This is a genomic window from Actinokineospora pegani, from assembly GCF_009745975.1.
Classification (GTDB): domain Bacteria; phylum Actinomycetota; class Actinomycetes; order Mycobacteriales; family Pseudonocardiaceae; genus Actinokineospora; species Actinokineospora pegani.
In genome coordinates this window covers 1-112,133 of sequence record NZ_WHOL01000086.1, presented here as the reverse complement: position 1 = coordinate 112,133, position 112,133 = coordinate 1, and the positions used below count along the sequence as shown (strand labels likewise).

Below are 112,133 nucleotides of genomic sequence, written 5' to 3'. Positions count from 1 at the left end.
ATCGGTCCGCGGGCACGGTGCGTCAGGCTGCCGCCCGGCCGCCCGCGACCGTCCCGGGGCGGGCGTCGCCGGGTGCCTGCCCGCTTGTGCGAGCGCGGCCTCGGAGCGCGGTCCGAACTGGTCGGATGATGGCCGCGACGGGCCCACGGGCGGCTCGTTGCCGCCCGGTGTCGGCGGGGTGGCCGCCTGCTGGCCCGCAGGTGTGCCGGGGGTGCTCGGCGCGGGCCGCGGGCCATCGGGAAGGGGTTCCGGTGGCCGCGTCGTCGGGCGCTTCCCAGGGGCCGCCACCGGCCCCCGGGATGTAGCGCTGGGTGCCGGAGCGGTCGCGCGCGGTTGGCCTAGTGCGCAGACGCACCGTAGCGGTCCGCGTTCGCCCGTTCGCACCGGGACGGCAGGCCGGGGACCGCCGGCCCGGTGCCGCCGGGGCGCGACACGAGAGTTCCGGTCTCCACAACCCCTGTCGTTGTCGGTGATCGCCGGTACCGTATGGGTACGAGTTCGGGAGGAGGTGCCGACATGCAGCACGATCATCCCGGCAGTCGGCCAGAAAACGCCGATGACGAGCACGGTGACGCGCCCGACGGCGGGGCTGAGCGCCCTGACCGCTCGGAACAAGCGCAGATCCGTTTCCTCGAAGAGGAAGTCGCTCTGCTGCGCCGGAAACTGACGGAATCCCCACGGCATTCGCGGCTCCTCGAGCAGCGACTCGCTGAAGCGTCCGAGCGGGTGAGTCAACTCACCGAGCGGAACGCCAAGCTGGTCGACACGCTGCGCGAGGCCCGTGGCCAGTTGCTCGCACTGCGGGAGGAGGTCGACCGCCTCGCCCAGCCGCCCAGCGGCTACGGCGTGTACCTCGAGCGCTTCGAGGACGGCACGGTCGACGTGTTCACCGCGGGGCGCCGGATGCGCGTGTCGGTCTCGCCCGCTGTCGAGGCGGACACGCTGCGCCGCGGTCAGTCGGTGCGTCTCAACGAAGCCCTCACCGTGGTCGAGGGCGGCGGCTTCGAGCGCACCGGCGAGGTGTCCACGCTCCGCGAGCTGCTGCCCGCGGAGGAGGAGGACGGTCCGTCGCGCGCCCTCGTCGTCGGCCACGCCGACGAGGAGCGCGTGGTGTGGCTGGCCGACCCGCTGGCGGACTCCCCGCTCAAGGCGGGCGATTCGCTGCTGGTCGACGGCAAGTCCGGGTACGCCTACGAGCGGGTTCCCAAGGCCGAGGTCGAGGACCTCGTGCTGGAGGAGGTCCCGGACGTGGACTACCACGACATCGGCGGCCTGTTCCGGCAGATCGAGCAGATCCGCGACGCGGTGGAGCTGCCCTTCCTGCACAAGGACCTGTTCGCCGAGTACGAGCTGCGCCCGCCCAAGGGCGTGCTGCTCTACGGCCCGCCCGGCTGCGGCAAGACGCTGATCGCCAAGGCGGTGGCGAACTCGCTGGCCAAGAAGGTCGCCGCGGCCAGGGGCGACAGCGCGCCCAAGGACGCGAAGTCGTACTTCCTCAACATCAAGGGCCCCGAGCTGCTGAACAAGTTCGTGGGCGAGACCGAGCGCCACATCCGGCTCATCTTCCAGCGCGCCAGGGAGAAGGCCAGCGAGGGCACCCCGGTCATCGTGTTCTTCGACGAGATGGACTCGATCTTCCGGACCCGAGGGTCCGGTGTGTCCTCCGACGTCGAGACCACGATCGTCCCCCAGCTGCTCAGCGAGATCGACGGCGTGGAGGGCCTGGAGAACGTCATCGTCATCGGCGCGTCCAACCGCGAGGACATGATCGACCCGGCGATCCTGCGACCGGGCAGGCTCGACGTGAAGATCAAGATCGAGCGGCCGGACGTGGAGGCGGCGCGCGACATCTTCTCCAAGTACCTGACCAGCACCCTGCCGATCCACGCCGACGACCTCGCCGAGTTCGGCGGGGACCGGCGGGCGTGCGTCGACGGCATGATCCAGCACACGGTCGAGCGGATGTACGAGGAGACCGACGAGAACCGGTTCCTCGAGGTCACCTACGCCAACGGTGACAAGGAGGTCCTGTACTTCCGCGACTTCAACTCCGGCGCGATGATCCAGAACATCGTGGACCGGGCGAAGAAGTCGGCCATCAAGTCCGTGCTGGAGACCCAGCAGGCCGGCCTCCGCGTGCAGCACCTGCTGGACGCCATCGTCGACGAGTTCGCCGAGAACGAGGACCTGCCCAACACCACCAACCCCGACGACTGGGCGCGCATCTCCGGCAAGAAGGGCGAGCGCATCGTCTACATCCGGACGCTGGTCACCGGCAAGAACACCGAGACCGGGCGGGCGATAGACACCGCCAACAACACCGGTCAGTACCTGTAGCGCGCAGCGCAGGCGACAGGCCCCGCACCCGGTGGTGCGGGGCCTGTCGGCGCTCCAGGGGGCACAATCGCAGCCGTGTCCGCAGTCGTGAACCCCCAGGCCGCCCGCCTCGCGCTCGGCCTCGCCGCCCTGGGCCGTCCCGCCTACATCAACCGCGGCCGCGCGGGCGCCCTGCCCCGCCGCCGCGGCGTCGAGGAGATGCGGGCCAACACCTTCGACGTCCTCGACGCCGCGCACGCCGCGGGCCTGCGCCGGGTCGACGCCGCCCGCTCCTACGGCCTGGCCGAGGAGTTCCTCGCGGGCTGGCTCGACCTGCGCGGGCACACCGACGTCGTGGTGACGTCCAAGTGGGGATACGCCTACGTCGGCGGCTGGCGCCTGGACGCGCCCGTGCACGAGTCCAAGGAGCACTCGCTGGCGCGGTTCACCGCCCAGTTCGCCGAGACCCGCGCCCTGCTCGGGGAGCAGGTCTCGCTGTACCAAGTGCACTCGCTCACCGCGGACAGCCCCCTGTTCGCCGACGAGCCGCTGCTGGACGCGCTCGCCGCCGTCGCCGCGTCCGGCAGGCGGCTGGGCTTCTCCACCTCCGGACCGGCCCAGGCCGACACCATCCGCCGCGGCCTGGACCTCGAGCGCGCGGGCGTGCGCCTGTTCACCGCCGTCCAGTCCACCTGGAACCTGCTGGAGACCTCGGCCGGGCACGCGCTCGCCGAGGCGCGCGCCGCTGGGGTCGAGGTGACCGTCAAGGAGGCGCTGGCCAACGGCCGCCTCGCCGTCGACCCGCCGCCCGCCGTCGCCGAGGCCGCCGCCCGCGCCGGGGTCGGCCCGGACGCCGTGGCGCTCGGCGCGGCGCTGGCCACCCCCTGGGCCGACGTGGTCCTGCTCGGCCCGGCGAGCCCCGCGCAGCTCGCCGAGAACCTGGCCGCGACCAGCGCGACGGCCGCCGACCTGCCCGACCTCGCCGAGACCCCCGACGAGTACTGGACCACCCGATCGGCGTTGCCCTGGGATTAGGCCGCGCCTGACCCACCCGGGTTCACAGTGGCCGCCGAGGCCGGTAAGTTGCCGGTGATCCCCACCGCCGAACCGCCCTAGGACGCCCCCGTTGCGCCGTATGCCCGCGCTGGCCGCCGTCGCCACCGCCCTGCCAGCAGCCCTGCTCGCGAGCTGCTCGAACCGGCCCAACGACCTCTACACCTACTACGACGGGCCGACCTCCGAGGTCGTCAGCAGCCCCGCCGCCCCGCCGCCCGCGCCGCCGACGAGCACCACCCCGCCGCGGCCCGCGCCCGCCGCCCTGGTGGCATCCGCCGGGCTCACGGCCGCTGACCTGGCCGAGGAGGAGGTGACCGCGCAGCAGGCCCCGACCAAGGCCGCGTCGGTCACCCTCCCCGACTGCCGCCTCGACCTGGGCGAGGACGTCGACGCGGGCAGCGAGGCCTCCTGGACCTACGCCCGCGGGTCGGTGCTGCGCCAGTACACCGTCCACACGGCCGAGACCGCGACCCTCGACGAGGCCGAGGCCACCATCGAGCAGTGCCGCAACTTCAAGATCGACGGTGTCACCCACACCATCGACGAGGGCGCGACGCTGAGCGCGATCGCCGCCGCCGACGACCAGTTGACCTGGTGCGCGACGACGAACCGTAAGGTCATCTGCACCGTGCTGCTGGCCAAGGGCAACCTGGTCACCGCGGTCTCGGTCGAATCGGGCACCGCCAGGGGCGCCCGGGAGGCGATCACCCGGATCGCCCCGGTCGCCGCGGCCGCCCTCTCCCGCGCCGACCGCCCCTAGCCCCCCGCGCCGGCGTGGCGAGCGCCACTGCGGCCACCCGGGTGACGGGGCGGCGCGGCTCACCCCGTCGCTGTCGGTCCGAACCCGTAGGGTGGCGCTCATGCGGCGGATCATGGGAACCGAGGTGGAGTACGGCATCGCGGTGCCGGGCGACCCGACGGCGAACCCGGTGTTGACATCGACCCAGGTCGTGCTGGCCTACGCCGCGGCGGCGGACATCCCGCGGGCCCGGCGGGCGCGCTGGGACTACGAGGTGGAGTCGCCGCTGCGCGACGCGCGCGGGTTCGACCTGGGCGTGCCCGGCATGCCCCCCACCGACCCCGACGTCGAGGACCTGGGCGCGGCCAACGTCATCCTGACCAACGGCGCCCGCCTCTACGTCGACCACGCGCACCCGGAGTACTCCGCGCCCGAGGTCACCAACGCCCGCGACGCGGTCATCTGGGACAAGGCGGGGGAGCGGGTCATGGAGGAGGCCGCCATCCGCGCGGCCAGCGTCCCCGGCCAGCCCCGGCTGCAGCTCTACAAGAACAACATCGACAACAAGGGCGCCAGCTACGGCACCCACGAGAACTACCTCATGGCCCGCGGCACCCCGTTCACCTCGGTGATCGGCGGGCTCACCCCGTTCTTCGCCTCCCGCCAGGTCATCTGCGGCTCCGGCCGGGTCGGCCTCGGCGCCTCCGGCGACGAGGCGGGCTTCCAGCTCTCGCAGCGCGCGGACTACATCGAGGTCGAGGTCGGCCTGGAGACCACGCTCAAGCGCGGCATCATCAACACCCGCGACGAGCCGCACGCCGACGCCGACAAGTACCGGCGGCTGCACGTCATCATCGGCGACGCCAACCTCGCCGAGACCTCGACCTACCTCAAGGTCGGCACCGCCGCGCTGGTGATCGACCTGATCGAGGCGGGCGTCCGCTTCGACCACCTCAAGCTGGCCGACCCGGTCCGCGCCGTGCACACCATCAGCCACGACCCCACGCTCAAGGCCACCGTCGAGCTGACCAACGGCCGCAAGTTCACCGGCCTCGACATCCAGGCCGCCTACCACGACCTGGCCGCCGAGCACCTCGACCGCACCGAGCCCGACCAGGTCGGGCGCGACGTGCTCGAGAGCTGGGGCCGGATCATCGACGAGTTGCGCCGCGACCCGATGGAGACCGCCGACCGCCTGGACTGGACCGCCAAGCTGCGGCTGCTCGAGGGCTTCCGCGAGCGCGACGGCCTGAGCTGGAACTCCCACCGGCTGCAACTGGTCGACCTGCAGTACTCCGACGTGCGCCTGGACAAGGGCCTCTACAACCGGCTCGTCGCCCGCGGCTCGATGAAGCGCCTGGTCACCGAGGATGAGGTGCGCGCGGCGGTCACCACACCCCCGCAGGACACCCGCGCCTACTTCCGCGGCCGCTGCCTGGAGCGCTACCCGACCGCGATCGCCGCCGCGAGCTGGGACTCGGTCATCTTCGACCTGGGCCGCGAGTCGCTGGTGCGCATCCCCACCCTCGAGCCGCTGCGCGGCACGAAGCAGCACGTCGGGGCCCTGCTCGACGCGGCGAACACCGCCGAGGAGCTGGTGGACGCGCTGACCGGCGCGGCCAAGCGCTGACCGGTCCCGCGCCCGTGGTCGGGAGTTCGCCATGAGCCGAATTCCGATCACGAGCCGGGCGCGGACCGCGACGAATGCCGGTCCGGCTCGGTAGGGTTCGGGTAGGCAGCCAACACCGGGAGGCGACATGTCCCAGGAGCAGCAGCAGAAGCAGGGCGGCGGCGACGGCGACGAGGGGACCGAGGCCACCACGGCGGCCGGTCAGGAGCGCCGGGAGAAGCTCGGCGACGACACCGACGCCATCCTCGACGAGATCGACGACGTCCTCGAGGAGAACGCCGAGGACTTCGTCCGGGCCTACGTGCAGAAGGGCGGCGAGTAGCCGCCCCGCCAGCCCGTGCCCCCACCGCACCGCGCGACCCGAAAGTAGGCCGAAAGCAGGCATGGAACACATCTCGCCCCGAGGCGGGCTCGGCACCGGGCTGCCGTCCGCTTACCTGTCGGCGGGCACGTCGTCGTTCACCGACTTCCTGCGCGTGCAGGCCCCCGAGCTCATGCCAGGGGGCACTGGCGGGAAGCCGATGACCGTCGACGCCCGGTTCGAGCCGCGCCAGGACGTCCCGCACGGCACCACGATCGTCGCGGTCGCCTTCGCGGGCGGCGTCCTGATCGCGGGCGACCGCCGGGCCACGCAGGGCCACATCATCGCCCAGCGCGACGTCGAGAAGGTCTACGTCACCGACGACTACTCCTCGGTCGGCATCGCGGGCACCGCGGGCCTGGCCATCGAGATGGTCAAGCTCTACACGGTGGAGCTGCAGCACTACGAGAAGATCGAGGGCGTGGCGCTGTCGCTGGACGGCAAGGCGAACAAGCTCTCCAGCATGGTGCGGGGCAACCTGGACGTCGCGCTGGCCGGGCTGGCGGTGCTGCCGCTGTTCGTCGGGTTCGACCTGGTCGAGAACCGCGGCCGGATCGTGTCCTACGACATCACCGGCGGCCGGTCGGAGGAGCGCGCGGGCTTCCACGCCATCGGCTCCGGCTCGCTGTACGCGCGGTCCTCGCTCAAGAAGCTCTACGAGCCCGGCGCCGACCGGGACACCGCCGTGCGCGCCGCCGTAGAGGCGCTGTGGGACGCCGCGGACGACGACTCGGCCACCGGCGGACCGGACCTGGCCAGGCGCATCTTCCCGAGCATCGTCACGATCACCGCCGAGGACGGCGCGGTCCGCGTCCCCGAGGACGAGGCCGGGGCGGTCGCCGAGGCCGTCGTCGCGGGCCGGGCGGAGCGGCCACGCGGATGAGCACCCCCACCACCACCGGCAAGACGAAGGAGCCCGCGCTGTGACGATGCCGTTGTACGCCTCTCCCGAGCAGCTCATGCGCGACCGCTCGGAGTACGCCCGCAAGGGCATCGCCCGGGGCCGCAGCGTCATCGCGCTCAAGTACGTCGACGGGGTGGTCTTCGTGGCCGAGAACCCGTCGTCGACCCTGCACAAGGTCTCCGAGATCCACGACCGGATCGGGTTCGCGGCAGCAGGCCGCTACTCCGAGTACGAGAGCCTGCGCCGCGGCGGCATCCGCCACGTCGACCTGTGGGGCTACTCCTACGACCGCCGCGACGTGTCCGCCCGCCAGTTGGCCAACGTCTACGCCCAGACCCTCGGCACCATCTTCACCGAACAGGTGAAGCCGATGGAGGTCGAGCTCTGCGTGGCCGAGGTCGGCGACACCGCCGCGACCGACCAGCTCTACCGGCTCACCTACGACGGCTCCATCGTCGACGAGCCGCAGTTCCTGGTCATGGGTGGCCACACGGACCCGATCGTCACCTTCGTCAAGGAGAGCTACGTCGAGGGCCAGACCCTGCGGGCCGCCGTCGGCTTGGCGCTGCGCGCCCTGACCTCGGCCACGTCCAACGGCGCCGCGGCCGACCCGCCGCTGGGCAGGCTCGAGGTGGCCGTCCTGGACCGCACCCGCCCCCGCCGCGCCTTCCGCCGGGTCGAGGGCGCCGCGCTCGACGCGCTGCTGCCCGTGAGCGAGACCGCGCCCGACGCCGACGAGGAGTCCCCGGCCAAGCCCGTCGAGGACGTGCAGCTCCCGCCGGACGACGCGGGCGCGTGACCAGCCCGGCCGGTGGTCGCCCCCGNCACCGGCCCTGGTCTCAAGGTCGCGGCTCGCCGATCGGGGCAGCCGACGACGTGCGGCCCGGACCGCCCGCAGAGCCCCGCAGGTCCGCCAAGCGAACCCTGCCCCACTTCCGCCCACCCAGGGTGTGCAGCACCGCTCCCTGCCCGCAGACCTCGGTCCACCCCTTCCAGCCGGTCAGCGGGAGGTCGACCACCCGCTGCTCCTCGAACCGCCCCGCCCCGCCCCGCCCCACGAGGCCATCTCCCGCCCGCGGGCCCGGACCAGCAGGGGACCACCGAAGGCGCCGACCGAAAGCCACGTCTCGGTATCGGTCACGTTCAGGGCGGTGCACTCGTTCACCGGTCTCGCCGCGGCGCCCCAGGCGACCTCCCCGCCCAGGTTGAGGCCGCGGTCCAGCCGCACCACCCAGTCGGGGAGAACGCGCCTTCCTCGGTGTAACCGACCCACACCTCGCCGGACCTCGTGGCCGCCACGAGGGACGGGCGCTCCCCAACGGCCACCCGGCGTCGGACCCGCCCGTCCGGGCCGCACAGGGCGGCGTTGAACTCGCCCATCCCGACACGGCGGACCAGCCGCGATCCAGGGGTGCTCCGACAGGTTCCCCCGCAGCTCGGTCACCTCGACAGCGCCGTGCGGGGATTGGGCCGTCACCCACACCGCCGCGCCTTCCCACACCGTGCCCAGCTCACCCGACGGGCCGATCAACGACCCTCTGCGCCGTGCGGGCACGGTCGCCGCAGCAGCACCCCCGCCGCGCCTTCCAGCGCGTCGACGAGCCCGCCCCCACCAGACTCCCGCCGGACGACGCGGGCGCGTGACCCCTGGCTTGGGCCGGTGGTCGTCACGAGAGCGACCACCGGCCCAAGCTGGGTACCCGAGTCGGCGACCTCGATCAGCCCGCCGCCGCTTGCGCCGCCGCGTGCAGGAACTCCACCATCCCCGGCACCTGCTGGTCCGGCCGCACCGCGAAGGCGAACTGCTCGGCGTCCCGCAGGTACTGCTCGGTGATCAACACCTGCATCGCGGGCGTGCACTCGAAGAACCGCCCCAGCAGCTCCCGGTGTCCCCGTGCCACCGCGGCTCCCTGCGCCGAGGCCGGTGCGACCCCCGACTCCACAGCGGCGCGCAACTCGCCCACCCACACGTCGCTGTCGGCCCTGCCCGCCAGCCAGTCCTCCTTCGACCAGCCCGCCGTGCGCTCCTTGCTCTCCTGCCACTGCGGCGTGTCCCCCCAGCGCTGCTCGGCCCGCTCCGCGTAGCCCGGCTCCGGCCGCCACTCGCCGAAGACCTCGAACCGCTCCTCCGGGTTCAGGTTGACGCCCATCTTCTCCGCCTCCAACTCGCGGTCCACCGCCGCGACCATGGCGCCCAGCCGGTCGGCCCGCTCGACCAGCAGGGCCCGCTGCTCGCGCAGCCTGCCCTCCCGGTCGACGGCCGGGTCGTCCAGCAGCGACGCGATCCGTTCGAGGGGGAACCCGAGCTGGCGGTAGAGCAACACCGCCTGCAACCGGTCCAGGTCGACCCGCCCGTAGCGCCGGTACCCCGCCGGGGTGCGCGCGCCGGGGCGCACCAGCCCGATCCGGTCGTAGTGGTGCAGCGCGCGCACAGTGACGCCGCTCAGCCGCGCCACCTCACCCACCGTCCAGCTCATGCCCACCTCCTTGACGTGAACGAGCCTGTCGCCTGACGCGACGTCAGGGTCAAGCGCTAGTCGGCGCGGTAGATGGACAGGGCCCTGGGCTCGCTGCGGAAGTGGAAGTGGTTGCCCAGCGGGCCGACCTCACCGTCGGTGGCGACGCGGCGGTGGCCGTCGAGCAGGCGGACCTCCAGGGCCACCGTGTCGTACTGGCGGTAGACGTGACTGCGGGTCAAGGTGCGGGTCAGGGTCGCCAGGACGAAGCGGGCGCGGGAGTAGGGGGAGTCGGCGCGCAGGTAGCGGACGTCGAGGAGGCCGGTGTCCAGGGCGGGGCGGCGGCTGGGGGCGAAGCCCTTGGGCTCGTAGGTGCCGTTGCCGACGAACAGCATCCAGACCCGTTCGCGCCGCCCGTCCAGGTCGACCTCTATCGGATGGGCGCCGCGCAGCGTGCGGATCAGGGCGATGGCGCCCGCGGGCCACCTCGCCCACTTGCGCGACTCCAGCAGCTCGCGCATCCGCACCATCTCGGGGTAGCCGCCGAGGCTGGCGGTGTTGACGAACCACCGGTGCTCCACGCCGCCCGCGCCGTCGCCGATCTGGACGCCCGCCAGGTCCATCCGCACGCCGGAGCCGGTCGCCGCCGCCCGCTGCGCGTCGTCCGTGGTGGCCACGCCGACGTCGCGGGCGAAGTGGTTGAGCGTGCCCGCCGGGATCAGCACCAGCGGCAGCCGGTGCTCCGCGGCCACCGCCGCGACGGCGGCCACGGTGCCGTCGCCCCCCGCCACGCCCAGGGCCCGGACCTCGCCGGGGGAGGCGGTCAGCGCCTCGGCGAGCTGCTCGACGATGCCCTTGCCCGGCTCCGGGGCCAGCACCGTCGCCCTGGGCCAGCGGCGCAGCACCTCCTCGCCGGGGTCGACGCCGCCGGGGCCGGAGTTCGGGTTCGCCAGCACGAGCAGGCCCGCCCCCGCCTCCAACGCAGGCGGGTCCGCCCGGTGCGCGGTGTGGCCGGGGCCCTCCTCATGGTCGGACTTGGGCCACCAGTGCCGGGTCGCCCACGCCGCGCCGAGGCCGATCGCCGAGCCCGCCGCGACGTCGGTCGGCCAGTGCACGCCGGTGTGGACCCTCGAGTACGCCACCGCCACCGCCAGCGGGGCCAGGGCCACCGCCGCCAGCGGGGACTCCATGGCCACCGCCGCGGTGAACGCCACCGCGGAGGCCGAGTGGCCGGAGGGGAACGAGGAGCTGGTCGGCCGCGTGGTCAACCGCCGGTGCTGGGGCAGCAGCTCGGCCGCCGGGCGCCTGCGCGGGAACAGGTTCTTGGCCACCAGGTTCGCGCTCGTGCTGGCGATGGCGATGGCGCCGACGCCGCGCAGCGCCGCCCGCCTCGTCGACCCCGGGCGCGCGGCGAGCAGCGCCGCGACGGCGAACCACAGCCTGCCCTTGTTCGCCGACGTCGACAGCGCCTTGAGCGCCGCGTCCGCCCCGGTGCGGGGCACAGCGGCGCTGCGGGTCATCAGGTCGAGGTCCAGGCGGCCGACCCGCCGCGCCGACATGCGCACTCGTCCGAACACGATGGTGCATTCAACCCGAACCAGGTGATATCCGCCGGTTGGGCGGGCCTGGTCACGGTGCGCTCGATAACAACATGTGGCGCACCCCGATCGGCGCACGGTAACCGGGCGCGTTAGGGCCTAGGCTTGCAGGATGCAGCGGCGGATCTTCGGCATCGAAACCGAGTTCGGCGTGACCTGCACGTTCCACGGACAGCGCAGGCTGTCGCCGGACGAGGTCGCGCGGTACCTGTTCCGGCGGGTGGTCTCGTGGGGGCGTTCCTCGAACGTTTTCCTGCGCAACGGATCACGCCTCTACCTCGACGTCGGGTCGCACCCGGAGTACGCGACCGCGGAGTGCGACAACCTCGTCCAGTTGGTCACCCACGACAAGGCGGGGGAGCGGATCCTGGAGGACCTGCTCGTCGACGCCGAGCGGCGGCTGGCCGACGAGGGCATCGGCGGCGACATCTTCCTGTTCAAGAACAACACCGACTCGGCGGGCAACTCCTACGGCTGCCACGAGAACTTCCTGGTCACTCGGGCGGGTGAGTTCTCCCGCATCGCCGACGTGCTGCTGCCGTTCCTGGTCACGCGGCAGTTGATCTGCGGGGCGGGCAAGGTGCTGCAGACCCCGCGCGGGGCCGTCTACTGCCTCTCGCAGCGCGCCGAGCACATCTGGGAGGGCGTCTCCAGCGCCACCACGCGCTCGCGCCCGATCATCAACACCCGCGACGAGCCGCACGCCGACGCCGAGCGCTACCGGCGCCTGCACGTCATCGTCGGCGACTCGAACATGTCCGAGTCGACCACCCTGCTCAAGGTCGGCACGGCCAACCTGGTGCTGGAGATGATCGAGGAGGGCGTGCAGTTCCGGGACTTCGCCCTGGACAACCCGATCCGCGCCATCCGCGAGATCAGCCACGACCTGACCGGCCGCCGCCTGGTGCGCCTGGCCGGGGGCCGGGAGGCCTCCGCGCTCGACATCCAGCGCGAGTACTACGCCAAGGCCGTGGAGCACGTCGCCCGCCGCTCGCCGGACCCGCTCACCGAGCGCGTGGTCGAGCTGTGGGGCCGGGTGCTCGACTCGATCGAGCAGCAGGACCTGTCCAAGATCGACCGCGAGGTCGACTGGGCGATCAAGCACAAGCTGGTCGAGCGCTACCGGGCCAAGCACGACCTGGAGCTGTCCAGCCCGCGCATCGCCCAGATCGACCTGGCCTACCACGACATCCGCCGTGGCCGGGGCATCTTCGACCTGCTCCAGCGCAAGGACCTGGTGGCGCGGGTGACCGACGACAGCGAGATCGAGCTCGCGAAGGACTCCCCGCCGCAGACCACCCGGGCCAAGCTGCGCGGCGACTTCATCGCCGCCGCCCAGCACGCGGGCCGCGACTTCACCGTCGACTGGGTGCACCTCAAGCTCAACGACCAGGCGCAGCGCACCGTGCTGTGCAAGGACCCGTTCCGGGCCGTCGACGAGCGGGTCGAGCGGCTGATCGCCTCGCTGTAGGGGCGCGCTGACGAAACGGGGAGGGGCCGCGTCCAGCAGGACGCGGCCCCTCCCGGTGTTCAGGCGGTTCAGCTGAGCGGGACGACCTTGTCCGCCTGCGGACCCTTGGGGCCCTGCACGACCTCGAACTCGACCTGCTGGTTCTCCTCCAGCGAGCGGTAGCCGCTGGACTGGATCGCGCTGAAGTGGACGAACACGTCAGGGCCGCCCTCCTGGGCGATGAAGCCGAAGCCCTTCTCCGCGTTGAACCACTTGACGGTGCCAGTCGCCATGCCTGTTCCTGTTCCAACCCGGGCGCCGCCGATCAGCACCCTCGTCCCGATCAACGATAGCGGCGTTCGGCGTCCTGCCCCAGGTGTCTTTCGCCGCGGATCGTTGCCACACAACGACTCCGTCCTCGGGACTCCTCGATGTCGTATCCGCTATCGAGATACCGGGCAACGGGTGGCCGCCCGCGGATCCCCGGCCTGTTTGCCGCTGTTCGTTGCCCGTTCGCCGCACGTCCACCGCCCGATTCTCGCTCTGCGTGACAAGACAACAATCTGTTATTAACTATCAAGATATTTGAGAACCCTCTTGCGAGGCGCTGGGAAGTTGTGGGAAAAAGAACGCTAGAAAGGGGGAGGGGCGGGCTCGAGGAAAAAGGCGTGCCCGAAACTTCGCCTGCTTGGCCCAACGTTGTTTGCTGTGGGTGATGGTGCGGTCACCCTGGGGAGGTGGCAGCTCACTCGCGCGGGTGTTCGGGCGTGGGGTGTGCGACCACCAGGCCGTTGGGCGTTATGGTGCGCGGGTGTCCGTCGCACGCGCCGAACGACTTGTGAACCTGGTGCTGTGCCTGCTCTCCACGCGGCAGTACCTCAGTGCGGAACGCATCCGGTCCATCGTGCCCGGTTATGCCGACGCGCCATCCGACGACGCCTTCTTCCGGACCTTCGAGCGGGACAAGACCGAGCTCCGCGAGCTGGGCATCCCCCTCGAGGTGGGCCGCAACAAGGTCGACGACCCCGTGGACGGCTACCGCATCGCCCGCCGCGACTACGAGCTCGGTGAGATCGACCTGGAACCGGACGAGGCGGCCGCGGTGGCACTGGCCGTGCGGCTGTGGGACTCGCCCGAGCTGACCGGGGCCGCGCACGGCGCCCTGCTCAAGCTGCGCGCGGCCGGGGTCGACGTCGACGAGAGCGCGCCCACCGCCGTCGAGTCCAAGGTGCGCACCACCGAGCCCGCTTTCGGCCCGCTGCTCGCGGCCGTGCAGGCCGGGCAGGCGGTGTCCTTCGACTACCGCAAGCACAACCCGGTCGAGGTGCGCGCGCGGGAGCTCGAACCCTGGGGCGTGGTGTCCTGGCGCGGCCGCTGGTACGTGGTCGGGCACGACCGCGAGCGGTCCGCCCCGCGCTGCTTCCGGCTCAGCCGCGTGGTCGGCGAGGTGCGCAAGGTCGGCAGGCCCGGGCAGGTGCACCGACCGGATGACGTCGACCTGCTGCGCTTCGTGGCCAGCAGCTCCGGGGAGTCGCAGCCCTCGCCCGCGGTGAAGCTGTGGGTCGCGGACGGGCGCGGCGCCGGGCTGCGCCGGTGGGCCACGGTCGTGCGGCGGCACGAGGTCGACGGGGTGCCCGGTGACGTGGTCGAGCTGGAGCTGGCCTACCCGGACACGGCGGCGGGCTGGATCGCCGGGTACGGCGCCGACGCGCTGGTGCTGGAACCGGACGTGCTGGCCAAGGCGGTGCGCGAGCGGCTGCTGGCCGCCGCCGAGGGCCCGGAGCGGCGGACCCGCCTGGAGCCCGCGATCGAGGGGAACGGGGTGGCCCGGTGAGCGGCGCGCAGGACCGGCTGTCGCGGCTGCTGGCGCTGGTGCCGTACTTCCTGGCGCGGCCGGGCATCCTGATCGACGAGGCGGCGGCCACCTTCGGCATCACCCCGAAGCAGCTCCGCAAGGACCTCGAGCTGCTGTGGATGTGCGGGCTGCCCGGCTACGGCCCCGGCGATCTGATCGATATCTCCTTCGACGAGGACACCGTCACCGTCACCTTCGACGCGGGCATGAACCGCCCGCTCCGGCTGACCGGCGCGGAGGCGACCGCCCTGCTGGTCGCGCTGCGCGCGCTGGTCGACACGCCCGGGGTGGACGACGCCGACGCCGTGCGCCGGGCGGTGGCCAAGATCGAGGCCGCCGCGGGCCAGGCCACCCCCGCCGGGGTCGCCGTCGGGTTGGGCGTGCGCGAGGGCGCGCGGTCGACCAAGCGGGCCAGGGACGCGGTGCAGGCGGCGCTCTCGGCGGGCCGGGCGCTGCGCATCACCTACTACACCGCGTCCAAGGACGAGATCACCGAGCGCGTGGTCGACCCGATGCGCATGCTCATCGTCGACGGCCGCGGCTACCTGGAGGCCTGGTGCCGCCGCGCCGAGGACGTGCGGCTGTTCCGGGTCGACCGGGTCGACGAGGCCGCGGTGCTGGACGAGGCCGCCGCGCCGCCGCCCTACGCCGAGCCGACCGACACCTCCACCGGCCTGTTCCGCTCCGCCCCCGACCAGCGGGTCGCGGTGCTGGTGCTGGGGCAGGAGGCCCGCTGGGTGTCGGAGTACTACCCGGTGGAGGACCCGGAGGAGCTGCCGGACGGGCGGTTGCGGGTGCGGATGCGCTACGCCGACACGTCCTGGGTGGTGCGGCTGCTGCTCGGCCTCGGCGGCGAGGTCGCGGTGGAGTCGCCGGTGGAGCTGGCCGAGGTCCTGCGGGCCCAGGCGGCGGCGGCGGTCGCCCGGATGGACCGCCACCTGGCGTCCACCTGACCGACAGGTCCCGCACGCACGAGGCCGCGCGGTGCGTTGCCTGCCAACGGGTAAGGTGGGCCGCGTGTCGTACCTGCCGAGTGCGGTGTTGGTCCTGCTGGGGCTGGCGCTGGTGGCCGTGTTCGTCGTGCGCCTGCTGAGGTCGGCGGGACGGACCCGGTCGGCGGCGGAGATGACGAAGGCGGCGGTCGGCGACCGGTCGGGGCTGCTGCGGGCCAGGTCCGCGGCGCTGCGGGTGGCCGTCGCCGAGCGCGTACCATCGACCAGGCGGACGAGACAGGAGGACAGCGATGCCTCTCGGAGCAACTGAGCTGATCATCATCGCGGTGGTGGTGATCCTTCTCTTCGGGGCCAAGAAGATGCCGCAGATGGCCCGCTCGCTGGGCCAGTCGATGCGCATCATCAAGGCCGAGACCAAGGGCATGCGCGAGGACGACGACGGCAAGGGCGGCGCGGTCCCCACGGCCGACACCCCTGCGGCGACCCCGGCGCAGCAGCTCCCCGCGGCTGGTCAGGCGGCGCAGGCGGAGAAGACGCCCGAGCAGCTCAAGGCCGAGGTCGACGAGCTCAAGCGCAAGCTCGCCGCCCAGGAGCAGGCGCAGAAGAACGCGAGCTGAGACCACCCCCGCCCCGGGCGGGGACCGGTCCGACCGCCCACGAGTTGAAGGGTTCGGTTCCCCACGGTGGCGCGCGATCCGCACCGCCGGGCTGAAAGCCGTCGCGAGCAGAGGAAACTCAAGAGCCGCCGGCACAACCCCGACGGCACCATGACACTCAAAGACCACCTCTACGAGCTGCGCAACCGGCTCGGCCTGGCGGTCCTGATCATCCTCGCAGGCGGGGTGTTCGGCTTCATCTGGTTCGCCACGAACCTGGGGCCGGTGCCCGCGCTGGGCGACGTCCTGCTCCAGCCCTACTGCGCGCTGCCCGCCGACATGCGCTTCTCCCCGAACGGCGTCTGCCAGATCCTGCAGACCCAGCCGTTCGAGGCCTTCATGATCAATTTCAAGGTGGGCCTGGCCGCCGGGGCGGTCGTCACCGCGCCCGGCTGGCTCTACCAGATCTGGGCGTTCGTCACCCCCGGCCTCTACGCCAACGAGCGCAAGTTCACCATGATCTTCATCGCCTGCGCCTCCGTGCTGTTCATCGCGGGCGGTGTGCTGGCGTTCTACGTCATCCCGCAGGGCCTCGAGGTCCTGGTGTCCTTCGGCGGGTCGTTCTTCATCACCGCCCTCAGCGGCAGCGACTACATCTCCTTCGTGCTGGTCATGCTGCTCATCTTCGGCGTCAGCTTCGAGCTGCCGCTGCTGGTGGTCATGCTCAACCGGATCGGCGTGCTGCCGTACGCGAACCTGGCCCGCTGGCGCCGGGGGATCGTCTTCGGGCTGTTCGTCTTCGCCGCCATCGCCACTCCGGGCACCGACCCGATCTCCATGGTGGTCCTGGCCGCGGCGATGACGGTGCTGCTCGAACTCGCCATCCAGATCACCCGCGTGCACGACCGCCGCAAGGCCCGCCGGGAGGCGGCCGAGGACCTGGCGGCGGGCCTGGCCGACGACGAGGCGACCCCGGTCGACCAGTTGCGCCCCGACGGGCCTGCCGCCGCGCCCCCGCCCCCGCCCGTCGAGAAGCCGGTCTCCGGCACGGCGGCGCCGGGCAAGGGCGACCAGGGCGAGGGCACGCCCAACCGCGGTTTCGACGACGTCACCTGACCCATCCGGGTCCCTGGGTATCGGGAGGTGCGGGTGGTGGGTCCACGGGTCGCGCTGGCGGTGCACGCGGCGTCCGGGCACGGCTCGGCCGGGCGGCTGCGGCCGCTGGTGGAGCAGCGGCTGCGCGCCGTGGCCGCCGACCTGGTGGTCGTCGAGGCCGACACGGTGCAGCGGTCGCGGGCGCTGATGGTGCGGGCCAAGGACGCCGGGCTGGACGCGCTGGTCGTGCTGGGCGGCGACGGGTCGGTCCACCAGGGTGTGCAGTTCTGCGCCGAGCACGGGGTGGCGCTGGCCGCGGTGCCCGCCGGGACCGGCAACGACCTGGTCCGCGGCCTGGGGATGCCGCTCGACCCGGTGGTGGCGGTGGACGCGGTGGCCACCGCCCTGCGCGTGGGCGCGCGCCGCCGGATCGACCTGGGGCGCGTCGGGGGCGGCGCGTGGTTCGCCAGCGTCCTGTGCGCGGGCTTCGACTCCGCGGTCAACGAGCGGGTCAACCGGATGCGCTGGCCGCACGGCAGGCGCCGCTACGACCTGGCGATCGTCGCCGAACTCGCCGCGCTGCGCCCGCGCACCCTGGTCGTCGACACCGACGCGGGCACCCAGGAGCTGACCGCGACCATGGTCGCCGTGGGCAACACCGGCTTCTACGGCGGCGGCATCCCGGTCTGCCCCGAGGCCGACCCCGCCGACGGCCTGCTCGACCTGACCGTCGTCGGCGAGGTGTCCCGGCTGGACTTGCTGCGCATGCTGCCCACGCTGCGCACCGGCGCGCACACCGGACACCCGGCCGTGCGGACCCTGCGCGCCCGCCGCGTGTCCCTCGGCGGGGACAACGCCTGGGTCGCCTACGCCGACGGCGACCGCATCGGCCCGCTGCCCATCGTCGCGGAGTGCGTCCCCGGGGCCCTCGAGCTGGTCGGCTGACCCGGGTCCTGTCGCGGTTGTGGACACTCGCCGGGCGCCGGGCGGCAAATGTCGTCTGTGGTTGTCGGTGTTGTGTGGAAGTCTTGTGGGGTGTCTGATGGTTCTCCCTTCCCCCCGGCCGAGCGGTACGCGGCGGCGCGGCGCAGGTCGGCGACTCCCCGGTTGACGGAGTTCGCCGCCGAGCTGTCCTTCGAGATGGACCCTTTTCAGGTCAGCGGCTGCGAGGCGCTCGAGAGCGGCCACGGCGTGCTGGTGTGCGCCCCGACCGGCGCGGGCAAGACCGTCGTCGGGGAGTTCGCCGTGCACCTGGCGTTGGCGGAGGGGCGCAAGTGCTTCTACACCACGCCGATCAAGGCGCTGTCGAACCAGAAGTTCGCTGACCTGACCGCCCGGTACGGGGCGAAGTCGGTCGGCCTGCTCACCGGTGACACCTCGATCAACGGCAGCGCGCCCGTGGTGGTGATGACCACCGAGGTGCTGCGCAACATGCTCTACGCCGAGTCCTCGGCCCTCGACGGCCTGGGCTACGTGGTCATGGACGAGGTGCACTACCTCGCCGACCGGTTCCGCGGTGCGGTGTGGGAGGAGGTCATCCTGCACCTGCCGGAGTGGGTGACCCTGGTGAGCCTGTCCGCGACCGTGTCCAACGCCGAGGAGTTCGGCGAGTGGCTGGTGGCGGTGCGCGGCGACACCACCGTGGTCGTCGACGAGCACCGGCCGGTGCCGCTGTGGCAGCACATGCAGGTCGGGTCGCGCATCCTGGACTTGTTCGCGGGCGAGGACACCGGCGGCGAACTCAAGATCAACCCGACCCTGGTGCGGCGCGCCGAGGAGGTCGGGCGGGTGCACTCGACCTGGCACAACCCCAGGGCGCGCGGCGGCCGGGCGGCGGGGTCCAGGGGGCCGCGGTTCAAGCCGCCGTCGCGGGTGGAGGTGGTGGAGCGGCTGGGGGCCATGGACCTGCTGCCCGCCATCGTGTTCGTCTTCTCCCGGGCCGGGTGCGAGGCGGCGGTGACCCAGCTCGCCCGGTCCGGCCTGCGGCTCAACTCCGAGGAGGAGGCCGCCGAGGTGCGCGGGATCGTGGAGTCCAAGACCCGCGACCTGCCCGACGGCGACCTGACGGTGCTGGGCTACTGGGAGTGGCGCGACGCGCTGGAGCGCGGGTTCGCGGGCCACCACGCCGGGATGCTGCCCGCCTTCAAGGAGACCGTCGAGGAGCTGTTCGTGCGCGGCCTGGTCAAGGCCGTGTTCGCCACCGAGACGCTGGCGCTGGGCATCAACATGCCCGCCCGCACCGTCGTGCTGGAGCGGCTGGTCAAGTACAACGGCGAGGCGCACGTCGACCTGACCCCGGGGGAGTACACGCAGCTCACCGGGCGCGCCGGGCGGCGCGGCATCGACGTCGAGGGGCACGCGGTCGTGCTCTGGCAGCCCGGGATCGACCCCAAGCAGGTCGCCGGGCTGGCCTCCACCCGCACCTACCCGCTCAAGTCGTCGTTCCGGCCCGGCTACAACATGGCCGTCAACCTCGTCGACCGGCTCGGCGCGCAGGCGGCGCGCGACATCCTGGAGCAGTCGTTCGCCCAGTTCCAGGCCGACCGGTCGGTGGTGGGCCTGTCGCGCAAGGTCGACCGCAACCGCGACGCGCTCGCCGGGTACGCCGAGTCGATGACCTGCCACCTCGGCGACTTCGCCGAGTACTCGTCGCTGCGCAGGCAGATCTCCGACCGGGAGAAGGCGCTCTCGCGCCAGTCCCGGTCCGCCGGGCGGGCCGAGGCCGCGCACTCGCTGGAGCAGTTGCGCAAGGGCGATGTCATCGCCGTGCCGACCGGGCGGCGTTCCGGGCTGGCCATCGTGATCGACCCCGGCCTGCACCCGACCGACGAGCCGCGGCCGCTGGTGGTCACCGAGGACCGCTGGGCCGGGCGGCTGTCGGTGGCCGACTTCCCCGGCCCGGTCTCGGCGCTGGGCCGGGTGCGGCTGCCCAAGCAGGTCGACATCCGCTCCCCGCGCTCGCGCCGCGACCTGGCCTCGACCCTGCACGCCAGCGGCATCGAGATGCCGGTGCGCGCGCGCCGGGGCCGCGGCCGCGGCGGCGCGGACGAGGAGGACGCAGACCTGGCCGCGCTGCGCCGGGCGATGCGCGCCCACCCCTGCCACGGCTGCCAGGACCGGGAGGCGCACGCCCGCTGGGCCGACCGCTACCACCGGCTGCTGACCGAGACCGAGTCCGTCGAGCGCAAGGTCGCCGCGACCACGCACACGCTGGCCAGGGCCTTCGACCGCATCCGCGGCCTGCTCGCCGCCCGGGGCTACCTGGCCCCCGGTGAGGGTGAGCGGGCGGGGGAGCAGGTGGTGACCGAGCACGGGCGGCGGCTGGCCCGGCTGTACTCCGAGTCCGACCTGCTCGCCGCCGAGTGCCTGCGCAACGGTGTCTGGGCGGGCCTGCCCGCCCCGGAGCTGGCCGCGGTCGTGTCGTGCCTGGTCTACGAGGCGCGCCGGGACGGGCCGATGGAGTCGCGGCTGCCCGGCGGCGCGGTGGCCGACGCGGTCGCCGAGACGGCCAAGCTGTGGGCGGAGCTGGAGGCCGACGAGCGCCACCACCGGCTCGAGCGCACCCGCCAGCCCGACCCCGGCTTCGCCTGGACGGTGCTGCGCTGGGCGCGCGGTGAGTCGCTGGAACGGGTGATCAACGCCGCCGAGTCGGTGGGCCTGGAGCTGTCCGCGGGCGACTTCGTGCGCTGGTGCAGGCAGGTGATCGACCTGCTCGACCAGATCGCCACCGTGGTCGGCCGGGGGGACCCGGTCGGCAAGGCCGCGGACGAGGCGGTGCGGGCGATCCGCCGCGGGGTGGTCGCGCTGGCCACCACGTGACGGCTTGGTCGTCGTCCGGTGGCGCTCACCCGGGTCGGCCCACGTCGGGGTGCGGGTGGGTGCCGTGGGCCTGCCTGTGGTTTGATCGCGGGGGAAGCGGTGGCATGGGGGAGCAGCCTGCTCGGCCACGCGACCCCGATACCTGGTGGAGGCGTACACGATGAGCAGCCCCTACGGGCCGTCCGGTGGGCAGGACCCCCAGCAGCCGTGGGGGCAGCAACCCTACGGCGGCAACCCGCCGGGGACACCGTCCGGCGGTTTCCCGCAGCAGGGCCACCCGCAGCCAGGGCAGTCCCCGTACCCGCCGGAGCAGGGGCAGTACGGGTACCAGCAGCCCCAGCCGACCCAGCAGCAGCCGCAGTACGGCCAGCAGCCGCCCCAGCAGGGCTACGGCGCGCCGCCGCCGCAGCAGCAGCAGGGGTATGGCCAGCAGCCGCAGTACGGCGGGTACAACCCGAACCAGCCGGGCCAGCACCAGCAGCCCTACCCGGGCGGCGCCCCCGCGAAGAAGTCCAACGCGGGCGTCTGGGTGGCCGTGGTGGCCGTGGTGCTGTTGGTGGGCGTCGGCGCGGTGCTGGCGTTCGTCGCGCCCGGTTTCGCCAACAAGACCGTGTTCGACCAGACCGCGGTCCAGGACGGCGTCAAGGGCATCCTCACCGGCAAGTACTCGGTGGAGAACGTCGAATCGGTGACCTGCCCGGCCGACCAGGAGGTCAAGGCGGGCGGCAAGTTCACCTGCGAGGCGACCATCGACGGCGAGAAGCGGACCGTGAGCATCACCGTCCGCACCGACGACGGTGAGTACGAGGTGGCCCCGCCGTCCGACGGCTGAGGCACGAGCAGGACAGACCGGGTGCGCGCGACGTGAAATCGAGTCGCGCGCCCCTGGTGCGTCCGGGCAGGATCGGTGCTGTGGGTGACTTGGAGATCCGGCCGCTGCTCGACGCCGAGCACCGCTCGTCGCTGAACCTGTTCTTGAGGTCGATGCACCGCCCGCCGGTGGACGACGCCGCGTGGGACGCGTACGCGGGCACCTTCGAGCCCGGCCGCACCCTGGGCGCGTTCGCGGGCGAGGAGCTGGCGGGCACGGCGCTCGCCTGGTCGTCCTCGTTGCGGGTGCCCGGTGGCGACCAGCTCGGCATGGCGGCGATCAGCCGGGTGGGCGTCCGCGCCGACCACCGCCGCCGCGGCGCGCTGACCGGCTTGATGCGCGCGCTGCTGGCCGACGCCGCCGAGCGCGGTGAGCCGCTGTGCGGCCTGCAGGTGTCGGAACCGGTCATCTACGGCCGCTTCGGCTTCGGTCTGGCCTCCCGCCTGGACCGGGTCACCGTGCGCGCCGACCTCGCCCGTTTCCACCCCGGCCTGCCCGCGGGCGGGCGGGTGCGCCTGGTCGACGGGACCCGCGAGGAGATCGTCGACGTGCTGGCCCCGCTGCACGACCGGTGCGCCGTGGGCCGGACCGGGGCCATGGTCCGGGCCCGGCCGATGTGGGACGCGCTGTTCGGCTGGATGGAGCGGCCGCTGCGCGCGATCGTCCACACCGGACCGGACGGCGACGACGGGGCCGCGCTGTTCATGAGTTCCCGCACGCCGGGCTCGTTCGGGGCGCGCTTGGACGTCGTCGACTTCGTCGCGGCCGACACGGGGGCGGCGATCGGGCTGTGGCGGTTCCTGCTGTCCATCGACCTGGTGCGGGAGGTCTTCGTGTTCGCACGGCCCACCGACGAGCTGGTCGCCGACATGTTCGTCGACCCGCGCGCGGTCACGTCCCGCGTGAGTGGCGACGACCTGTGGCTGCGGCTGGTCGACGTGGAGCGGGCGTTGCGGGCGCGGTCGTGGGCCTGCCCGCTGTCGATCGAGGTGCGGGACGCGCTCCTGCCGGGGAACTCCGGCGTCCACCGCGTCTCGGAGTCCGGTGTGGAGCGTGGCGGGGGCGCGGCGGACATCGTCGTGGACGTGGATGTGCTGTCACAGCTCTACTTGGGCGCCACCTCGGCCACGTCGCTGGCGGGGGTCGGGAGGCTGACGGCGGCGAGCCCGGAGGCGTTGGCCCGTGCCGACACCGCGTTCGCCCTCGCCGAGACCGCCTACTCCGGGACGTCGTTCTGATGGGCCCGGAGGTCCGCCCGCTCGGCGAGGACGACCTGCGCGCCTCGTACGAGCTGTTCCTGCGCTCCTTGCTGGTCAACCCGGTCAAGGACGCGGAGTGGGAGGTGCTGGTCCGCTCCTACCAGCCCGGGCGCGCGTTCGGGGCGTACCTCGACGGCACGTTGGCGGGCACGGCGATGACCTGGGGGTCGGCGCTGCGCGTGCCCGGCGGCGCCGACCTGCCCACCGCCATGCTGACCAGGGTCGGCGTGCGGGCGGACTTCCGCCGCCGCGGCCTGCTGACCGCCCTGATGCGCGCCACCCTGGCCGACTCGGTCGAGCGCGGCGAGGTGTTCTCCACCCTGCACGCCTCCGAGCCGGTCATCTACGGCCGCTTCGGCTACGGCGTCGCCACCCGCGCCCCCCGCGTCGCGGTCCGCACCGGCGTCCCGTTCGCCCCCACCGCGCCCACGGGCGGCCGGGTCCGCCTCGTCGAACAGGACGAGGCCGTCGCCGTCCTGCCCGACCTCTACGCGCGCGTCGGCCGGACCCGCCCCGGCGCCCTGGCCCGCCCCGCCCAGTGGTGGCGCACCGCCCTCGAACGCCCAACCGACGACCTGCGCTTCGTCATCCACGCGGGCCCCGACGGCGACGACGGCTTCGCCGTCTTCTCCACCGTGCGGGACAACCCCGACGGACCCCGCCTGGACGTCCCCAACCTCGTCGCCGCCGACGACAACGCCGTGGCGGGCCTGTGGCGCTTCCTGCTCTCGATCGACCTGGCCGCCGAGGTCAGCACCTGGGCCCGGCCCCCGGACGAACTGGTCCGCGCCCTGTTCACCGACCCCCGCGCCATCACCGACGAAACCCTCAACGACGACCTCTGGCTCCGCGTCGTCGACGTCCCGCGAGCCCTCGCCGAACGCACCTGGGCCGGCCCCACCGTGATCAAGGTGAACGACCCCCTCCTGCCCGCCAACGCAGGCGTCTACACCGTCTCGGAGTCCGGCGTGCACCAAGGACCCGCCGACCCCGACGTGGAAGTCGACGCCGATGTCCTGGCCCGCCTCTACCTGGGCGAGTGGTCAGCCACGGCCCTGGCCGCCGTGGGCAGGCTCCGCGCCCGCTCCCCGGAAGCCGCCGCCCGCGCGGACCGCGCCTTCCGCCTGCCCCGCCCAGCCTGGTGCGGCACCTACTTCTGAACACGCCCGGGCGTGTCCGCCGGGTCATGGTCGTGTTTGTCTGGGGTGGTTCGGATCCAGTCGATGGTCTCGACGATGTCGTTGGTGGCCTGCCAGTGCAGGGCGAGTTTGTCGTAGCGGGTCGCGGCGGCGCGATCTGCTTGCGGTGGTTGATTCCCCGTTCGACTTGGTTGCGCCGCTTGTGGGCATCGGTGTCGAAGGACGGGGGCCGCCCGCCGGTCGATCTTTGGCGCTGCCGGTTGGTGACCTGATCCCGTCGCTGGGGGCTCACAGCTTCGTGTCCGCGGCCTGGCCGGGGGTGGCATGGGTCGACGGTGATCGGCCCCGGGACCGGTCCAGCCCTGGGGCTGCCGGCGATTGGGCCGAGGTCACCCCCGGCCTCGGCGCGGCCTTGGACCTGTCGCTTGAGCCGCGCCCACGTCCCGTCGGCCACCACGGCCCTGCCCTGGTATCGGCGACAACGGGATCCGTCAGATCACCGTGCGCCACACGACGAGCTGATCAAACCCCTCGATCAACGTTCCGGCGGACACGCCTTAGCCGCGCACGGCCTTCAACAACCGATCAACGGCGCTGCCCAGGTTCCACTCGTCCCGCAGCGCCTCGACCCGGGCCGTGTCGACCTCCCGGGGCAGTGCCGGGTCACCCGTCCACTCGCACTCGACGTCGGTCGCCACGCGGACGACGCGGGGCGCGTTGGCCAGGTACTCGGCGTCGCGCTCGAAGGCGGTGCGCACCTTGGGCGGCACCTCGCTGTCCCCGGCCGCGGCGGCGTCTACGAGGGCTTGCAGGGAGCCGAACCTGGTGATCAGCTTGGCCGCCGTCTTCTCGCCGATGCCGGTGATGCCCGGCAGGCCGTCCGAGGGGTCGCCGCGCAGGACGGCCATGTCGGCGTAGGCCAGGCCCTCGGCGGGGAGGCCGTACTTGGCCGCGAGGTCGTCGGGTCCGATGACCTCGGCCTTGGACCAGCCGCGGCCGACGTACACCACGCGCACCGGCGTCGGGGTCTCGCGCACGCACTGGAACAGGTCCCGGTCGCCGGTGACGACCTCCACCGGGGCCGCGGACTCGCGGTGCGCCAGCGTCCCGATCACGTCGTCGGCCTCGTACCCCTGGGCCTGCGCGGTGGCGATGCCCAGCGCGTCGAGCAGGTCCAGGATCACCGGCACCTGCGGGGTCAGCGTGTCCGGCACCTCCTCGGCGTTGGCCGCCGGGTCGGCCACCCGCTGCGCCTTGTAGCTGGGGATCGCCGCCACCCGGAACTCAGGCCGCCAGTCCGCGTCCAGGCAGGCCACCAGCCGCGAGGGCTTCCGCTCGGTGATGACCTGGGCGATCATCCCCGCGAACCCCCGGACCGCGTTGACCGGCATCCCGTTCGGCGCGGTCATCGACTCCGGCAGGGCGAAGAACGACCGGAAGTACAAGCTGGCGGAGTCCAACAGGACCAGGGGGCTGCTCACAGGGCGCAGCTTAGGCCGCCCGCGCCCGCGCGGGCGCTACGCTCTCCCCATGGGCGGCGCATCGGTGTACTCGGAGCGGATCGCGCGTGCGCGGGATGCGGCGCGGGCCGCCGGGACCGGGGCTCTGGTGATCGCGCCGGGCGCGGACCTGCGCTACCTCGTCGGCGGCGCCGTGGGCAGCCACGAGCGGTTCACCGGTCTGGTCCTGCCGGTCGACGGCGACCCGGTGCTGGTGGTGCCCAAGCTCGAGGCCCCCGGCTACGACCGGCTCGACCTGCCCGGGCTCGGTGTCCGGACCGCGACCTGGGTCGACGGCGAGGACCCGCACGCCCTGGTCGCCCGCCACGTCGGCGCGGTCGAGGCCGTCGCGCTGGGTGACATGCTGCCCGCCGTGCACGTGCTCGGCCTGCGCGCCGCGCTGCCCGGGGTCGAGCAGCGCCTTGCCGGACCGGTGCTGCGCGAGCTGCGGATGCGCAAGGACGCCCACGAGGTCGAGCAGTTGCGCGCCGCCGGGGCGGCCATCGACCGGGTGCACGCCAGGATGGGCGAGTGGCTGCGGGTCGGGCGGACCGAGGCCGAGGTCGCGGCCGACATCCGGGTGGCCATCGTGGCGGAGGGGCACGCCGAGGTCGGGTTCGCCATCGTCGGCTCCGGGCCGAACGGGGCCAGCCCGCACCACGACGTCTCCGACCGGGTGATCGCGGCGGGCGACGTGGTCGTGGTCGACATCGGCGGCGCGCTGCCGTCGGGCTACTGCTCCGACAGCACCCGCACCTACTCCCTCGGCGCCCCCGCGGACGACGACGTCCCCGCCACCTACGAGACGCTGCGCGCCGCCCAGGCGGCCGCCGTCGCCGCCGTCCGCCCGGGGGCCACCGCGGAGTCCATCGACGCCGCCGCCCGCGACGTGCTGGTCGCCGCCAAGCTGGGGGAATTGTTCATCCACCGCACGGGCCACGGCATCGGCATCGAGGGCCACGAGCACCCCTACATCGTCGCGGGCAACGACCTGCGCGTGGCGGAGGGCATGGCGTTCAGCATCGAGCCGGGCGTGTACCTGCCCGGCCGCTGGGGCGCGCGGATCGAGGACATCGTGGTGGTCACCGACAACGGCGTCGAGTCGGTCAACCTGCGCCCGCACGAGCTGGTGGAGCTGCCCGCGTGAGAGAGCTGGAACCGTTGGACAAGGCCATCGCGCGGGAACTGGCCGCGGACGGGCGGTGCTCGTTCACCGACCTGGCCGAGCGGGTGGGCCTGAGCGTGTCGGCGGTGCACCAGCGGGTGCGCAGGCTCGAGCAGCGCGACGTCATCCGCGGCTACAAGGCCCGCCTCGACGCGCACGCCATCGGCCTGCCGCTGACGGCGCTGATCTCGCTGACCCCGATCGACCCGGCCGCGCCGGACGACTACCCGCAGCGGCTGGAGCACCTGCCGGAGATCGAGTCGTGCTACTCGGTCGCGGGCGAGGAGTCCTACGTCCTGCTCGTCCGGGTGGCCACCCCGGCCGACCTGGAGGAGCTGCTGCGCAAGATCCGCGAGGCGGCGAAGGTCTCCACCCGCACCACCGTCGTCCTGTCGACCCCGTACGAGGGCCGCTCACCCGCGCTCTAGGCGGAGCCGCGCGAGCTGGGTCCCCGGCACGTCGATTGTCGCCGTCCGCACGAACCCCGCGCTCTCGTACAGCGCGATCGCAGGCGTGTTGGCCGCGCCCGTGTGCACCTCCACCGGGCCCGATGTCGCCGCCAAGACCGCCGTCAGCAGCGCGCGGGCCAGTCCGCGGCGGAACCAGTCCGGGTCGACGCACAGCCGGTCGACGTCCACGCCCCCGGCCGACTCGGTGAACCCGACGAAGGCCACCACCGGGTCGCCGACCCCCAACCACCGCAGCGGCCGCGCCCGCGTCTGGGCGGGCGTCTCGTGCAGCGCCGGGATGCCGTCGAAGCCGATGATTTCGGCCTCGACCCGGTAGGAGCGCAGGCCGACGGCGTGCACCGCGTGCGCGGTGTCGTCGTCGGACAGGTCCAGCTCCACGATCCGCACGGCGCCCCCACATCGTCCCGAGTGGACTCGAGCGTACCCGCGGAGAGAAACGTCGCACCCTGCGCCGGGTCGGGGTGTGGTGTGCTGGCGGCATGGGTGACCAACTCTCCGCTCAGCTCCCCGTCGTCGTCGACCTCGCCGAGACCGTCGGGGCCATGCAGTTGGCCCGGCGCGGGTCGGTGGTCGCCACCGAGGCCAAGGCGCACGCCAACGACCTGGTCAGCGAGGTCGACCGGGCCAGCGAGCGGGTGATCGTCGACGCGCTGACCGCCGCGTTCCCCGACGACGGGCTGCTCGGCGAGGAGGGCGCCAGCAGCACCGGGAGCAGCGGCAGGCGGTGGGTCATCGATCCGCTCGACGGCACCCGCGACTACCTGTCCGGCTGCGGGCAGTGGGCGGTGAGCATCGGCCTCGAGGACGCGGACGGCACCCCGCTGCTAGGGGTTGTGCACGACCCGGTCAACCGCGAGACGTTCACCGGCGTGCGCGGCGGGGGAGCCCACCTCAACGGCGCCCCCATCACCGCCTCGACCCACGGCGACCTGGGGTCGTCGCTGATCGGCTTCTGCTACAGCACCTCGCCGGAGTGGAAGCGGCGGATGGCCCCCGTGCTGGGCGGCCTGCTCACGGTGGTCGGCGACCAGCGCAAGGTGCCCGCGGCGCTGCACCTGGTGTACCAGGCCGCCGGGCGGATGGAGGGCGGCCTGACCATGGGCACCGCGCTGTGGGACGTCGCCGCGGGGTGGCTCATCGCCGCCGAGGCGGGGGTGCGGGTGGCCGCCACCGGGCCGGACGTGGTGGTGACCGGGTGCCCGGCGGTGTGGCCGTCCCTGGTCGCGGCCCTGGAGTCGGTGGGGGTGGATGTTCCGACTTCCGGCGGATGTGAGATGTCGGTGGGGTAGGTGACACTTCTCGTCGAAGGCTGTCGGCGGTGCCATGAGGGGGTACGCGATGCTTCGTCGGGTGGTGGCCGCGCTGTGCGCTGTCGCGCTGGTGCTGGGGTTCGCCCCGGCGCAGGCGTCGGCGGTGGTCCGGGGGGGATGTCGCCGACCTGTTGCGCGCGGTCCCCGGCCTGACCGTCTGGGAGTCGCCGACGCCGCCGGAGGGCTACCGGTTCTTCCTGCTGACCATCACGCAGCCGGTCGACCACCGCGAACCCCGCGGGGCGACGTTCGAGCAGCGCTTCCAGTTGCTGCACCGCGACACGGCCCGCCCGATGGTCCTGCACACGACCGGCTACGACATGCCCACCACAGCCTTCCGCTCCGAGCCGACCCGGCTCGTGGACGGCAACCAGATCTCGGTGGAACAGCGCTTCTTCAGCCCCTCGCGGCCCGACCCCGCCGACTGGGACAAGCTCACCATCTGGCAGGCGGCGAGCGACCACCACCGCCTCGTCGCGGCGCTCAAGGGGGTCTACACCTCCAAGTGGGTGTCCACCGGGGCGAGCAAGGGCGGCATGACCTCGGTCTACCACCGCCGCTTCTACCCGTCCGATGTGGACGGAGTGGTCGCCTACGTCGCCCCCAACGACCGGCTCAACCGCGAGGACAGCGCCTACGACCGCTTCTTCGCCACCGTCGGGACCCCGCGGTGCCGCTCGGCGCTCGAGGCCGTGCAGCGCGAGGCGCTGCTGCGCCGCCCCGAGATGATCGCGCTCTACGAGGCCGCCGCCGAAGCCGGGGGCTGGACCTTCACCGACGTCCTGGGCTCCATCGACCGCGCCTTCGAGATGACCGTCCTCGACACCGGCTGGGCCTTCTGGCAGTACTCCACCATCGACGACTGCGCGCACGTCCCACCCAGCACCGCCCCCACGGCCGACCTGTACGCCTTCCTCGACGGGGTCGCGGGCTTCTCCTTCTACAGCGACCAGGGCATCACCCCGTACGCCCCGTACTACCGCCAGGCCGCCACCCAGCTCGGTTGGCCGGAACCCCGCTTCCCCCACCTGCGCGGCCTGACCAGGCACCCCGGCCTCTACCAGGCCAACTCCAGCCTCCCCCGCGACCTGCGGGCCCGGCACCAACTCCTGCCCATGCTCGACGTCGACCTCTGGGTCCGCACCCAAGGCGCCAACTTCCTGTTCATCTACGGCGCCAACGACCCGTGGGGCGCCGAACCCTTCACCCCCAGCCGCCACGACTCCCACTCCTACACCGCCCCAGCCGCCAACCACGGCGCCGCCATCGCCGCCCTCACCCCAGCGGACCGGGCCGCGGCGACCGCGACGCTGCTCTCCTGGACGGCCCAGCCCACCGCCCGCGTCGCACCGCTGGCGCCAGGCTCGTTGGACGCCGCCGACCCCCGCATGCGGCGCCGACCGCTCTGAGCCGCCTCGCGGGCCCAGGCGCGACGGTCTGGGGACCATGCCCGAGTTGTCCACAGGCAAGATCGACTTTGGGGTGGAATCGGGGCTCGGCCGGTAGAATGGGCTGAGGGCCGCCCCCAGTGGTGTGGCGGGGCTTGGTGTCGCGCGTGGTGGGTGTGGACGAGGGGTGGATCTTCGTGCCGTCGCGGAGGCGGATGGCGATCTCGTTGGTCTTGGTGAGGAAGATGGCCGATCAGGGGATGTCCCAGTGCTCGACGCGGTTGACGACGACGAGGCCGCGGGTGGTCCCCACGACGCGGGGGTGGACCGCCAGGAGCCTGATGCACCAGGCGATGGCCGTGCTGGTCTCGTGCCTGCTGACGTCGATGACCTTCAGGGCCTCCCTCTCCGCCACCCCCTTCATCGGCGGCGGTCTGCGGGGTGTTGCTATCATTAACTGGCGAGTCAGTTAATAAATGGGGGCGGCATGGCGCGCAAGGCCGATCCGGAGCGGATCGCGCGGCAACGCGAGGTGATCATCAAGGCGGCCGCGCTGCTGTTCGGGACGCGGGGGTTCGAGCGGACGACCGTGGCCGAGGTGGCCCGGGCGGCGGGGCTCAGCTCGGGGAGCGTCTTCTACTACTTCGCCGACAAGAACGCGCTGTTCCGGGCGGTCTTCGAGTACGACCTGCCGGTGGTCGAGGCGCTGATCGCCCGACACGCCGACGCGGCGGACCCGGTGGCGGCGGTCCTGGACGTCGTCGCGGAGCTGGGCGCGGACGCCGCGGTGCCGGAGGCGTCCGGGCTGCTGGTCGAGGTGCTGCGGCGGATCGACCAGGACCCCGAGCTGCTGGCCGTCGTCGAGCGCGCCGAGACCACCATCCGCACGGGGCTGATCCGGCTGATCCAGCGCGGCATCGATGCCGGGACGGTCGACCGGGCGCTGGACCCGGTGGAGACCGCCGCCTGGTTGCAGGCCGTGGTCGACGCCGCCTACCTCAACGCGCGCCCGGGCCGCTCGCCGGTCCCGGAGCTGCGCCGCACCGCTTCCACGTACCTGGCGCCCGGGAGGGCCGATGAACACCACTGATCACGACACCACCGTCATCATCCCCACCACCTGGCTTCTGCCGTTCCCCGTGGGTGGCGCGATCGTCGGCGGACTCCTGGGCCTGGGCGTGCGCCCCTTGGTCGATTGGCTCCTCGACCTGGTCGACGGCGCCCCGGCCCCGCTGCGGCTGGCGGCCGAGCTGCCGCTGCCGTGGGCCGTCGTCGTCCTCGCGGTCGTGGGCGCGGCGCTGGGCGGCTGGGTGGCGGGCTCTTGGCGCGCCGACAACCCGACCGTGGAGCTCAGTGACGTCCGGGCGCTGATCCGCTTCAAGGGCAAGACATGGCGCGCCGCGCGAGCCGAGACCTCCGCGGTGTTCAGCGACGGTCACGACCTGGTCGTCCTCGACACCGCGGGCGCCGAGACGACCAGGCTCAAGGTCGAACAGGCGCTCGTCGGACGCCTGCGCACCGCCTTCGAGCGCCACGGCTTCCCCTGGCGCGGTGCCGATCCGCGCGATCAGCACTGACCGACGACCATCGCCAGCGTTGGGTCGCCCTCCCCGGCGAGCGGCGTCGGCTGGGGACATTGACGGCTCGCCCGAGGGAAGCCTCGCGCTACACCACATGAGGCGCTATCCGTCAAGCGCGGCCACGACGTCCGCCATGACGCGCTGCCAGTGCTCCCGCTGCTGTTCCCGCTGCGCGGCGCTGGACATGCGCTCCTGGTGGAAGCGCAGGGTGGTCTTGCTGTTGGCCGCAGGGGAGAGGGTGAACTGGACAACCGTGTCGCCGTGGGTGACGCGAACGCGCTCGTTGACGCGGTATCCGCGCACCTCGCCCACTACGCCCGCCGCCGTCCCGTAGGACGTGCCGGGCTCGGGGGACAAAGTCGCGCCGGGGCCCAACCACAGGGCAAGTCCCTCGTCGCCGGTGAGGAAGGTCCAAACGGCCTCGGGTGGGAACGGCACGGTGCGCGAGACACCGATCTGCCACCCGGCGTCCTTGGTCAGCCCGACGGGCATGTCACTCTCCTTCGGTCTGCCGGGCGCGCAGAGCCCGGGCCTTGCTGCGGGTGCCGCAGCGCTGCATCGAGTACCACCGGCGGCGTCCCGCGCGCGAGGTGTCCACGAAGACCAGTTGACAGTCGTCGGTGGAGCAGGTGCGCATCCGGTGGGCGAACGGGCCGGTCGGCGGATCCACCGCGTCCCGGGCGACGGTGGCGAGCAGGTGCCCCCCGTCGCGCCCGCACCCCACACCCGAGTGTCGTCCACGGCGGCGGGGCCAGGGGGCGTTCGGCGGCGGTGCGGTTGACCACGTCGAGGTCGGCTTGCTCGGGCCGATCGGCACGTGCAATCTGCCACAGGGCGTCGCGGAGCGCCCTGGCCGCGTCGACCTGCCGCGGCGTGATCGCCAGGTCCGGGGTCGGGTCGAGCCGGGGGCGCCCCGCCCAGGCGGCGCGGTCGTCGGGGGAGTGCGGCACCGGTCACAGGCGGGAGAGGTGGCGGTCGAGCAGGACGACGGCGTCCGCGCCGGTGCGGTGCCCCAGCAGGACGGCGTCGCCCAGGCCGCCGACCAGGGCCAAGAGCAACTCGGCTTCGCCTGCCGGGTCGTCGTTGTCGGGGTGCTCGTCGGCGATCTTCGCGGCGATGGAGGCGCGGAGCAGGGCGTGGCCCGCGCGGAAGCGTTCGGCGATCACCTCGTCCTTGAGCGCGCGGACCAGGAACGCGTTGGCCACCAGCGCCGCCATGCGGCCCTCGACGTCGAGCGGGAGCAGTGCGACGACGGTGTCGCGCAGGTTCCGCCCGGCCACCCGGTCCTCGACCTGGGGGCGCAGTGTGGTCGTCGCGTGCCGCAGCATGGCGTCCTTGCTCGGGAAGTAGTGCTGCACCAGCCCCTTGGAGATCCCGGCCTCACCTGCCACCTCGCTCACGCTGACCGCCTCGAGGCCCCGGTCGGCGGCGATGCGGCGCACGGCGTCGGCGATGACGCCGCGACGTTCCTCGTGGTCCACGCGTTTCGGCACGGGTCCAGCTTTTCACGATACAAACGGATTGCCAAGCGCGGCGCCACGGGTTACGATACGAACGTATCGCCAAACACCGGGGGACTGAGATGCAGATCGGACGATTCCGCTCACCGGAGCACCGCGCCGCGTACGACGCCGCCTACGACCGCGGCCTCGCCGCCCTGCCACCGCCGACAGGCAGGCACGACATCACCACCGGTTTCGGGACCGTCCGCGCCTACCGCTTCGGCGATCCCGGTCCCGAGCCCGCCGTGTTGCTGCCCGGACGCGCAGGGACGGCGGCGATGTGGGAACCCAACCTGCCGGCCCTCGCCGCCCGCGGCCCGGTCTACGCGCTGGACCTCGTCGGCGAGCCGGGGCGCAGCGCGCAGACCGCGCCCATCCGGGGCGCCGAGGACCAAGCCGCGTGGTTGTCGCAAGCGCTGACCGAGCTCGAGGTGTCCCGAGCGCACCTCGTCGGCTACTCCTTCGGCGGGTGGCTGGCGGCGAACCTGGCCGTGCGGGCCCCGGAACGGGTCGCCTCGCTGGTGTTGATCGACCCGGTGCACACCTTCGCCCGGTTCCCACTCGCCCTGCTCGTCCGCAGCGCGCTCACCACCGTGCCCGGCGTGCGCCGCTGGGCCCGGCCGTCCTTCCTGCGCTGGATCGCCGACGGGGCCGAGGTCGCCGCGGACGACCCGGTCGCCGCCCTGATCGACGAGGGCATGCGCACCTACCGCACCGCCCTGCCCACGCCGATGCCCTTCACCGACGACCAACTGCGCTCCCTGCGCGTGCCCGTCCTGGCGCTGCTGGCCGGGCGCAGTGTCATGCACGACGCCCGCCGCGCGACCGACCACGCCCGCCTGGTGCCCGACATCCGCGCCGAGCTGTGGCCCTCGGCCACGCACGCCATCGCGGGGGAGTCCGCCGAGGCGGTCAACGACCGGGTGCTGGCGTTCTGGGCCGAGGTCGGACGGTGACTGCCTGATGGGCCCCATCGGCATGCTCGCGTGGGATGTCGGCGCCCCGCTCGCCGCCTACTACGGCCTGCGCCTCGCGGGAGCCGACGAGCGCTGGGCGCTGCTCGCGGGCGCGCTGCTGGCCGCGGGTCGCCTCGCCTGGACCGCTGCTCGCCGTCGCCAGGTCGACGGGGTGGCGGGCCTGCTCGCCACCATCCTCGCGGTCAGCCTCCTGCTGTCGTTCGTCACCGGTGATGTGCGCACCCTCCTGCTCAAGGATTCCGCCGCCACCGCGGCCGCCGGTCTGGTCCTGCTCCTGAGCCGCACCCCGCTTGTCCTCACCGCCGTGCGCGCCACCTCGACCCCGTCCAAGCGCGCCGAGATCGACCGCCTCCACGCCGAGTCCCCCGGCTTCCGCCGCGCCTTGATCCGCGTGTCCAAGGTCTGGGGCCTGGGCCTCCTCGCCGACGCCGTGGTCCGGCTGCCACTGGTCTACCTGTTACCCGTCGACTGGGTCCCCGTCGCCAGCCTCGTCCTCCTGCTCGCGGTGATCACCGCTCTCTGCGTCTGGACCGCGTGGTACGCCGACCAGGCCCAGTCCCGCCACGGCGCCCGGGTCGACCAACAACGCCTCGGTCCCGACGATGGGGCCATCGACGTCAACACGTCGGCAAGCCGTCCCTAAGCGATGTCTCGTAACTGATCTTGTGTGTTGCTCTGGCGGTTTTCCGGTCAGCCGGTGAGGACGATGTTGTGCGGGTTGGCGATGCCGGACGCGGTGTCACCGAGTGTGCTGGCCGCGCGGCGGTAGTCGCGCAGGATGTCGGACAGCTTCATGCGGGCGAGGGCGTGCTCGACCCGGGCCCGGACCTTGCGGTGGGTGACGTTGAGGTCTTCCTGCCAGGCTTTGAGTGGTTGACCGTCGCGTCGTTTGCGGTAGGGCATGATCACCGCCGGGTTGCCTTCGTAGCCGCCGTCGGCCATGACCGGGCGCCCGGCGGGTTTCTGCTCGATGCAGGAGTCACGGTGGGCGGTGCAGTCGTTGCGATTGCCCGGTTGCGGGTCCCCGGTGGCGATGACCAGTCGGGTGCCACCCGCACGGGCTTGCGGAACTGAGCGGGCTGCAACCCAGTGAATGGGAGGATCCACTCCGGGCGCGATGCCGAGACCACCTGCACACGGACATGATCAACCACCTGCCACCACGGCCATTCACCGGGTTGCGAGAGATCGCTTAGGGTGGAATCCGTTGCCTGGAGTGGGACCCGGTAGCGGTGCCCGCACGCGGTCCCGGGTGCGTGAACGGTCACTGTGGACGATGATGGTCCGGTGACTTCCAGTTCAGGAAGTCGCCGCGGCCGGGGTTCGGCTGGAGGCGGACGAGTCCTCGAGCCGTGCGAACGGGTGGTGGGGGCGGGTGGCCGCGTGCTCGGGTTCCCACTTCCACCACCCTGCGCTCGACCCCTGGTGATCGACGACCATCCGGACTGAGACGGTGGGACGCTTGGACCTGGTTGGGCACGCTGGCTACGGCTACTGCCGGTCGCACTCCCGGCGGTACTGGGCCGGCGTCCGGCGAACGCGACGACCCACCCAAGACATAGTGGAAGCGGGCCGGGCCCGCCTGCGGTGTGCAGGCGGGCCCGGACCACGGCGGGATTCCAGGGGGATCAGGGGATCACGCGACGTCGTAGCGGTCGGCGTTCATGACCTTGGTCCACGCCGCGGCGAAGTCCGTCACGAACTTGTCGACCGCGTCGGAGCTGGCGTAGACCTCGGCCACGGCGCGCAGCTCGGAGTTCGAGCCGAACACCAGGTCGCAGCGGGTGCCGGTCCACTTGCGCTCGCCGGTCGCGCGGTCGACGGCCTCGAAGGACTCCGCGTCGCCCGCCACGGACTTCCACTCGATCCCCATGTCCAGCAGGTTCGTGAAGAAGTCGTTGGTCAGGGTGCCCGGCCGGTCGGTGAGGACACCGGCGGTCGACTGCTGGTGGTTGGCGCCGAGGACGCGCAGGCCGCCGATGAGGACGGTCAGCTCGGGGGCGCTGAGGTTCAGCAGGTTGGCGCGGTCGACCAGCAGGTACTCCGAGGGGAGGCGGTGGCCCTTGCCCCGGTAATTGCGGAAGCCGTCCACGGTGGGCTCCAGCGGCGCGAAGGACTCCGCGTCGGTCTGCTCCTGGGTGGCGTCGGTGCGGCCCGGGGTGAACGGGATGGACAGGTCCGCCCCGGCGTCCTTGGCCGCCTTCTCCACCGCCGCGTCGCCCGCGAGGACGATCAGGTCGGCCAGCGAGATCTTCTTGCCACTCGTCTGGGCGCTGTTGAAGGACTCCTGGACGCCTTCGAGCACCCGCAGCACCTGCGCGAGCTCGTCGGGCTCGTTGACCTCCCAGCCGCGCTGCGGCTCGAGGCGGATGCGCGCGCCGTTGGCGCCGCCGCGCTTGTCGCTGGCGCGGAACGTCGAGGCCGACGCCCACGCGGTGGACACGAGCTGGGCCACGGTCAGGCCGGATTCGAGCACCTTGGCCTTGAGGTCGGCCACGTCGGCGTCGGTGACCAGCTCGTGGTCCACGGCGGGGACGCGGTCCTGCCAGATCAGCTCCTCCTGCGGCACCAGTGGGCCGAGGTAGCGCTGGATCGGGCCCATGTCGCGGTGGGTGAGCTTGAACCAGGCGCGGGCGAACGCGTCCGCGAACTGGTCCGGGTTCTCGTGGAAGCGGCGCGAGATCGGCTCGTAGACCGGGTCGAAGCGCAGCGCCAGGTCGGTGGTGAGCATGCCGGGAGCGCGGGTCAGCTCGCCGGTCTCCGGGTCGGGCACGGTGTTGGCGCCCGCGCCGTCCTTGGGCCGCCACTGGTGGGCGCCCGCCGGGCTCTTGTGGAGCTCCCACTCGTGGCCGAACAGGTTGTCGAAGAACCCGTTGCCCCACTGGACCGGGGTGGAGGTCCAGGTGACCTCCAGGCCCGAGGTGATCGCGTCGCGGCCCTTGCCGGAGCCGAACGCGTTCTTCCAGCCGAAGCCCTGCTCGGTGATGTCCGCGCCCTCGGGCTCGGCGCCGACGAACTCGTCGGGGTCGGCCGCGCCGTGGGCCTTGCCGAAGGTGTGGCCACCGGCGATGAGGGCGACGGTCTCCTCGTCGTTCATCGCCATCCGGCCGAAGGTCGCGCGGATGTCGCGGGCGGCGGCCAGCGGGTCCGGGGTGCCGTTGGGGCCCTCCGGGTTGACGTAGATCAAGCCCATCTGGACCGCGGCCAGCGGCGTCTCCAGCTCGCGGTCGCCGGTGTAGCGCTCATCGCCCAGCCAGGTGCGCTCCGGGCCCCAGTAGACGTCCTGGTCCGGCTCCCACACGTCGGCGCGGCCGCCCGCGAACCCGAAGGTCTTCAAGCCCATGGTCTCCAGGGCGCGGTTGCCCGTGAAGACCATCAGGTCGGCCCAGGAGACCTTGCGGCCCCACTTCTGCTTGACCGGCCACAGCAGGCGGCGCGCCTTGTCCAGGTTGCCGTTGTCCGGCCAGCTGTTGAGCGGCGCGAAGCGCTGCATGCCCGCTCCCGCGCCGCCGCGGCCGTCGTCCTCGCGGTAGGTGCCCGCGCTGTGCCACGCCATGCGGATCATGAAGCCGCCGTAGTGGCCGAAGTCGGCGGGCCACCAGTCCTGCGAGGTGGTCAGCACCGCGTCGACGTCGGCCGCGAGCTCGTCGAGGTCGACGGTGGCGAAGGCGGCGGCGTAGTCGAACTCGCCGCCGAACGGGTCGGCCACCGCCGAGTGCTTGCGCAGGATGGACAGGTTGAGCTGGTTGGGCCACCAGTCCCGGTTGCCCCCGCCCTCGGTCGGGTGAGCGAACCGGCCCGCGTCGACCGGGCAGCCACCCGCCTCGGGCTCGTTCATCTCGCCAACTTTGGCGTCAGGACCGTCGGTCATGCCATTCCTCTCCGGGGTGGGGCGTCCAAGGGAACGCTGTGGATCAGCGTGAGGCGCTCGGGCGCCGGTGGGCGACCTCGGCCGCGCCGACGCTGAGTCCATGATCGTTTGTGGCAGTCAAGCAGGGCGCGGCGCCAACCGCGCGATCGGTGTCGGCGTGCGGGTGGTCGTGCGCCGCGGCGGGCGCTCGACATCCGATGTGGTGGGCACGGCCGCAGAGTCTGGCGGAAAAACTGGAATCAATCAAGTCTGTGCGTGGTGCGACTTCCCGTGGGACGCGTTCATGATCGTCGCGGCCGGGGAGTGCGCGCGCGAAATCCGCGTGACATCTTCGGGAACGCCTTGGGGGATGCTCAGCGCCGTTTGGGTTTCGGGCGCTTGGCGGGCGGGGGTGGTGTGCGTTCGCGCTTGCGGTCGGGCTTGGCGTCCGGCCGGGTCTGCCTGCCGCGGCTGCTGTTCTCGGTGCGGCCCCGGACGATGCCGATGAGGTCCTCGATGTCGTCGGACTCGGTCGACCGCGGCCAGGACAGGGCGACCTGGGACTGTGGGACGCCCTCGACCGGGCGGTAGGTCAGGTCGCGGCGGTGGTGCAGGCGGGCCAGGGACTGGGGGACGAGCAGCAGGCCCAGGCCTGCGGCGACCAGTTCGACCGCGTCGGCGACCGTGTCCGGGCGGTGCTCGACGGGTTTGCCCGGGGGGTGCGGCCAGTCGAGTGTGTCGTCGTGCGGGTGCAGGACCAGTTCGTCGGCGATGTCCGCCAGGGACAGCTCGTCGGCGGCGGCGAGGAAGTGGTCCTTGGGCAGGACGGCGACGGTGACCTCGGTGTAGAGGGGGATGGCGTGCAGGACCTCGCGGTCGACCGGCAGCCGCAGCAGCGCCGCGTCGACCTCGCCGTCGCGCACCGCGGGCTCGGCGGCCCCGGCCTCGGTCCGCACCAGGTCCAGCGGGTGCTCCGGCTTGCGCTCCACCCAGACGCGGGCCCACTTCGACGGGGTGACCCCGGGGACGTAGGCGAGCCGGAACGGTGTCATGGCGCGGCACGTTACCGGCCGGTGGGCAGGCCCCGCGCGGCCGTTACCCTCTATCCCATGACCTCGCAGAAAACGTCCCAGACCATGAAGCCCGCGACCGCGGCGAAGAAGCTGGGCGTCTACCTCGAAGCGACGCCCGAGGAGTTCCGCGAGGCCCCGGTCACCCGCGACCAGCTCAACGCCCTGCAGTCCGACCCGCCCGCCTGGCTGCGCGACCTCCGCCGCGACGGCCCGCACCCCAAGCAGGTCGTCGCCGCCCGGCTGCGCGTGTCCATCGGCGGGCTGACCAGGGCGGGCGTCACCGACCCGCTCACCACCGAGCAGATCGACGCCCTCAAGGCCGAGAACCCGGACTGGCTGCGCCGTGAGCGCGAGACCCAGGCCGAGGTCCGCCGCGAGGCCGAGCGCGCCAAGAGCCAGCCCGAGTAGACCTGGGCTCCCGCGGGGTACCCCCGGGGCATGGTCGAGCGCTACATCACCATCAACGGGCGCAAGTGGCGCGCCACGGACCCCGAGATCCCCGAGGACGCGGCCGCCCGGCTGCGCAAGGCGTTGATGTCCGCTCGGCGTGCTGTCGGTGCCGCCCTGCGGGCGGGAGACGGCGCCGCTGAGCGCGCGGCGCGTGGGCGGGTGCAGGAGGCCAAGGTGGCGTTGGGGGAGCGCGGCACGCCCTGGTGGGAGCAGTCGGCGGGGGAGCGACGCGCCCGGTGGGAGCGTGGCGTGCGGCTGCTGTGCCCGCCGGACTGACCCAGTGACCAGTTCGGACAGAACCGCCATGGTCCCGCGGACGAAGGCGCTGGCGAGACGGTCCGATGTGGACTGGAGACCGATACCCGCCGGTGGGGGACGGCCACAGGCCTGCTGTGGCCGTCCCCCACCGGGTGGCTACTCGGCGAGGATGGCGTCGACCTGGCCGAGGGCTTCGCGCATGCCCTCCTCCATGCCCATGGCGGCCAGTTGCTCCAGGTGCTCCAGTGAGCTGAAGGTGCTGGAGATGACCATGCGGGTGCCGTCGTTGGTGGCGGTCAGGGTGACCGTGGCGTGCACGGCGGGGGGTTCGGGGGCGGGTTCGCCGTTCTCGTCGGCGAAGCCGTCGTCGAACTGGAGGGTGGTGGGGGCCTCGACGACGGTGAACTGCCACCAGCCGTGGGCCTTCTCGCCCTCGGGGCCGGTCATGAAGTAGTGCGAGCGGCCGCCGGGCTTGACCTCGTGCTGGGTGAAGGTGGCGGGCCAGGTGGGCGGGCCCCACCAGCGCTCGAGCTGGCGCGGGTCCTCCCAGATCTGCCAGACCCGCTCGACGGGGGCGGCGAAGTCCGCGGTGAAGGTGAGGCTGCGGGCCTCGGGGTCCTTGTGGACGCTGGTGACGGTCACGACTGCTCCTTGTTGTCTTCGATGTTGTCGGTGTCCTCGGACAAGATTTCCGCTATCGCCCGTACGCGGTGGCGCCATAGCTGCTCGTACCGGTCGAGCAGTTGGGACGCGTGGCGCAGGGTGTCGGGGTCGGCGCTCACGAGCTGCTCCCTCCCGCGCTTCTGCTTGGTGACCAGGCGGGCTCTTTCCAGCACCGCCACGTGTTTCTGCACGGCGGCGAAACTCATCGAGTACTCCCCGGCCAGCACGGACACCGACTGGGGGCTGACCAGCACGCGCTGGACGATGTCCCGTCGGGTCTTGTCGGCGAGGGCGTGGAAGACCTTGTCCACCTCGTCGTCGCTGAGCTGATCTACAACCACATGGTTGTACGTTAGTCGTGGCTGCTCGGGTTCGCAAGGCGTGCGCGGGAATTTCCGGAGCCGGGCAACGGGGTGGCTTCCCCATCGCGTGGGGGTCGGGCGCAGGCCAGCACCAGCGAAGGCCGCAGCGCACTTCGTCGCCAACGCGACCCGCCCGGGCTCCGGGGCGGATCGATCTCACACCCGGTGCGGGTCCGTGGTGGACCCGCACCGGGTGGGTGTCCTACAGCGCGCGCCAGTCCACGACACCCTCGGCGAGGGCGGTGATGGTGGCCAGCAGCCCCAGGCGGGCGGCGCGGACCCGCTGGTCCTCGGCCATCACCATCACGTCGTCGAAGAAGGTGTTGACGGGGGCGACCAGGGGGGCGGCCAGGGCGGTGAACTCGGCCAGGTCGCGGCCGGGGAGCTGGTCGCGCAGGGTGGCCACCACCTCGTGCAGGGCCAGTTCGGCGGGTTCCTGCAGCGCGGACGCGTCGTACTCGGCGGGGGTGGCCTCGGGGACGATGCGGCGGGCGCGCTGCAGGACGGCGGTCAGGGCGGCGAAGTCCTCGTCACCTGCCCGCTTCTCCAGTTCGGACAAGGTGGCGTCGGCGGCGGCGGGGCTGTCGGCCAGGGGGAGCACGGCCTGCACGAGGCGGTGTTCGTGGCCCGCGTCCAGCAACTGCTGCTCGAAGCGGCGGATGGTGAACTCGCGGGCCTCGACCAGCGCCGACTCCGGCACCGGCACGCCGTGCGCCGAGACCCGGTCGGCCGCCGCGGCCAGGCCCGCGGTGAGCGTGATGGCGTTCAGGCCGGGGGTGGCGCGCAGGATGGTCACCACGCCGCCTGCCGCGCGGCGCAGGCCGAACGGGTCGGAGCTGCCGGTGGGGGTGGCGCCGACGGCGAACAGGCCCGCCAGCAGGTCGAAGCGGTCGGCCAGGGCCAGCACCGCGCCCGGGGTGGTCTCCGGTGGGGTGTCGCCCGCGCTGCGGGGCTGCTCCATCTCCACCAGGGCCCGGGCCACGGCCGGGGTCTCGCCCGCGCGCAGCGCGTACTCGCCCGCCATGGTGCCCGCCAGGCTCGACAGCTCCACCACCATCTGCGAGGCCAGGTCGAACTTGGCCAACTCGCCCGCACGGGTGACCGTGGTCAGGTCGTCCCCGGCCAGGCCCGCCTGCGCGGCCAGCACGCCCGCCACGGCGGCGATGCGGTCGGCGCGGTCGGCGACCGAGCCCAACCGCTCCTCGAAGGTCAGCTTGACCAGGCCCTCGCGGTGCTTGGCCGGGGCGACCTGGAGATCGGCGCGCCAGAAGAACGCCGCGTCCTCGTAGCGGGCGCGCAGCACCGCCTCGTTGCCCGCGCGGACCAGGTCCGGCTCGCAGTCGCCGTTGGCCACGGCCACGAAGTGCGGCAGCAGCCCGGACTCGCCGCGCACCGGCAGGTACCGCTGGTGCTTGCGCATGACCGTGGTCAGGATGGCCTCGGGCAGCTCCAGGTAGCGCTCCTCGAACCCGCCGAGGATCGGGTTGGGCAGCTCGACGAGGTTGGTGACCTCGTCGACCAGCTTGGCCTCGCCCGTGAAGTCCACCGTGCCGCCGACCGTCGCGGCCAGCTCGGTCGAGGCGTCGATGATCCGCGTGCGGCGCTCGGCGGCGTCGGCGACGATGCCGTGCCCGGCGAGGAACTCCAGGTAGCCCTCGGCCGAGGGCACGCGCACCTCGGGCTCGGCCGCGGTGCGGTGCACGCGGGTCGTCGAACCGCTGCGCAGCGCCGACACCGCCACCGGGATCTCGGTCTCGCCCAGCATGGCGACCAGCCAGCGGACCGCGCGGCTGAACGACAGCCTCGGGTCGCGCCAGCGCATGTTCTTCTCCGCGCGCAGCTCGCCGACGACCTGCGCCAGCACCTCGCTGAGCACGGCGGCCGCGCCGCGGCCGGTCTCGGTGCGCACGACGGCGACGTGCTCGACGCCGTCCACCTCGACCCGCACCAGGTCGGCCGGGTCGGCGCCCTTGCCCCTGGCGAAGCCCTGGCCCGCCTTGGTCAGGTTGCCGTCGGCGTCGTAGGCGGCGGCGACCTTGGGGCCGCGCAGGGTGCGCTCGGCGTCGGGCTCACCCGGCTCCACCCGCGAGACCAGGGCGATGACCCGGCGCGGGGTGGCGTAGGTGGTGATCGCGCCGTGCCCGAGCCGGGTGGCGCCCAGCTTCTCGGTCAGCGCCTCGCGCACGTACTCGGCGGTCGTGTGCACGTCCGAGTGCGGCAGCTCCTCGACGCCGATCTCGAACAGCAGCGTCGCGGGCGCGTCGAAGGTCGGCAGGTCGGCGGGCAGCTCGGCGGCGGTCAGCGGCTCGACCACGCCCAGCGGGTGCTCCAGCTCCTGCCTGCGCTCGGCCCACAGCCCGGCCGCGCGGCGGGTCAGCGTCCGCATCTGCCCGAACGCCTTGGCCCGCTCGGTGGTGCTGATCGCGCCGCGCGCGTCGAGCACGTTGAACGTGTGGCTGCACCGCAGCACCTGCACGTAGGCGGGCACCGGCAGCCGCTCGTCGAGCAGCCTGCCCGCCTCGGCGGCGTACTCCTCGAACAGCCGCTTGTTCGACTCCACGTCGGCGTCGTCGAGGTAGTAGCGGCTCATCTCGTACTCGGACTGCCCGAACACCTCGCCGTAGGAGATGCCCTCGGCGTAGGCGATGTCCTTGAAGTGCGCCACGCCCTGCAGCGCCATCAGGATGCGCTCCATGCCGTAGGTGATCTCCACCGAAACCGGGTCCAGGGCCAGGCCACCGGCCTGCTGCATGTAGGTGAACTGGGTGATCTCCAACCCGTCCAGCCACACCTCCCAGCCCAGGCCCCACGCGCCGAGGGCGGGGGCGGCCCAGTTGTCCTCGACGAACCGGATGTCGTGGCCCCGGATGTCGACGCCCAGCGCCTCCAGGCTGCCCAGGTAGAGCTCCTGGGCGTTGCCGGGGTCGGGCTTGAGGATCACCTGGAACTGGGTGTGGGTCTGCAGCCGGTTCGGGTTCTCGCCGTACCGGGCGTCGTCCGGCCGCACGCTGGGCTCGACGTACCCGACCCGCCACGGCTCCGGGCCGATCACCCGCAGCATCGTCGCCGGGTTCATCGTCCCCGCGCCCACCTCGGTGTTGAACGGCTGGACGATCATGCAACCGCGCTCGGTCCAGTAGCGCTGCAGGGCGAGCAGCGCCTCCTGCATGGTCGGCGCTGTCGGTGCGCCCTGCTGGGCCGTGCTGTTGCTGCTGCTCTCGGTCACCGGTTCCGAACCCTCCACGACCCACCAGGCGAATGGCTTTGACCCGGCATTCTGCCAGTCGCCCCAGCCCGGGCTGAGTCGGGACTGACCTGCTCACCGGTCGTGCGGCGCGAGCAGGGACCGCGCGGCGGCTATCGCCTCAGCTCGTCGCCGACGCCACGGCCGGGCGGGGCTCCGAGCGGCCGCAGACCTGGCGGGCGGGACCCCGCGCCTCGCCCGCCAGGGGTCACCCCCGGGGCTTGAGCAGCATCAGACCGGCGCGGTGGGCGACGTGCACCAGCTCGCCCCGGTTGTTGATCCCCCGGTGCTCGAAGAACACGATGCCCGAGTCGTCGCGGGACTTGGACTCGCGCTTGTCCAGGATCGTGGTCTCGGCGCGGAGCGTGTCGCCGTGGAAGACGGGGTTGGGGAAGTCGAACTTGGTGTAGCCGAGGTTGCCCAGGGTGGTGCCCAGGGTCAGGTCGTGCACGATCATGCCGCCGATGAGCCCGGCCGTGTAGAGGCTGGGCACCAGGCGCTGCTTGTGGATGGTGGTCTCCATGTAGTGCGCGTCCAGGTGGATGGGCGCGGGGTTCATGGTGATCGAGCAGTACATGACGGTGTCGGTCTCGGTGACGGTGCGGGACCACTCGTGGCGGTACTCCCTGCCGACCTCGAACTCCTCGAAGTACAAGCCTGCCATGTCGTTCTCCCTCAGATTCCGCCGTTGAGCGAGGCGAGCTGGTCGACGCGCGCCAGCCACTCCGTCGCCTTGTCCGCGTGGGCCTTGTCCACGTGGATGTCGCCGTACATGACCGCGCCGTCGCCGCGGGCCTCGGCTTCCTGGTAGGTCGACAGCAGCCCCTGGTAGAACTCGATGCTGGCCTTGTCGGGGGTGTGGACCTCGTTGACCACGGGCACGTGCGTCGGGTGCAGCACGATCTGGCCGCGGAAACCCATGCCCCGGCCGCGCCGCGAGAACTCCCGCAGGCCGTCGAGGTCGCGGATGCGCTCCCACAGGGCCGTCAGCGGGTGCCGGTCGGCGGCCCTGGTCGCGATGAGGATGCGGGTGCGGTGGTACACCGACTCCAGGCCCTCGGGGGTCCACTCGAACCCGACGGCCTTGGCGATGTCGGCGTGCTCGGCGGTCGGGCCGATCATGGCGCCGACGCGCGGCGAGGCCGCCGCGATCTCCTCGCAGTTGACGATCCCGCGCACGGTCTCCACCGGGACGATGTACTCGAGTCCGGAGACGCCCGCGCGGGCCTCGAAGTGGTCGAGCAGCGTGTCGTAGCGGATCACGTCGATGGCGGTGTCGACCTTCGGCGCGAACACCCCGGTCAGACCCGGCACCACGGCCGCTTCCAGGTCGAGCCCCGCGAGCCCGGTCCCGAGCGAGTTGCACCGCACGAACAGGCCCATGGCCGGGTGCGAGGCCGACAGCGACTCCACAGCGGCCCGCACCTCCAGCCGCGCGGACTCCTTCAGGTGCGCCGGGACCGAGTCCTCCAGGTCGAAGCACACCGCGTCCGCGCCGGACTCGGCGGCCTTCGAGAACCACGAGGTCTTGTGGGCGGGGACGAACAGCACCGAGCGATAGGGCTTCATGGCCTGCCTCCTAATACGAGCGGGGGAGTCCGAGCACGTGCTCGGAGAGGTAGTTGAGGACCATCTCCTGGCTGATCGGCGCGATGCGCTTGAGCCGGGCCTCGCGGAAGTAGCGCTCGACGTGGAACTCCTTGCCGAACCCGTACCCGCCGTGGGTCTGCAGCGCGACGTCGGCCGCCTTGAACGCGGCGTCGGCGGCGAGGAACTTGCCCATGTTGGCCTCGCGCCCGCAGGGCTGGCCGTTGTCCAGCAGCCAGGCGGCCTTGTTGACCATCAGCTCCGCCGCGTCGAGCCGCATCAGGGCCTCGGCCAGCGGGAACGCCACGCCCTGGTTCTGACCGATCGGGCGGCCGAACACGACGCGCTCCTTGGCGTAGGCGGTGGCGCGGCGGATGGCCGCGCGGCCGATGCCCAGGGCGGCGTTGGAGGCGATGATCCGCTCGGCGTTGAGGCCCGCCAGGATGGCCTTGAAGCCCTTGCCGACCTCGCCGACGACGTCGGCGTCGGCGACGAACAGGTCGTCGATGAACAGTTCGTTGGTGTTGACCGCGTTGCGCCCCATCTTGGGGATCTCGCGGATCTGCACGTGCTCGGGGTCCATCTCGGCGAACAGCAGGGTCATGCCGTCGGTGCGCTTGGCGCAGTCCTCGCGCTTGGTGGTGCGTACCAGCAGCAGCATCCGCTCGGCCTGCTGCGCCTTGGTGATCCACACCTTCTTGCCGCTGACCCGGTAGCCGCCGTCGACCTCGCGGGCGAAGGTGGTGATGCCGGTGGTGTCGGTGCCCGCGTCCGGCTCGGTCACGGCGAAGGAGATGTGCAGGTCGCCGGACGGGACCCGGGGCAGGAAGCGCTGCTTGAGGTCGTCGGAGCCGTGCCGGATGATCGGGTCGAAGCCGAAGATGCCGATGTGGACGGCCGAGCAGGCGTTCATGCCGCCGCCGGAGGCGGAGATCTCCTGCTCGACGATCGCGGCCTCGGTCACGCCGAGCCCGCCGCCGCCGTACTCCTCGGGGATGGTGATGCCCAGCCAGCCCTGCTTGGCCACGGCGTTGTAGAACTCCCAGGGGAACTCGTGGGAGTTGTCGTGCTCCATCCAGTAGTTGTCGTCGAACGGCTCCATCATGTCGCGCACCGCGCGGCGGATGTCCTCGTGCAGGTCGTTCTTCTCAAAAGACATGTCACACCAACTCGCGGTCGAAGGTCTCTGCGGTGATGCCGTCCTCGCGCAGGGCGGCCTTCTGGATCTTCTGCGACTGCGACTTGGGCAGCGCCTCGCAGAACCGGATGAACCGGGGCACCGCGAACGAGGGCAGCGTCTTGCCGCACCACGTCCACAGCTCGGCGGCGTCGACGGTCCCCGAGACCACGACGCAGGCCATGACCTCGTCCTCGCCCGCCTCGACGGAGGCGGGCACGCCGATCACCGCGCACTCGACGACCGCGTCGTGGCCGAGGATGGCCTGCTCCACCTCGTAGGAGGAGATGTTCTCGCCCCGGCGGCGCAGCGCGTCCTTGAACCGGTCGACGAAGTAGAACCAGCCGTCGGCGTCGCGGACCATGGCGTCGCCGGTGTGGAACCACAGGTTGCGCCACGCCTCGACGGTCTTCTCCGGCATGTTGTAGTAGCCCATGCTGGCCGTCCACGGCCGCTTGGGCCGGATCTGCAGCTCGCCCAGCGCGCCCACCGGCACCTCGACGTCGGTCTCCGGGTCGGCCAGCCGCACGTCGAACCACTCGTGGAGTTGGACACCCACGGCCCCGGGCGGGCGTTCCACCCCGTACGGGGTCATGAACGGCATGGAGGTCTCGGTCAGCCCGAACGCCTCCACGAACGCCTCGATGCCGAACCGCTCCTGGAACTCGTGCACGATCGAGCTGGCGGTCGGCGCCGCGTAGACCGCGCGCAGCTTGTTGTCCCGGTCGTCGGCGCGCGGGGCCTGCTTCCAGATGAAGTCCATCATCACGCCGATGAAGTTCGTGACCGTGACCCCGTGGTCGCGCACGTGGTCGATCCAGCGCGACGCGGAGAACTTGCGGCGGGTGACGAAGGTGCCGCCCGCGACCAGCGCCGGGTAGGCGGCCAGGAACTGCGCGTTGCCGTGGAACAGCGGGGTGACCGACATGTAGGTGTCGTCGGCGGTGAACCTGGTCAGGTTCACGTCCTCCTGGGCGAAGAAGTACATCTGCGCGTGCGGCATCGCCACGCCCTTGGACGGGCCGGTGGTGCCGGAGGTGAAGAAGATCGACGCCAGGTCCTGCGCCCGGATGGTCGGGTACGGCAGCTCGATCTCCACCGGGCGGTCCAGTTCGGACCACGGCGCGGCGGTCTTGCCCAGCGATTCGAAGGTGGCCAGCGCCTCGGCCAGGTGCCCGGTGTCGACGACCCAGAACCGGTCGACGCCCGAGCACGCCGCCAGCACGCCGTCGTCGGCGAACCGGGCGGCGTAGACGTCGTCCACGACGGCCCAGCGCGGCTGCGACACCCGGATCTGGTGGGCGAGGAAGTTGTGCTCGTAGGCGGTGTTCAGCGGGACCTCGACCAGCCCGGCCAGCGCCGAGCCGAACCAGGACCGGACCAGCTCCGAGGAGTTGTCGGCCATGATGATCAGCCGCTCGCCGGGCTGGGCGCCGCGCAGCATCAGCTCCTGCGCGCCGCGCTCGGCCGCGGCCAGGACCTCGCCGTAGGTCCACACCCGGTCCTCGTCGATCACGTCGAGGAACACCTTGTCCGGGGTGGCGCCCGCGTGGTGGCGCAGCACGTGGTCGAGGCGCCAGTCGGTCCACTCGGGGAAGTTCAGCGTGAACGGCGGGTACTCGATCATGAGTCTCCCTTTCGCTGATCGCCGGGGTCGAGGGTGAACCTGGCCGGGCGCTTCTCCAGGAACGCCTGCGCGCCCTCGACCATGTCGGGGCTGCCGACCGCCTGCACGAGCATCCCGAGGCCGGAGGAGAACGAGTCGCGGGCCGCGTTCCACCACACGTTGGAGCTGATCTTGGTGATCTCCAGGTAGCGCGGGCTGAGCGCGCACAGCTCGTCAGCCCACGACATCACCGCGCCCTCCAGTTCGGCGTCCGGGACCACGGCGTTGACCAGCCCCAGGTCGAGGGCCTGCGCGGCGGAGTAGCGGCGGCAGAGCATCGCCAGCTCCTTGGCCCGCTTCTCCCCGATCTGCACGCCCATGACGTTCGTGGCGCCGGTGACGGGGGCGGAGCCGACCCGGGGGCCGGTCTGGCCGAAGGTGGCCGACTCGGCGGCGATCGCCAAGTCGCAGGCCACCACCAGCTCGTTGCCACCGCCCGCGGCGGCGCCGTTGACCGCCGCGATGACCGGCCGGGGGCAGGTGCGGATGGCGTCGAACATGCGCAGCGAGGAGCGGTAGAGCTTGCGCATCGCGCCGGTGGTCGGCTCGGCCATGCCCGCGAGCGCGCCACCCGCGCAGAAGGCGCCGGGGGCGCCGGTCAGCACCACGACGCGGACGTCGCTGCTGGCTTCGATGGCGAGGGCGACGGCCTCGGCCATCTCCTCGTCGTAGGCGTTGCGACGGGCGGGCGCGGACAGGGTGATCCACCGGGTCTCACCGCGCTCGTCGACCTGGACAGCACTGTCGGATGTGAGCACGCAACAGAGGCTAATTATGAGCATTGATACAAGTCAAGACCTCGTTCGTGCCGGTGTTTCCGCAGGAGAAGCGCTGTCCATCTTGACCAGCTTCGCGAAACCATGCTAATCATTAGCGCGTCGGTACGACGATAGACAGCAGACCGGAGAGGACGGGCCGATGACCGGCTTCACGCTGACCGATGAGCAGGTGGCCCTGCGCGAGACCGCGGCCAAGGTCGCCCGCGAGCGCTACGCGCCCAAGGCCGAGGAGTGGGACCGCGACCGGGTCGAGTTCCCGATCGAGGAGCGCCGCCTGCTCGGCGAGCTGGGGTACCTGGGCATCGCGCTGCCCGAGGAGCACGGCGGCGGCGGCGCGCCCATCCTCGACGCGCTGATCGTCATCGAGGAGCTGGCCAAGGTCTGCCGTCCGGCCGCGTTCCAGGTGTTCGAGTCCAACACCGGCCCGGCCAGCGTGCTCGCCCGGATCGGCACACCGGAGCAGAAGGCCAAGTACCTGCCCGGCATCGTCGCGGGCGAGCTGTCGATGGCCGTGGCGATCTCCGAGCCCGACGCCGGGTCCGCGGCCACCGACATGACCACCAAGGCCACCCTCGAGGGGGATTGCTACCGGGTCAACGGCATGAAGCGCTGGGTGTCGAACTCCGGGCACGCCGAGCTGTACCTGCTCTACGTGCGGCTGTCCGACGCCCCCGGCGCCAAGGGGATCGGCGCGCTGCTGGTCGAGAGGGACACCCCCGGCGTGTCCTTCGGCGCGCGGGAGAAGCTGATGGGCTTCCGCGGCATCCCCTCGCGCGACATCCACTTCGACGACGTGCTCGTGCCCGCGGAGAACCTGCTCGTCGACGCGGGCGACGGCTTCCGCACGCTGTTCAACGCCTTCTCCCTGGAGCGCCTGGGCAACTCCACGGTCAGCATGGCCATCGCCCAGGCCGCCCTCGACCGCAGCATCGATTACTGCACCACCCGCGTGCAGTTCGGCAAGCCGCTGATCGAGTTCCAGGCGGTGCAGGCCGACCTCGCCGAGATGGTGGTCCAGGTCGAGTCCGCCCGGCTGCTGATCTACCGGGCCGCGCTGGAGGCCGGGCGCGGCATCCCCCAGTCGTTGCAGGTGTCGATCGCCAAGCGGGCGGCCAACGAGGCGGGCAAGCGCGTCTCCGACGCCGCGATCACCCTGCACGGCGGCAACGGCTACTCCGAGGAGTACGGCATCGAGCGGCTGCACCGCGACGCCCACGGCTGGGCCATCGCGGGCGGCACGCCCACCATGCAGCGGGTGCGGATCGTGTCCGAGCTGCTCGGGCGCAAGTTCGACCAGCGCGCGTGATCAGCACCCGGTTCACGGCGGCGTTCGGGGTGCGGCACCCGGTCGTGTGCGGCGGGATGACCGCGGTCGGCACCGCGGACCTGGTCGCCCCGGTCGCCGAGGCGGGCGCGCTGGGGTTCCTGGCCGCGCTCACCCAGCCGACCCCGGAGGCGCTGGTCGCCGAGGTCGAGCGCTGCCGCTCGATGACCGACCAGCCCTTCGGGGTGAACCTGACGATCCTGCCGACCGCCCGGCCGGTGCCCTACGCCGAGTACCGGGACGCCATCGTCGCGGCGGGCGTGCCGGTGGTGGAGACGGCCGGGCGCAACCCGGCCGAGCACCTGCCCGCGTTCCGGGCGGCCGGGATCAAGGTCATCCACAAGGCCGTGTCGGTGCGGCACGCGGTGAAGGCCCAGTCGCTGGGCGTCGACGCGGTCAGCGTGGACGGTTTCGAGGCCGCGGGCCACCCCGGCGAGGACGACGTGCCGGGGCTGGTGCTGTTCGCCGCCGCCGCGCGGGCGCTGGACATCCCGTTCATCGCCAGTGGCGGCCTGGCCACCGGCGCGGGCCTGGTCGCGGCCCTGGCCCTGGGCGCGTCGGCGGTCAACATGGGCACCCGCTTCGTCGCGACCGCCGAGGCTCCGGTCCACCAGCGGGTCAAGGACCGGATCGTGGCCAACGACGAGCGGGCGACCGCCCTGGTGTTCCGCAAGTTCGCCAACACCGCGCGGGTCGCGCTCAACGACGTCAGCGCGCGGATCCGGCGGATCGAGGACGAGCGGGGGACCACCTTCGACGACGTCGCCGAGCTGGCCTCCGGCGCCCGCGGCCGGGAGCGGGTGCTGGCCGCGGGCGATGTGGACGGTGGCATGTGGTGGGCCGGTCAGTCGCAGGGGCTCATCCACGACGTGCCCACGGTGGCCGAGCTGGTGGACCGCTTGGTCGGCGAGGCCGAGGAGCTGATGGCGCGGACTCTGCCCGGCCTCGTCCGCTGATGCCCCGGACCACCCGGGCGCCCTGTTGTCATCCTCACGATGACGCTCTGGTTGTCATCATTCCGATGACCTGATATAACTGCTCCTGCGTGTTGACAACAGGGAATGACCCAAGCAGGAGGTGGAACGATGTTGATGCGCACCGACCCGTTCCGGGAGTTCGACCGGCTGACCCAGCAGCTCTTCGGCGGCGGTTCCGGGACGTGGTCCAAGCCCACGGCCATGCCGATGGACGCCTACCGGTCGGGTCAGGAGTTCGTGGTCAGCTTCGACCTGCCGGGGGTGGCCCCGGAGGCCATCGAGGTCGACGTGGAGCGCAACGTGCTGACCGTGAAGGCCGAGCGCAGGCCGATCGCGGACCAGGACGTGCAGGTCCAGGTCAGCGAGCGGCCGCTGGGTGTGTTCTCCCGGCAGTTGTTCCTGGGCGACACCCTCGACACCGACAACATCGCCGCGTCCTACGACGCGGGTGTGCTGACACTGCGGATTCCCGTGGCCGAACAGGCCAAGCCGAGGCGGATCGCGGTGGGGGCCGCCGATCGCAGGCAGGAGATCCAAGGCTGACGGCGCGCAGGCCCGGGACGCTCGCGTCCCGGGCCTGTCCTCGCGTCGGCGGCACTCGATCCGGGAGGTGGAGAGATGACCCTGCTCGCTGATCCCATCGCTGATCCCATCGTCGAGCCCGCGCACCTCGTCGTGGACCACATCGCGGTCTGGCGCTACGCGCGGGCGGTCGCCGAGGCCGTGGGCGTCGGGGTCGAATCGGTGATGGTCGACCAAGACAGCCCCGTCTCCGTCTACATCGCACTGGACGTGCGCGGCCCGGCGCACCCGGACCGGCCGCTGGCCCTGGTGTGGGACGAGGACCAGGGCTGGTCGGTGGCGCAGGAGGCCGGGACCGACCTGACCCGCGTCGCCCGTCTCAGCGCGGACACGCCCCGGCCCGCACCCGGGGCCGTGGCGGAGTTCCTGGACTCGGTCACCGAGGGCTTCCTGTCCTGAGCGCACACCCGACCCGGGTCAGCGAGCGGGCTTCCCGGCGCGACGCGAGTCGGCGGCCTCCTGGCGGACCGTGTCGGTCCGCTCGGTGATGGAGTCCAGCCGGTCGACCAGGTCTTGGCGGCCCGCCAGGTGCGAACGGGCCTCGCTCAGGGGCCGAAGCAAGCGCTCGGGGTCGTTGTCGCCCAGTGCCGTGCCGATGCGGTCGGCCTGTTCCCTGGCGGCGTCGTCCAGGTCGTCGAGGCCGTGGATGTGCGCGGCGAGCGTGCGCAGGGTGCGCGCGTTGTCCTGCGCCCACTTGCTCACCGCGCGATCGCCCGCGCGCTGGTCGCGGCGGGTGTGGACGCGCTGCTCCCCGGTGGTCTCATCGCCCCCGGTCGGCTGCAGCCGCAGGTACCGGCGCTCGGCGGCCTGTCTGCTGGTCACGCCCAGCGCGGGGGCCAACGCCGCCCAACTGGCTCCCGCCGCGCGCGCGGCGCCGATCAACTCCGGCTCCCACGCCGCCATCCGGTCACGCAGCTCCCGCAGCGCGGTCAGGGCCGCGAGCAGCGGTTCGACCTCCGCGGTGCCCGCCCTCGCCTTGTCGAGGGCGCGCAGCACCCCGCGCAGCACGACCTCTGGGCTCTCCGCAAAAGTCGTCCTTTCGATGACTCGAGATTCGTCGTCCATAAGACGACATTTTAGACCACGGGTGCGGTGTCGCCAAAGCGTCGGGGGACCGAGCGGAAGCGGTGGGGCGGGACGCCCAAGAGGCGCTTGAAGTGGCGGGTGAGGTGGCTCTGGTCGTAGAAACCCGCGGCCGGGGCGACCTCGGCGGGGCGCAGGCCCTCGAGCAGCAGGCGGCGGGCCAGGTCGAGGCGGCGGCCGGTGAGGTAGCGGTGCGGCGGCAGGCCGAACTCGGCGCTGAACGAGCGGACGAGATGGGCGGGGTGGGCGTGCAGGACCGCGGCCGCCTCGGCGAGGGGCAGGCCCTCGACGGTGCGGCTGTCGAGCAGGTCGCGAAGGTGGTGGGCGAGGGTGGCGTCGTCGGGGGCGTGCTGCTCGGGGCGGCCGAGGTGGCGCAGCAGGCGGTCGCGGATCAGGGCCAGGCGGCTCTCGGCCTCGAGGTCCTCGTGGTGCGGGGCCAGCACCCGGTGGAGCTGGTCGACCCGGTCGCGCAGGACGGGGTCGACGACCGCCGGGTTGTCGACGGCCGCGCCCGCCAGCGCCGGGTCGAGGGTGTCGGGCTCCAGGTAGATGACCCGCTTGCGGAACCCGTCGGCGGTGGCGTTGCGGCCGTCGTGCGGCACGTGCGGGGGCAGGATCGTGACCTGGGAGCGCAGCGCGCCGTGCTCGTGGTGGTCGAGGTCGTAGCGCACGGCCCCGGAATCGATGATCAGCACCGTCCACGCGTCGTGCGTGTGCGCGGGGTAGGCGTGCTCGGTGAACCGCGCGTGCAGCACCTCCCGCACGCCCGCGAGCGAGGGCCGCCAGGCGGAGATCTCGGCGCGGTCGGGCACGCTAAGAACGTACAAGACCGGGAGCCGCGCACCCGCTGAGACTGTCGGGGTGACACAGGACAACGAGCCAGTTCGCTTCGACACCAAGTTCGCCGTGCTGCTGCGCGACGGCCTCCTGCCGTGGCAGGAGCTGAACGTCACCGCCTTCCTGGTCAGCGGGCTCACCGCCGCCGTGCCCGAGCGCGTGGGCGAGCCCTACCTCGACGCGGACGGCACCGAGTACCTGCCGATGCTGGGCCAGCCGGTGCTCGTGCTCCAGGGCGGCGAGGAGACCGTGACCGCCGCGCACGAGCGCGCCCTCGGCCGGGGTCTGCGGATCTCCGTCTTCACCGCGGACCTGTTCGCCACCGGCAACGACCGGGACAACCGGGCGGCCGTCGCCGCGGTGCCGCGCTCGCGACTGGACCTGGTGGGCATCGGCGTCCACGGCCCCAAGAACACCGTCGACAAGGTCCTCAAGGGGGCGCGGATGCACCCCTGAGCGAGCGTGGTCAGAGCCCCGGGACGCGGAACGAGGCGAAGTCGAGTTCGCGGCGCAGCCGGAAACCCAGCTCCTCGTAGAGCCGGATCGCGCCCGTGTTGGCGGCCCCGGTGTGCAGCATCGGGCGGTCGCCGCGCTCGCGGATGCCCGCGACGACGGCGCGGACGAGCGTCGAGGCCAAGCCCCGGCCGCGGTGCGAGTCAGCGGTGCACACGGCGCTGATCTCGGTCCAGCCGGGCACGCGCATCCGCTCGCCCGCCATCGCCACCAGCCCGCCCCCGTCCCGAACGCCCAGGTAGGACCCCATCTCGATGGTGCGGTCCAGGAACGGGCCCGGCTGCGTGCGGGCGGTCAGGTCGAGCATCTCCGGCACGTCCGCGCGGGTCAGCGCGACGACCTCGGGGGCGACCTCGCCCACCACGCCGTCGTCGACCAACTGCACGCCCGCGATGGTCGCCAACCGCTCCCAGGCGCGCGGGATGCCGGGGTCCGGGTCGGCGAGCAGGACTTCCCCACCCGGCCCCATCAGCCGCGCCAGGTCGTCCCACGCCCCGCTGCCCGGCTCGACCGCGCAGAACGGCGACACCTCGGCGGGCAGTCGCGCCGCGCGCCCGCGCCGCACGGCCAGCCCGGCCAGCGGCCCGGCCAGCGCCGACCACACCACGTGGTCGAGGACGTCCACCCGCTCGTGCCGGGCCTGCACCGCGTCCGTGCTCACACTCACGCTCCCTTGGAGACGAAGACGACACCAGCGAGTGATTGTGCACCCTCCTGGGTACCTCACCTGCCGTAGGCAACAGTGGTTCACGAGGAGGGCACGATGTCGGTCGGCGACAAGTTCGAGAACAAGGCCGAGGACCTGGGCGGCAAGGCCAAGGAGGCGACGGGCACCGTCACCGGTGACGAGGAGCTGCGCCAGGAGGGCAAGTACGACCAGGCCAAGGCGGGCCTGAAGAAGGCCGCCGACGACGTCAAGGACGCCGTGGGCGACGCCGCGGACAAGGTGAAGAGGTCGATCAAGCGCTGATCACGCGAGCAGGCGCGCGAGATCGGTGAGCGCGGGACCCAGGGGCAGGTCCACGCGGTGCGCCGCGTGGGGGTCGCCCCGGGTCTCGCCCTGGTTGACGATCGCGACCGGGATCGACGCGGCGTGGGCGCGGCGGACGAAGCGCAGACCGGACATGACCGTCAGGGAGCTGCCCAGCACGAGGACGGCGCGGGCGCGGTCGACCAGGGCGTTGCACAGTTCCACGCGGGGGCGGGGCACGTTCTCGCCGAAGAAGACGACATCCGGTTTCAGGGTCCCGTGGCAGCCTGAGCAGTCGACCACGTGGAAGCGGTCAACCAGGTGCTGCGGCAGTGCCACATCGCCGTCGGGGTTGACCTCGGCCGTGGTGTGGGCGAAGTCGGGGTTGGCCGCGGCCAACCGCCGGTCCAACTCGGCGCGCGCGGTGACGTCCCCGCAATCCAGGCACAGCACGCGGTCCAGGCCGCCGTGCAGTTCCACGACCGACGTCGTGCCCGCCGCCTGGTGCAGTCCGTCCACGTTCTGCGTGATGACCCCCGCCACCAGCCCGCCCCGGCGCAGCTCCGCCACCGCGCGGTGCCCGGCGTTGGGATCGGCCCGCGCGATCGTGCGCCAGCCGACGTGGCTGCGGGCCCAGTAGCGCCGCCGCGCGTCGGCGGAGCCCACGAACTCGCCGTAGGTCATCGGGGTGTGCTTGCGCAGGCTGCCCGCGTGGCCCCGGTAGTCCGGGATGCCGGACTCGGTCGACAACCCGGCCCCGCTGAGCACCAGGACCCCGCCACCGGCGACCAGTTCCACCACCGGGCCCAGCTCCCTGGTCCGGGGCAGTGGCGGTCCGATCGGGGTGAAGCTCAGGGTCGGCTTGGTCCGCACGTCCCCATTTTACGCCGGTTCCCGTCCTGGGGCCGGGCTGTCTGAGCGGGCGCGATCAGCACTTGCCGAGCGCGCGGTAGCCGCCCCAGAACAGCGCGGCGATGATCTCCACCAGCTCCGGCGCCGGGGTGGAGCGGTAGCCGAGGATGTGGTCGACGAGCACCTCGGTGACGCCGCCGACCAGCACCATCACCCCGGTCTCGAGCCGGTGCGGGGGCAGTGTCCCGGCCTCGTCCGGCACCAGGCCCGCGATGTAGCGGACGAACTCGTGCATCACCCCGCGCCGGTGGGTCTCCAGTTCGGGGCTGACGCCGACGATCTCGATGAGCATCACCCGGCCCCGCCGCGGGTCGGCGGTGAGCGTGTCGATCAGCGCGGTCAACCCGGCCCGGATGCGGTCGGCCATGTCCTCACCCGCCCCGGCGACCGCGTCGGACACGGCGGCGCGGGCGCGGTCGGTCTGCTGGTCGTAGACGTGGCGCAGCAACTGCTCGCGGTCGGTGAAGGACTCGTAGAAGTAGCGCTGGGTCAGCCCGGCGCGGTCGCAGACGTGCTTGACCGACGACGCCGCGTAGCCCTGGGTGCCGAACAGGTCCAGCGCGGCGTCGACGAGCCGCGTCCGGCGTTCGTCCTGGCGCTCGCTGGCTTCCCGGCCACCATAGCGGCGGGCGCCTGAAGTGGCGTCAGTCACAGCCTGTCCGCTCTTGACCATGGCCGCAGCCTACTGACATCGTCACAGTCCAGAACGTCTGACACGATGTCGTGTCAGATCAAGGCCGAGGGGACCCGTCACGATGGCGCACAGCCGCGACACCCGCATCTCCGACGACGACCGCCGCATCGCCGCCGACGAGCTGCGCGCGGCCCACGCCCAGGGCAGGCTCACGCTCACCGAGTACGACGAGCGCCTCACCAAGGTCGGCGCCGCCGCCACCTACGGCGACATCTCCGCGCTGTTCACCGACCTGCCGATCAGCACCGGTCAGGTCGCGCGGAAGCCCTCGCGCGTGCCCAAATGGGTCCGCGTCGTCTGGACCTGGTGGATCGTCACCGTCGCCATCAACCTGCTCGTCTGGGGGCTGGTCTACTTCCAGTTCTCCGACGACGTGCACTTCTGGCCGGTGTGGCTGCTGATCCCCACGATCGCCATTGCCGCGGTGACCTACAAGTCCGCCTCGTCGCACCGGGAGAGGCAGGACCGCCGCCAGATCCCGGCCTGGCGGCACTGAGCCTAGGCCGTGGCCGCCCGCAGGTCGGTCGCCCACCGCGGCACCCACGCGGGCAGCTCGGGCAGCTCGCCGAACCCGCCGAACGCCTCGGCCAGCTCCGCGGGGGTGACCGACCCGCCCGTGCGGCGCAGGAAGCGGCAGCCGACCACCGCCCGCGCGCACTCCACCTCGCCCAGTCGGAACCGCTGGTCGAAGTAGAGGTTGTGGCTGTCGACGCCGATCAGCCGCGTGCGCACCGTGAACCGCTCCCACAGCCGCAGCGAGCGGCGGTAGGCGATGGTCTGCGCGGCCACGACCGGGTGCCAGCCGTTGTCGGCGGCGGTGCGCCACAGGCCGGTCTTGGTGAACAGGTCCATCCTCGCCACGTCCATGATGGACAGGTACCTGCCGTTGTTCATGTGCCGCAGGACGTCCAGGTCGCCCGGGACCACCAGGAACCGGGTGGTCGCCGGGGCGAGCACGTCGGCCCCCGCCCGGGCGGGCAGGTAGGCGGGCAGGGCCACCCGCAGCAACCGCAACCCCATCGACACGGGCGTGCTCCCCTCGGCTCGCACCGGAGTCTGCCTGTTCGCCTCCCACCCGGCGAACAGGCCGTGCGTCACACCGCGCGACCGCCAGTAGGGTGGGATCAGTGACTGAGGACCTACACGGCGTGTGGACCAGGATGGCGCTGGTGGGCGCGGTGGTCGTGCTGATCGCGGCGCTGCTGATGGCCAACTCGGCACTGGCCTCGGTCCTCGCCGACGGCCGCTCGGTGCCGCTGGGCCCGGTCGTGCTGCGGCTCGACGTCAGCCCCGGCATCGCCTTCGGGGTCGGCGCCGGTCCCGCCGTGTGGATCGGGATGACGGCCCTGACCTCGGGCGCGGTGGTGCTCGGCCTGCTCTCGGCGCCCCGGCTCGACGCGGTCAGCCGGGTCGGGCTGGCCCTCGCGGTGGCGGGCGCGGCGGCGAACTTCATCGACCGCGCCGACGACGGCATGGTGACCGACTACCTGCACCACCCCTGGCTGCCCACGTTCAACCTCGACGACGTCCTGATCGCCGTGGGCGTGGTGCTCATCCTCGCGGGCCGGGTCGTGAGCATGCTCATGGCCCGAGACGCCGAGGACCGCGCGCGCCTCAGTTGAGGAACGCCAGCACCCGCCGCAGCAGCAGCGCCGCCGCGTCCGGGTCGTGGTCGCCGCGCGAGGGGTCGGCGAACAGGTGCCCCTTGCCCGGGTACAGGTGCAGTTCCGCCCCCGGCACGGCCGCCACCAGCGCCTCCGCCGCCGCCAGGTCGCCGTCGTCGACGAAGAACGGGTCCTCGTCCATCGCGTGCACCTGCACCGGGACGCCCGCGGGCCACGGCCCGAAGGTCTCCAGCGGCAGGCACGAGTGGAACAGCAGCGCCCCGCCCGCGCCCGGCCGCAACTGCGCCAGCTTCTGCGCGGGCAGCACACCCAGCGAGAACCCGGCGTAGACCACGTCGTGCGGCAGGTCGGCCGCCGCGGCCACCCCGAGCGCGGTGATCTCGTCCAACCCGATGTCGTGGGCGTGGGTGACGGCCTCGATGACGCTGTCGAACGTCCTGCCCCCGAACAGGTCTGGTGTGTGCACGGTGTGCCCGGCGGCGCGCAGGTCGTCGGCGATGGAGAGCACACCGGGGGTGAGTCCCAGGGCGTGGTGGAACAGCAGGACCTCACGGCTCATGGGGTTGTGCGCCTTTCTCCGAGCACCGGCAGCAGCCGGAGCTTCTCGTGGCTCTCCGAGCCGGGGGTGGCGGTGTAGACCAGCAGAACCTGGGAGTGGTCCGCGTCGTGCAGGGTCTGGCAGTGCACCACGAGCAGGCCCAGGTCCGGGTGCAGCAGCCGCTTGGGGCCCACGCGGTGCACCCCGACCTCGTGCGCCTCCCAGCGCTCGCGGAACTCCGCGCTGGTGTCGAGCAGGGCGTCCACCAGCTCCCCGGCCCGTGAGCGCCCGCCCAGCCGGGAGTAGGCGGCGCGCAGGTCCGAGGTGAACACCCGGCTGTGCTCCCGGTGGTCCTCCTCCGGGAACAGCGACCGCGTCCCCGCGTCGGTGAACCACCGGTAGACCATGCTCCGCATCAGCCCGGTGTGCCGGGTCTCGTCGCCGACCAGGGCCACCGCCAGGTCGGTCTGGCGCAGCGTCTCCGCGGTGGTCGTGACCACCATGGCCGGGGTGTCGGCCAGCCGGTCGAGGATGCGCGTCATCCCGGGGCCGATGTGGTCGCCGAGCGCGCCGCGGCCGGGCGCGTTGTGCCCGGCCAGGCGGAACAGGTGGTCGCGCTCGTCGAGCGACAGCCGCAGCCCCCTGGCGATGGCGGCCAGCATCTGCTCCGAGGGCTGCGGGCCGCGCCGCTGCTCCAACCGGGTGTAGTAGTCGGCGGACATGCCGCACAGCGCGGCGACCTCCTCGCGGCGCAGCCCGGCGGTCCGCCTGCGCGGCCCGCGCGGCAGGCCGACGTCCTCCGGCTGCAGCGCGTCGCGCCGCGTCTGCAGGAAGTCGGCCAACTGGGCCCTGTCCACGGTGTTCATCGCGTGCCGACCCTACAGCCGGGAGCCGCCGGAGGCCTCGATCCGCTGGCCGGTGACCCACCCCGCGCCCGGGGCCAGGATCGCGGCCACCGCACCGCCGATGTCGTCGGGCGACCCCACCCGGCCCATGGCCGTCCGCGCCGCGAGCGCCGCCCGGTAGCCCTCGTCGTCGCGCAGGGCGCCGCCCGCGAAGTCGGTCGCGATCGGTCCGGGGGCCAGCACGTTCACCGCGATGCCGCGCGGGCCCAGCTCCTGGGCCAGGTAGCGGGTGTAGGTCTCCACGGCGGCCTTGACCGAGCCGTAGACGGAGTACCCGGGGCCGGTGAACCGGGCCAGGCCGGTGGAGGTGTTGAGGACCCGGCCGCCGTCGGCCAGCAGCGGCAGCAGCTCCTGGGTCAGCAGCACCACCGATTTGAAGTGCACGTCGACCAGGAAGTCCACGGTCGCGGCCGAGGTCTCGCCCAGCGGCGACACGGCCGCGGCGCCCGCGTTGTTGACCAGCGCGTCGACCGTGTCGCGGCCCCACCGGGCGGCCAGCACGCCCGCCAGCTCCCGGGCGAAGGCCGCGAATGCGCCGAATTCCGTCGTGTCCAGGCGCAGCGCGGCGGCTTGGCGCCCCATCGCGGTCAGTTCGGCGACGACCTCGGCGGCCTCGTCCGCGTGCGAGCGGTAGGTGATGACGACATCGGTCCCCGCGGCGCCCAGCGCCAGCGCCGAGGCGCGGCCCAGGCCGCGGTTGCCGCCGGTGATCAGTGCGATCCTGCTCATGCTCGGACCTCTTCCGTCCTGGGGTGTCCTGACACCTCGAGGTTGTCCCCGCCCAGGCGGTGCTGGAAGGCACCGCTTGTCCAGGGATCGGGAATCCCCCGAGACGCCCGCCCGAGCAGTCGCGATCTTCGCCACTGGGCCGAGCTCACTTCCCTAGCCCATGACGGCCGCGCCCCCCAGCGCGGCCGCCAGACCCGCGCCCATGGTCACCCCGATGGTGAGCGCCGCCCGCCCCGCCCTGCGCTCCTCGAGGAGCCGCAGGACATCGGCGGCGAACGTGCTGTAGGTCGTCAGCGCGCCGCAGAACCCGGTGCCCACCAGCGCCGCCACCGTCCCCGTCGCGCCCGCGAGCGCGCCGAGGACGCCGCTGCCCACGACGTTGACCGCCACGACGCCCCACGGCGCCGACGGACCCAGCCGGGCGCGCACCGCCTGGTCCACCAGGTACCGCACGGGCGCGCCGACGGCTGCCCCGAGGAAGACCGCCAGCGCCGTCACCGGGCCACCGCCCTGGTCGCCCACGCGCCCACGAAGACCGCCACAAGGGCCGCCATCAGCGTTGCCGCGGCGTAGAGGACGGCGAGCCCGGGTGGGCGCTGCGTGGTCTCCACGGCGTAGGTCGAGAACGTGGTGAACCCGCCCAGCACGCCGACGCCGAGGAACGGGCGGACGAGCGGGTGCGGTGCGCGCAGCTCGGTGATCACCACCACGAGCACTCCCATGAGCAGGCACCCGGAGACGTTGGTGACGAAGGTCGCCCACGGGAAGCCGCCCGGCGTGGCGGGGATCGCCTCTGCCAGCCCGTACCTGGCGAGGGCGCCCACACCACCCCCCAGCGCGATCGCGCCGAGGGGTCCGGCTCCGGGCCGTGCGCACCACCAAGATCTTGCCATTCGAATTAGGTTAGCCTAACTTCGCTGGTGCATGGTCGGCGGCGGGAAGGACGAAGATGGTCGAGGGGCTCGGGGGCAGGGTAGCCCTGGTCACGGGGGCGGGCCGGGGCATCGGGGCGGCCGTCGTCGACGCCCTGGTCGCGGCCGGGTGCGTGGTCGTCGGTCTGGACGTGGACCCCGGGGCGGGCGGCGCCGACCGGGTGCGCCGGGTGGACGTGGGCGACCGCGACGCCGTCGAGGCCGCGGTCGCCGAGGTGGAGGCGGGCACCGGGCCGATCGACATCCTGGTCAACGTCGCGGGCGTGCTGCGCACCGGCTCGGTCGTCGACATCACCCCCGAGGACTGGGCGCAGGTGCTGCGGACCAACCTCGACGGCGTGTTCCACACCTCCCAGGCGGTCGCGCGCCGGATGGTGCGGCGCGAGCGCGGCGCCATCGTCACCATCGGCTCCAACTCCGTGGGCGTGCCCCGCATGGGCCTGGCCGCCTACTCCGCCTCCAAGGCCGCCGCGATGACGTTCACCCGCTGCCTCGGCCTGGAGCTCGCGGGCTCGGGCGTGCGCTGCAACATCGTCTCACCCGGCTCCACCGACACCCCCATGCAGCGCTCGATGTGGGACGACGAGGAGCGCGGGGCCGCCGAGCTCGTCGCGGGCCGCCCCGAGAGGTTCTGGAACGGCGTGCCGCTCGGCCGCATCGCCACGCCCGCCGACGTCGCCGACGCGGTGCTCTTCCTGGTCTCCGACCAGGCCCGGCACATCACCATGCAGAACATCTACGTGGACGGCGGTGCCTCGCTGTGCGCCTGACGGCCCCCGCCCAGACCACCTACCGGCCCGGCGACTTCCTGCTGACCGGTCCGCAGGGCGCCCTGCTCGGCCGGGGCGAGCGCGCCGTGGTCGAGTCGCTGGCCGACCTGCCCGAGGCGCTGCGCGCCCACGGCGCGGGGACCGTCGTCGTCGGCGCGATCCCGTTCCTGCCCGGCCGCCCGGCCCGGCTCGTCGTGCCCGAGCGGTTGACCGCCCCGACCCCCGTCGCGGCCAGGGCCGTGGCCCCGGTACGCGCCACCGTGGCCGCCGAGCCCTCCGGCGACTGCTACCTCACCGCCGTCGGCCGCGCCGTCGAGCGGTTGCGCGCCCCCGGCGGGGTGGCGAAGGTCGTGCTCGCCCGCACCCTGCTCGCCACCGCCGAGGAGCCCTTCGACATCCCCGCCGCGCTGGCCGCGCTGGCCGCCCGCGACCCCGGCGGCAACACCTTCGCCGTCGAGACCGGCGACGGCACGCTCATCGGCGCCACCCCGGAGCTGCTCGTCTCCCGCCGCGGCCTGCGCGTGCTGGCCAACCCGCTGGCCGGGTCCGCCCGCCGCGACGCCGACGCGGTCGCCGACGGCCGCGCCGCCGCGGCGCTGCTGCGCTCGCCCAAGGACCGCGCCGAGCACCGCTTCGTCGTCGAGGACATCGCCGAGCGGTTACGCCCGTTCGTTCGCGACCTGCGCGTCCCCGACGTCCCCGAGCTGCTGTCGACCAGGGCCATGTGGCACCTGTCCACCCGCGTCTCGGGCACCCTGGTCGACCCGGCGATCACCTCGGTCGACCTGGCCACCGCCCTGCACCCCACCCCCGCCGTCTGCGGCACCCCGACGGACCTGGCCCGCGCGGCCATCGGCGAGCTGGAGCCGGTCGACCGCGGGTTCTACACCGGCATGGTCGGCTGGACCGACGCCACGGGCGACGGCGCGTGGGTGATCGCGCTGCGCTGCGGCCTGATCCAGGGCGCCACCGCCCGGCTCTACGCGGGCGCGGGCGTGGTCGCCGACTCCGACCCCGCCGCGGAACTGGCCGAGACCACAGCCAAGTTCGGCACCCTGCTCACCGCGCTCGGGCTGGGGACCGGCCGGTGACCACGCCGGTCCACGGCGCCCTCCCCTTCGCCGCCGCGTTCGGCGAGCGCGCCGCCGTCCGGCTGGGGGTCGCCGACGAGGTGCTCCCGCGGGCCCCGTCGCTGCGCCACGTGCTCGGCGACGACGCCGGACCGGGTGGCGTTCCCGCAGTCGTCCGGCGGCAGCACCGGGGCGCCCAAGCTCATCCCGCACACCCACGACGACTACCGCCACAGCGTCCGCACCCGCGGCCTCGAGACCAGCCACTTGGTGGCGCACAGCTCGCCGGGTGGCCTGGCTGTGCACGCGGGTCGTGCCCACAGAGGACGGCAGCCCGGAGAACGCGTTCCCGTTGGCGCAGCGGGAGAAGGCCACCCTGGTCTCGCTCGTGCCGCCGCTGGAGAACGCCGTCGCGCGCACCGGCGCCGGGCCGCTGAACAGCCTCGAGGTGCCGCAGGTCGACGTGCCTGCGGGCCCCTGCGCGATCCGCGTCCCCGCATACCGGTGTCGGAAGGATGGGTAAGACCGACCTGCGCCGCGCCATCGCCGAGCACGAGTTCGGCTCGCCTGAGAGGACCAGCCGCTGACATGGGCCTGCCCGACATCCCGCCGTACCCGATGCCCGAGGCGCACGAGCTGCCGACCAACCGCGTCGACTGGGTGCCGCGCCCGGACCGCGCCGTCCTGCTGATCCACGACATGCAGCGGCACTTCCTGCGGGTGTTCCCGCGGGGAGCCTCGCCCACAGTCGACCTGGTGGGCAACATCCGCGCGCTGCGCGAGCGCGCCTGGCAGCTCGGTGTCCCGGTGGTGTACTCGGCGCAGCCGGGCGGGCAGACCGCCGCCCAGCGCGGGCTGCAGTGGGACATGTGGGGCGCGGGCGTCGGCGACGAGGCCGACGCCGGGATCATCGACGAGCTGGCCCCCGACGACGCCGACATCCTGCTCACCAAGTGGCGCTACAACGCCTTCCACCGCACCGGTCTGCGCGACGTGCTCGACCGGCACGGCCGCGACCAGTTGGTCATCACCGGCGTGTACGCCCACATCGGCTGCCTGATGACCGCCGCCGACGCGTTCATGCAGGACATCCAGGCCTTTCTCGTCGCCGACGCGGTCGCCGACTTCTCCCGCGCGGACCACGAGATGGCGCTGCGCTACGCGGCCGACCGCTGCGCGGTGACCGCGACGACCGAGTCCGTCCTGGAACGGCTCGCCGTCGGGGCGGTGTCCGCGTGAGCCAGGCGCCGCAATAGCCTCGCGCCCACGACCTGCCCGGCGACGCGCCCGCCTGCGGCCAGTGAGCACGCCGTCAGCCGAAGAGTCCCAGTAGGACTCAATCCACGGTGAGGAAGTCCACGATGGCCGCTGTGAACTGCGGGTCGCGCGTCGCCGTCAGGTGATCGCCCGCCACGACCCGCAGCGCGCCCTGCGCGACGGCCTCGGCGAGGACCCCGGGCCTGGTCGCCAGCGGGTCGTCCACCCCGGCCAGGACGAGGGTCGGGACGCGCACCCCCGCCAGGTCCAACGGCTTGCGGTGCAGCGCGGACGCCTGGGCCGCCAGCGACGGCAGGTCCGAGCCCAGCGCGTCGGCGAGCGCGCGGAAGGGGCGCGTCGCGGGCGGCGCCTCGGCGAGCGAGGGGGCGGTGAGGGCGGCCGTGATCAGCTCGGCGGAGCCCGCGCGGGTGTCCACCCCACCCACCTCGACCACGCCGCTGCCGACCCCGCCCGCCACCACGCGGGTGATCCTGGCGTCGCGGGTGGCGGCTATCAGCGCGACGACCGCGCCCATGGAGTAACCCACGAGGTGCACCGCGGGGGCCGACAACTCGTCGATCAGGCCCATCAGGTCCCTGGCCATCGTCGCCTCCCCGTAGCGGGCCGGGTCGCCGGACTTGCCGGAGGCGCCGTGGCCGCGCGCGTCCATGCCGACCACCCGGCGGCCTGCGGCGGTCAGCGCGGCCACGACGCCGGTGTCGACCCAGTTCGAGGCGGTGTCGGCGACGAACCCGTGGTGCAGCAGCACCGGGGGAGCGTCGGCGTCGCCAGGCCAGTCGTAGTACGCGATGGGGGTGCCGTCGGTGGCGGTGAAACCGTCCTGGCGCACAGGTGGGACTCCTGTTTCAGCGGGCGGCGTGCAGTATTCCGTCGAGCAGGCCGGGGTAGCGGGCGTCGAGGTCGTCGCGGCGCGGCGTGGTGATGCGGGAGGTGCCGGACGGGCGGCCCGCCTCGCGCGGGGTGCGGACGTGGTGGGGACGGGGGTGGGTCGACTTGCTGGTGGGGAGGCCGATCGTGCCGCGGGCGGCGCCCGCGGCCAAGTCCGCCAGGTGGCGCACGTTGGTCAACCGCATCGGGTCGGCTGGCGCCTGCGGCAACTCCTCGGTCACCGACCCATGATACGACCGCCCCTCGGGTTCGACCACCGGCGCGCCGTGGCCGGGACGAAGTTCGATCCTCATCGAAGTACGACGAGCGCCGGACCTGGGCGGTCGAGACCGAGTCCGGCGCCGCTGGCCACCAGCGCCGAGGGCAACCTGCTCGCCGTCCCGGCCCCGAACGCCACCCTGCTGGTCGCCCACGTCGTGAGCGCCCTCGGCGCCGCCGTGCACCCCGGTCGCGCCGACGCGACCGGCTTCGGCGGACTCACCTCCGCCCTCATCCCGGGCGTGTCCGCCGGCAGCCCGCTGGGCGGTCCGATCGGCTTTCCGCCCTGTGGCCGTGGATCCCGCGCTGGCGACGGCCGCCGTGTGGGTCGCCTGGCCGTCGGCTGCCTCGCCGCCACCGTCAGCCTCCTCCCGCGCACCGCCACGACGACCGCGGGCAGCGCCCTGTTCGTCTGGGGCCTGGTCACCTGGTCGGTCAACCCGCCCGGCCGCCCCTGGCTCATCGAACTGTCCCCTTCGGACAGGAGCTACCTCGTCGCCCGCCTGCCCCACCTCGTCCCGGCTGCCCGAGACGGCCTGCGGCGGGCCCGCCGCAGGCCTGGGCGCTCCTCGTCCCCTAGGCGGCCACCTTCGCGGCGAACAGGTCCGCGGCACGTCGCCACTCCGGTGAGTCCAGGTTGGTCAGCAGCGGCGTGAGGTCCGCGGAGAACCCGGTGCTGGCCTCGCGGGGCAGCAGCGACGGCAGGTTGTCGATCGCGATGAGGTCGATCCCGTGCCTGCGCGCGACGGGGGCGGTCCAGGTGGTGACCTCGTCGTAGATCGGGAGGACCGACTGCGGGGACCCGGCGTCGCAGGTGACGTCCACGACCGTGCTCAGCCGGTGCAGGCCCGCCAGGGCGGCCGGGGTGAGGAAGGGGGTGGTCGCGGTGGCGGTGTAGACGGCGTTGACCAGGAGGTCGTGGCCGAGGATGGCGGGCCGGTCGAGGACCAGGGTCTCGGCCCGGTCCCAGGTGGTCGGGGTGATGCCCGCCTGCTTGAGCGCGGCCTGCGCGCCCCGCCCGCAGCGGCCCCGCGCCCCGATGACCAGGGCGCTCGGCGTGCCGCTGCCCCGGGCCAGGGCCGCCTCCAGCTCGGCCAGCTCCAGCGATGCCAGCGGGGCGCTCAGCCCGCCCCTGGCCTGCAACACGCCCAGGGCGGCGCCGGCGTACCCGGCCCAGTAGCCGAAGGCGGTGAGCCTGCGGCCCGCGTCGTTGGTCAGGTACTCCAGGTCGAGGAGCTGGCCGCCGCCGCGGGCGAAGCGGTCGAGCAGGGCGCGCCCGCCGGGCTGGGCCTTGAAGGCGTGCCCGAAGAAGACGTGCCGGTGCCGGAGCGCGTCCGGCTCGTCCGGCAGCTCCTTGAGGCCGACGACGACCTGGTCGGCCGGGGCGTCCACCCAGGACCCGGGCTCGGCGGTGGCGCACCCCGCCGCCACGTACTCCGACAGCGCGAAGACCCGCTGCGCCGAGTCCTCGACGGTGACCGCGACACCGGCCTCGACGAGGCGGCGCGCGTCCTCGGGCACGACGGGGGTCCGCTGCTCGTCCGGACGGGTCTCGTTCCGGATCCACAGCGAGGGGGTGGGGGTCATGCTGGTCCCTTCTCGGTCTTCCTGCTCGTTCCGCACATGATCCACCATGGCGCGCTCAGCCGTGCCAGGACTTCCACAGCCGGGCGTAGGCGCCGCCCCGGCGCAGGAGCTCGTCGTGCGGTCCCAGCTCCACAATGGAGCCTTCCACCACGACCGCGATGCGGTCGGCGTCGTGCGCGGTGTGCAGGCGGTGGGCGATGGCGATTACCGTTCGGCCGGACAGCACCGCCGACAGCGCCCGCTCGGTCGAGCGGGCCGCCGTCGGGTCCAGCAGGGCCGTGGCCTCGTCGAGCACCACCGTGTGCGGGTCGGCGAGCACGACGCGGGCGAGGGCGAGCTGCTGGGCCTGCCCACCGTCCACGGTGGTCAACCGCGCGTCCAGGCCGAGGTCCACCGCCCACCCGGCGCCCACGACCCCCAGCGCCGTCAGCATCCGCGCGTCGTCGGCGTCGGGGGCGGCCAGGGCGAGGTTGCCGCGAACCGAGTCGCGGAACACGTGGTGCTCCTGGGTGACCAGCACGACCTGGCGGCGCAGCCGGTCCGGGCCCAGGGCGGCGACGGGCACCCCGCCGACGGTCACCCGGCCCGCCCCCGGCTCGTCCAGGCCCGCCAGCAGCCGCCCGAGGGTCGACTTGCCCGCGCCGGAGGGCCCCACCACGGCCAGGCGTTCGCCCGGCGCGATGTCCAGATCGATCCCGCGCAGCACCTCCCGGCCGCCGCCGTAGGCGTACCGGCAGCCGACGACCTCGATCCGGTCCGACGTGGGGACCGCGGCGACGGGGGCCGGGGCCGCGGGGACGGCGGCGAGGCCCTCGACCCGCGCGTAGGCGGCGCCCGCCTGCTGGACCTGCTCGACCCACAGCATGATCGTGTCCAGTGGCTGGCCGAGTTGGCGCAGGTACAGCATCGCGGCGACCACCGCGCCCAGCGTGGTCCACCCGGCGGAGAGCAGCGCGCCGCCCACGACCAACGCGATCACCAGTGGCACCCCGTGCGACACCCCGATGCTGGGGAACAGCACCGACCGCAGCCGCAGCGTGCCCAGCCGGGTCCGCCTGGCCGCCACGATCGCGCTGTCGACCGTCGCCAGCCGCGACTCGCGCAGGCCCAGCGCCTCCACCGTCCTGGCCCCGCCCGCGGTCGCGGTCAGCACCTCCGTCACCGCGGCCGTCGCCCCGGCCTCGGCCAGGTACGCCGCCCGCGCGCGTCGGAGGTACCAGCGCAGCGCGAGGCCGTAGGTGACCAAGCCGCTCATGCCGACGAGCCCCAGCAGCGGGTCGAGCGTCAGCAGCGCGGTGTACAGGAAGGCCACCTGCACCAGGTTGACGAACACCTCCGGCATGCCGTCGCGCAGGGCCGTGGTCACCGACCCGACGTCGGTCGTGCCCCTGGCCACCAGGTCGCCGGTCGGGGTGTGGTCCACAGTGGTGGCGGGCAGGTCCAGCGCCCGCCCGGCGAACCGCTCGCGGACGCGCGCCGCCGTGCGCTCCCCGAACCGCGCCGCCGCGTAGCGGGCCTGCCGCGTGAGCAGGACCTGCGCGAGGCCCGCCGCCACGATGACGGCGGCGAACAGGTCCACAGTGGACAAGACGGTGGGTCCGGGGTTGGTGCGCACCAGGTCGACGATCTGCCCCACCAGCCGCGGGGCGACCAGGCCCGCGGCGGCGGCCAGCGCGGTCAGGACGAGCATCACGGCGAACAGGCCGCGCTCGGCCCGGATGTCCTCGGCGACCGCGCGGCGGACCCCGGCCCGGTCGGCGACCGGCAGCAGCGCGCTCACCCGTCCTCCCGGGAGACCAGTGCCCGGTAGGCCGGGTCGGCGAGCAGGTCGCGGTGCGCGCCCACGGCGGCGACCCGCCCGTCGACCACGTGCGCCACCACGTCCGCCTGGTCCAGCACGACCGGCGAGGTCGACACCAGCACCGTCGCCAGCCCGGTCCGCGCCTGGCGCAGCCCCGCCACCACCAGCGCCTCGGTGTGGGTGTCCACCGCCGAGGTCGGGTCGACCGCGATCAGCACCTCCGGCCCCGCGCACACCGCCCTGGCCAGCCGCAACCGCTGCCGCTGACCGCCGGACAGGGTCGTCCCGCCCGCCGAGAGCACCGTGTCCAGGCCCGCGGGCAGACCGTCGACCACCTCGGTGGCGGCCGCTGTCCGCACCGCCGCCCGCACCCGCTCGTCATCCGGCGCGCCCCGCCCCGCCACCACCTCGCGGACCGTGCCCGTGAACAGGGCCGCGTCGTTGTCGGCGACCAGGACGCGCTCGCGGAAGTCCTCGTCCGGCACCCGGTCCACCTCGACCCCGCCCCAGAGCGCGGCCGGTGCGGCGAAGCGCCCGAGCCGGTCCACGGCGGCCAGCGCGTCCGTCGGGGCCGCACACGCGACGACGGTGAACGCGCCCGGCTCGACCACCAGGCCCGACACCGGGTCGACCAGCGGCGCGGGCCCGTCGGGCGCCGTCGCCGCGGGCGCCGGGCGGTCCGGGGTCAGCCCGAGGAAGGCGGTGACCCGGCGTCCGGCCACCAGCGCCCGGGTGATGTCGCCCGCGCACTCGATGAAGAAGAACACCGGCACCACCAGCATGGCCGCGTACCCGTACACCGCCACCAGTTCGCCCGCCGTGATCTCCCCGGTCGCCGTCATCCGGGCGGCGAGCCAGGTCACCACGGCCAGGAACAGCGCGGGCAGCCCGACCCCCGCGGCCTCGATCCAGCTCGTCATCGCGCCCACCCGGTACCCGTCGTCGCGCAGGGCGTGCGACTCGCGCCGGTAGGTGTCCAGGCACGCCTGCTTGCCGCCCAGCCCGTTGAGCACCCGCAGCCCCGACAGCATGTCCACCAACCGCGCGGTCAACTGCCCCTCGCGCTCCCGGTAGCCCGCGCTCACCCGGTGCAGCCGCGACAGCAGCGGCCCGACGACCAGCGCCAGCACCGGCACCCCGGTCAGCACCACGACCGCCAGCACGGGCGAGATGTCGAACATCAGCACGGCCACGGCCAGGTAGCCCACCACCGACCCGAACCCCGGCCCGGCGGCCGTCATGGACCGGGTGATCGGCTGCACGTCGCCCATGCCGACGGTCGCGATCTCGCCCGCCGCCACGCGCCCGGTCAGCGCCCCGCCCAGCCTGGTCGACTGGTCCACGCACAGCCGGGCCACCATCAGCGAGGTCGCCATCCTGAGCCGGGTCATGGTCCGGTGCCGCAGCGTCGCCACCGCCTCGACCAGCAGCAGCGCCCCGAGCAGCACGCCAGCCCAGGCCAGCAGCGCCCCGGGGTCCCCGGTGCGCAGCCCGTCGTCTACCGCCCGCGACAGCAGGTAGGGCACGGCCGCCAGGCCGACGAGCCACAGCGAGCTCAGCGTCGCCCCCGCCGCGATCCTGGCGGGCTGCCTGCCCACCAGCCACCACAGGAACCGGGCGGGCCCGGCCAGCGCCCCCGGCCCCGGCATCCCCGTCCTGATCGATGGCTTCGGCTCGCCCATCACACCCCCAGGTAGTGCGTCCCCAGCTTCCCGATCGCGGTGTGGTCGCCCCGGCGGGTGAACACCGCGACCCCGTCCGTCGCGCCGGGTGGGCAGTCCACCACGGCTCGGTCCGACGCCCCCACCATTTTCAGCCCCGACCAGGCCACGACCGCCCCCGAGACCAGCCCGGACACGGTCGCCTCGCCATCGGACACCGTGATCGACACACCGGTCGCCCGCTCGCGCAGCAGCGCCAGGTAGTCGTCCTGGCCGAGCAGACAGCCGCGCGGCGGCGTCGTGTGCGGCCAGTCCGGCGCCGCCACCCCGCGCGACCGCGCCGCCTCCCACAGCCGGGGCACGACGTCGTCGGTGTGCGGGGACGGCGCCATCTGCTCGCACATCCACAGCAGCCGCCCGGCCCCGCGCGGCGGCCCCAGCGCCCGCCACCGGACGCGCCGGGCCAGGTCGGACGCCACGATCGCCACCCACGGGTGCACCGCGCGCAGGTACCCCTGCGCGGCCAGCCACCCCAGGTAGCGCGGCGCCTGGTCCAGCACCGGGTGCAGCGTGCCCCAGGGCAGCCCGGCCACCGCGCGCCCGCCCCTGGTGAACAGCTCGGGGGAGTGCGCGACCAGCAGCAGCGCCGCCCGCGCCAGGTCGCCGGGGGAGCTCGTGGTGCCCGCGCCCGGCCCGGTGGCCGCCGTGGTCGGCGCGATCCGCTCCCGCCGCCCGCCCGCCTTCAACACGGCCGCCACCGCCGGGCGGACCGCCTCGGCCACCGGGGCCTGGGCCAGCTCGGGCACCAGCCGTGACACCAGCAGGACCAGCGTGTCCTCGGCCTCGTCCGGGTCGGTCGGCGGCGGGACCTGCGCCAGCGTCGACCGCAGCGCCGCCCCGGTCCGGGTGTCGACCATGAGCCGGGCGGTGAGCAGGCCCAGCTCGGTCACCCGCAGCCGGTCGCCGTCGCGGGCCAGGAAGCCCTCGGCGACGAGGAAGCCGACCGCCTCGAGCACCGGCGCGGTGTCGGAGTCGCCCTGGTGGTGCGACAGCGTGCCCAGCCACCAGCGCCGCGCGTGCTCGACCGTGGTGAGCCTGCCCTGCACCGCCTCGGCCAGCACGTGGTCGGGCAGGTCCTCGTGGATGCGCGAGCGCACCGTGTACCCGCCGACCAGCGCCTCCTGCCAGCCCGCCCGCTCCAGCTCGGTGGTGACCAGGTAGGCCCAGCCCTCGCGCTCCCCGGCGCCGACCCGGCCCGCCCGGCCGAACATCTGCAGCACGGTCGCGGTGTCGATCGGGTCGAGCCCGACCCGGGTGTCGCGCACGACCACCGCCCGCGCGGGCAGGTTCACCCCGGCCGCCACCGTCGTGGTCGCCACCAGCACGTCCCACTCGCGGTTGCGGAACCGGTGCTCGGACTCGCGCTTGTGCTCCCAGTCCTTGTAGTGCAGCCCGACCCCCACCGACGCGCAGACCCGGTGCAGCCGCTCGGTGTCATCGGCCCGCACGCCCGCCGTGTCCGCGCCCCGCGACGCGGCGATGGCCAGCGCGGTGGCCCGCACGTTCGGCTTGCTGCCGCAGAACACCAGCACGCTGCCGCCGTCACCGCTGACCCGAGCCACCAGCTCCACGGCCGCCCTGGTGCGCAGCGTGTTCTCCGTCGTGCGGTCCGACGAGGCCGGGACCTGCGGGAGCTGCCAGGTCAGCCGGGTCGGCCGCCACGTCGTGGCGACCAGCGCGCCCTGCAGCCAGGAGGCGATCTCGGCCCCGTTCGACACCGTCGCCGACAGGCCCACGATCCGCACCGGGGAGCCCGCCCCGCGCACCCTGGCCAGCAGCGCCTCCAGCAGCGGGCCGCGCTCGGCCGCGCCGAGCAGGTGCACCTCGTCGACCACCAGGCAGCCCACCTCGGCCAGCGCCGCCTGCAGCGACCCGGCCCGGCAGATCGCCTCGAACTTCTCCGTCGTGGCCACCCACAGGTCCGCCGAGCGCACCCGCCCCACGTCGGTCAGGTGCTCCCCGGACAGCCGCTCCACCCGCAGGCCCCTGCCCCGCCAGGCCGCCAGCTCCCGGTCCAGCTCGTCGGTCAGCGACCGCTGCGGCACCAGCCACGCCGCCTTGCGCTTGTCGCCCAGGATGGCCCGCAGCGCCGCCAGCATGCCCACGACCGTCTTGCCCGCCCCGGTGGGCGCGGTGACCACCAGGTGCTCGTCACCGCCCAGCACGGCGGGGGCGGCGTGCGCCTGGGCCGGGTTGAGCGTGGGGAACGGCAGGTAGTCGACCCACTCCGGCGGCACCAGGTCGGCGGCGGGCACCGGGGCGGCGTCGTCGTCGGTGGGCTCGTGCGCCAGCCAGACCAGCTCGAAGGCGTCCCTGGCGGCCGCGGCCCGCTCGTCGGCGGCCAGACCGCCCCAGTCCCGGCGCCCCCCGGAGGACACGGCCGTGGCCACGGTCAGCTCCGCCACCGACCCGCCCGGGCGGACCGTGGTGATGACCTCGTCCTCGACCCAGTGCCGCACCGACCGGTGCCGGGCCCCGGCGGCGTCCAGGCGGGCGCGCAGGGCGTCGAAGCGGGGGGAGTCGGGCAGCAGGACCCGGAAGTCCGCGTCCCCGGGCAACCGGGGCAGCCGCAGGTCGGGGTCGGTCGTCTTGCGCCAGTGCAGCGCGGGCGCCACGCCCTGGTCCCCACCGTCCACGTGCTCGCCCCCCACCGCGCTCGACGCTACCCTATGTGATCAACAGCCAGGCCCATGTCTCCGACCAGCCCAGGGAGCCAGCCGTGTCGGCGCAGCCGCTCACCGCCGCCGAGAGCGGCGACGTGGTGGAGGGCGTGGTCGAGCGCATCATCCACGTGGGCTCCGACGGCCACACGGTCGCGGTGCTCGGCACCGGTGAGGACGGCGTGGAGGTCAAGGTCGGCGGCGTCGTGCTGGCCGGGTTGCAGCCGGGGGAGACGCTGCGGGTCACCGGCCGCTGGTCCGCGCGCTCCGACACGCTCAAGGCCGCCGAGTGCGAGCGGGTGATGCCCGCCACCGTCCGCGCCATCCGCGCCTACCTGGGCTCCGGGCTGATCAAGGGCATCGGGCCGACCATCGCCCAGTCCATCGTCGACCGCTTCGGCGAGCGCACCCTCACCGTCATCGACACCACCCCCGAGCTGCTGCTCGGCGTGCCGCTCATCGGGGCCAAGCGGCTGGCGACGATCCTGGCGGGCTGGGCCGAGCAGCGGGCCATCCGCGAGGTCATGGTGTTCCTGCAGGGCGTCGGCGTCACCCCGGGCCTGGCCGTGCGCATCCACAAGCACCTGGGCGCCGACGCCAGGCAGGTCGTCGAGCAGCACCCCTACCAGCTCATCGAGCGGGTGCGCGGCATCGGCTTCCACATCGCCGACCGGATCGCGCTGGCGGTGGGCATCCCCGAGCGCAGCGCCGCCCGGATGCGCGCCGCCCTGCTGCACGTCCTCGACGACGCCCGGGGCAAGGCCGGGCACTGCTTCCTGCCCAGGGGCGAGCTGCTGTCCACCGCGCTGGGCCTGGTCCGCCAGGATCTCGACCTCCTGCGCGAGGCGCTCGACGAACTGCTCGACATGGGCTCGGTGGTCATCGAGCGCTCCCCGGTCCGCGCCGACGGCGACCTGGTGACCCCGGCCTGGCTGCACCGGCGGGAGGCGGCGGTCGCCGACCACGTGCGCAGGCTGCTCGCGTCCACCTCGGCCATGCCCGCCGCGCGCCCCGGCTTCGTCGAGGCCGCCCCGCTCGGCGACCGGCAGGCCGAGGCCGTCGAGATGGCGCTGACCCAGCCGCTGTCGATCCTCACCGGCGGCCCGGGCAGCGGCAAGAGCCACACCGTCGCCGCGATCACCAGGGCGGCCAGGTCCCGGGGCGCCTCGGTCGCGCTGGCCGCCCCGACCGGCCGGGCCGCGCAGCGGCTGGCCACCCTGACCGGCCTGCGCGCCACCACCGTGCACCGGCTCGTGCACCGCCGGGACAACCCGCTCGACGACGGCGGCCTGTTCGACCCCGACGACGGCCTGTCCTCGGACCTCGTCGTGGTCGACGAGGCGTCCATGCTGGACGTCCTCATCGCCGAGCGGCTGCTGCGCGCCATCCCCACCGGCAGCCACCTGCTGCTCGTCGGCGACGTCGACCAACTGCCCAGCGTCGGCCCCGGCGCGGTCCTGCACGACCTGCTCGGCGTCGCCGACATCCCCTCGACCCGGCTGGACACCGTCTACCGCCAGGAGGCGGGCAGCGGCATCGTCAGCAACGCCCGCAACGTGGTCAACGGCGACCCGCCCGTCAACGGCCCGCAGTTCTGGTTCCACGCCCTCGCCGAGGACGACCCCGCCGACATCCCCGCCCTGGTCGTCGACATCGCCACCCGCGGCCTGCCCGCCAAGCAGGGCTGCGCCGTCGCCGACGTGCAGATCCTGTGCCCGGGCAAGGCCCGCGCCACCGGCGCGCTCGCCCTGTCCCGCGCCGTGCAGGACCAGCTCAACCCCGAGTCCGACGACAAGCCCCAGCACTGGGCCGACGACCGCCCGTTCCGCCTCGGCGACAAGGTCAGCCCCACCCGCAACGACCCGACCAGGGGCGAGCACGGTGTCTTCAACGGGGCCACGGGCACGATCACCGCCCTGGACAAGGACAACCAGACCGTCGAGCTCACCCTCGACGACGGGCAGGTCGCCTGCTACGACTTCGACGAGCTCGACACCCTCGCGCACGCCTACGCGCTGACCGTCCACCGCAGCCAGGGCAGCGAGTACCCCTACGTCGTCATCCCGCTGACGGCCGAGACGCCCCACCTGCTGTTGCAGCGCAACCTGCTTTACACAGCCATCACCCGCGCGCGGAAGCTGGTGGTCGTGGTGGGCCACCAGCGCGCGCTCACCACCGCGTTGCGCAACCGGTCCCGGCCCCGCAACACCCAGCTCACCGAGCGCCTGAGCCTCGCCCCGCCCGAACCCGCACCCCGCGCCCACGGCCAAGGCTTCGCGTTCTAGTGCGGATCGGCCAGTCCACCCCGAGCGGACCGAACGCGCGACCGGACCCGCGCGACCGGGCCGGCGTGATCGTCATCGGCGGTTCACAAGGCTCGCGCGAACGCCGTCACCACCGACCCGCTAACATGCTGCCGCCGAATTAAACGGCGTGTACAGGGGGCGGAAAACGCAGATGATCTCACTCGACATCGTGGTCCCGTACTACGGGAACCCCGATTACCTCATGCGCACCGTGGGGAGTGTGCGCGCGCTTGAGGACACCGATTGGCGTCTGACCATCCTCGAGGACTGCTTCCCCGACGGCGCCGCGGTCGAGAAGACGGTCAACGCGATCGGCGACGAGCGCATCAACTACTTGCGCAACGACAAGAACCTCGGTGTGGCGGGCAACAAGCACCGCGCGCTGCGCGAGGCCAAGCAGGACTACTTCGTCATGCTCGACGCCGACGACATCATGCTGCCCAACTACGGCCGTGAGATCGCCCGGCTGCTCGAGCGCCACCCCGGCGCCAGCATGGTCCAGCCCGGCATCCAGGTCATCGACGAGCAGGACCGGCCGCACCTGCCCCTGGCGGACAAGGCCAAGGCGCTCGCCCGCCCGCGCGGCGGCGAGATGGAGCTGCGCGGCGAGACGGCCGCCATCAGCCTGCTGCGCGGCAACTGGCTCTACACCCCCGCGCTGACCTACCGCCGCGACATCAGCCGCGACCTCGTCCAGCGCCCGGACAGCGACGCCGTGCACGACCTGGCCATCGTCATGGACATCCTGATGCGCGGCGGCAACCTCGTCCTCGGCGACCAGGTGGCCTTCAAGTACCGCAGGCACCGCTCGAGCCACTCCAGCACGGTCGCCCGCGACGGCACCCGCTTCCGCCAGGAACGCCGCTACTTCGTCGACATGCAGCGCGAGCTGGCCGAGTTCGGCTGGCCCAAGGCCGCCCGCGCCTCGCGCAACCGCGTGTTCTCCCGCCTCAACGCCCTGGTGCAGGTGCCCTGGGCCTTGCGCGCGCGCGACATGGGCGTCACCCGCGGCCTGCTCCGCCACGCCCTGCGCTGACCCGTCTTCGTCTTCCACCAGGTAGGAACCCAGTGTCTGCATCGACGACCGAGAACTCCACGGTTGCGGCCCCCGCCGCCGAGGACCCGGCCCCGCCGCCGGGGCGGGTGCGCTCGGCGCTGCTCAACCCGTCGGTCGTGGCGGTCCTCGCCTGGCTGGTGTTCACCCCGATCGCCCTGCTGCTGGAGCGCGCGGGCAACGACATCGACCCGTTCTCGATGCGCGGTGCCTTCATGCCGCTGGCCGCGGGCGGGGTCCTGCTGGCCGTCGGCTTCGCCGTCGCGTGCTGGAAGCGCGCGGGGGAGTGGGTCGCGGGGCTGGGCGCGGGCCTGTTCGCGGCGTGGCTCGCCTTCGCGCTGCAGACGGCCCTCAACGGGACGCCGTTCGGCTTCTCGGGGCTGGTCGGGGACATGTCGCGGATGTCGGCGGCAGCGGTCCGCTACACGGCGACGTTCTGGTCGTCGGACGCGTTCGTGCGCGACGTCCCCTCCGAGTACCCGCCGCTGTTCCCCTGGGTCGTCGGCCGCACATCGCTGCTGCTCGACATCCCGGCCTGGCGGCTGCTCGGGGTGGCCGAGGTGCTGCTGGCGTCGCTGTCGGTGGTCGCGGCGTTCGTGCTGTGGCGCAGGCTCCTGCCCGCGGGCACGGCACTGGTGATCAGCGCGTCCGGGCTGCTGGTCTGGGGCGACCCGCGCAAGTCCTTCGCCGTCATCGCCCTGTTCGTGTTCATCCCCTGGGTCATCTGCACTTTCGCCAACCCCGCGCGCGGGCGGCTGCACTGGCTGCCCGCGGGCGCCATCGGCGGCCTCATCTTCATCACCTACTTCGGCTGGTACCCCTTCGGCCTGCTCGGAGTGCTCGCGGTGGCGGTCGTGGGCCTGCTGCGCAGCTCCGCCAAGGCCCGCTACGTCACGCACGTGCTGCTCTCCGGGGTCGTGCTGCTGGTGGTGTCCTCGCCGTTCCTCATCCCGTACGTGCACGGCCTGCTCACCACCGGTGGCCAGGGCGTCAGCGACCTGTACCAGTCCTGGGAGCTGCCGGAGAACGGCTTCCCCTTCCTCGAGCCGACGATCCTGGGCGCGGTGCAGCTCGTCGGCATCGCCGGGCTCGTCTGGTACCGCAAGCGCTCGGACTGGGCCTGGCCGATGCTCTACCTGCTGATCGGCGCGTACGCGTTCTGGGTGATCATGGGCGTGCGGTTCGTGCTGACCGAGCACACCACGCTGCTGCACTACGTCCCGCGCCTGGTCGGGGCCGTGCTCGTCGCGGCGGGCGTCATCACCCTGGCCACGGCCGCCCCCGCCCTGGCACGCCGCTTCTCGTTCGCCACCCCCACCCGGGTCGGGGCCTCCGTCGTCGTCGTCGCCCTGGTCTGGGTGGGCTTCACCTACTGGGACGAGTGGCGTCCGCGCCCCTGGCTGGCAGGCTCCGGCGTGCTCGCCGAGCGGGGCAACCACTCCACCTTCGCCCACCTGGAGCCGCAGCCGGACTGCGGCTACCCCCGCTTCGCGCCCGCGGACGGCCGCATACCGTGCTTGCCGGTCACCGCGATCCAAGAGTCCGTGGAGAGCGTGCGGGGCGCGGACAGCCTGCCGACAGTCCTGTCGCCCGACGAGCGGCTGTACTCGTTCCTGCCGTGGTGGGCCTACATGGGCTCCGACCGCACCTCGGCGTCCTCCCTGGCGCGCTGGGACGACCGCAGGGCCGCCCTGGCCGAGGTGGTCGACGAGCGCGACCCCGCCGCGTTCACCGAGGCCGTGGACACCATGCAGTACGGTCCGATCGATGTCTTCCTCCTGCGCGAGACCGACGACCCCGACCGGTGGAGGATGTTCGACGAGACGTTCGAGCGCTCGCAGTTCGACCCCGCCGTCTGGACCGTCGACGACACCCTGGACGCCCCGTTCGTGGTGATCACCCGCAAACCCTGAGACCGGTGCGCTGACCGAGCGCACCGCGGCGAAGCTGGTGTTCCCGCACCCCGGCGCGCGGGAGCCGCACCCGGAGTGTGAGCAGGACGCGAAGTCCACTGTGGTCGCGTCACGTGCGGAGGCCGGTCGGTTCTCCGAGAACAGCCACGGCGGCGAGCGGATCAACAACCCGTTCATCGGTGAATTGCTGGTTACGTTCGAGGTTCTCGCATTGCCCAGCGATCCCAGCCTGCACCTGTGCGCCCAAGGGGCCGGAGTCGGCTGAGCGCCTGCGTTCGCTCGGCGAAATGGTTGCCGCCTGAACCACATCTGCCCCCAGGTGTGAGCAACACCAAGAATGTCAGACCCCCGGAATAACCTCGGCGGCACACGAGCTGTCCACTGCTGTCACGCCCATTCCGGCGAAAGGTGCCCCCATGGAGAACCCCACGCTTTCCGCGCCCTCGTCCGGCACCAGCGCGCCCGCGCCGACCGGTCGGGCGCGCCTGCGGGTGATCCTCGTCCTCGGCGCGCTGATCGCCCTCGGGCCACTCACGATCGATATGTACCTGCCCGCGCTACCAGCTCTCAGCTCCGACCTGGCGGCGTCGTCATCGTCGGTGCAGCTCACCCTGACCGGCACCCTGCTCGGTCTCGCGATCGGCCAACTGCTCATCGGCCCGATGTCCGACGCGCTGGGCAGGCGCAAGCCGCTGATCGCGGGGGTGGTGGTGCACGTCGTGGCGTCGCTGCTGTGCCTGATCGCGCCGAACGTGCTGATCCTGGGGCTGGTGCGGGTCCTGCAGGGCGTCGGCGCGGCCGCGGCGATGGTCGTCGCGCTGGCCGTGGTCCGCGACCTGTTCACCGGGCGCGCCGCCGCGACGGTGATGTCCCGGCTGATGCTGGTGATGGGCGCGGCCCCGATCCTGGCCCCGTCGCTGGGCGCGGCCGTGCTGCTGGCCGGGTCGTGGCGCTGGGTGTTCGCCGTGCTGGCCCTGCTCGGCGCGATCCTCACGGTGGTGGCCGTCGTCGGTCTGACCGAGACGCTGCCCGAGGACCGGCGCTCCCCGGCGACGGTCCGCTCGGTGCTGGGCAACTACCGGACCCTGCTGGCCGACCGCGAGTTCGTCGTGCTCGCCCTGACCTCGGCGATGGGCATGTCGGCGCTGATGGCCTACGTGTCCGGCTCGTCGTTCGTCCTGCAGGGCGGCTACGGCCTCGACCAGCAGCAGTTCGGCTTCGTCTTCGCCCTCGGCGCGGTGGCCATCATCGGCGCCGCCCAGGTCAACGTCGTGCTCCTGCGCCGCTGGACGGCCGAGGTCATCGTCCAGCGCTCCCTGTCCGCCGCGGTCGTCGCGGGAGCCGTGTTCGTCCTGGTCTCCGCCACCGGTTTCGGCGGCCTCATCGGCTTCCTGACCACCCTCACCTTCCTCCTCGCGGCCGTCGGCTTCGTCCTCCCCAACTCCCCGGCCTTGGCCCTGTCCCGCCACGGCGAGGCGGCGGGCACCGCCGCCGCCCTCCTGGGCGCCACCCAGTTCGGCATCGGCGCCCTGGTCGCCCCCCTCGTCGGAGTCCTCGGCAACGACGCCCTGGCCATGTCCGCCACCATGACCGCGGGCGTCATCGTCTCCTGGGCCGCCCTCACCACCACGTCCCGCACCCGCACCCGCGCCCGCCTCGCCACCGCCTGAGCCTGCTCCTATCAGAGATCAGTTCAGGACGAGTTCGCGGAGGCAGACGAGCGGGCGAGGCTGAGGATGACCTGGTGGGTGCTGGTTCGTCGTTCGGTGCGGATACGCGGGCGACGGTGATTCTTGAGCCAGGCGAAGGTGCGTTCCACGGGTCATCGGATCGCGGTGAGCAATGCCGTCTGCGATCGCGCGGGGCGCGATAAGAGGTTAGCTGTATTGAACTGTGCACCCGTCGGCGATGAGGACCACTGCAAGCTGGAGCCGGTCGAGCAGTAGGTGTAGGTCGTCGCCTGGGCGGTCGGTGCCGTCGTGGCCATGATCCCTGCCACGGTGAGAGCGATGGTGGTGGCAGACAGGGTGCGGTGCGACAACGTGGTGCGCATGGACGCTCCCGGTGCTCGAGTGCGGGGATGCGCCCGGGAATTCACCGTACGGCTTACGTTTCACGGTCGCCGCAGCCGTAAGGGTGAAGGGAAGGGGCGGGGTCACGCGCATGTGGCGGAGTCGGCCAGTTCATCGCGGGACGCCCTCCTGTCCTTACAGGACTTCCAGGGCCTTGAGGTCGCTGGCGTACTTGACCACCAACTCCGGGGTGATCTGGGGGACGTCCTCGCCCGTGGCCTCCAGGACAGCGGCGCGGAACCCGTCGGCGTCGGCCGAGGGGCCGTCGACCGGTGTCGCGGGTTCGGCGAAGGCTTGCATGAGGGGCAGCAGCGAGTGCCGCCGCTTGTGCTCCGGGAGGGTGCGCAAGGCCTGCTCCAGCCGTCGCAGCCAGTCGTCGTAGTCGGGGATCCGGTGGATGGGGTGGCCCGCGTCGGCGAGCCAGGTCATGAAGAGGTCGAGGGAGTGGCCGTCCGCGTGGGGGTTGAGGGTGTTGAAGGAGCGGTAGCCGGTGAAGTCGCTGCCCAGGGTGGTGATGGCCTTGGCTGTGAAATCGACTGGGAGGCCGTCGTAGTGGGCGCGGCTGTCGCTTGTGTAGAAGGAGGCGGGGGCCAGGCCGGTGGCCAGCACGCTGAACAGGAGGCGGGTGATCATGTCCGAGGTGTTGAGTTGGCCGGTGTAGCGGGTGTGGGCCAGGATCATGTCCGAGCGGAAGACCCGCACCGGCAGGCCGCACAGGTCGTGGGCCTCGCGCAGCAGTACCTCGCCCGCCCACTTGCTTGTCGCGTAGCCGTTCGCGTAAGTCTCGTCGACGGGGCGGGTCGGGGTGGCGGTGCGTGCGTCCGCGTCCTCGGTGAAACCGGGGTGCAGGACGGCTACGGTCGAGAGGTAGGTGATGGGCTTGACGCGGGTGGTGATGGCCAGGCGGATCAGCTCGGCGGTGCCTGTCACGTTGGGGCCGAAGAGTTGGTCGTAGGGGAGCATGTGGTTGACGAGGGCGGCGGGGTGGACGATGAGGTCCACGGTCTCGGCCAGGCGCGTCCACGTGGGATGGTCCAGGCCCAGGTTGTGTTCGCCGATGTCGCCCGCCAGCACGGTGAGGTTGTCGGCGAGTGCGCGGTAGTGGTGGAGGAGTTCGGGGTCCCCGCTGTCGAAGGCGGTGTCCAGACGGGCGCGGGCTGACTCGGCGTCGGTCCCTCGCACTACGCACAGCAGGGTTCCGTTGGTGGGCGCCAAGCGTTCCAGCCACTCCAGGCAGAGGAAGCGTCCCAAGTAGCCGTTGGCGCCGGTGAGCAGCACCGTGTTCGGGGGGCCGGTGACGGCCGGGAGGCCGGGTGCGGCGGTGCGGGTCTCGGGGTCGATGAACTTGTCGAGGGTCAGGTCGCGGGCGTGCACGCCGCCCGGGCCGTGCGCACCGGAGGCGGTGGGGCGGGCCGCGCCCGCGGTGATGTGGGCGGCGATGGCGGCCAGGTCGTTGGCGGGGCTGATGACGACGCTGACGGGAACCTCGACGCCGAAGATGTCGTGCAGGACGCGGGAGAACGCGAGGGCTGACAGGGAGTCGCCGCCGAGTTCGATGAAGCGGGCGGTGGGGGTGGGCTCCGAGCCCGCGGTGCCGAGCAGGGCGTGCGCGGCGCGACCGACGGTCTCGACCACGGGGCGTTCGTGGCCGGTGCGGCGCAACTCGCGTAGTCCGTCCTGCTCGCCTCGGGCCAACTCGGTGTAGCGGTCCTCCAACGCCTGGCCGTACTTGTCCCGCAGGCGGGGGCGCAACTGCTTGTTCGAGTCGGAGAGCAGGCCCTCCGCGAGGGAGAACGGCGTGGGCTCGATGATGATGTCACGCGGGATCTCGTAGGAGTTCAGCTCGGCACCCCGGAAGGAGTCCAGGACCCGCTCGCGGACGCCCGCGCCGTGCTTGGCGAGAGCGTCCTCGGTGGGCACCACCACCGCCAGCAGGAAGGAGCGCTCGCTGCTCCCGTAGACGTAGACCTGGTGGACCAGCGGGCTGGCCGCGAAGACCGATTCCAGGTGCGCGACCGCGACGAACTCGCCCTGGGCCAGCTTGAGCACGTTCTTGCGGCGGTCGACGTGGACGAGCTCGTCCGGCGCGACCTCGGCCATGATGTCGCCCGTGCGGTAGAAGCCGTCGTCGTCGAAGGTCTGGGCGTTGAGCTCGGGGCGCTTGTAGTAGCCCGGCACGGTGGTCAGCGACTTGAGCAGCAGCTCGCCGCGCGGGTGCGGGCTGTCGGTGGTGTAGTAGCCCAGCTCGGGGACGTCGACGAGCTTGTAGTCGAGCACGGGCGGGCGCAGAACCCTGTTGTCGGCGGTGATCATCCCGGCCTCGGTGCTGCCGTAGCCGTTGCGCAGGTCGAAGCCGAGCAGCTCGGTCATGAACCGGCCCAGCTCGGCCGACAGCGGGGCCGACCCGCAGGTCGCCCCGGCCACCCGGCCGCCGAGCACGTCGTCGCGCAGCGCCGCCCCGGCCGCCTCCTCGGACATGCCCTTGTCCACCAGGGACCGGTGGTGCTGGTGGAGCAGCTCGCAGACCCTCGGCACCAGCAGCAGCTCCGTCGGGCGGGTCAGCGACAGGTCCTCGAGCAGCGTCGACTGGTCGGCGCTGGCGGCGAAGTGGGCGGTCCCACCGCGCGTGAAGACGCTGAACAGGCCCGTGCGGCCCAGCGCGTGGCTCATCGGCAGGTAGACCAGGCTGGTGACCCCGGCGTCCGGGTCGCCCCACATGTTGGCCCACAGCGACGACACCCGCCGCTCGGTGTACATCGCGCCCTTGGGCGCCCCGGTGCTGCCGGAGGTGTACACCAGCAGCGCCAGCGGGTCGTCGGTGTCCCACTCCGGCTCGGGCGCGGGCGGCAGGTCCGAGCCGAGCGCGACGTCCTCGGCCAGCGTGGTGAGCACGACGGGGGAGCAGGCCAGCGCCGCACGCGCCTCCTCGACCGCGGCCGAACCGGTGTCGGTGTCGGTGTCGAACACGACCACGCGGCGGACCGAGGTGGTGGCCAGCACGGCGGCCACGGCGGCGGGCAACCGGTCCTCGCTCGTGGCCAGCACCAGCGGCTCGGCCTCCGCGATGACCGGCACGAGCTGGTCGGCGGGGGCGGCGGACGGCAACGGCACCGCCACCCCGCCCAGGCGGACCACCGCCAGGTCGACGCGGGTGTGGTCCGGGCTCGTGAAGCCCAGCGTGGCGACGAACGACCCCGCGCCTGCCCGCGTCCGGCTGTCGCCCGCCCAGGCCGCCGCGAGGGCCTCGCTCGCCGACCACAGCTCGCCGTAGGTGGCCCGCGTGTACTCGCGCGACAGGGAGGCGGTCCGCTCCCGCCACGCCATCGCGGGCCGGTCGGCGTACCCGGACATGATCGCCCGGATCTTCGGCAGCAGCCGCTCGTCCCCGGCGCGCACCACGGCGGTCACCGAGTCCAGCGGGGGTTGGACGTCGGGTGGGACAGGCGTCATGTGCACCCCTCGAACGCTCGTGCGGTCACCGACCAACATACGACGAGTCACGTTCGGGTGACTCTGGGCATCCAGGTGACATGGCGGCCGCGGTCAGCGCCCCCGGTCATCCGTCGCCACGGTGTGCCCCCCGGGGAGACGCCGTAGGGTCGGTGCCATGAGTGAGGACCAGCAGCTCCCCGAGCACGCCGAGGGCGGCAAGTACTCGGTGCGGGGCAAGGAGTTCACCCGCGACACCCGCTACATCCAGACCCGGATCACCGCAGACGGCGCCGACGGCTTCCCGGTCGAGCCGGGCCGCTACCGGCTGATCGCCGCACGCGCCTGCCCGTGGGCGAACCGGGCGATCATCGTGCACCGGCTGCTCGGCCTCGAGGACGTGCTGTCGCTGGGTCTGGCGGGCCCGGTGCACGACTCGCGCTCGTGGACGTTCGACCTCGACCCGGACGGCCGCGACCCGGTGCTGGGCGTCGAGCGGCTGCGGGAGGCCTACCTCAAGCGCGACCCCGAGTACCCGCGCGGCATCACCGTCCCGGCCATCGTCGACACCACCACCGGCGCCGTGGTCACCAACGACTTCGCGCAGATGACCGAGGACCTGTCCACCCAGTGGCGCCGGTACCACCGCGAGGGCGCCCCGGACCTGTGGCCCGAGGCCCACCGCGCCGAGATGGACACGATCAACAAGCGGGTCTACACCGAGGTCAACAACGGCGTGTACCGCTGTGGGTTCGCAGGCAGCCAGGAGAGCTACGAGGCCGCGTACGACCGCCTGTGGACCGCCCTGGACTGGCTGGAGGACCTGCTCGCCGACCGCCGCTTCCTCGTCGGCGACACCATCACCGAGTCCGACGTGCGCCTGTTCACCACGCTCGTCCGCTTCGACGCGGTCTACCACGGCCACTTCAAGTGCAACCGCGAGAAGCTGACCGAGATGCCGAACCTGTGGGCCTACGCCAGGGACCTGTTCCAGACCCCCGGCTTCGGTGACACGGTCGACTTCGACCAGATCAAGCGGCACTACTACGTGGTGCACACCGACATCAACCCGACGGCGATCGTCCCGAAGGGCCCCGACCTGTCGGGGTGGCACACCGAGCACGGCCGCGATCGCCTCGGCGGCCGCCCGTTCGGCGACGGCACGCCCCCGGCCTGACGCGGCCGGGCCACCCCCGCGGGCTCCTCCGCGCCGGGGCTATGACCAAGCCCTCCGCGCGGACAGGAGCAAGCGGGGCGCGGTCCGCGTTGGACAGGGGTGAGCACCCTCCACTTCCACGTCCTCGGCGACTCGCTCGCCGCCGGCGTCGGGTGTGCCAGCGCCGACCAGACACTCGGTCATCGCCTGACCGAGACACTGCGCCGCGCGGGCCACCCGGTCGAGTCGCACGTCCACGCGGTGTCCGGCGCCCGTTCCGCCGACCTCGCGCCCCAGGTGCGGGCCGCGACGGCGTCCACGGTCGACCTGGCCCTCATCGTCATCGGGGCCAACGACGTGAAGTCGCTGACCCCGCCCCAGGAGGGCGCGGGCCTGCTGGGCGCGGCGGTGGCGACCCTCACCGGTGTCGGCGCGGCCGTCGTCGTGGCCACCGCCCCGGACCTCAGCATCGTCTCGGCGATCCCGGCGCCCTACCGCGAGCTGGTCCGCCACGCGAGCGCGCTCTACGCGGGCGCGCAGGCCGACGCCGTCGACCGCGCGGGCGGCTCGGTCGCCGCGGTCGGGGCCGAGCTGTTCACCACCTTCCGCGCCGACCCCGGCCTGTTCTCCGCCGACCGCTTCCACCCCTCCCCGCGCGGGTACGCCCTCATCGCCGACGCCCTCGCCCCGCACGTCCTCAGCGCCGCGCGAAAGCGGAGCGTCGGAGATTACTGAGCGGATTCGGGGGTACCAGAAGGGCGACCCGGAAGGCGGAGACATCCATGGCGAACGTGGACACACCCACTGACCTGCCCAAGCAGTCATGGTTCACAGTGCTCAAGAGCACGGTGCGGCAGTTCAACCGCGACAACCTGATCGACTGGGCGGCGGCACTCACCTACTACGGGGTGCTGTCGCTGTTCCCGGCGATCATCGTGGTGACCTCGCTGCTGGCGATGCTCGGGCCGTCGGCCACCCAGACGCTGGTGGACAACATCAACGAGCTGCTGCCCGCGGACACGGCGGAGGTCGTCACCGGGGCCATCTCGGGGCTGCAGGAGACCTCGGGGGTGGCCGGGCCGCTGGCGATCATCGGGTTGCTGGGCGCGCTGTGGACGGCGAGCGGGTACGTCGCGGCGTTCATGCGCGCCTCGAACTCCATCTACGAGATGCCCGAGGGCCGCCCGGTCTGGAAGACGCTCCCGGTGCGCGTGGGCCTGACGGCGGTCGTGGTGGTGCTGCTGACGGTGTGCGTCGTGGGCATCGCGGCCACCGGCGCCGTCGCCGAGCGCCTGGGCTCGGCGCTGGGCATCGGCTCGACCGGCGTGCTGATCTGGGAGATCGCCAAGTGGCCGGTCATCGCCCTGATCGTCAGCCTCGTGTTCGCGTTCCTGTACTGGGCCGCGCCCAACGTCCGCCACCCCTCGTTCCGCTGGCTCAGCCCCGGCGGCATCCTCGCCGTCGTGCTCTGGGTGGTCGCGTCGGCGGGCTTCGCCTTCTACGTCGCCAACTTCGGCTCGTACAACAAGACCTACGGCTCCCTCGGCGGAATCATCGCCTTCCTGGTCTGGCTGTGGATCTCCAACATCGCCGTCCTCCTCGGCGCCGAACTCGACGCCGAGCTGGTGCGCGCCAAGGCCGTCACCGAGGGCAAGACCACCGACGCCGAGATCGACGACGACGACCCGGTCCTCCCGCCCCGCGACACCCGGGCCTTCGACGACGCGGACCGCGCCCAGGTCCCCGACGCCCCCACCCGCTGACGGGCGCCGGGTCAGCCCGCCAGCCCGTAGAAGTGGATCGGCGAGTTCGGCTGGTAGCCGATCCGCCGGTACACCGGGGCCCCGGCGGCGGTGGCGTGCAGGGTGGCGCGGGTCAGGCCGGTGGCCAGCCCGCCCTCGTGCAGGGCCTTGCGGGTCACCGCCTCGCCGTAGCCCCGGCGCTGCCACTGGGGGTCGGTGGCGACGAGGGCGAGGAACAGGCGGCCCGCGGCCTCGACCGCCGCGGCGCAGGCGACCGGGACACCCTCGCGCAGGGCCAAGTAGGCGTGCACGTCGGTCTTCCACAGGGCGGAGCCCGCGATCCCGTCGCGGCCGTCCTCCAGCGGGAAGCCGTAGGCGCGGGAGTTGAGGTCCGCGTAGGCGAGCAGGTGCTCGTCGGTGGTCACGCGGACGAACACCAGGTCTGGGTGTCGGGGGTCGGGGAGGGGCAGCACATCGCCCGCCATGCCGGTGCCGGGGAAGGCGTGCCGCAGGCCCGCCCGTTGCGCGGCCGCGCCCAGGGCGGCGCGTGCGCCGTCGTCGAGGAGGTCCTCGAAGAGCCAGAGGAAGCCGGGGTGCCGCTTCGCGCGCATGATGTCCGCGACCTGGCTCAGGCGCTGTTCGAGCAGGGCCGCGTCCGGGCCCACGTCGGTCAGCGTGACGCCGTTCCAGAACGCGAAACGGCAATCGGCCCAGCGCACGGCGATGCCCGGCAGGTCCCGGACGTCAGCGGCCGGGTCGCGGTCCAGGACCAGGGCGCGCCAGGCCACCGCGAGCTGCTCCACCGATTCGACCGAGGCCGTGCGGTCCGCCATCAAGACTCCTTGAGGATCGTCGGGGCCGCAGAGCATACCGAGCAAGATCACCACCCGGGCGCCGGATCTCGTTCCCTGCACCAGATCCGGCGCCCGGCGCCGGTCAGCCGGTGACCCCGAACCGGGAGCGCTCACCCGCGAGCAGGTCTTCCCGCGCCCGCGCGACCCGGGACCGGATGGTGCCGACGGGGCAGCCCACGATCTCGGCGGCCTCGGCGTAGGGCAGGCCGAGCACCTGGGTCAGCACCAGTGCCTCCCGTCGCTCCCCGGCGAGCCCGGCCAGCATGATGTCCACCTCGACGAGGTCCTCGAACCGACCCCGGGGCAGCCTGCGGTCGGCCTCGGCCTCCCAGTCGGCCGTCGCGGCGATCCGGGGCCTGCACCGGGCCATCCGGATGGTGTCGACCACGACCCGGCGGGCGATGGAGATGAGCCAGGTCCTGGCAGAGGACCGGCCCTCGAAGCGGGTGATGCTCACCAGGGCCCTGGCGTAGGTCTCCTGGGTGAGGTCGTCGGCGGCGCGGGGGCAGGCCAGGCTCGCCACCAGCCGCCACACGTCGCGTTGGGTGGCGCGGATGAACCGTTCCAGCGCCCTTCGGTCACCGTCGCGGGCTTGCAGGGCCCAGCCGGTGATCTCGTTGTCGGTTGCCACGATGGGATCCAAGCTTTCAGGGGGCGGATCGACCTGTGCCCCGGAGAGTCCGCCACCGCGCTGGACAGCCACGGGCGGCGCGGCGCGTCGACAGCGGGCATGGCGATGAGGTGGTGCGGGGGTGAACCCGGTGCGGGGAGAACAGGTCAGGCGGGCGGTCCGCGCCGAGCGGGCGCCCGCACCCATGTGGCCAGGGCCGGGGTCCTGGCGGAGGTCTCGATGGCGGGCAGCAGCAACGCCGCGGTCGCGGGCAGCACCAGCGGCCGCCTCGGCAGCGCGCTGGTCACCGCGTCGGCGGCGGCGAGCACCGCCCGGTCCGCGTGGACCAGGACGACGGCGGTGAACAGCACGGCCAGCGCGTGCCCGGCCAGCATCGCGCGCGGGTCGACGGGCGCGCCGTGCTGGTGCGCGGCTCCGGGGGTCATGGTCATCAGCCCGTGCTGCAGGACCTGCGTGACGCCCAGCGCGGTCACCATCCGCGGCAGGGCGGTCCCGCGGTCGACGAGCGGACTGCCCGCCCAGCCGGTCAGCACCGCGAGCAGGAGGACCACCCCGCTGGTCGGCGCGCCACCACCGCCGATCGCGTGCGCGGAGACGGCCAACGCCGTCGCGCAGGAGGTGACCAGTCCACTGCGCGCCACCCGCAGGGCGAGCGGCGCGACACCGGGGCGGCTGGCCATGCGGCTGATGATAGTGACGCGGGCCCGCCCGGGGATCACACCCGGGTGCTGGGCGTCAGGCGGCCTGGGCCGCGGTGTCGACCACCTTGAACAGGGCGTCCAGGCCGGTGATCCGCAGTGCGCGCGCGGGCGCGCCGCCGTGCGGGGCGACCACGCACATCCGCGCGCCGGTCGCCTCGGCGCCCTGGGCGGCCTCGGCGAGGATCGCGAGCCCGGCCGAGGCCAGGAACCGGACCTGGGTCATCTCGACCACCAGCAGCCGGGGGTCGGCCTCCCGGGCCTGGACGAGCGCCTTGCGCACCGCGGGCGCCGTGGCCATGTCGACGTCGCCGGTCACGGTCACGGTGGTCCGCGATCCGTTGTGCTCCACGGCGGTCTGCACCAGGTCGCTCATGTGCGCCTCCAGGCGACGGCCCCCCCGGATGGCGGCCGGTCGACTGCTGCCATCCTATTCGCCCGCGCCGGGCTCGGCGGGCAGGGGGACCTCGGCCCACACGACCTTGCCGCCCGGGGTGACCCGGACACCCCACTGGCTCGCGGCGAGGGCTCGCACCAGCACCAGACCCCGCCCCCGGTGCTCGCCCAGCCGGGACCGCCCCACGACCAACCGCCCCTCCGGGCTCCCGTCGTGCACCTCGACGTGCAGCGCCGCCCTGCCCCGGAACCGCCGCACCCGGACGCGGCGCGGGCCCGCCGCGTGCTCGTAGGCGTTGCTCACCAGTTCGACGCAGATCACCTGGACGTCGCGCAGCCGGTCGACGCCCAGGTCCGCCAGCTCGACCGACAGCCGCCGCCGGATCAGGGCCAGCGGCGCCACGGCGGCGGTGAGGTCCAGGTCGAGGTGCACGGTCAGCCCGTCGTCGGGGGTGTCCTCCGACGAGCACATGAACCCTCCTCGTCCCGGCAGGAAGCGGTGGCGTCCGCGGGTGCGGGATCAAGTCCGGCGCAGCACCAGCAGCGCGATGTCGTCCTGCTGGCCCTGACCGTACTTCGCCAGCACGCGGTCGCAAAGCTCGTCGAGGTCGTCGGTGTGGGCCACCGCCGCCTTGAGGTTCGCCATCCCCTCGTCGAGGTCGACGTTCGACCGCTCGACGAGGCCGTCGGTGGTCAGCAGCACCGTCGTGCCCGGGGGCAGCGGGAACTCGGTCGCCTCCGGCCTCGGCATCCCGAGGCCGAGCAGCGGCCCCCAGACGTCCAGGTACCGCCCGCCGTGCTCGTCGACGACCAGCGGCGGGATGTGGCCCGCGTTGGCCACGGCCATCGTCCCGGCCCGCGGGTCGATGAGCACGACGCACATCGTGGTCATGCCCTCGATGGGGTGGAACCGCTGCAGCATCACGTCGAGCCTGCGCAGGATCATCGCGGGGGAGTGCCCCTCCAGCGCGTAGGCGCGCAGCGCGTGCCGGGCCGCCCCCATGATCGTCGCCGCCTGGACCGAGTGCCCGCACACGTCGCCGATGGCGACCAGCACCTTGTCGTCCAGCTCGGCGACCTCGTAGAAGTCCCCGCCGATCTCGGCGTTGACGGCGGCGGGCACGTAGCGGGCGGTCATCGGCAGGTCGGGCCGGTCGGGCAGCGCGGCGGGCAGCAGGCTGCGCTGCAGGGTCAGCGCGAGGTTGTGCTCCTCGGTGATCGTGCGCAGCGCGTTCGCCGCCAGCGCGGTCGCCTGGGCGAGCTGCAGCAGCAGGTTGCGGTCGTCCGGCCCGCTCGCGGCGGCCGGGTCGACCGCGATGCAGATCGGCGGCTTGCCGGGTTTCGCCCTGGCCAGCGCCACCACCACCGGCGGGTCCTGGTCCACGGTGGCGATCCGGCCGTCGCCGTGCGCGCCGCGCACCGAGGTGGTCGCCCGGTCCAGCAACCCCGACGTGTCGGTGCGCAGCACGGCCTGCCCGTCACGGCAGTCGGCGGCCCGGACGGCGCCCGCGGGCGTCACGACGACCGCGGTCGCGGCGCAGTCGAGAACCGCGGCGGCCCCGGTCGCCGCCGCGGCCACCAGCTCGTCGAACGTCGGCGCGGCGTTGATCGCCAGCGTGGCGGTGGTCAGCTCGGTGAGCTGGTCGGCCAGGTGCTCGGCCAGCGCCCTGGCCCGGTGGTAGCGCAGGGCGGCCTCGACGTTGGCGATCAGCTCACCCGGCTCGACCGGCTCGGTGAGGTAGGCGTCCGCGCCGCGGGTCAGCCCGGCGATCTTGTCGCCCGGCTCGACGTAGGCCGCCGAGATCAGGATGACCGGCACGGAGCTGGTGCGCGGGTCGGCCTTGATCCGCTCGGTGACGTCGAACCCGTCCATGTCCGGCAGCCGCACGTCCAGCAGGACCACGTCGACCTCGGTGCTGGCCAGCAGCGCCAGCGCCTCGCCGCCGGTGGCCGCCTCGATCGCGTCGTGCCCGTTGCGGCGCAGCCAGCTCGAGGCGACGAACCGGCTGGCCTCCAGGTCGTTGACGACCAGCACGCGCGCGGGCTCGGCCGCCCGCCCGGCGGTCACCTCGGCACCGCCGCGCGGACGGCGACCCGGGCTTCCCGGACCGCGCGCCGCACGGTCTGCGCGGAGGTCCTCGACCTGTCCAACAAGGCCGCGCCCAGCCCGGACATGGTGCGCGCCAGTGCGCCGGGGTCGTCGCCGCAGACCACCACGACTGGTACCTCCCGCAGGTCGGGGTCGAGTCGGAGCACGGACAGGATCGCGCTGCCGCTCATCAGCGGCGTGCTAGCGCTCAAGAAGATCAGGTCGGGTCGCTCCCGCTTGGCCAGCGCGAGCGCGGCCCGGCCGTCGCCTGCCTCGAGCACGTGCCCGGCCACCCCGTCGAGCGACTCCCGGAGCCGGTCGCGCGCCTCGGCGTCGCCGTCGACCACGAGCGCGCGGCCGAACCGGACGTCCTCCACGACCTCCCCGCCGCCGAGCGGCAGCACCAGGCTCACCTCGGTGCCGACGCCGGGCTCGCTGGTCAGCGTCAGCTCGCCGCCGAGGAGCTGGGCGAGCGTGCGCGCGTAGGGCAGGCCCAAGCCGGTGCCCGTCGTGCCCACCTGGGCGGGGCCGGGGACCTGGTAGAACTCCTCGAACACCTTGTCCTGCTCCTCGACGGGGATGCCGATGCCGGTGTCCCTGACGACGAAGCGGAGGTCGCCGGACCCGGGGACGTGCCGCGCCGAGAGCCGCACCTCGCCGCGCTCGGTGAACTTCACGGCGTTGGACAGCAGGTTGCGCAGGATCCGGACCAGGATCGTCTCGTCGCTGAGCAGCAGCGGCAGCGGCGGCAGCGGATCGACGACGAGTTCGACCTCGGCGGAGCGCAGCGTGGGCTGCAGCGTCCCCCGCAGCTCCGCGAACACGTAGTCCAGGGCCACCGGAGCGGGCACCGGCACCAGGCTGCCCGACTCGGCTTTGGCCGTGTCGAGCAGCTCGTTGACCAGCGCCAGCAGCGTCGCGCCGGAGTGGTTGATGAGCTGGACCTGGTGGCGCTGGTCGGCGTCGAGCGTCTCGGGGGTCGAGCCGAGCAGCCGGGCGAGGCCCACCACGGAGTTGATCGGCGCGCGCAGCTCGTGGCTGATGTTGGACCAGAACCGGGTGCGCGCCTCGGCGGACTCGCGCAGCCGGGCCGACTTCTCGTCCAGCTCGGCGTAGAGGGCGACCACGCCCTGGTTGGTCTGCTCCAGCTCGTCGGTGAGCTGCTGGTAGAGCGCGAGCACGCCCTGGTTGGTCTCCTCCAGCTCGGCGTTGAGCCGCTCCAACCCCACGGTCTTGGTCTGCAGGTCCTCCAGGGTCTCCAGCAACTGCTGGTTCTGGATGCGCAGCTCGTCGAGGGAGTTCCCGCCGCCGCTGGTCTGGATCCGGTCCCGCAGGTCGCCCACGACGTCGGAGGTGATCAGCTCGGTGCGCGCGGGGACGGCCTTGAGCAGGACGAGCCCGTTCTCGGTCGGCCGCACCTCGTCCATGAGCCGCCGCGCGGTGTCCCACCCGCCGCCGGAGCCGGTGGGCGGGTCCCCGCGCCAGGTCAGCTCGACGACGAGCGCGGGGGAGGGGCGGGTGCGCAGCCAGAAGGCCACCGCGACCGTCACCGAGTTCCGGACCAGCTCGCGGCCGAGGTCGCTGAGCGCCGTGGCCACCCGGATCTGGTCCTGCGCGTCGAGGCCGACCACCGCCGCGACCTGGCGGCCGCGCTGGCGGACCAGGAACACGTCCGACTCCTCGCGCACCACCAGGCGCAGCAGCTCCCCGTTCGCCACCGTCATCCCGGCCTGCCGACCAGCACGCAGGCGTCGTCCTTGCGGACCCCGGCCTCCCGCAGCAGCGTGGCGGCGACCAGCACCGGCGGCTCGGCGGCCACGTCGCCGCACTGCTTGACGTCCCAGCGCTCGGTGAGCCCGTCGGAGTGCAGCACGACCACCCCGTTGTCGGGGACCGCGTAGTCGAACGAGCGGATGGTGCGCGCCTGGTGCCCGGCCACCCCGGGCACCGAGATCATCCCCTGCTTGCGCCCGGGGCTGAGCACCGCGGCGGCGATGTTGCCGAGCCCGGCGAACCGCACGGCCCGGGTCTCCAGATCGATCGCCGCGACCGCGACCGCGCCGCCGCGGGTGCCGCGCAACGCGGCGTGGAACCGGCGCACCAGCTCCTCCGGCGGCAGGTCGGGGCGCTCGTGGAACACCCGCACCGCCGCCGCCGACGCGACGGCCGCCAGGTGGCCGTGGCCGGAGCCGTCGCACATCATCAGCGTGAGCCTGCCGGGGGCGCGGCACACGGCGTAGGCGTCGCCGCAGACCAGCTCGTCCCTGATCGCCCTGGTGAGGCCCGCGGCGACGTCGCTGTGCGGGGCCGGTCGCGCCGCGCCCTGGCGGTGGAACCGCGCGACCTGGACGGTGCCCCTGCCCGGCTGCGAGGACATCGAGCAGGCGTTGGACAGCCTGATCACCGCGCCCAGCCCGACCCCGAGCGTGCCCGAGGTCGACTGGCCGTCCTGCCTGGCCAGCGCGAGGTCGCCGATGCCCGGCCCGCTGTCGATCGCGACGACCTCCACCGCCACCTCGGTGACCGACTCCCGCACCGAGCGCACCAGCACGACGCCCTCCTTGGCGTGCTTGTGCAGGTTGCTGCCGATCTCGGTGACCGCGATGCCCACCTCGGCCGCCCGCGTGGCGGAGAAGCCGAGCTGGTCGGCCAGCGCCGTCACCACCCGGCGCACGCGGCCGACCTGGGTCCGCTCGTCGACCGCCAGCCACGCGACGTCGGCCACCAGCGGGTGGCACGACGCCGGGATCACCTGGTCCACTTGACCACGGTCACCGTCGTGCCCCCGCCCGGCTCGGTGTCCAGCTCGAACACGTCGACCAGCCGCCGCGAGCCGCTGAGCCCGAGGCCGAGGCCGCTGCCGCTGCTCCAGCCGTCGGCCAGCGCCAGCGTCAGGTCCGGGATGCCGGGGCCCTCGTCGTGGAAGCTGGCCCGCACCCCCCTGCGCCTGCCGTCGACGACCTCCTCGACGCGGGCCAGGCCGCCGCCGCCGTGGATCAGCGTGTTGCGGGCCAGCTCGCTGGCGGCCGTGACCACCTTGGTCTGGTCGACCAGCGAGAGCCTGACCCGCTGCGCGCAGTTGCGCACCGCCTGCCGCACCCGGACGACGTCCTCGTCGGCGGCGATCCGCAGTTCCTCCGGCCCTGCCGACCCGGCGGTGGTCATGCGTCCCGCGCGTCGAACGTGGCGCCGGTGCCGACGCCGAGCCCGCGCAGGATCTCCATGCCGCGTTCCAGGTCCAGGGCCGTGCGCACCCCGTCGAGGGTGAGCCCGAGCTCGACCAGCGTGATCGCCACCGCCGGGCGCATGCCGACGACGACGGTGTCGGCGTCGAACAGGCGTGAGAGCGAGGCGATGGTCGCGAACATCCGGCCGATGAACGAGTCGACGATGTCCACCGCCGAGATGTCGATGACCACGCCGTGCGCGCCGGTGGCGGAGATCTTCTCGGCGAGGTCCTCCTGCAGCGCCAACACGCTCTGGTCGTGCAGGTCCACCTGGATGGAGACGAGGAGGATCCCGCCGATCTTCAGGATCGGCACCCGCTCCATCAGCCGGTCCTCCCGGCCTGGCGCACGACGTCGACGCCCTCGCGGCGCAGCGCGTGCCGCAGCGCGTCGGCCAGCGACGCCTTGGTGACGATGTCGCCGAACTCGATGCCCAGCGCCACGATCGTCTGCGCGATCTGCGGCCGGATACCGGACACGACGCACTCCGCGCCCATCAGCCGGGCGGCGACCACCGTCTTGAGCAGGTGCTGGGCGACCTGGGTGTCGACCGCCAGCACGCCGGTGATGTCGATGATGGCCTGGTCGGAGCCGGTCTCGATCAGCGCCTCGAGCAGCTTCTCCATCACGACCTGGGTGCGCGCGGAGTCCAGCGTGCCCACCAGCGGGACCGCGAGGACGCCCTCCCAGATCTTCACGACCGGGGTGGTCAGCTCGAGCAGCTGCTCCGACTGCTCGTTGATGATCTCCTCGCGTGCGCGAGCGTAGATCTCGAACGTGAACAGACCCAGACCGTCCAGCAGGCTGGAGAACGCCAGGACCTCACGGAACAGCTTGGGGTCGTCGTCGCTCTCGGTGAGCTCGAACACCACCCGCTTGAGGGAGAAGACGCTCACCGCCGTCTCCGACGGGGTGAAACCCTGCTTGACCCGCGTCCGGGAGTACTCCTCCAACAGCGACTTGAGCTCGCCGAGGTCCGCCGCCCCGCCCCGGGCGGTCTCCTCGACGACCGGCGTGAGGGCCGTGTAGAACTCGCGGAAGTCGCGCTCGAGCTCCTGGCCCGTCGAACGCCCGCGCAGCTCCTCCACCGCGGTGTCCACCCAACGGCGGACCAGCGTGTCGCCGTTGGCTCGCAGCAACCCCGCCAGGCGGTGAACGGGCTCAGCGTCCGCTGTCACCCAGGCCTCCTCGAATAGGTAAGAACACGGGCCTCGTCCACGCGGAACCCTTGTTGTGTCCAGGCGGGCGAAGCTGGGTTATCGCGTCAACCTAGTTGGCCCGGTCGCGCGCCAGCAAGGTGACCCGGCTTCGGGTCCGGGCCGTCGCCACCGGTCCGCCACAGCGCGGTCCCCCGGACACACATCGTGGCCGTTTGCGGACGCTTCCGTGTTTCCGCACACCAACGGGATTAGGCGTGGTGAATCTGGGTATGCGCTGCTCCGTGCCCCTATGCCCAGATGTGGCTCACCCGCGGACAGCCGGGTCCGGCCGCCGGTGAACGACCTCGTCAACGCCCGCGTGGACGGGTTCTCGGTCGAGGTGCCCGGCCGCGGCAGCGAGCTGGGCCGGGTCCGCCGCTGCCTGGGCGGCTGGCTCAGCGCGCGGGGCATCGCCCGCGGGCTGGCCACCGATATCCTGCTCGCCGTCGACGAGGCCATGGCCAACAGCGTCGAACACGGCTACCGCGACACCGACGGGGGGCACGTCCGGGTCGCGGCCACGGTCGGGGGACCCCATCTGACCGTCACCATCAGCGACAACGGGAGCTGGCGCCCACCGCGGTTCGACCCCGCCGCGCACCGGGGCCGGGGCCTCGACATCATGCGCGCCCTGGCCGACACCGTCACCGTCGACACCGGCGACGGCACCACGGTGACCTTGGTCCTGCCCCTCGCGGAGGCCCCCGGCGCCACTCGCGGGTGACCGTCCACAGTGGTGGTCTAGACGCTGCGCAGGACGGAGACGACGACGCCGAGGATGGTGGCGTTGTCGCCGTCGATGGTGGCGTAGGCGGGGTTGCGCGGTTCCAGGTGGATGTGGCCGCCGCGGCGCTGGAAGACCTTGACGGTGGCCTCGTCGTCGATCATGGCGGCCACGATCTGACCGCTGTGGGCGTCGGGCTGCTGGCGCACGACCACCGTGTCGCCGTCGCAGATGGCGGCGTCGACCATGGAGTCGCCGCGCACGCGCAGGGCGAACACCGTGCCGCGCCCGGTCAGCTCGCGGGGCAGCGTGAGCGTGTCGTCGAGGTGCTGCTCGGCGGAGATCGGCGCGCCCGCGGCGATGTCGCCGACGACCGGGACGGCCACGGAGTCGTCGTCCCGCTCGGGTGAGCGGGCGCCGTCGAGGAACAGGCGCACGTCCATCGGCCGCGACACCGACTCGCCGCGGCGCAGGAAACCCTTCTCCAACACGCAAACACGGGATCTATCCCCATCCGGAGTGTGACACTCCGTGTTGGGATGATCATGTTTCGAACTGTATCAGGCCACGTCGAAGGCTTCAACGACTGGTTTGGAGTGACTATGGGTGACGGTTTAGTGATGTGGTCTGCTGCAGGCGCAGTGCTCGCGGTTTGGCAGCTTCGGCTGGCCCGCGCCGGGCTGGCAGGCAGCGGCAGGTCGCTCTCATGGTGCTGTACACGACGCGATCAAGCCTCAGGTCAGGCAGTCGGACGCTCAACGCGGACGGGGGCGGGCCGGGTGTGACGGTGCTCGACGCTCGGTTCCTGCGGTGGCGCTCGGGCGTGCCGGGCCGTAGAGCCTTCGGTGGCACGGGCGCGGGCTTGCTCGGCGACGGAGGCGCTCGCGCGCTCCGACTGCCGGGCAATTTGGTACTGGGGGGGCTCATGCTGCGTCGGTGATGAACGACGCCTTCGTGGCGTTCTGACGCGACTTGCCGGAGACGAACCGATGCCGCCCGGCCCACTTCGCGCTCGGACGGCGAACCCTGATCTCGGTAGCGTCCATCAACCCCCGTCAACCCGGTGTGATCGAGATGGGCAATCACACCGGCCAAGGTCCGCAACCGGACACCGCCCTCGATACGACAACCCCGCTCGGCCAGCAGAGGGCGAATTGCGTTGACCGCACGGGTGACCGTTGAGCGGTCTACCCGAAACCACGCTGCCAACACATCACGGGTGGCGTTGTGAGACAGACATACCAGCGTCGCCGACAACCGGTTGACGAACACCAACCGGTACCTCGCACTCGCACCAGGCGCTCGACGCCGCGGCCTGTCGGCCAAGCGGGCGTCCTGACGCGCCTTTCAGACCAGGCCGATCTTGGCCACCAGATCTGCGATCACCCCCGTCGACAGCCTGGACCCCCGACGCACCACAGCCATACGACTCAGACCAAGATCATCTCAGCCGACCGCCGCAACCGTGCACGAGGTCGTTAGTCTGCAGCTACGGGATGGACGACCAACGTCCATGCTTCAGTGCGGTGTTCTCGACCAGGGATTGGTTCGGCGGCCTTGGTGATCCTAATGGTGTAGCGGCCGGGTGAACCGAGATCGACTGTGAGGTCGTCCGGAGACGCGGTTGTCGCGCAGAGCGTCACGCGGCCGGTCGGTGTTGTGAAGACGCCGGTGTAGAGGCTGGTTAGCTCGGGGGGTTCGTGTGACCAGACCTCGAGTCGAATCGTTGCCCGGACGGACTGGGCGTAGGCGTTGAAACCGACGCCGCCATTGCCGGTTCGTGCCAGGTCGGGGCCTCCGGTCGGCAGGTCCATGGTGCTGAAGTCGCTGAAGTGGTCGAAGAGGAAGAACTGGGAGAACTCGATCGGCAGGTCGGCCTCGTACACCTGCGGTGCTTCCACTTCGGCTCCTCCTTGTTGCTGGCTGCGGCGGCCTTGGGTTGACCGCCGCAGCATCTGTGGAGCCACGGCTCTGGCTGAAGGTGACTGGCAGCATATCCTGGATAGGCACCGGCCCGGCGGCTCATTGGTCACACGGGATAGTGGGCTCTTCACAGGCAAGGAGAAGGCGGTTCGCGAGCGCATCGGGCAGACGATCGATCGTGGAACGCCGAGGCCGAACACCCCCGACCCCAAGACCGGTGAGCCTCGGCCCGGAGAAATCTACGAGTGGGGTTTCGGGTTCACCGTCGGAATTGCGAGGCCAGCCAACGGGGGTGTTCCGCTCGATAAGATCCGCGTCATTGTAAAGGACGGGAAAGTTGTGACAGCACTCCCGTACTGATCAGAGCAGAGGAACATTGTGATCCATTTTACTTTCCCGATGCCGGGCCCGGGCGAACCACCGGCCATCACCTGGGACAGGGCGCGCCAGGCTTCCGGCGACGCTCTTGACGAGACCGGTCTTCGGTACAAGTTCTTCTTGGTCAGGGCGGAGTTCATCGCCAACGGGGTGCAAGTCATCTCCGCTGGGGACTACGTTCCGGTGATCGACTTGGCGCTCGTCGCGCGCCATGCCTTAGACCTTCTTATCCGAAGCCAGGACGCGTCCCTGGATTTCACGGAGTCGGCCGAGGTCATCCGCTTGAGTGGTGAGGGGGAGGAGGTTGCAATCACCTCGTCGCACCACGACTGGAGGGTCTCGGTGGACCGTAATGAGCTTGTCGCCGCGCTTGGCGACTTTGCCGGGGAGGCTTACCGGCGTGTGACCGAGTATATGCCTGACCTTGCGGAGAATCCCGTGCTGCAGCGCCTAGTGTCCTGAGTCGTTAGTTCGCAGCTACTCGGTAGGCTGGGTGTTGTGCCGAGTCCGAAGCTTGTCCCAGTGGTGTTGTCCGACGAGGAGCATTCGGTGTTGACCGGGTGGTCGTGGCGGCGGAAGACGGCGCAGGCTTTGGCGTCGCGTGCGCGGATCGTGTTGCGGTGCGCGGAGGGTGGCACGATCGGCGAGGTCGCCGTCGAGTTGGGCTTGTCGCGGGCGACGGTGTCGAAGTGGCGTTCGCGGTTCCTGGCCGACCGGCTCGACGGGCTGTCCGACGAGCCGCGTCCGGGTCGGCCCCGCGTCATCTCCGACGACCGGGTGGAGGAGGTCGTGACCAGGACGTTGGAGTCGACGCCGGGTCGGGACACGCATTGGTCGACCCGGTCGATGGCCGCGGCGACGGGCATGTCGCAGTCCGCGGTCTCGCGGATCTGGCGGGCGTTCGGGCTCAAGCCGCACGCGATGCAGACCTGGAAGCTCTCGGCGGACCCCCCGGGGCACCCTGGCCTCCACCACCACCGGGGCGACCACCACCAACTACACCTACGACGCCTTCGACCAGCAAGTCCACGACGGCACCACGCCCAACACCTACGACGCACTCGGCAGACTCACCAACGCGGGCAACCTCGCCCTGACCTACCAAGGCGCCTCCCGGGCGATCGTCACCGACGGCACCACCGAATACACCCGCACCCCCAACGGCCTGCCCCTCGGCATCCGCAAGGGCAACGCCACCGGGCTGGCCTGGACCAACACCCACACCGACCTGATCGCGATCACCGACCCGACCACCGGCGCCATCGCGGGCTCCCGCGCCTACGACCCCTGGGGCGCCGAAACCAATTCCACCGGCGCCCAACCCGGCCTCGGGTACCAGGGCCAATACACCAACCCCACCACGGGCACAGTGAACATGGGCTCACGCTGGTACGACCCGGCCACCGGCGGCTTCCAATCCCGCGACACGATCGCCCTCGACCCACTGGACCCGGTCAACGCCAACCGCCACACCTACGCCGCGGGCAACCCCCTCGGCCTCACCGACCACAGCGGCCACTTCCTACCCAACATCGGTCGCTTCTTCAATAACGCCGCAAACCAGGCACGCAACGCCGTCAACAACGCGACCCGGGCCGCCGCCTCCATCGCCAACAACGCGGTAAACACTGCCAAGGCAATCGGCAACAACCCGTGGAACGCCGGTCGGACACTCCTCAACGGAATCGGCAACCACGCATCGACGGTGTGGGGCGCAGCGGGCAACCACGCGCGCTACGTCCACAACTTCTGGACCGGCACGTCGACATCGCTGAGATCAAACAGCGGCGGGAACGCCTTCGCCCCGGGAGGGCCGTCGGGCGGCAGCATCCCCGTGTACGTGCCCGCCTCCGCAGGCGGCAAAGCACGTGGGTCCAAGGGCAAATGGGTTTATATGGCACCCGGTACGGGTGGCCTGGCGGCGCCGATCGCGCCCGGCGCTGCCGCAGCCGCTGCCGCAGCCGCCGCTGCGGCGGCCAAGGCCCGGGAAGTCCTCGGCCGAGCCCTCATCGGGGCCGTGAAGCCCCTGCTCACCAGCACCATCTCCAATGCGATCAAGGCCCTCATCGAGGAAATCGCCTCCCAGGGGGCCATCGACCTCGCCACGGAGGACGGCGGCGACGGACCAGGCGAGTACGTACCCGAAGACATCGACAAACACGGCACCCCAGGCGTCCCGCAGCCACTTGATCCCGTGCGCATCATCGAGAACGAAACGTGCGCACAGGGTGGGAAGAAACAAGAAAACGGTAAGCAATCTACCAATATCTGGATCTGCGACTGGACGCGTGTGCCCTACGCGGAAAAGGGAACGCTGTCCGAGTTCGCCTACAAATATCGGCTGGAAAGGGATATTCCGACAGGTCGAAATGTTGCTGTGGCGAAAGTTCTCGTAGACGGAAAATTGGAAATATTCTACGGCGTCGGCAGGGGCGAGAAGAGACATTCTGAAATCCATATTTTGCGCAAGGTGGCTAGCGATCATTTTCATGAGCTGTATATCAAAGCTCGTTGGAGATCGGGCAACTAACCAAGGTGCGCAAAATGGTGACCCTCTGGTATAAAGCTGGGCGAGGTGTTGCCTGCCCGATGGCCGGTCGAGCGACTTCGCTAGGGAAAGGAAGAGTGATATGAACACACCAGAACCTCGAGACCACCCCGAATATCCACCACTGCAAGGCGGTTCAGAAGATTTCCTCAACTACGACCCAATCTCGGTGGCGGATTCAAAAGCCAGGGTAGCCGTACTTTTTCCAGTTGCTGAGGAAATCAAGACCTTGTTGCTGGAGGCAGGTTTCCCGGTCGATCATTTCGACCCCATGAGTCGTGATGCCCAGTCGGGCGTCTGCTTGGCGGTCGACCCTGGCATGGGCATCTCAGTCCTGTGGAGATTGCCGGCGGAGCTCAGCAGCCGATTCAAGGATGCGGTTTGCGGAACCGCAGCGGACCCGGGGGTCATTGTCCACAGCGATACCGTCAGATCTGCTATGTCAGGGGCCTTGGCGGAGATCCTCCGGGCGAATGGATATCCGCTCGTAGTGGGCGAAAACGATCTTGAACCGTACGAGATCTACGTTCAGGGCGCACGCTTGCCCTGACTAGGTGAACTCAGTCCAGATCGAGTTTTCCAAGCCTTGCCGCGCAGCGTCCGCTTACGCTGCGGTTTGGATGTGGTTGACCCCGGTTCGGCGCAGCGCAGGGTAACCGCGATCGACCCTGGGGTGCAGGCTAAGACTCCAGTGAGCCTTTTTCATCTTGTTATGGTTTCGTAGTTTTGGAGTACGTGGATGGCTTTGGCGAGGCGTCCGACGCGGCGTGGGCTGATGCGGACTTTGCGCAGGATGCGCCAGGTTGTGAGTTGGGCGTTGGCGCGTTCGCCGGGGCCGCGCAGACGGGCGTGGGCGCGGTTGGCGTCCGGCAGCTTCAGACGGTCGTAGCATGTGATTTTGGTGTTCGGTGGGGAAGGATCCCTGTCGTGCGGGAGATGTTGACGTTGGCTGATCGGGAGGAGATCTCCCGGGGCCTGGTGGAGTTGTTGAGGTTCAAGGACATCGCGGTGCGGATCGGTCGTGATCCGTCGGTGGTCTCGCGTGAGGTGGGTCGTCATGGTGGTCGGGACGGTTATCGGGCGGTGGCGGCCGACACCGCCGCGGCGGCGGGGCGTTCCCGGCCGAAAGTGATGGCGGTCGACCGGTCGGTGCGGCTGAGGACGCGGGTGTGGTCGTTGTTGCGTCGGGGCTGGTCACCGGGGTCGATCGCGGGCCGGTTGGCACGCGACCACGCGTCCGGGGACCCTTGCCGGGTGAGTCACGAGGCGATCTATCAGTGGGTCTACGCGCAGCCGGTCGCGACTCTGCGCCGGGAGTTGATCGCGTTGCGCACCGCCCGGACCCGGCGGACCGGGCCGCGTCCTGCTCCGGCCCCGAGGATCCGGGAGCCCCCAGTACATCGACGAGCGTCCCGAGGAGGTCGAGGGGCGTGCTGTGCCTGGTCATTGGGAGGGGATCTGGTGATCGGGAAGGGCGGCAAGTCGGCGGTGGCTACCCTGGTCGAGCGTACGAGCCGCTTCCTGATCCTGGTCCCGCTGACCGGGCGGGACTCGTTGACGGTGACCCAGGCGATCATCGCCGCCGTCGGCGCCCTCTCGGCCACGGTGAAGCGGTCGTTGACGTGGGACTGCGGATCGGAAATGGCCCTGCACAAGGATGTCACGGCCACCGGGATGCCGGTGTACTTCGCCCACCCGCACTCACCCTGGGAGCGGGGCAGCAACGAGAACCTCAACCGCATCGTCCGCGAGTACCTGCCCAAGGGCATCGAGATCACCAGCGACCCGACCTACCTGGCCGCGATCGCCGCGGAGATCAACGACCGACCGCGTAAGATCCACGACTGGAAGAAGCCCAACGAGGTATTCACCGAACTCCTCGAAGCAGATGCTTCCACCGCCTGAACTCGCCGGGATAGACTGAGGTCATCTCATAGCGCGAATGTTTGGGGGTAGCAATTTCAAGCCGGAAAATTTCGTAGCGTTGTACCCGTGGGCAAATCGGGCGGCGATGAGGCAGATCGAAGACATGGTAGCCCGGCGTCTGGATGCTGGTGAACGCCTCTATTGTTACGTTCGCCCGGAGTGTAATCCAGAAACAACCTTGGCAATCCCGGACTTGGTCAATATCTACGTTTTCGACGGCATAAAAGAGCGGTGGTATCCTGTGCCGAACAGGTAGAGATGGAGATACTTCGGTGCGACCATGGGAAATATTCCTGGCCAGTGTTGGTTGGACTGGCCAATCAGGGAACTCTCCTGATTGGCCAGTCGTCGAGTCGGGGCTCGGATTGGAGCTTCCAGACGACTACAAGGCGATTGTCGAGGCGCTACCAGACGGGCGTTTTCGTTCTGACATTCGGCTGATCCGTCCGGAAGGAGTCGACTACCTGGGGTATTTCCGGTGCCGACTCGACGATATGCGCCACTGGCGTCTTTCAGAACCCGGGCGTTTCCCTTATCCCATTTACCCCGAAGAAGACGGGGTGCTCCCGGTCGCGCGCGGCGCGGGCAACGCGTTCATCTTCTGGCGGGTCGTGGGCCCCGCGGCGACGTGGCGGCTCATCGTCACCGACGAGGAGTTCACTCAATGGTCCGAGTTCGACGGCGGGCTTTTGGATCTTCTGCACCAAGTGACCAGCGTTCATTCCGACTCGCCCAAGTTCGTTAGCATGGACAGTTTGGATATCGCGGCGCGCGCAGCGGTGCCAGCTTCGCTGTGGGATCAGTACCCACTGCAATATGGCCCGCCGCGTGACGTGCTGGACGAGCTGACGGAAGACTTCGCCCCTACCGGAGCCAACAAGCACGACTGGACCGGCTTGCAATTGCCCAGCGATTACAGGAGGTTCATCGACAGATTCGGACCAGGCCGCGTAGCGGACATCGAGATCGTGTCCCCGTTCGCCCCCGGGCGATGGTCGATGGCTGCTCTGAACGATCGCCCCGTTCCGACCGACAGCAAGTTAGTCCTCGGGGACCACATCGGCGGCCTCATCCTGTGGGGGTCCACTCCAGACGGGTGGTTCTGCGCTTGGGCTGTCTCTTCGAACGATCCAGACCTCTGGGGTGTTGTGATCGTCAGTCCTGATTTTATTCAGTTCGAGTACCCGGGCACCGAATCGTTCAGTTCATTGTTGCTCGAATACACGTCGACCGCTGTCATGTACTCTTTCCTCGGCCGAGAGCCGTTTGACCGGTCACGGACGTGGCAGACTGCCAGTGAATTGCCATAAGTGACGCAAACGTTGATCCGGTAGAACTGTGAGACCTCTACGAGGCCCTCGACCTGGAGTCTTCTACGCAGCTCGATCAGGGTCGGAGCCAGCGGTCGAACCAGGCGCGGGTCCGGCGCAGGACGTCGAGTTGGTGGTTGCGTTCCCGGATCGAGTGGCCCGCTCTGGGGTAGATCACGAACTCGTGCTCGGTGCCGAAGTGGCGCAGTGCCCGGTGGAAGTACACGCCCTGGCTGAGGGGAACGTTGGTGTCCTCGGCGCCGTGCAGGATGAGCACCGGGGTGCGGATGCGGCTGGCGAAGGAAATCGGGCTGACCGCGTCGTGGGGGTGCGGCCCGATACCGGACCAGCCGGTGCTGCCGCCGAGCGCGGCCTCGAACTGGCCGTTCTCCCCGGTCGCGGCGAGCATGCCCCAGTCGACGACGCCCGCACCGACTAGCGCAGCGCGGAATCGGTCGGTCTGCCCGATGGCCCAGGCGGCCATGAACCCGCCATGGCTCCAGCCAGCAATGCCTAGCCGATCGGGGTCGGCGACACCCTCAGCGATGAGCAGGTCGATGCCGGTCAGAATGTCGGTCCACTCCTCCTGGCCGGCCCGGCTTGCGACGCTGGCGGCGAAGGTGTGGCCGTGGCCCTGGCCGCCACGCGGGTTGGGCAGGAACACCGCGTAGCCGGCGGTGGCAAGCCACTGCGCGCTGGGGAACCAGAACAGTTGGCAACAATCGGCGTGACGGTCGTAGGGGCCTCCATGCACGATCGTGACGAGCGGGAACGGGCCGTCCGAAGCGGATTTCCCGACCGGCAGTACGAGCAGGCCGTCCAGGTCGAGGCCGTCTGCGGCGCGGTAGGCCAGCGGTCGCTGGGTGCCGAATGTGATGCCGTCCAGTTCGGGTCGGGTGTCCGTGATCTTCCGCAGCGGCCCGGTCGGTGGCCCGAGGTGAACGTTCGAGGGTTGGTAACGGGTGCCGATCAGTGCCGCGATCGCCTCGCCAGCGGGGGTGGAGGTGAGGGCGTCGAGGCGGCCGGAGTGCTGCGACAGTGGCGTGGGGCCAGCGGGGTCGAGCCGGGCCAGGGTCGTGTTCAGGCCGTCGGCGAACACCACCAAGGGAGCGTCATCGGTCTGGCACAGTTCGGTGGGACACATCGGAAGGTCGGTGGTGCGGTTACGTCGGACGCGGCTGTCCAGGGTCAGGTCGAACACGGCGGTGCCAGCTTGGAGGACCGGTGGGATGAGGGCGACGTAACCGAGGTGCCAACCGTCTTCGGCCAGCCACCAAGCCAGAGAGTGTGCGTCGGCCTCGACCGGTCCGAGGTCCTCCGAGGTCCCCGTTGCGGGGTCGAACAGGTGCAGTCGACCGGTGCGGGGACCGTAGTCCTTGTCGGCGCTGGCCTGGGTGAGGACGGCGAGCGGGCCACCGTCGGGACGTTGCCGCAATTCCACGACGTGCCGGTCGCCGAACACGTCTGGGGTGGTGACCTGGCCGGTGCGCAGGTCGAGCAGACGCAACCGGGCACGCCGTTCGCGCTCACCGACGACAATGGCGTCGTCGCGATCCTGGGCGCGGCGTGTGTCCTGCTCGGTGGGCTCGTCCTCGGCGAGCAGAGCGACCAGGTTGGGATAGGCGAGCGGCAGGTGGTCGATGATGCCAGCGCGCCAGCCGGTCAACGCGATCACCACGTCATCGGCCCATGTGAGCCGGTGCACCTGCGGGATACCACGCTCGGCGCGGTCAGACAGGAAGTACAGCGTGCGCGAGTCCGCGGACCAGCGGGGCCGGGACTCCGTCGCGGTGTCGGCCGTCGCCCGACTCCACACACCGTCGCCTTCGATGTCGGCGAGCCAGAGTGTGGTGTCGAGGTGGCCACCGATTCGGCTGGTGGGAGCGAGAACGTAGCAGAGCAGATGCCCATTCGGAGCGAGAGCCGGAGACTGCGGGACGCGACCCTCAACCACGAGTTCAGCGGTCAAACCTGTCATACAATCAGTGTGCCAACGTCAACAGCGCACCACTTGAACGAGTCGTTGCGCTCGACACGTTCGGACGAAGCGTGCACCCGCACCGACGGTGCAGCACCCCAACGCGCCCGGCCAGTCGAGGTACAGATAAGCACCAGCGAGTACACGATCACCCCGCTGAAGAAGGCGGCGCGGAGCTACTGGGATATCCGCAGCAAGCCGCCAACGGCGGGCGCACTGCAATACGGGCAGGCGTCGGCCGGGCTGATGTCCGCCTAACCGTGAAGCTGCGAGAGCGGCTCCTCTGCCTCGGTGGACACCCGGTCGGTCGCACCGGACTTTGCACCCGGAAGTGCGCCCCGGTTTCGCGGTGGAGGTTTCGCCGGGGTTCACCGTCGAGCGTTAACAAATATGTGTCACTCGGGACCTGTCCCGCGGCGCCGCTGCCACAGTGCTGCACATGCGCTCAACGATGTTCATCACGGCGGCCCTGCTCCTGCTTGCGCTCACCGGGTGCGGCTCAGACGATCAACCGGTGACCACGTCGCCGGGGACCACCACGCCGACCACTACCACCGCCCCGACCACCACGACCACCACGACGACGGCCACCACTGTCCCGGTGCCCGAGGTGGCTGCTGACGGGACGAACCTCCAGGCGTGCGAGGACGGCACGTGCGAGGTGGAGATCAAGTCCGGCGACGTGCTTTCCATCAGGGGCGAGCGGTTCGAGGTGGTGAGCGTTGACGCGCAGGACACGACGTTCGTACTGCCCTCCGGCACGACGGCCTCGGTGGGCGGCATCGGCAACATCAGCACGGGGAGCGGGACGAATGTGGTCATCCTCCGCAAGAACGGAACGACAGCCATGATCAGGGTGTCCTGACCGCGCCGGAACGCCCGCGGGGTGCGGCCGTTCCGGCCCGCTCAAGGCTTCGGCGCCGTGCGGGTGATCACGTCCACCGCGCGGTTGAGCCCCGGCGCGGCATCCGGGGTGAGCAGGCGACGATGACCGCCCTGCCTGTGATGTCGCGCAGGGTCATGAAACCGCCGGGCGGGCAAGATCGGACGGCACCATCACGGCTTCCCGAGCCGGGCGCGGGGCGGAAATGGGTATATGACCAACACGCCACACCCGGAGATGTCGGACCCCGTCGCTACCCTGAGTTTGCGATCAGTCACCAGGCTGATCGGTCGAATGCATCCAGGGATGGACCATGCCGGACTTCTTCACCGATGGCCAAGGCCGCGTCAGGCCGATCACGAAGAAGAAGGGCGGTGTCGGGGTGGTGGTTGCCGGGGTGACTGCGGTGGCGGCGTTCGCCGGTGGTGGGGGAGCTGCTGGTCTCGGCGGTGCCGGTGCCGGTGCCGGTGCGGGGGCCCCGGCGGCGGCCGAGGTAGGTGTCGGGTCGGTGCGGTTGGGTGGTTCGTCGGGGCAGTTGCGGGCCCGCAAGAGTGAGGGGCAGAAGGCCGCTCGGCGCGGTGAGGTCGAGGGCGCGTGGCAGCGGATGGGGCTGCGGCAGGTCAAGCGCATCGCCAAGCAGCAGGCCGAGTGTGTCGCGGCCTCGTTCGGACAAGTACGGCAGTTCTTCACCACCCACCGCTGCACCCACCTGGATCGGGTGCTGTTCGCGGTGGCCGACGGGGAGGGCAACACCGCCGTGGTGTCGGTGGCCTGGGTCGGCCTGACCGACGCTCGCGAGGCCCGCGAGTTCGACGGCCTCATGGAGACCCACGGCAGCGGCGACATCACCCCCCTCGGCGGTGCGTTGTTGGAGTTGGGGCACGTCGAGTTCACCGGGCTGCGCTATGGCAGCGACCGCGACGGCGCGGCGGTCACCGTCGCCGAGGCCGAGAACGCGCCCGGCGCACGGTTCGACCACGACACCCTCGATGCCATCGCCGAAGTTGCCGCCTACCTACCACGCCTGTGACCGCGTGCGATCCTGTGCAGCTCGCCACCGATCCGCTGGAGGTGCGCGCGGGGGAGGCGATCCGAGTCCGGTGGATTGCTCGGCTGAGCGGGTAGCGGACGATTTCGGTGTGGTATGAGCGGGGCGAGCGGTTGGCTGCGGCGCTGAGGGTGCGGGCCAATTTTCGCGCCGCATGCGGGGAACGCGTGATCGCTGATTGAGTTCAGCCCCTGACGCTATTCGTGCTGCTGCGTGTGGAGCAGATCTGGAGCAGGCGGTGGACTTGAACGACATGCGACGGCTTCGAACGGCGGTGAACGGCACCGGCTGACGTGCCAGTTCTCTGTTTGTGCTGGTCAGGGCTCTTGCTGGACCGGGCTGGCAGAGTGAGGGTCAAGGGTTCGAGTCCCCTCAGCTCCACCAGTAGAAGACACCCTCTCGATCTTGAGAGGGTGTCTTCTACTGGTGGAGGTGACCGCAACCATGGGCTGCTCCGAATTATCGGCCGATCGCACAGGGTCGCGAACGCCCAGTTGACGTTCGGGGTTCGAGGGGGACTTGAACCCCCACGGGTGGGGCATCCGCTGGAAACGGGTGTCCATGCCTGAATCTTAGCCATGTGGTGAGGAAGTGGATGCGGCGCATCGGCGGCGGCGCGGGGATGCTGGCGTGCCCCTTGGTGTGTTGCTGCTCGCACGCGGCACAGGTGCTGTTGGATACCGACGCGGAACTGGTTGCGCTGGTGGTCGAGCAGTTCGCCGTCGACCAGATGCCGATGTCGGCGGTGGGGCGTGTCGCGCTGGCGGTGGGCGTAAGGGAGCAGGGCGGGTTCGGTCTCGATGCGGTTCGTTCGTGTGGGCGGTTATCCCCAACGGTATGGTCATCGTGGAGTGGGTAACGCATGACGTGCGGGTGTCGCGCCTGGGCGGGGTGTATCTGGTGGACTTGGTCGATGGTCCGGGGCTGCCCTGCGTCCGCCGGGTATTCATAATGTTGAGGCCGTCCCCGCGCACGCGGGGGTCTTCCCGTGACCACGGTGTCCACCGGCGAGAGCGAGCCCTCGTCCCCGCGCACACGGGGGTCTTCCGCCCTGCGCCAGGTAGCGGGCGCGCTTGTACTCGACCGTACGGAGCGCGACACCCAACTCGGCCGCCTTGGCCCGTTGCCGCTGCGCCAGGCTGGTGGTGGCCGAGTCATAGCCGGCGCGCGGTGAGACCCCCGGGCCAGCGTCGGGCGGTAGTCCGGTCTCGACCTCGACCAGGTGCTCACGCCACCGTTGTGCGTCGGCGACGACGGTGGCGGGCAGCGACTCCAGCAGCCCGAACGGTTCGAGGGCGGGCAGCTCGGTGGCGTCCAGCACCGCGAAGTCGGGCGCGGCCATCAGGTCTCCAGCCAGCACGACCTGGTGGCTCCCGGAGTCCGAGCGAAGGCGCACCGAGGTGCCTGCCAGCCCCGTGACCAGGTGCTCGTCGCCGTCGAAGCGGAGGCGGTCACCCGGGCTTGAGGACCGCTCGTGTGTCGGCCATCAAGTCGCCGCCTTCCGTGCGGTGTGGGCGAGCGCAAGCCTCACCTCGGTCTCGACGGTCAGGGGTATGGATAGTTCCGCGACCAGTTCTTGTCGCCAGAGCAGGTGAAACAGCACCGGTAGCACCGCGATCGGTTCGCTGGCGGCCTCGGCGCCCTCCAGCAGCGGCATCGGCCGGGAGAACACCGCGCGCAGGATCTCCGCGATCACCGGTAGGTCGTGGCGCGGGTGTCGACATCCGGCCAGCCATCGGACATTCGCCAGCAGCGCCTCGGGTGGCGTGCCGACGATCTCGTAGCGCCAGCCCAGCAGCTCACAGGCCGCCCGCGTGGCCTCGAAGGTGACCTTGTTTTGAGCTTGATCCGGTCCAGCGGGCGGCAGTCGAGGACCAGCGCGTTTCCGTCTGCGAGCCGCGCGAAGTAGTCGGGTGCGTGCGATCGCGACCGGCCTTCCGCAGTGGCCCAGATCAGTCAGAACGGCTGCGAGGCGATGCCGACGGTGTCCGGGTCGAAGTCGAGCAGCATCAGCCGCTCCCGCTCCAACCAGGACTCGAAGCCGATCAACGTGCCGGTCGTCGCGGTCCACCACTGCCCGATGTAGTGGCGTTGCCCCTTGTAGGAGCGGAAGCGGCGCACCGGCAGGCAGGACTCAAACGCCACCGACCACGACTCGGTCGAGGGCAGCCGCTGCTCGCTGGCCTCGGTCGCGAACGCGACCTCGAACTCACCCTCCAGCGTCGGCGGCCCGCCCCCGACGACAAGATCGAACTTCGGCACCGAGGCATTGTCCCGGCAGGCCCTCGCCCGTCAACGGCGGCTGTCCGTCCACGTCAGGTTCTCATCGGCGTTGGCAAGTTTCGCCAGCACCGCGCGGACCTGTGCTCAACGTCGGGTCTGCGGCATAGAAGGGTGTCGTGTGCCCGGATGCAGTCACTGGCGCGGCGCAGGTCCGGCCTTGTCCCTCTGCGTAAGCCTCTCGACCGCGGCGACGATCTCCCTGTCGGACGCGACCGCGAGCGTCGTAAGCCCGACAGGACCGGGTTCATGCTTGATCAACCCCAGTTTCACCGACAGCCACGCCCGCAGGTCGGCAAGCTCCTGACGCAAGGCATCCCGTTCGGCACGGACGTCTTCGATGCACTCTTCGGATGCCTCAGGATCGTTCACGGCAGCCAGTGTCACAGAACCGGTAGAAGGCGTGTAGCCGCGTCCCAAGGTCAGCGGCCCGCAAACTAGCGCGAACACCGCAGCCAGCACCGCAAACTAGCCCTGAACACCGCAAGGTTCGGTTGAACAAGACATCCGCCGAGTAGGTCTGGACGGCCGGTCGCCAAGTAGGTCCGGACCTATTTGGCGGATTCGGTGCCGCTACGCGGTGACGGGGCTCAGTCCACCGGGTCGAGGGGCGTCACC

General features: G+C 72.1%; 115 protein-coding genes and 4 pseudogenes. 59 read left to right on the top strand and 60 right to left on the bottom strand.

Annotation, left to right across the window (positions count from 1 at the left end; translation table 11 throughout):
- The first annotated feature begins 516 nt into the window (after positions 1–516).
- The 7 genes from arc (at position 517) to prcA (ending at position 7,805) form a co-directional block, all read left to right on the top strand.
- On the top strand, positions 517–2,337 hold the full coding sequence (gene arc / locus GCL84_RS14520) for a proteasome ATPase (RefSeq protein WP_156755987.1): 1,821 nt from the start codon (positions 517–519) through the stop codon (positions 2,335–2,337).
- Between the two features lie 75 nt (positions 2,338–2,412).
- Positions 2,413–3,351 (top strand): aldo/keto reductase, encoded by a 939-nt coding sequence (locus tag GCL84_RS14515; protein WP_235926250.1) that lies wholly within the window; start codon positions 2,413–2,415, stop codon positions 3,349–3,351.
- A gap of 91 nt (positions 3,352–3,442) precedes the next feature.
- Positions 3,443–4,132 (top strand): hypothetical protein, encoded by a 690-nt coding sequence (locus tag GCL84_RS14510; RefSeq protein WP_156755986.1) that lies wholly within the window; start codon positions 3,443–3,445, stop codon positions 4,130–4,132.
- 100 nt (positions 4,133–4,232) lie between these two features.
- A complete protein-coding gene (gene dop / locus GCL84_RS14505) occupies positions 4,233–5,741 on the top strand; it encodes a depupylase/deamidase Dop (protein WP_156755985.1) in 1,509 nt (502 codons plus the stop codon).
- A gap of 127 nt (positions 5,742–5,868) precedes the next feature.
- A complete protein-coding gene (locus GCL84_RS14500) occupies positions 5,869–6,063 on the top strand; it encodes a ubiquitin-like protein Pup (protein WP_156755984.1) in 195 nt (64 codons plus the stop codon).
- 61 nt (positions 6,064–6,124) lie between these two features.
- The gene (prcB, locus tag GCL84_RS14495; protein ID WP_156755983.1) at positions 6,125–6,985 is read left to right on the top strand and encodes a proteasome subunit beta; all 861 of its coding nucleotides are present in this window, start codon (positions 6,125–6,127) and stop codon (positions 6,983–6,985) included.
- A 40-nt stretch (positions 6,986–7,025) separates the two neighbouring features.
- On the top strand, positions 7,026–7,805 hold the full coding sequence (gene prcA / locus GCL84_RS14490) for a proteasome subunit alpha (RefSeq protein WP_156755982.1): 780 nt from the start codon (positions 7,026–7,028) through the stop codon (positions 7,803–7,805).
- Positions 7,806–8,724: 919 nt separating this feature from the next.
- Here the strand turns inward: prcA and GCL84_RS14485 are convergent.
- Positions 8,725–9,483 carry a MerR family transcriptional regulator gene (locus GCL84_RS14485; RefSeq protein WP_156755981.1) on the bottom strand — a complete coding sequence of 253 codons (759 nt, stop codon included), beginning with the start codon at positions 9,481–9,483 and terminating at the stop codon, positions 8,725–8,727.
- Between the two features lie 56 nt (positions 9,484–9,539).
- Positions 9,540–11,039 carry a bifunctional phosphatase PAP2/diacylglycerol kinase family protein gene (locus GCL84_RS14480; protein WP_156755980.1) on the bottom strand — a complete coding sequence of 500 codons (1,500 nt, stop codon included), beginning with the start codon at positions 11,037–11,039 and terminating at the stop codon, positions 9,540–9,542.
- Between the two features lie 133 nt (positions 11,040–11,172).
- Here GCL84_RS14480 and pafA point away from each other — a divergent pair, with 133 nt between their 5' ends.
- Complete coding sequence (gene pafA, locus GCL84_RS14475; protein WP_156755979.1) at positions 11,173–12,531, top strand: Pup--protein ligase; 1,359 nt, start codon at positions 11,173–11,175, stop codon at positions 12,529–12,531.
- A gap of 68 nt (positions 12,532–12,599) precedes the next feature.
- Here the strand turns inward: pafA and GCL84_RS14470 are convergent, their stop codons facing one another.
- A complete protein-coding gene (locus GCL84_RS14470) occupies positions 12,600–12,803 on the bottom strand; it encodes a cold-shock protein (RefSeq protein ID WP_156755978.1) in 204 nt (67 codons plus the stop codon).
- 518 nt (positions 12,804–13,321) lie between these two features.
- On the opposite strand from GCL84_RS14470, the gene GCL84_RS14465 reads away from it, so the two are divergent.
- The 10 genes from GCL84_RS14465 (at position 13,322) to GCL84_RS14420 (ending at position 24,118) form a co-directional block, all read left to right on the top strand.
- The gene (locus GCL84_RS14465) at positions 13,322–14,344 is read left to right on the top strand and encodes a helix-turn-helix transcriptional regulator (protein WP_156755977.1); all 1,023 of its coding nucleotides are present in this window, start codon (positions 13,322–13,324) and stop codon (positions 14,342–14,344) included.
- A complete protein-coding gene (locus GCL84_RS14460; RefSeq protein WP_156755976.1) occupies positions 14,341–15,318 on the top strand; it encodes a helix-turn-helix transcriptional regulator in 978 nt (325 codons plus the stop codon). The genes GCL84_RS14465 and GCL84_RS14460 overlap by 4 nt, the downstream gene beginning before the upstream one ends.
- A gap of 64 nt (positions 15,319–15,382) precedes the next feature.
- Positions 15,383–15,628: a bacteriophage holin gene (locus GCL84_RS14455; RefSeq protein WP_156755975.1), complete on the top strand. Its 246-nt coding sequence runs from the start codon at positions 15,383–15,385 to the stop codon at positions 15,626–15,628.
- Entirely contained in the window at positions 15,609–15,935 is a 327-nt protein-coding gene (tatA, locus tag GCL84_RS14450; protein ID WP_156755974.1) for a Sec-independent protein translocase subunit TatA, read from the top strand. The genes GCL84_RS14455 and tatA overlap by 20 nt, the downstream gene beginning before the upstream one ends.
- Before the next feature lie 150 nt (positions 15,936–16,085).
- A complete protein-coding gene (tatC, locus tag GCL84_RS14445) occupies positions 16,086–17,030 on the top strand; it encodes a twin-arginine translocase subunit TatC (protein WP_156755973.1) in 945 nt (314 codons plus the stop codon).
- A gap of 36 nt (positions 17,031–17,066) precedes the next feature.
- Positions 17,067–17,954, top strand: a complete 888-nt coding sequence (locus GCL84_RS14440; protein WP_156755972.1) for a diacylglycerol/lipid kinase family protein — start codon at positions 17,067–17,069, stop codon at positions 17,952–17,954.
- A 90-nt stretch (positions 17,955–18,044) separates the two neighbouring features.
- Positions 18,045–20,828: a DEAD/DEAH box helicase gene (locus tag GCL84_RS14435; RefSeq protein WP_235926249.1), complete on the top strand. Its 2,784-nt coding sequence runs from the start codon at positions 18,045–18,047 to the stop codon at positions 20,826–20,828.
- Positions 20,829–20,988: 160 nt separating this feature from the next.
- Entirely contained in the window at positions 20,989–21,660 is a 672-nt protein-coding gene (locus GCL84_RS14430; RefSeq protein WP_156755970.1) for a DUF4333 domain-containing protein, read from the top strand.
- 80 nt (positions 21,661–21,740) lie between these two features.
- Positions 21,741–22,937, top strand: a complete 1,197-nt coding sequence (locus GCL84_RS14425) for a GNAT family N-acetyltransferase (RefSeq protein WP_197523245.1) — start codon at positions 21,741–21,743, stop codon at positions 22,935–22,937.
- Positions 22,937–24,118, top strand: a complete 1,182-nt coding sequence (locus tag GCL84_RS14420; RefSeq protein ID WP_156755968.1) for a GNAT family N-acetyltransferase — start codon at positions 22,937–22,939, stop codon at positions 24,116–24,118. The genes GCL84_RS14425 and GCL84_RS14420 overlap by 1 nt, the downstream gene beginning before the upstream one ends.
- Positions 24,119–24,654: 536 nt before the next feature.
- Here the strand turns inward: GCL84_RS14420 and GCL84_RS14415 are convergent.
- The gene (locus GCL84_RS14415) at positions 24,655–25,578 is read right to left on the bottom strand and encodes a 5'-3' exonuclease (RefSeq protein ID WP_156755967.1); all 924 of its coding nucleotides are present in this window, start codon (positions 25,576–25,578) and stop codon (positions 24,655–24,657) included.
- Between the two features lie 49 nt (positions 25,579–25,627).
- Between GCL84_RS14415 and GCL84_RS14410 the strand changes: the two genes are divergently transcribed.
- Both GCL84_RS14410 and GCL84_RS14405 read left to right on the top strand, forming a co-directional pair.
- Positions 25,628–26,743, top strand: a complete 1,116-nt coding sequence (locus GCL84_RS14410) for a M24 family metallopeptidase (RefSeq protein WP_156755966.1) — start codon at positions 25,628–25,630, stop codon at positions 26,741–26,743.
- A complete protein-coding gene (locus GCL84_RS14405; protein ID WP_156755965.1) occupies positions 26,740–27,189 on the top strand; it encodes an Lrp/AsnC family transcriptional regulator in 450 nt (149 codons plus the stop codon). Before GCL84_RS14410 ends, GCL84_RS14405 begins: the two co-directional genes overlap by 4 nt.
- Here the strand turns inward: GCL84_RS14405 and GCL84_RS14400 are convergent.
- Positions 27,175–27,618, bottom strand: coding sequence for a GNAT family N-acetyltransferase (locus GCL84_RS14400; RefSeq protein WP_156755964.1), 444 nt, complete (start codon positions 27,616–27,618; stop codon positions 27,175–27,177). The genes GCL84_RS14405 and GCL84_RS14400 overlap by 15 nt on opposite strands.
- 92 nt (positions 27,619–27,710) lie before the next feature.
- Between GCL84_RS14400 and GCL84_RS14395 the strand changes: the two genes are divergently transcribed.
- On the top strand, positions 27,711–28,520 hold the full coding sequence (locus tag GCL84_RS14395) for an inositol monophosphatase family protein (protein ID WP_156755963.1): 810 nt from the start codon (positions 27,711–27,713) through the stop codon (positions 28,518–28,520).
- A gap of 152 nt (positions 28,521–28,672) precedes the next feature.
- Entirely contained in the window at positions 28,673–29,950 is a 1,278-nt protein-coding gene (locus GCL84_RS14390; RefSeq protein WP_197523244.1) for a S28 family serine protease, read from the top strand.
- A gap of 232 nt (positions 29,951–30,182) precedes the next feature.
- Here the strand turns inward: GCL84_RS14390 and GCL84_RS14385 are convergent, their stop codons facing one another.
- Positions 30,183–30,353 (bottom strand): hypothetical protein, encoded by a 171-nt coding sequence (locus GCL84_RS14385; protein ID WP_156755962.1) that lies wholly within the window; start codon positions 30,351–30,353, stop codon positions 30,183–30,185.
- 63 nt (positions 30,354–30,416) lie between these two features.
- Here GCL84_RS14385 and GCL84_RS14380 point away from each other — a divergent pair, with 63 nt between their 5' ends.
- Positions 30,417–31,019 (top strand): TetR/AcrR family transcriptional regulator, encoded by a 603-nt coding sequence (locus GCL84_RS14380; protein ID WP_156755961.1) that lies wholly within the window; start codon positions 30,417–30,419, stop codon positions 31,017–31,019.
- Positions 31,006–31,506: a YqeB family protein gene (locus tag GCL84_RS14375; RefSeq protein WP_156755960.1), complete on the top strand. Its 501-nt coding sequence runs from the start codon at positions 31,006–31,008 to the stop codon at positions 31,504–31,506. The genes GCL84_RS14380 and GCL84_RS14375 overlap by 14 nt, the downstream gene beginning before the upstream one ends.
- 105 nt (positions 31,507–31,611) lie before the next feature.
- On the opposite strand, the gene GCL84_RS14370 is transcribed toward GCL84_RS14375, so the two are convergent.
- The 3 genes from GCL84_RS14370 to GCL84_RS14360 all read right to left on the bottom strand — a co-directional run bounded on the left by GCL84_RS14370 (position 31,612) and on the right by GCL84_RS14360 (position 33,002).
- Positions 31,612–32,001 (bottom strand): SRPBCC family protein, encoded by a 390-nt coding sequence (locus tag GCL84_RS14370; protein ID WP_156755959.1) that lies wholly within the window; start codon positions 31,999–32,001, stop codon positions 31,612–31,614.
- A gap of 1 nt (position 32,002) precedes the next feature.
- Complete coding sequence (locus tag GCL84_RS30035) at positions 32,003–32,233, bottom strand: CGNR zinc finger domain-containing protein (RefSeq protein WP_156755958.1); 231 nt, start codon at positions 32,231–32,233, stop codon at positions 32,003–32,005.
- A 229-nt stretch (positions 32,234–32,462) separates the two neighbouring features.
- Complete coding sequence (locus GCL84_RS14360) at positions 32,463–33,002, bottom strand: TetR/AcrR family transcriptional regulator (protein WP_156755957.1); 540 nt, start codon at positions 33,000–33,002, stop codon at positions 32,463–32,465.
- A gap of 89 nt (positions 33,003–33,091) precedes the next feature.
- On the opposite strand from GCL84_RS14360, the gene GCL84_RS14355 reads away from it, so the two are divergent.
- Together GCL84_RS14355 and GCL84_RS14350 are read left to right on the top strand one after the other, a co-directional pair.
- Positions 33,092–33,967, top strand: a complete 876-nt coding sequence (locus tag GCL84_RS14355; protein WP_156755956.1) for an alpha/beta fold hydrolase — start codon at positions 33,092–33,094, stop codon at positions 33,965–33,967.
- Positions 33,968–33,974: 7 nt separating this feature from the next.
- Positions 33,975–34,631: a VC0807 family protein gene (locus GCL84_RS14350; protein ID WP_197523243.1), complete on the top strand. Its 657-nt coding sequence runs from the start codon at positions 33,975–33,977 to the stop codon at positions 34,629–34,631.
- A 47-nt stretch (positions 34,632–34,678) separates the two neighbouring features.
- Here GCL84_RS14350 and GCL84_RS14345 read toward each other — a convergent pair.
- The 3 genes and pseudogenes from GCL84_RS14345 to GCL84_RS14335 form a co-directional block, all read right to left on the bottom strand.
- Positions 34,679–35,035 (bottom strand): annotated as a pseudogene (locus tag GCL84_RS14345) (transposase family protein); the annotation flags it as partial.
- Positions 35,036–35,624: 589 nt separating this feature from the next.
- Positions 35,625–37,964, bottom strand: a complete 2,340-nt coding sequence (katG, locus tag GCL84_RS14340) for a catalase/peroxidase HPI (RefSeq protein ID WP_407924394.1) — start codon at positions 37,962–37,964, stop codon at positions 35,625–35,627.
- 248 nt (positions 37,965–38,212) lie between these two features.
- On the bottom strand, positions 38,213–38,890 hold the full coding sequence (locus tag GCL84_RS14335) for a LysR substrate-binding domain-containing protein (protein WP_156755954.1): 678 nt from the start codon (positions 38,888–38,890) through the stop codon (positions 38,213–38,215).
- A 57-nt stretch (positions 38,891–38,947) separates the two neighbouring features.
- Between GCL84_RS14335 and GCL84_RS14330 the strand changes: the two genes are divergently transcribed.
- Positions 38,948–39,319: a DUF5997 family protein gene (locus GCL84_RS14330; protein WP_156755953.1), complete on the top strand. Its 372-nt coding sequence runs from the start codon at positions 38,948–38,950 to the stop codon at positions 39,317–39,319.
- Between the two features lie 30 nt (positions 39,320–39,349).
- Positions 39,350–39,637 (top strand): hypothetical protein, encoded by a 288-nt coding sequence (locus GCL84_RS14325; protein ID WP_156755952.1) that lies wholly within the window; start codon positions 39,350–39,352, stop codon positions 39,635–39,637.
- Positions 39,638–39,775: 138 nt separating this feature from the next.
- Here GCL84_RS14325 and GCL84_RS14320 read toward each other — a convergent pair whose 3' ends face one another.
- From GCL84_RS14320 to GCL84_RS14285, 8 genes are all read right to left on the bottom strand, one after another.
- Positions 39,776–40,261, bottom strand: a complete 486-nt coding sequence (locus GCL84_RS14320) for an SRPBCC family protein (RefSeq protein WP_156755951.1) — start codon at positions 40,259–40,261, stop codon at positions 39,776–39,778.
- The gene (locus GCL84_RS14315) at positions 40,258–40,623 is read right to left on the bottom strand and encodes an ArsR/SmtB family transcription factor (RefSeq protein ID WP_156755950.1); all 366 of its coding nucleotides are present in this window, start codon (positions 40,621–40,623) and stop codon (positions 40,258–40,260) included. The genes GCL84_RS14320 and GCL84_RS14315 overlap by 4 nt, the downstream gene beginning before the upstream one ends.
- Before the next feature lie 223 nt (positions 40,624–40,846).
- Complete coding sequence (locus GCL84_RS14310; RefSeq protein WP_235926248.1) at positions 40,847–43,870, bottom strand: glycine--tRNA ligase; 3,024 nt, start codon at positions 43,868–43,870, stop codon at positions 40,847–40,849.
- 226 nt (positions 43,871–44,096) lie between these two features.
- Positions 44,097–44,552 carry a MaoC family dehydratase gene (locus tag GCL84_RS14305; protein WP_156755949.1) on the bottom strand — a complete coding sequence of 152 codons (456 nt, stop codon included), beginning with the start codon at positions 44,550–44,552 and terminating at the stop codon, positions 44,097–44,099.
- A gap of 11 nt (positions 44,553–44,563) precedes the next feature.
- Complete coding sequence (locus GCL84_RS14300) at positions 44,564–45,457, bottom strand: HpcH/HpaI aldolase/citrate lyase family protein (RefSeq protein ID WP_156755948.1); 894 nt, start codon at positions 45,455–45,457, stop codon at positions 44,564–44,566.
- A gap of 10 nt (positions 45,458–45,467) precedes the next feature.
- Positions 45,468–46,634, bottom strand: a complete 1,167-nt coding sequence (locus tag GCL84_RS14295) for an acyl-CoA dehydrogenase family protein (protein ID WP_156755947.1) — start codon at positions 46,632–46,634, stop codon at positions 45,468–45,470.
- Between the two features lies 1 nt (position 46,635).
- Positions 46,636–48,279: an AMP-binding protein gene (locus tag GCL84_RS14290; protein ID WP_156755946.1), complete on the bottom strand. Its 1,644-nt coding sequence runs from the start codon at positions 48,277–48,279 to the stop codon at positions 46,636–46,638.
- Positions 48,276–49,076 carry an enoyl-CoA hydratase/isomerase family protein gene (locus tag GCL84_RS14285; RefSeq protein ID WP_235926247.1) on the bottom strand — a complete coding sequence of 267 codons (801 nt, stop codon included), beginning with the start codon at positions 49,074–49,076 and terminating at the stop codon, positions 48,276–48,278. The genes GCL84_RS14290 and GCL84_RS14285 overlap by 4 nt, the downstream gene beginning before the upstream one ends.
- Before the next feature lie 160 nt (positions 49,077–49,236).
- Here GCL84_RS14285 and GCL84_RS14280 point away from each other — a divergent pair, with 160 nt between their 5' ends.
- The 4 genes from GCL84_RS14280 to GCL84_RS14265 all read left to right on the top strand — a co-directional run bounded on the left by GCL84_RS14280 (position 49,237) and on the right by GCL84_RS14265 (position 52,379).
- The gene (locus tag GCL84_RS14280; protein ID WP_156755944.1) at positions 49,237–50,403 is read left to right on the top strand and encodes an acyl-CoA dehydrogenase family protein; all 1,167 of its coding nucleotides are present in this window, start codon (positions 49,237–49,239) and stop codon (positions 50,401–50,403) included.
- Entirely contained in the window at positions 50,400–51,377 is a 978-nt protein-coding gene (locus tag GCL84_RS14275; protein ID WP_156755943.1) for an NAD(P)H-dependent flavin oxidoreductase, read from the top strand. The genes GCL84_RS14280 and GCL84_RS14275 overlap by 4 nt, the downstream gene beginning before the upstream one ends.
- A 129-nt stretch (positions 51,378–51,506) precedes the next feature.
- On the top strand, positions 51,507–51,941 hold the full coding sequence (locus GCL84_RS14270) for an Hsp20/alpha crystallin family protein (RefSeq protein WP_156755942.1): 435 nt from the start codon (positions 51,507–51,509) through the stop codon (positions 51,939–51,941).
- A gap of 75 nt (positions 51,942–52,016) precedes the next feature.
- The gene (locus tag GCL84_RS14265) at positions 52,017–52,379 is read left to right on the top strand and encodes a DUF6292 family protein (protein WP_156755941.1); all 363 of its coding nucleotides are present in this window, start codon (positions 52,017–52,019) and stop codon (positions 52,377–52,379) included.
- Positions 52,380–52,397: 18 nt separating this feature from the next.
- Here GCL84_RS14265 and GCL84_RS14260 read toward each other — a convergent pair whose 3' ends face one another.
- Both GCL84_RS14260 and GCL84_RS14255 read right to left on the bottom strand, forming a co-directional pair.
- On the bottom strand, positions 52,398–53,045 hold the full coding sequence (locus GCL84_RS14260) for an HSP18 transcriptional regulator (protein ID WP_235926245.1): 648 nt from the start codon (positions 53,043–53,045) through the stop codon (positions 52,398–52,400).
- 11 nt (positions 53,046–53,056) lie between these two features.
- Positions 53,057–53,875, bottom strand: a complete 819-nt coding sequence (locus tag GCL84_RS14255) for an AraC family transcriptional regulator (RefSeq protein ID WP_156755940.1) — start codon at positions 53,873–53,875, stop codon at positions 53,057–53,059.
- Positions 53,876–53,924: 49 nt separating this feature from the next.
- Here GCL84_RS14255 and GCL84_RS14250 point away from each other — a divergent pair, with 49 nt between their 5' ends.
- Positions 53,925–54,356: a DUF2000 domain-containing protein gene (locus GCL84_RS14250; RefSeq protein WP_156755939.1), complete on the top strand. Its 432-nt coding sequence runs from the start codon at positions 53,925–53,927 to the stop codon at positions 54,354–54,356.
- Between the two features lie 10 nt (positions 54,357–54,366).
- On the opposite strand, the gene GCL84_RS14245 is transcribed toward GCL84_RS14250, so the two are convergent.
- Positions 54,367–55,074, bottom strand: a complete 708-nt coding sequence (locus GCL84_RS14245; protein WP_235926243.1) for a GNAT family N-acetyltransferase — start codon at positions 55,072–55,074, stop codon at positions 54,367–54,369.
- 102 nt (positions 55,075–55,176) lie between these two features.
- Between GCL84_RS14245 and GCL84_RS14240 the strand changes: the two genes are divergently transcribed.
- Positions 55,177–55,383 carry a CsbD family protein gene (locus GCL84_RS14240; RefSeq protein WP_156755938.1) on the top strand — a complete coding sequence of 69 codons (207 nt, stop codon included), beginning with the start codon at positions 55,177–55,179 and terminating at the stop codon, positions 55,381–55,383.
- On the opposite strand, the gene GCL84_RS14235 is transcribed toward GCL84_RS14240, so the two are convergent.
- Both GCL84_RS14235 and GCL84_RS14230 read right to left on the bottom strand, forming a co-directional pair.
- Positions 55,384–56,256 (bottom strand): NAD-dependent protein deacetylase, encoded by an 873-nt coding sequence (locus GCL84_RS14235; protein ID WP_156755937.1) that lies wholly within the window; start codon positions 56,254–56,256, stop codon positions 55,384–55,386. It lies immediately after the preceding gene.
- A 55-nt stretch (positions 56,257–56,311) separates the two neighbouring features.
- Positions 56,312–56,947, bottom strand: a complete 636-nt coding sequence (locus GCL84_RS14230; RefSeq protein ID WP_197523242.1) for a TetR/AcrR family transcriptional regulator — start codon at positions 56,945–56,947, stop codon at positions 56,312–56,314.
- A 103-nt stretch (positions 56,948–57,050) separates the two neighbouring features.
- Between GCL84_RS14230 and GCL84_RS14225 the strand changes: the two genes are divergently transcribed.
- Positions 57,051–57,485 (top strand): DUF1707 SHOCT-like domain-containing protein, encoded by a 435-nt coding sequence (locus GCL84_RS14225; RefSeq protein ID WP_156755935.1) that lies wholly within the window; start codon positions 57,051–57,053, stop codon positions 57,483–57,485.
- Positions 57,486–57,487: 2 nt separating this feature from the next.
- On the opposite strand, the gene GCL84_RS14220 is transcribed toward GCL84_RS14225, so the two are convergent.
- Positions 57,488–58,009 carry a thioesterase family protein gene (locus GCL84_RS14220; RefSeq protein WP_235926267.1) on the bottom strand — a complete coding sequence of 174 codons (522 nt, stop codon included), beginning with the start codon at positions 58,007–58,009 and terminating at the stop codon, positions 57,488–57,490.
- Between the two features lie 107 nt (positions 58,010–58,116).
- On the opposite strand from GCL84_RS14220, the gene GCL84_RS14215 reads away from it, so the two are divergent.
- Positions 58,117–58,611: a signal peptidase II gene (locus GCL84_RS14215; RefSeq protein WP_156755933.1), complete on the top strand. Its 495-nt coding sequence runs from the start codon at positions 58,117–58,119 to the stop codon at positions 58,609–58,611.
- On the opposite strand, the gene GCL84_RS14210 is transcribed toward GCL84_RS14215, so the two are convergent.
- From GCL84_RS14210 to GCL84_RS14190, 5 genes are all read right to left on the bottom strand, one after another.
- Positions 58,604–59,173, bottom strand: coding sequence for a dienelactone hydrolase family protein (locus GCL84_RS14210; protein ID WP_156755932.1), 570 nt, complete (start codon positions 59,171–59,173; stop codon positions 58,604–58,606). The genes GCL84_RS14215 and GCL84_RS14210 overlap by 8 nt on opposite strands.
- Positions 59,170–60,009: a helix-turn-helix transcriptional regulator gene (locus tag GCL84_RS14205; protein ID WP_156756087.1), complete on the bottom strand. Its 840-nt coding sequence runs from the start codon at positions 60,007–60,009 to the stop codon at positions 59,170–59,172. The genes GCL84_RS14210 and GCL84_RS14205 overlap by 4 nt, the downstream gene beginning before the upstream one ends.
- A 21-nt stretch (positions 60,010–60,030) precedes the next feature.
- Positions 60,031–60,786 carry an SDR family NAD(P)-dependent oxidoreductase gene (locus GCL84_RS14200; RefSeq protein WP_156755931.1) on the bottom strand — a complete coding sequence of 252 codons (756 nt, stop codon included), beginning with the start codon at positions 60,784–60,786 and terminating at the stop codon, positions 60,031–60,033.
- 153 nt (positions 60,787–60,939) lie between these two features.
- Positions 60,940–61,284, bottom strand: coding sequence for a fluoride efflux transporter FluC (locus GCL84_RS14195; protein ID WP_156755930.1), 345 nt, complete (start codon positions 61,282–61,284; stop codon positions 60,940–60,942).
- On the bottom strand, positions 61,281–61,679 hold the full coding sequence (locus tag GCL84_RS14190) for a fluoride efflux transporter FluC (protein WP_156755929.1): 399 nt from the start codon (positions 61,677–61,679) through the stop codon (positions 61,281–61,283). The genes GCL84_RS14195 and GCL84_RS14190 overlap by 4 nt, the downstream gene beginning before the upstream one ends.
- A 56-nt stretch (positions 61,680–61,735) precedes the next feature.
- Here GCL84_RS14190 and dhbA point away from each other — a divergent pair, with 56 nt between their 5' ends.
- From dhbA to GCL84_RS14170, 4 genes are all read left to right on the top strand, one after another.
- Positions 61,736–62,488, top strand: a complete 753-nt coding sequence (dhbA, locus tag GCL84_RS14185; RefSeq protein ID WP_156755928.1) for a 2,3-dihydro-2,3-dihydroxybenzoate dehydrogenase — start codon at positions 61,736–61,738, stop codon at positions 62,486–62,488.
- Positions 62,479–63,579: an isochorismate synthase gene (locus GCL84_RS14180; protein ID WP_156755927.1), complete on the top strand. Its 1,101-nt coding sequence runs from the start codon at positions 62,479–62,481 to the stop codon at positions 63,577–63,579. The genes dhbA and GCL84_RS14180 overlap by 10 nt, the downstream gene beginning before the upstream one ends.
- A gap of 292 nt (positions 63,580–63,871) precedes the next feature.
- The gene (locus tag GCL84_RS14175) at positions 63,872–64,081 is read left to right on the top strand and encodes a hypothetical protein (RefSeq protein WP_156755926.1); all 210 of its coding nucleotides are present in this window, start codon (positions 63,872–63,874) and stop codon (positions 64,079–64,081) included.
- Positions 64,082–64,146: 65 nt separating this feature from the next.
- On the top strand, positions 64,147–64,797 hold the full coding sequence (locus GCL84_RS14170; protein ID WP_156755925.1) for an isochorismatase family protein: 651 nt from the start codon (positions 64,147–64,149) through the stop codon (positions 64,795–64,797).
- 97 nt (positions 64,798–64,894) lie between these two features.
- Here GCL84_RS14170 and GCL84_RS14165 read toward each other — a convergent pair whose 3' ends face one another.
- From GCL84_RS14165 to GCL84_RS14140, 6 genes are all read right to left on the bottom strand, one after another.
- Positions 64,895–65,665: an alpha/beta fold hydrolase gene (locus GCL84_RS14165; protein ID WP_156755924.1), complete on the bottom strand. Its 771-nt coding sequence runs from the start codon at positions 65,663–65,665 to the stop codon at positions 64,895–64,897.
- Between the two features lie 16 nt (positions 65,666–65,681).
- Positions 65,682–65,945, bottom strand: coding sequence for a transcriptional regulator (locus GCL84_RS14160; RefSeq protein ID WP_156755923.1), 264 nt, complete (start codon positions 65,943–65,945; stop codon positions 65,682–65,684).
- Between the two features lie 613 nt (positions 65,946–66,558).
- Complete coding sequence (locus tag GCL84_RS14155; RefSeq protein WP_156755922.1) at positions 66,559–67,569, bottom strand: saccharopine dehydrogenase; 1,011 nt, start codon at positions 67,567–67,569, stop codon at positions 66,559–66,561.
- Positions 67,570–67,624: 55 nt separating this feature from the next.
- Positions 67,625–69,349, bottom strand: a complete 1,725-nt coding sequence (locus tag GCL84_RS14150; RefSeq protein ID WP_235926242.1) for an ABC transporter ATP-binding protein — start codon at positions 69,347–69,349, stop codon at positions 67,625–67,627.
- Positions 69,346–71,052 carry an ABC transporter transmembrane domain-containing protein gene (locus tag GCL84_RS14145; RefSeq protein WP_235926240.1) on the bottom strand — a complete coding sequence of 569 codons (1,707 nt, stop codon included), beginning with the start codon at positions 71,050–71,052 and terminating at the stop codon, positions 69,346–69,348. Before GCL84_RS14145 ends, GCL84_RS14150 begins: the two co-directional genes overlap by 4 nt.
- The gene (locus tag GCL84_RS14140) at positions 71,052–73,742 is read right to left on the bottom strand and encodes a DEAD/DEAH box helicase (protein WP_156755921.1); all 2,691 of its coding nucleotides are present in this window, start codon (positions 73,740–73,742) and stop codon (positions 71,052–71,054) included. The genes GCL84_RS14145 and GCL84_RS14140 overlap by 1 nt, the downstream gene beginning before the upstream one ends.
- Positions 73,743–73,810: 68 nt before the next feature.
- Here GCL84_RS14140 and recD2 point away from each other — a divergent pair, with 68 nt between their 5' ends.
- The 5 genes from recD2 (at position 73,811) to GCL84_RS14115 (ending at position 80,694) form a co-directional block, all read left to right on the top strand.
- Complete coding sequence (gene recD2 / locus GCL84_RS14135) at positions 73,811–76,036, top strand: SF1B family DNA helicase RecD2 (protein ID WP_197523241.1); 2,226 nt, start codon at positions 73,811–73,813, stop codon at positions 76,034–76,036.
- Between the two features lie 172 nt (positions 76,037–76,208).
- Entirely contained in the window at positions 76,209–77,093 is an 885-nt protein-coding gene (locus tag GCL84_RS14130; protein WP_156755920.1) for a glycosyltransferase family 2 protein, read from the top strand.
- A 32-nt stretch (positions 77,094–77,125) separates the two neighbouring features.
- The gene (locus GCL84_RS14125) at positions 77,126–79,024 is read left to right on the top strand and encodes an arabinofuranosyltransferase (protein ID WP_156755919.1); all 1,899 of its coding nucleotides are present in this window, start codon (positions 77,126–77,128) and stop codon (positions 79,022–79,024) included.
- A gap of 37 nt (positions 79,025–79,061) precedes the next feature.
- Positions 79,062–79,289, top strand: coding sequence for a hypothetical protein (locus GCL84_RS14120; RefSeq protein ID WP_156755918.1), 228 nt, complete (start codon positions 79,062–79,064; stop codon positions 79,287–79,289).
- A gap of 151 nt (positions 79,290–79,440) precedes the next feature.
- Complete coding sequence (locus GCL84_RS14115) at positions 79,441–80,694, top strand: multidrug effflux MFS transporter (protein ID WP_156755917.1); 1,254 nt, start codon at positions 79,441–79,443, stop codon at positions 80,692–80,694.
- A 152-nt stretch (positions 80,695–80,846) separates the two neighbouring features.
- On the opposite strand, the gene GCL84_RS14110 is transcribed toward GCL84_RS14115, so the two are convergent.
- Positions 80,847–81,077 (bottom strand): hypothetical protein, encoded by a 231-nt coding sequence (locus GCL84_RS14110; protein WP_156755916.1) that lies wholly within the window; start codon positions 81,075–81,077, stop codon positions 80,847–80,849.
- A 154-nt stretch (positions 81,078–81,231) separates the two neighbouring features.
- Positions 81,232–84,546, bottom strand: coding sequence for a carboxylic acid reductase (car, locus tag GCL84_RS14105; protein WP_197523240.1), 3,315 nt, complete (start codon positions 84,544–84,546; stop codon positions 81,232–81,234).
- Between the two features lie 157 nt (positions 84,547–84,703).
- Here car and GCL84_RS14100 point away from each other — a divergent pair, with 157 nt between their 5' ends.
- From GCL84_RS14100 to GCL84_RS14090, 3 genes are all read left to right on the top strand, one after another.
- Positions 84,704–85,702, top strand: coding sequence for a glutathione S-transferase family protein (locus GCL84_RS14100; RefSeq protein ID WP_156755914.1), 999 nt, complete (start codon positions 84,704–84,706; stop codon positions 85,700–85,702).
- Positions 85,703–85,801: 99 nt separating this feature from the next.
- Positions 85,802–86,416 carry an SGNH/GDSL hydrolase family protein gene (locus GCL84_RS14095; protein WP_156755913.1) on the top strand — a complete coding sequence of 205 codons (615 nt, stop codon included), beginning with the start codon at positions 85,802–85,804 and terminating at the stop codon, positions 86,414–86,416.
- A 47-nt stretch (positions 86,417–86,463) separates the two neighbouring features.
- Positions 86,464–87,444 (top strand): YihY/virulence factor BrkB family protein, encoded by a 981-nt coding sequence (locus GCL84_RS14090; RefSeq protein WP_156755912.1) that lies wholly within the window; start codon positions 86,464–86,466, stop codon positions 87,442–87,444.
- An 11-nt stretch (positions 87,445–87,455) separates the two neighbouring features.
- On the opposite strand, the gene GCL84_RS14085 is transcribed toward GCL84_RS14090, so the two are convergent.
- From GCL84_RS14085 to GCL84_RS14035, 11 genes are all read right to left on the bottom strand, one after another.
- Positions 87,456–88,256, bottom strand: a complete 801-nt coding sequence (locus GCL84_RS14085; RefSeq protein WP_156755911.1) for a GNAT family N-acetyltransferase — start codon at positions 88,254–88,256, stop codon at positions 87,456–87,458.
- Between the two features lie 103 nt (positions 88,257–88,359).
- Positions 88,360–88,908 carry a sigma-70 family RNA polymerase sigma factor gene (locus tag GCL84_RS14080; protein ID WP_235926239.1) on the bottom strand — a complete coding sequence of 183 codons (549 nt, stop codon included), beginning with the start codon at positions 88,906–88,908 and terminating at the stop codon, positions 88,360–88,362.
- Between the two features lie 146 nt (positions 88,909–89,054).
- Positions 89,055–89,588, bottom strand: coding sequence for a hypothetical protein (locus GCL84_RS14075; RefSeq protein WP_156755909.1), 534 nt, complete (start codon positions 89,586–89,588; stop codon positions 89,055–89,057).
- A gap of 55 nt (positions 89,589–89,643) precedes the next feature.
- The gene (locus tag GCL84_RS14070) at positions 89,644–89,982 is read right to left on the bottom strand and encodes an STAS domain-containing protein (protein ID WP_156755908.1); all 339 of its coding nucleotides are present in this window, start codon (positions 89,980–89,982) and stop codon (positions 89,644–89,646) included.
- Positions 89,983–90,036: 54 nt separating this feature from the next.
- Positions 90,037–90,474 carry an ATP-binding protein gene (locus GCL84_RS14065; RefSeq protein ID WP_156755907.1) on the bottom strand — a complete coding sequence of 146 codons (438 nt, stop codon included), beginning with the start codon at positions 90,472–90,474 and terminating at the stop codon, positions 90,037–90,039.
- A 48-nt stretch (positions 90,475–90,522) separates the two neighbouring features.
- Positions 90,523–92,070 (bottom strand): fused response regulator/phosphatase, encoded by a 1,548-nt coding sequence (locus GCL84_RS14060; protein ID WP_156755906.1) that lies wholly within the window; start codon positions 92,068–92,070, stop codon positions 90,523–90,525.
- Positions 92,067–93,815, bottom strand: a complete 1,749-nt coding sequence (locus GCL84_RS14055) for an ATP-binding protein (protein WP_156755905.1) — start codon at positions 93,813–93,815, stop codon at positions 92,067–92,069. Before GCL84_RS14055 ends, GCL84_RS14060 begins: the two co-directional genes overlap by 4 nt.
- Positions 93,812–94,852 carry an ATP-binding SpoIIE family protein phosphatase gene (locus tag GCL84_RS14050; protein WP_235926237.1) on the bottom strand — a complete coding sequence of 347 codons (1,041 nt, stop codon included), beginning with the start codon at positions 94,850–94,852 and terminating at the stop codon, positions 93,812–93,814. The genes GCL84_RS14055 and GCL84_RS14050 overlap by 4 nt, the downstream gene beginning before the upstream one ends.
- Positions 94,840–95,256 (bottom strand): ATP-binding protein, encoded by a 417-nt coding sequence (locus GCL84_RS14045; protein ID WP_156755904.1) that lies wholly within the window; start codon positions 95,254–95,256, stop codon positions 94,840–94,842. The genes GCL84_RS14050 and GCL84_RS14045 overlap by 13 nt, the downstream gene beginning before the upstream one ends.
- Complete coding sequence (locus GCL84_RS14040; RefSeq protein WP_156755903.1) at positions 95,253–95,642, bottom strand: STAS domain-containing protein; 390 nt, start codon at positions 95,640–95,642, stop codon at positions 95,253–95,255. The genes GCL84_RS14045 and GCL84_RS14040 overlap by 4 nt, the downstream gene beginning before the upstream one ends.
- Entirely contained in the window at positions 95,642–96,496 is an 855-nt protein-coding gene (locus tag GCL84_RS14035; protein ID WP_156755902.1) for an STAS domain-containing protein, read from the bottom strand. The genes GCL84_RS14040 and GCL84_RS14035 overlap by 1 nt, the downstream gene beginning before the upstream one ends.
- A 316-nt stretch (positions 96,497–96,812) precedes the next feature.
- On the opposite strand from GCL84_RS14035, the gene GCL84_RS14030 reads away from it, so the two are divergent.
- The gene (locus GCL84_RS14030; protein WP_197523239.1) at positions 96,813–97,241 is read left to right on the top strand and encodes an ATP-binding protein; all 429 of its coding nucleotides are present in this window, start codon (positions 96,813–96,815) and stop codon (positions 97,239–97,241) included.
- A gap of 17 nt (positions 97,242–97,258) precedes the next feature.
- On the opposite strand, the pseudogene lexA reads toward GCL84_RS14030, so the two are convergent.
- From lexA to GCL84_RS14015, 3 genes and pseudogenes are all read right to left on the bottom strand, one after another.
- Positions 97,259–97,726: pseudogene (gene lexA, locus GCL84_RS14025) on the bottom strand (transcriptional repressor LexA); the annotation flags it as partial.
- A gap of 115 nt (positions 97,727–97,841) precedes the next feature.
- The gene (locus tag GCL84_RS30965) at positions 97,842–98,513 is read right to left on the bottom strand and encodes a helix-turn-helix domain-containing protein (protein ID WP_197523238.1); all 672 of its coding nucleotides are present in this window, start codon (positions 98,511–98,513) and stop codon (positions 97,842–97,844) included.
- Between the two features lie 206 nt (positions 98,514–98,719).
- Positions 98,720–99,142: a hypothetical protein gene (locus tag GCL84_RS14015; protein WP_156755899.1), complete on the bottom strand. Its 423-nt coding sequence runs from the start codon at positions 99,140–99,142 to the stop codon at positions 98,720–98,722.
- A 421-nt stretch (positions 99,143–99,563) separates the two neighbouring features.
- Between GCL84_RS14015 and GCL84_RS14010 the strand changes: the two genes are divergently transcribed.
- Both GCL84_RS14010 and GCL84_RS14005 read left to right on the top strand, forming a co-directional pair.
- Positions 99,564–100,004 (top strand): hypothetical protein, encoded by a 441-nt coding sequence (locus GCL84_RS14010; RefSeq protein WP_156755898.1) that lies wholly within the window; start codon positions 99,564–99,566, stop codon positions 100,002–100,004.
- Positions 100,005–100,040: 36 nt separating this feature from the next.
- Positions 100,041–100,424, top strand: a pseudogene (locus GCL84_RS14005) (helix-turn-helix domain-containing protein); the annotation flags it as partial.
- Between the two features lie 216 nt (positions 100,425–100,640).
- Here GCL84_RS14005 and GCL84_RS30030 read toward each other — a convergent pair.
- Complete coding sequence (locus tag GCL84_RS30030; protein WP_235926235.1) at positions 100,641–100,805, bottom strand: hypothetical protein; 165 nt, start codon at positions 100,803–100,805, stop codon at positions 100,641–100,643.
- On the opposite strand from GCL84_RS30030, the gene GCL84_RS14000 reads away from it, so the two are divergent.
- A complete protein-coding gene (locus GCL84_RS14000) occupies positions 100,744–102,072 on the top strand; it encodes an RHS repeat-associated core domain-containing protein (RefSeq protein WP_328618778.1) in 1,329 nt (442 codons plus the stop codon). The genes GCL84_RS30030 and GCL84_RS14000 overlap by 62 nt on opposite strands.
- Positions 102,073–102,172: 100 nt before the next feature.
- Positions 102,173–102,640 (top strand): hypothetical protein, encoded by a 468-nt coding sequence (locus GCL84_RS13995; protein ID WP_156755896.1) that lies wholly within the window; start codon positions 102,173–102,175, stop codon positions 102,638–102,640.
- Between the two features lie 152 nt (positions 102,641–102,792).
- On the opposite strand, the pseudogene GCL84_RS13990 reads toward GCL84_RS13995, so the two are convergent.
- A pseudogene (locus GCL84_RS13990) lies at positions 102,793–102,957 on the bottom strand (IS5/IS1182 family transposase); the annotation flags it as partial.
- Between the two features lie 69 nt (positions 102,958–103,026).
- Between GCL84_RS13990 and GCL84_RS13985 the strand changes: the two are divergent.
- From GCL84_RS13985 to GCL84_RS13975, 3 genes are read left to right on the top strand one after another with little or no spacing between them, the layout of a single operon-like run.
- Entirely contained in the window at positions 103,027–103,995 is a 969-nt protein-coding gene (locus GCL84_RS13985; protein WP_156755895.1) for an IS30 family transposase, read from the top strand.
- A 28-nt stretch (positions 103,996–104,023) separates the two neighbouring features.
- Positions 104,024–104,272, top strand: coding sequence for a hypothetical protein (locus GCL84_RS30960; protein WP_407924393.1), 249 nt, complete (start codon positions 104,024–104,026; stop codon positions 104,270–104,272).
- 16 nt (positions 104,273–104,288) lie between these two features.
- Positions 104,289–105,326, top strand: coding sequence for an SMI1/KNR4 family protein (locus GCL84_RS13975; RefSeq protein WP_156755893.1), 1,038 nt, complete (start codon positions 104,289–104,291; stop codon positions 105,324–105,326).
- A 76-nt stretch (positions 105,327–105,402) separates the two neighbouring features.
- On the opposite strand, the gene GCL84_RS13970 is transcribed toward GCL84_RS13975, so the two are convergent.
- On the bottom strand, positions 105,403–107,304 hold the full coding sequence (locus GCL84_RS13970) for an alpha/beta hydrolase family protein (protein ID WP_156755892.1): 1,902 nt from the start codon (positions 107,302–107,304) through the stop codon (positions 105,403–105,405).
- Between the two features lie 514 nt (positions 107,305–107,818).
- Here GCL84_RS13970 and GCL84_RS29275 point away from each other — a divergent pair.
- From GCL84_RS29275 to GCL84_RS13955, 3 genes are all read left to right on the top strand, one after another.
- Positions 107,819–108,169: a hypothetical protein gene (locus GCL84_RS29275; protein ID WP_197523236.1), complete on the top strand. Its 351-nt coding sequence runs from the start codon at positions 107,819–107,821 to the stop codon at positions 108,167–108,169.
- A gap of 331 nt (positions 108,170–108,500) precedes the next feature.
- Complete coding sequence (locus GCL84_RS13960) at positions 108,501–109,217, top strand: hypothetical protein (protein WP_156755891.1); 717 nt, start codon at positions 108,501–108,503, stop codon at positions 109,215–109,217.
- Between the two features lie 613 nt (positions 109,218–109,830).
- Positions 109,831–110,094, top strand: coding sequence for a hypothetical protein (locus tag GCL84_RS13955; protein ID WP_156755890.1), 264 nt, complete (start codon positions 109,831–109,833; stop codon positions 110,092–110,094).
- Between the two features lie 87 nt (positions 110,095–110,181).
- On the opposite strand, the gene GCL84_RS13950 is transcribed toward GCL84_RS13955, so the two are convergent.
- The 4 genes from GCL84_RS13950 to GCL84_RS13940 all read right to left on the bottom strand — a co-directional run bounded on the left by GCL84_RS13950 (position 110,182) and on the right by GCL84_RS13940 (position 111,887).
- Positions 110,182–110,595, bottom strand: coding sequence for a hypothetical protein (locus tag GCL84_RS13950; protein ID WP_156755889.1), 414 nt, complete (start codon positions 110,593–110,595; stop codon positions 110,182–110,184).
- 126 nt (positions 110,596–110,721) lie between these two features.
- Positions 110,722–111,306: a TnsA-like heteromeric transposase endonuclease subunit gene (locus GCL84_RS13945; RefSeq protein ID WP_197523235.1), complete on the bottom strand. Its 585-nt coding sequence runs from the start codon at positions 111,304–111,306 to the stop codon at positions 110,722–110,724.
- On the bottom strand, positions 111,192–111,497 hold the full coding sequence (locus GCL84_RS29270) for a hypothetical protein (RefSeq protein WP_197523234.1): 306 nt from the start codon (positions 111,495–111,497) through the stop codon (positions 111,192–111,194). Before GCL84_RS29270 ends, GCL84_RS13945 begins: the two co-directional genes overlap by 115 nt.
- Positions 111,498–111,650: 153 nt before the next feature.
- Positions 111,651–111,887, bottom strand: coding sequence for a hypothetical protein (locus tag GCL84_RS13940; RefSeq protein WP_156755888.1), 237 nt, complete (start codon positions 111,885–111,887; stop codon positions 111,651–111,653).
- Between the last annotated feature and the right edge of the window lie 246 nt (positions 111,888–112,133).

What these genes read in the sequence shown, in the direction of transcription:
- GCL84_RS14395 (WP_156755963.1), top strand. Translation starts at nt 27,711, where the DNA reads ATGGGTGACCAACTCTCCGCTCAGCTCCCCGTCGTCGTCGACCTCGCC.
- GCL84_RS14265 (WP_156755941.1), top strand. Translation starts at nt 52,017, where the DNA reads ATGACCCTGCTCGCTGATCCCATCGCTGATCCCATCGTCGAGCCCGCG.
- GCL84_RS14280 (WP_156755944.1), top strand. Translation starts at nt 49,237, where the DNA reads ATGACCGGCTTCACGCTGACCGATGAGCAGGTGGCCCTGCGCGAGACC.
- dop (WP_156755985.1), top strand. Translation starts at nt 4,233, where the DNA reads ATGCGGCGGATCATGGGAACCGAGGTGGAGTACGGCATCGCGGTGCCG.
- GCL84_RS14300 (WP_156755948.1), bottom strand. Translation starts at nt 45,457, where the DNA reads ATGAAGCCCTATCGCTCGGTGCTGTTCGTCCCCGCCCACAAGACCTCG.
- GCL84_RS14100 (WP_156755914.1), top strand. Translation starts at nt 84,704, where the DNA reads ATGAGTGAGGACCAGCAGCTCCCCGAGCACGCCGAGGGCGGCAAGTAC.
- GCL84_RS14305 (WP_156755949.1), bottom strand. Translation starts at nt 44,552, where the DNA reads ATGGCAGGCTTGTACTTCGAGGAGTTCGAGGTCGGCAGGGAGTACCGC.
- GCL84_RS14330 (WP_156755953.1), top strand. Translation starts at nt 38,948, where the DNA reads ATGACCTCGCAGAAAACGTCCCAGACCATGAAGCCCGCGACCGCGGCG.
- GCL84_RS14470 (WP_156755978.1), bottom strand. Translation starts at nt 12,803, where the DNA reads ATGGCGACTGGCACCGTCAAGTGGTTCAACGCGGAGAAGGGCTTCGGC.
- GCL84_RS14430 (WP_156755970.1), top strand. Translation starts at nt 20,989, where the DNA reads ATGAGCAGCCCCTACGGGCCGTCCGGTGGGCAGGACCCCCAGCAGCCG.
- GCL84_RS14220 (WP_235926267.1), bottom strand. Translation starts at nt 58,009, where the DNA reads ATGGGGTTGCGGTTGCTGCGGGTGGCCCTGCCCGCCTACCTGCCCGCC.
- GCL84_RS14145 (WP_235926240.1), bottom strand. Translation starts at nt 71,052, where the DNA reads ATGGGCGAGCCGAAGCCATCGATCAGGACGGGGATGCCGGGGCCGGGG.
- tatC (WP_156755973.1), top strand. Translation starts at nt 16,086, where the DNA reads ATGACACTCAAAGACCACCTCTACGAGCTGCGCAACCGGCTCGGCCTG.
- dhbA (WP_156755928.1), top strand. Translation starts at nt 61,736, where the DNA reads ATGGTCGAGGGGCTCGGGGGCAGGGTAGCCCTGGTCACGGGGGCGGGC.
- GCL84_RS14380 (WP_156755961.1), top strand. Translation starts at nt 30,417, where the DNA reads ATGGCGCGCAAGGCCGATCCGGAGCGGATCGCGCGGCAACGCGAGGTG.
- GCL84_RS14270 (WP_156755942.1), top strand. Translation starts at nt 51,507, where the DNA reads ATGTTGATGCGCACCGACCCGTTCCGGGAGTTCGACCGGCTGACCCAG.
- pafA (WP_156755979.1), top strand. Translation starts at nt 11,173, where the DNA reads ATGCAGCGGCGGATCTTCGGCATCGAAACCGAGTTCGGCGTGACCTGC.
- GCL84_RS14070 (WP_156755908.1), bottom strand. Translation starts at nt 89,982, where the DNA reads ATGAGCGACCTGGTGCAGACCGCCGTGGAGCACAACGGATCGCGGACC.
- car (WP_197523240.1), bottom strand. Translation starts at nt 84,546, where the DNA reads ATGACGCCTGTCCCACCCGACGTCCAACCCCCGCTGGACTCGGTGACC.
- GCL84_RS13955 (WP_156755890.1), top strand. Translation starts at nt 109,831, where the DNA reads ATGCGGCGCATCGGCGGCGGCGCGGGGATGCTGGCGTGCCCCTTGGTG.
- GCL84_RS14295 (WP_156755947.1), bottom strand. Translation starts at nt 46,634, where the DNA reads ATGTCTTTTGAGAAGAACGACCTGCACGAGGACATCCGCCGCGCGGTG.
- GCL84_RS30030 (WP_235926235.1), bottom strand. Translation starts at nt 100,805, where the DNA reads ATGGCGCCGGTGGTCGGGTCGGTGATCGCGATCAGGTCGGTGTGGGTG.
- GCL84_RS14200 (WP_156755931.1), bottom strand. Translation starts at nt 60,786, where the DNA reads ATGAGCAGGATCGCACTGATCACCGGCGGCAACCGCGGCCTGGGCCGC.
- GCL84_RS14350 (WP_197523243.1), top strand. Translation starts at nt 33,975, where the DNA reads ATGGGCCCCATCGGCATGCTCGCGTGGGATGTCGGCGCCCCGCTCGCC.
- GCL84_RS14210 (WP_156755932.1), bottom strand. Translation starts at nt 59,173, where the DNA reads ATGAGCCGTGAGGTCCTGCTGTTCCACCACGCCCTGGGACTCACCCCC.
- GCL84_RS13985 (WP_156755895.1), top strand. Translation starts at nt 103,027, where the DNA reads ATGTTGACGTTGGCTGATCGGGAGGAGATCTCCCGGGGCCTGGTGGAG.
- GCL84_RS14055 (WP_156755905.1), bottom strand. Translation starts at nt 93,815, where the DNA reads ATGACGGTGGCGAACGGGGAGCTGCTGCGCCTGGTGGTGCGCGAGGAG.
- GCL84_RS14500 (WP_156755984.1), top strand. Translation starts at nt 5,869, where the DNA reads ATGTCCCAGGAGCAGCAGCAGAAGCAGGGCGGCGGCGACGGCGACGAG.
- GCL84_RS14085 (WP_156755911.1), bottom strand. Translation starts at nt 88,256, where the DNA reads ATGGCGGACCGCACGGCCTCGGTCGAATCGGTGGAGCAGCTCGCGGTG.
- GCL84_RS14170 (WP_156755925.1), top strand. Translation starts at nt 64,147, where the DNA reads ATGGGCCTGCCCGACATCCCGCCGTACCCGATGCCCGAGGCGCACGAG.
- GCL84_RS14375 (WP_156755960.1), top strand. Translation starts at nt 31,006, where the DNA reads ATGAACACCACTGATCACGACACCACCGTCATCATCCCCACCACCTGG.
- GCL84_RS14010 (WP_156755898.1), top strand. Translation starts at nt 99,564, where the DNA reads ATGCCGGGCCCGGGCGAACCACCGGCCATCACCTGGGACAGGGCGCGC.
- GCL84_RS14485 (WP_156755981.1), bottom strand. Translation starts at nt 9,483, where the DNA reads ATGAGCTGGACGGTGGGTGAGGTGGCGCGGCTGAGCGGCGTCACTGTG.
- tatA (WP_156755974.1), top strand. Translation starts at nt 15,609, where the DNA reads ATGCCTCTCGGAGCAACTGAGCTGATCATCATCGCGGTGGTGGTGATC.
- GCL84_RS14420 (WP_156755968.1), top strand. Translation starts at nt 22,937, where the DNA reads ATGGGCCCGGAGGTCCGCCCGCTCGGCGAGGACGACCTGCGCGCCTCG.
- GCL84_RS14335 (WP_156755954.1), bottom strand. Translation starts at nt 38,890, where the DNA reads ATGACACCGTTCCGGCTCGCCTACGTCCCCGGGGTCACCCCGTCGAAG.
- GCL84_RS14190 (WP_156755929.1), bottom strand. Translation starts at nt 61,679, where the DNA reads ATGGCAAGATCTTGGTGGTGCGCACGGCCCGGAGCCGGACCCCTCGGC.
- GCL84_RS13970 (WP_156755892.1), bottom strand. Translation starts at nt 107,304, where the DNA reads ATGACAGGTTTGACCGCTGAACTCGTGGTTGAGGGTCGCGTCCCGCAG.
- GCL84_RS14115 (WP_156755917.1), top strand. Translation starts at nt 79,441, where the DNA reads ATGGAGAACCCCACGCTTTCCGCGCCCTCGTCCGGCACCAGCGCGCCC.
- arc (WP_156755987.1), top strand. Translation starts at nt 517, where the DNA reads ATGCAGCACGATCATCCCGGCAGTCGGCCAGAAAACGCCGATGACGAG.
- GCL84_RS14370 (WP_156755959.1), bottom strand. Translation starts at nt 32,001, where the DNA reads ATGCCCGTCGGGCTGACCAAGGACGCCGGGTGGCAGATCGGTGTCTCG.
- GCL84_RS13960 (WP_156755891.1), top strand. Translation starts at nt 108,501, where the DNA reads ATGCCGGACTTCTTCACCGATGGCCAAGGCCGCGTCAGGCCGATCACG.
- GCL84_RS14290 (WP_156755946.1), bottom strand. Translation starts at nt 48,279, where the DNA reads ATGATCGAGTACCCGCCGTTCACGCTGAACTTCCCCGAGTGGACCGAC.
- GCL84_RS14240 (WP_156755938.1), top strand. Translation starts at nt 55,177, where the DNA reads ATGTCGGTCGGCGACAAGTTCGAGAACAAGGCCGAGGACCTGGGCGGC.
- GCL84_RS14325 (WP_156755952.1), top strand. Translation starts at nt 39,350, where the DNA reads ATGGTCGAGCGCTACATCACCATCAACGGGCGCAAGTGGCGCGCCACG.
- GCL84_RS14075 (WP_156755909.1), bottom strand. Translation starts at nt 89,588, where the DNA reads ATGGCCAGCCGCCCCGGTGTCGCGCCGCTCGCCCTGCGGGTGGCGCGC.
- GCL84_RS14065 (WP_156755907.1), bottom strand. Translation starts at nt 90,474, where the DNA reads ATGTGCTCGTCGGAGGACACCCCCGACGACGGGCTGACCGTGCACCTC.
- GCL84_RS14045 (WP_156755904.1), bottom strand. Translation starts at nt 95,256, where the DNA reads ATGACCACCGCCGGGTCGGCAGGGCCGGAGGAACTGCGGATCGCCGCC.
- GCL84_RS14110 (WP_156755916.1), bottom strand. Translation starts at nt 81,077, where the DNA reads ATGCGCACCACGTTGTCGCACCGCACCCTGTCTGCCACCACCATCGCT.
- GCL84_RS13995 (WP_156755896.1), top strand. Translation starts at nt 102,173, where the DNA reads ATGAACACACCAGAACCTCGAGACCACCCCGAATATCCACCACTGCAA.
- GCL84_RS14355 (WP_156755956.1), top strand. Translation starts at nt 33,092, where the DNA reads ATGCAGATCGGACGATTCCGCTCACCGGAGCACCGCGCCGCGTACGAC.
- GCL84_RS14410 (WP_156755966.1), top strand. Translation starts at nt 25,628, where the DNA reads ATGGGCGGCGCATCGGTGTACTCGGAGCGGATCGCGCGTGCGCGGGAT.
- GCL84_RS14225 (WP_156755935.1), top strand. Translation starts at nt 57,051, where the DNA reads ATGGCGCACAGCCGCGACACCCGCATCTCCGACGACGACCGCCGCATC.
- GCL84_RS14130 (WP_156755920.1), top strand. Translation starts at nt 76,209, where the DNA reads ATGATCTCACTCGACATCGTGGTCCCGTACTACGGGAACCCCGATTAC.
- GCL84_RS14260 (WP_235926245.1), bottom strand. Translation starts at nt 53,045, where the DNA reads ATGGACGACGAATCTCGAGTCATCGAAAGGACGACTTTTGCGGAGAGC.
- GCL84_RS14385 (WP_156755962.1), bottom strand. Translation starts at nt 30,353, where the DNA reads ATGAAGGGGGTGGCGGAGAGGGAGGCCCTGAAGGTCATCGACGTCAGC.
- prcB (WP_156755983.1), top strand. Translation starts at nt 6,125, where the DNA reads ATGGAACACATCTCGCCCCGAGGCGGGCTCGGCACCGGGCTGCCGTCC.
- GCL84_RS14155 (WP_156755922.1), bottom strand. Translation starts at nt 67,569, where the DNA reads ATGACCCCCACCCCCTCGCTGTGGATCCGGAACGAGACCCGTCCGGAC.
- GCL84_RS14040 (WP_156755903.1), bottom strand. Translation starts at nt 95,642, where the DNA reads ATGGAGCGGGTGCCGATCCTGAAGATCGGCGGGATCCTCCTCGTCTCC.
- GCL84_RS14090 (WP_156755912.1), top strand. Translation starts at nt 86,464, where the DNA reads ATGGCGAACGTGGACACACCCACTGACCTGCCCAAGCAGTCATGGTTC.